Origin of the sequence: Acinetobacter sp. CWB-B33, assembly GCF_039655955.1 — a bacterium.
Classification (GTDB): Bacteria; Pseudomonadota; Gammaproteobacteria; order Pseudomonadales; family Moraxellaceae; genus Acinetobacter; species Acinetobacter bouvetii.
Genome location: NZ_JAGFEU010000003.1, coordinates 458,524 through 573,866 on the forward strand (window position 1 = coordinate 458,524; position 115,343 = coordinate 573,866).

Consider the following 115,343-nt stretch of genomic DNA (forward strand, 5'->3'; position numbering starts at 1 on the left):
TTCATTAAGCGTTTTATGGTGATTGCTGTATCAGCAATCATGCTTAAAGCTGATCAAAGAGTTAAGTCTGTATTAAAAAATCTTTCATTACTTTTTAAAGTTGATTTAATGTTAAATAATGTAAAAAATAGTATAGAAAATATCCTTTATTTTTGGAATAATAACTAAAGATGTGAACTGTTTATTATTTTATTAACATTTTTGTGATTTTTGTTTTTTTGGGGCTTGAGTTTGAACATTAGAAAAAGTCGATACTTTGCAGGCTTAACGGCATTGTTTTTCTCGAACTGCTTGTATGCTTACCCTGCAGCAGGCAGCTATATTTCAAATATCGCATCTGGTGACTATACAGATGAAACGGGAAATCTGCTGCTCGTTAACTCAAACCCCGTTTCCCTTGAAGTGCAAAAAATATTGTCGCTGACACTGGTGCAAAATCAGCAGCAGCAAAGCACGGTGGGCGGTCAGGTGAATTTCCCGCATGTATTAACCAATACAGGAAATAGTTCTGATAGCTATGTATTGAGTTTAACTCACTCAGCGGCGGATCAGTTTAATCTTGAGTCTGTCAAGGTTTATGCGGACCGTGATCAGAATGGCATTCCGGATGATAATGCTGATTTATTAACGTCGAATACAAATATTGCATTAAAAGCAGGCGAGTCGCTTTCGGTGGTTGCTGTCGGAAATGTGCCATTGACCGCGACAGCTAATCAGAACAGTATTTTTGAGCTGAAAGCCACCAGTCAAACCGCCAATAGTATCTTTGCGAATGTGAATGACGCGGTGGCTGTGGTTGATGATGCGGTTATTTCTGTTGTAAAAGCGCAGGATAAAAGTCAAGGCAATGTAGCTGATGTGATCACCTACACTTTGACTTATCGAAATAATGGGACTGATGCTGCTAAATTGACGATTAGCGATTTGCTGGATGATTCATTGCAGTACATCGCGGCAAGCGCTCAATGGAATCAAGGCGCGGTTAAATTGACAGATGCGGATGACACTGAAAATACAGTCAACGCAGGAATTCAATATCAATTGCTTGCTGATAAGAAAACGATAAAAGCAGAAATTGCATCTGTTCCGCCTTTGACCTCTGGAGTTTTAAGCTTTCAGGTGAGTGTAAAAAATGCGGATAAAACCAAGATTCCGAACACTGCTCAATATACCTATGTCGGCAATAAATCTGCAGCAAGCTATAGCCTGAATTCGAATACTGTCCAGTATGCTTTGGCGCCATCCTTAGGGGTTATTCTGAATAATACCCCTTCATCTGCAGTCAACGCTGGCAACCCGGATCAGGCTCCAGATAACTTGTTGACGATAGCCGCTTTAAAGCCAGGACAAGAGGTCTATTTCAAAAACTATATTTGGAATACAGGGAATGTTACAGATGTTTATAACCTGAGTTATACCGTCAGCAATCTTCCAGCGTGTACGCAAGTGCGGCTATACAGTAAAGATGGCAAGACCTTGCTGACCGATAGCAATGGCGACGGTATTGTTGATACGGGATCCTTGGCGGCATCGGCAGTTAAAGAAATCCGTGTTGGGGTGTCCGCTTCTACAAGCTGCAATACAGAAGTGAGCAGCATTGTTATAGATGTTAAAGCCACTTCTGTACTTTCAAGTGATATCTCTGATCCTACGCGGAATGTGATTACTAAACTGGCTGCCTCATCTTCTGAAAGTGATCTTTATAACGCTGATAATAGTGGTAAAGATGTTGGTGAAATTGACAATAACGGCAATGCCTGGCTGAAGAAATTCGTCGCAGATGGCAAAGTTGTGTTCCCATTGGTTGCTGAAAATAAATCGGCGCAAAGCAATAGCTACAACTTGTTTGCTTCTTTCTCTGCAATTGACCCGCAAAATATTTCAGCTGTTTCGGCATCTGGCTTTACGGTGAAGTTTTATGAGGGTGATGCCGCCTGTTCAGCTTTGGGTAAGCAAATTACCAATACAGGAACCATGGCGGCAGGCGCTGTGAAACATTATTGCGCTGTCATTCAGGTTGATCCATCACAGCAAAATTTTGTGAAGCCAATCTGGTTCGCAATACAGTCACCTGTGAACCAGCAGGCGGATGCCATTAAAAATGAAATCTCGAGCAGTACTGCGCGCCAGCTGATCCTCAGCAATGACCAGCAAGGTCAAGTCAGTGTAGGCGGAACAATTGTTTATGTGCATACCCTAAAAAACACAGGAACAGTCACAGAAGGCGCTGCGTCAGGCTCTGTAGTGAAGTTTAAAGTCAGCCCGCTTAAACCCGATGACAGCTTTATTTACAGTCTTTATTACGATGCGAATAAAGATGGAAAAGTAGATTCGTCTGACAAATTTATTGATGCAAACACCGATCTAAATGCATTGACTGCGGGAGCCGGTATTGCGCCGCAGAATGATATTCAGCTGCTGCTCAAGGTTCAGGCTCCTGCTGCCGCAACACAAGGGGTGGTGAGTCCTGCCGATATTATTGTGATGAGTGGAACTTATGCCAGCATTGCACTGAATGATCTGAAAAATACGGATATTACAACAACTGCGGCAACTGCAATGCAGCTTGTGAAACATCAGGTGAAAGCGCCTTCTTGCGCAATGACCTTTGACCCAGCCAATGTGGCGCCTTTGCTGTTTACGGCACAGCCTTTGGCAATTAAACCGAATGAATGCGTGATTTATAAACTGGGAATAGAAAATAAAGGTTCATCCGTTGTGACCAATGTGCAGTTTCAAGATGCTGTCCCTGCCTATACGCAGCTTGTCGGAACGCCATTTCTTGTACCCGCGGGCACCAATACTTCAGCCGCTGAAAGTATTAAAGGCGCTGTTTCGAGCTTGTCACCAGGTCAAACGGCGAACATGTACTTCATGATTCGTGTTAACCCATAACAATAAAGGCGTTCAGAAATGTTTAAGGAAAAAATGATGACTCGAAGCCTGCGCTGGGCAATGTCTGGGTTGTTGGGGGCAACAGTGACAACTTTTGCCATGGCCGATAGCGCTATGGTGATTAGTAATATGGCGACGGGCGAGTATAAAGAAGAAGGGTCAACCCTTATTCAAACCTCTCGTTCAAACTTGGTGCAAACCACCATTATTCCTGCTTATAGCTTTAAGTTGGAAAATAATAATAACTTGTATGGTGTCGCCAATCAGCCAGTTTATTTTAACCATGTGCTGACCAATACAAGTAATGGCAAGGATAGCTATAGCTTGAGTGCCGGTGGCATTTCTGGCAGTGCATCGCTGAGCGGGCTGGTGATTTATTTAGATAAAGACCGCAACGGCATACCTGATAATGATCAACCTATCACAAACTATTCTTTAAATGCGGGTGAATCCATTGCCTTGATTGTAAAGGCATTGGTAGGCGCGGCCACATCAGGAGCTACAGGCTCTTTAACGCTTACAGCGACATCTGCTCAGCTGGGAGCTTCTGGAACGCTCAGTAATACAGACAGCGTTACGATTTCAAATCAAGCGGTCATGAGCATCCGCAAAGCTTTTAATAAAAGCATTGTGGCTGCGAATGATGAAGCTATTGTCCGTTTAACCTATTTTAATAATGGGACTGAAAGCGGTGAAGTGAACATCACGGATGTGCTCAATACTGCAGAATTGACCTATGTATCCGGTGCAGAAGTATGGAATGGCCTTGTGCTTAATCCTGCAAATGTCAATGGCGATGATCCGGCAGGCATTAATTATTATTTAGACACAGACAATAAAACCATTCGGGCAAAAATAACCAATGTCCCTGCCAATGCGCAGGGTTATATTGAGTTTAAAGTGAAGGTTGCTAAAACAACGCCTGGGCAAATTCCAAACTTTGCTAGCCTGACATATGATCATGATAAATCAGCTGGGACCCCAGTGCTTGCGGCACAGTCCAACACGGCGGTGCTTGAAATCTTGCCTAAATATGCAGTCGTGATTAATGCCAATAGTGCTGCATCGACAGGCAATGATTTGGATGATCGGGGAACTGCAGCAACAGGTTCGACTGTTCAATTTCAAAACTGGGTATGGAATACAGGCAACGCACCAGACCGCTTTAATCTCAGCCTTGGAACGCATAACTTTCCTGCTGGAACAGTGCTGGAGTTTTACCGTGAAGATGGCATTACCCCATTGTTTGATACAAATGGTGACGGCATTGTAGACACGGGAACATTAGCTGTTGGCGCAAGTTTAGCGATTGTTGTTAAGGCAACTTTCCCAAAAGATTATATAGACAGCAACAGTACGCTATTTAAAGTTGAACCGAAAGCTCAGTCGGTTGGTGATACAGCCAAAACCGATACGGTGACGGACCAAGTCAAATTAACCCAAAATGCAGTGTCTAGAAGTGTAGATTTAATCAATCAACCCGAAACAGTAAACAATGGTTTGGGCAACGGGGCAGTTTCAAATGGAACAAGCGCCTGGAAAACCTTAAATGCGGAAAATGGCAAAACAGTTACCTTCCCATTAAAAGTCACGCATACAGGTCTTGCAACGGCCTATCAGTTCAGTGCAGATGATGATGGCGTATTTACGACTTTAAAATTGCCTGTAGGTGTAACAGGCGTACGCTATTTTGAAACAGCGGATAACTGTACCACCACAAGCAAGGAAATATCGTCTACGCGTATTTTAAACAATGGTGAATCGCAAATTTATTGTGCTGTTGTGAGTATTGATGCAACAGCACAAACAGCAACAGCACAGATTTATTTTAGAACAGCATCTTCTGAATTGCCTGCACCAAACGCACAGTATGGATATGACACGATTCATAACGCGATTAACATTAGCTCAAAAAACAGTTCAGGTACGATCAGTCTAGATCCGGATTTACGAGGGCAAATTGCACCTGGCGGCACCATTACCTATACCCATATTTTGAAGCAGTGGGGAAGTCAGGCTCTGAAAGCATCAGACATTTTAACTGTAAGTAATGATCAGCAAGGGTTTATCACGACGCTGTATTTCGATGCCAATGACAATGGCACGCTGGATGCAAGCGATGTGTTAATGACTAATTTGTCAGTTGTGCCGACGGCGACACTGACAGAGAAAAAACCAATCCGTATTTTTGCCAAAGTGGAAAATTCCTCTTATGGCAAGGTCGGTGTGACCAATACTTCAGTGATTAGCCTGAAAGATGGCAATACACTTTTAGATACTGCAACGGACATCACTACGATTACGACATCACCTGTGCGGTTAACCAAATTACAAGCCAAAGACAATGATTGTGATGGCACTGCAGACGGGGCTTTCACCACCAATGTATTACCGATTACCAAGAACAGCAATGGTTCGGGACAGTGTGTGATTTATCAGCTGACGGTAAAAAATATGGGCGCATCAGATATTGGACGATTTACTTTTTACGATATGACTCCAGAAGCCATGGTGATGAGTAAAGCGCCTGTTTGCACAGATTGTGAAGGGGGTTCTATGACAGCGCCAGCAATAGGTCAAAGCGGTGCAATTCAGGGTTCAGTCCCAGCAGTAAAAAGCGGTGCAAGCCATAGCTTGGAATTTGGGGTGAAGTATGTGGGGAACTGAGATGGGTTCTAAGCTAATGAGAAAACAATTTGGTCATATATTCGCAATGACATTGGCACTTACAGCTGTAAATGCCTATGCGGTTCCGACTTTGGAAATTATGTCTGGTAGTGGTACAAACAGGTCATCAGCGTCAACAACGCCTACAACTACAACGTACGTTTTTAATCCTGCAAACCCAACAAGTAATGCATTAGTAGATTACTACCCGAAGACATCTGTGAAATATACGATTTCACAAACTCAATATTCTGATACAACGGCGAGTAACAACAGTTTATTTTTTACAGCAGGTGACTTTGTTGCTTTAGCTAAACAAGGCTTTCCTACAAGTGGTTATGCACAATACAGTAATGTATTTTCATCTAGCCGTGCTGCAGGAGACATTGAAAAAGGGATTGATCTTGATGCGAACTATGGGGTTCGATTTACAGGAAACTGGAGCACTTTGGGGGGGCGTTCGTTAGCTCTTAATACTTCTACAGTAAATGGTGGGCTAGGTCATAAAATGGGTGAAATTACCTTGACTTGGGATCGGCCTGTGACAAATCCTGTAATTAATATTTCAGGATTAGGTGGAACTGTCGGGTATGGTATAGCAGCGCAGTTTAAATTGCTAACCACTACGAATATTGCAAGTATGGCAGCACTTTCTGGTAAAAATTTTAGTGTTTCCAATTATGAAATAAAACATTCTGGTGCTTATATTTCAACTTCAGATTCAGCAGGAAATATTGGCGCTACCATTGATAGTAATGGTGCGAGTGGCAGTATTCAGTTGATGACGACACAGCCAATTACAACATTAACATTTGCTGTATATATGCGTTCTAGTACGACTGCTGCGGGGAATATAAGCACTAACTCTGGTGCTGATGCTTTTGTATTTAGCGCTGCTAGTATTGACTCTATGGTGGGTGACCTGCTGATAGAAAAAACAAACAGTACGACACAGGTCGTGAAAGGCTTGAATACCACTTATACCGTCCGTGTCACCAATAAAGGGCCAGACACTTTTACAGGCACTTATTTAAATGACCGCCTTGCGCAGGGGTTGGAGCTGGTCAAAGTAGAATGCAGTACCGCTGCAAATAACAAATGTACAGACTCTTCAAAAATTGACTCAGCAAAACTTTTTGTGGCTGATGCTGATCTGACTTCGTCTGAAAATACGGGGCAAGACACTGGCCCTTTAGCAAAAGATGCTTTCTATGAGATATTGGTCACTGCTAAAGTAACGGGTAATGCGGCTGCCAGTACAATAAACAAAGCCAGTGTCAAATTGCCAACCATGGGGTCCTCTACGGGTGTTTCTTGTACAGCATCAAGCTCGGTAGGGGGGACAAATACAGGTTTAACTCGTGCATTTGACAATACATTAGGTATTTGCAGTGTTACAGACACAGATACGATTATTAAACCAATTGTAGACCTCGCTGTGTCTAAGACGGCAGATAAGGCTAATTATAATGTTGGTGAAAATGCTGTATACACTATTAAGGCTTGGAATATTGGTACGCATGCCATGCCTGATGCTGTACTCACAGATGCGATTCCATCAAATCTTGCTGCATTGGGTGTAAGTTGTAAGGCTGTGGGTACGGATTCCTCTGGTACAGCTTTGACTTGCCCAACTGCCGATAAAATAACTTTGGTCAATAACCTGCTGACGGTTAAAGATATGGTTTTGCCTAAAACCACCGTTACAGGAACAAACCCTGCTGCCTATCTTGAATTTACAGTAACAGCTCTAGCGAATACAGCGGGTACAAGTATTGCTAACACAGCAAATATTGCCGTACCGCTAGTAAGCGGTGTTGCTACTGCAACAGAAACGATTACTGCAAATAATAGTTCAACAGCAACTATTGCAATTAAGGCGCCTTATCTCTTCAGTGGACGCGTGTTTGATGACAACAGTGGCGCGACGAAGGTTGCAGCCAATGCTTACAATGGCATCATCGATGCAGGTGAATTGGGCATTTCCGGCAGTACCGTGACCTTAAGAAATTGTTCTGGCACCCCTGAATATGCATCAGTTCAAACCAATGGCAATGGTGATTTTGAAATCCGTACATTTCAAGACGTATTTGATGCTGCTTCAGGCAAGGTCTGTCTGGCTCAAAAGAACGTTGAAGGTTACCAATCTGTGAGCAGTGTAAAGTCCGCATCAGTCACTGCAACTACTGATGCAAGCTTTGATCTCTTTACGGTCACCAAAAATACGAATTCAAATACTTATGAAGGTTTTCTTTTTGGTGATGCACAGCTCCAGCTGATTTTGACTCAAAATGGTCAAAAAAATATTGCTGCTGGGGATGTTGTGGAATATCCGCATGAAATTATTTCAAAAAGCGTGCACAAGCTAGGCAGCCTAAGCCCTTCCAACCTGCAGCAGCCGGCAACAGGTCAAGCGTGGCAAAGTGTTGTTTATTACGATGCAAACTGTAATGGCGCAGTTGATACCGGTGAAAAGCAATACGATGCAGCACTGCAAAGCGCCCCTTTGTCTGCGCCTATTTTACCGGATCAAAAAATTTGTTTGGTGCAGCGGGTAATTTCTCCTTCAAGCGCCAAGTCTGGCGATAGCTTAAGCGCTCAATTTGCGGTCAAGCACACACCTACAGTCAATGGCAGCAGTGAAAAATTGTCGAATACCGTTCGAGATATTACCACTGTAGGTTCTGCTGGATTAGATCTGGTCAAGAATGTTCGCGAAGTTAAGTCTTGTCCTTCAACTGCTGCAGATACAGCCGCTTTTGTGAAAACCAACACTTTAACCAAAGTCCAAAATCAAGTGAGTTATTTGGAATACCAAATTAGCTATGCCAACAATTCAGCAAAAAAATTGGTCGATGTCACACTCAAAGATGCAGTGCCGCTGGGAACTTCATTGAAGAGCATGTGTACAGGGAATAGCTGCAGTGCGGTGAGCGGCAGCACTCCATTGAATTGGAGTCTTGGAGGGGGATTAGCACCGCATGCAACGGGAACAGTCGGTTTTTGTGTCCAAGTCCAGTGATTTTCAGGCAAAACTACCTACAGCAAAGAGCGTGCAGGTTGCGGTTTTGCCGAATAACACACGATATAAGTTGTATAAATAGTTAGTAACAAAGTTTTAATTTTGGTTAAAAAATGTTTAATATTGTTACGTATTTAGTATAAAATTGTGACATAGTTAAACAAAGTATAATTTTTATTGTGATAGGTCTAAATAAGATGAAAGCGAATGTTGTGCTAAAAGGATTAACACTCGGTTTGATGGCGGGGCTTGCGGCGACTCATGTCACATGGGCTCAAAGCAAAGTAAAAGAGCCTGTTTCTATTGAACTGCAAGCATTTAAAAAAACAGTAGACAACAAAGGCAAGATCCAATTTGTTTCTTCGGATGTGACTAAGCCCAAAGACGTTATTGAATATCGGGCAACCTATACAAATAACACTGCTGGCAGCATCAGCGGGCTTAAAGCGACGTTGCCTATCCCAGCGGATACAAAATATACGGGAATCAGTTCACCTGCCGGCGCGCTTGCAAGTACAGACGGAATTAATTTTGCGGCAACACCGCTGAAAAAAACAGTAAATGGAAAAGTAGTCGAAGTGCCTCTGAAAGATTATCGCGCTTTGCAGTGGCAGGTTGCTGCGCTGCCATCTAAAAAGGCTGTGACTGTAACAGCGCAAACCAAAGTTAACGCGGCAAATGACTAATTATTTAACACTTTAAAATCAACATAACTCCTTTTTGGAGTGGGGAACACAATGTCAACATCTATTCAATCACTAAAGCGTAATAGCCTGTATCTGTCCATAGCGGCAGCTTTTGGGGGGCTGGCACTAGTAACAACAGGCGCTCAAGCAGCTGCACCTGCAGCGGGCACCAACATCAGCAACATTGCAACAGCAACGTATAGTGATGGTTCAACAACTCGAACTGTGACGTCAAACGAAGTAAAAACCACTGTGACTCAAGTGGGCAGCTTCCGCTTAGTACAAGACGTTACAACTTCAGCCAACCAAAACTCTGAAGTACAGTTCCAGCATACTTTATACAATGATGGTAACGGCACAGATACGTTTACGATTGACTTGGCAAACTTGACTGGCGATAGCTGGGACTTCAGCAATACTAAAGTGTTCTTAGATGCTGATGGTGACGGTAAAGCGGATTCAAACACTCCGTTGACTTTGGGCTCAAATGGTACAGTCGTGACTGTAGCCGCAGGCGGAAAAGTGAACCTGATTGTGGTTGCAACGACTGCTGGCGGTGTTTCAAATGCGACTGCTGGTCAGTTGGAACTTAGCGCGACCAGTACGTACACGACAGGTGCAGATAAGACCAAGTCAAATACAGATACTGCAAAAATTACTGCAGGCGCAGTTTTTGCCGTGGAGAAAAAAGCTTCAGTAAATGAAGTAAAAGTAACCACAGTGGCACAGCTAGTGACATATACTTTATCTTACCGTAACAAGGGTAATGATAAAGGTGACCTGGTTATTGACGATACTTTAAATGCCAATCTTGTATTTACTCAAGGTACACATACTGTCAAGTTAAATGGTACAGCACTGGCTTATATTCAAAGCCCTACTGGATCTGAGACGACAAGTTATTATACATATGACTCAAGTGCGAACAAATTACGTTTTGTGATCAAAAATGTAGAACGCAATACCGATGGCAACATTACCTTTGAAGCTAATGTAAAACAGGGTACTGCGCCAGGCACTGTACCAAACACCGCGATGTATGATAGTGATGGTCCTACTGTAGGCGGCAATACACCTGATGTACCAACGAACAATACTGAAATTAAAGTATTGGCAACCAACACTGGTGTAATTAACGATAGTTCGACTATTAAAACAAAAACAGGTAATGATGACATCATTACAGCAGCTTCGGTTGCACAGGGCAGCAGTGTGAAATTTGGTTCAGGCACAGAAAATACTGGCCTTGAAGTGATCTATGTGCACAATAATGGTGATACAACTGATACTTTCACCGTAGAACTTGATACTGCAGCTTCAAATTTACCGTTAGGTACAACAGTAACCTTCCTTCAGGCAAATGGAACACCGCTTACTTCTACTGTAGGTAATGCAAAAGACACAGGCCCAATTGCGGCGGGTGGAAGCTATAAGTTAATTGCTGTCGTAAATTTGCCACCTGAATACAGTGGTATCGGGGTGAACTTAGCCGCTGTTGTGAAAATCACTTCGACGAAAGACAGCTCTCAAACAGACCCGATTACTTTAAAAATCACCGATGTCACTAAAAACTCTGTCGATTTAAGTAACGGTAAGGGTGACAAAGACGGTACTGATAACCAAGGTGCTGAGAAAGCGGGTGAAGGTCAAAATACAGCATATGTTGTAGATACACTTAAAGCTAATCCTGGCCAAACGGTTACCTTCCCTATTGCTGTAACGAATCACGGTTCAAGTACAGATAACTATAATTTAACCACTAATCTTCCATCTGACTGGAAAGTTGAGTTCTTTACTGCGGATAGTACAGGTACTTGTACAGGTACAGCACCAGTTACCAATACGGGGGATGTTAAGCCGTATGTCGACTCGGGAACGACCAATACTCAATATTTCTGTGCAAAAGTAACGCCACCAACAAATGCATCAGAGGGTAATAAAGATATAACGTTCTCTGTCACTTCTGTAGCAACGAAACTTACTGACAGTATGAAAGACCAGGTGATAGTGAATGCTGTTCGTAATTTAACCTTGGTAACTGGTCAAGAAAGCTCTGTCGCACCAGGCGGTACAGTAACTTATGAACATACCTTGACTAACACGGGCAACGTTACTGAAGGTGGTGCTGTAAATACCCTATACCTTGATATTGCTCAGGATGATACAACGACCGGTTTCACCACAACGGTTTATGTAGATAGTAATGGAAATGGCGTATTAGATTCTGGTGATACGGTACTGACTCTTGCTAAAAAGAATGATTTGGGTACAGCACTTGCAGGTTTAGCTCAAGGTGAAAGCGTAAAACTTTGGGTGAAAGTACAAGCGCCAAGTACAGCAACCAATGGCTTAGTCGATGTTTCAACAATTAACATCTATGCGGAAGGTGCAATTTCAAGCATTAACCCAGCAGCAGCTGTTTCAAATAAAGACAGAACAACAGTGACTTCCGGTCAGGTTCGTCTAGAGAAGACCCAAGCGTTACAAGCGCAATGTACCGGTACAATTGGCAGTTTTGGTACGGCTACTTTAGCAGCAAAACCAGGTGATTGTATTGTTTACCAAATTAAAGCAATCAATGATGGTAAAGCAGATGTAACCGGTGTCCAAATCACGGATGCGGTTCCAAACTATACAACGTTGAAAACTGCTCTCCCTACACCACTTGATCCTGCTTCGAAAGGTAATGTGAAAGCAGGTGCAACTGCGAATAGTATTGATACTGATAAGTTCGATTTGACACCTGGCGACTCTGCAATCATGAAGTTCAGTGTTGAAGTTAACAAATAATTAAGCGCTTTTAAGCTGGATGGGCATGAACCTCGGTTTGTGCTCATCTCTATAATTTTTAGATTTATATTTTATTTTTTTATTTTTCTGGGGTATTGTCGTGTCAAAGCGATTTAAGTCGGGTAACAGCAGTCATATTGCATTTGTATTCACTACATTGGCTTCATCCATTGTGCTGGTGAATCAGACCTATGCAGCCATGCCTGATGCTGGTGTGTCCATCAGCAATACCGCTTACGCAAGTTACAGTACACTGGATGGCGGATACTACAAAGATGTGCCGTCCAACACAGTCGGTGTCACGATTACACCGCTTTATGTCATTGGGCTAACAACGCCGCCTTTACAGGAAGTGGATGCCGGCTCCAAAGTCATTTGGCTGAATGAACTCAGCAATAATAGTAATGCGGCGGTTGATGTCTTGTTTGACCGTTTGCATCACCCAGAATTAAGCAATATCAAAATTTATTTAGACAGCAATCAAAATGGTCAGTTTGACAGTGCTGATCTTGTTGTGACAGATAAAATTTCATTAAAAATAAGTGAAAAAGTAAACCTTTGGGTTGTTGCGGATACGTCAGCTTCCTTAAAAGATAAACAGCAGGTTGATTTGCCTTTACGCGCTTATGCGGTGCAAGATCCTACTGCAGAGGCAACGGCAGCAGATGCTTTGATCAGCTATGTTCCGCAGTTAATTGCAACAAAAACTGTAGACAAGCAGCAGTTTGAGCCTAGTGCTGGTCAGTCGTATGACTTAACGTATAGGCTGGAAGTTAAAAATAATTCTGCAAAAAACTCTGGATTAACCACCATTGATGTTGATGGGGTATCCATGCAGGCGGTATTGCTCGTGGATGAGCTGCCGGCCAATACTGTATTCAAGTCTGCAAAACCAGCCAATTCCAATGCAATTGTGCTGTACAAATCTGCCAATAATAAATATACCAAGCAAATTCCAGCCAATAAAACCTCGATTAATGAGCTTGTCGTTGCTTATCCTCAAGCGCTAGCAGGTAATGCAGTTGAGGCTGTTGAACTGGTTGTGACGATGAACTCGAATATTGCGAGTACAACACTGGTCAACCGTTTTAGTGTGGAACACAGTACCGCGGCAGGCATCAAAAAAACCATTTCAAATGATGCAATTACCAATATCGGCGGGCATTCTGATGTGTCCAATAATACAGGAGACTATTCGAGTATTATTGGCACAGGAAGTCTGAAGAAACCCCTGTATATTTCTGCCTCCAGCGCCGTATGCAATGCAACACGCACTGCACTGGATAAAGTAAAAATCAAGGTTGTGTCGAGCACGACGGGGGATGTTGAATATGTTGACGGCATTGAAACAGGCTTAAACACAGGGATCTTCCGCTTTGAATTGCCGACCGAAGAAAATACTGCGCCCAATGCCGGTGATTTTGTCTTGCAAACGGTTAAGCGTGACAGTGTTCTGATTAGCTTGACTGACTGTTTAGATGAAAATGGTGATTCAACCAAAACCATTACTGATGTTACAGCTGATGTTTTAATTGACCCTTACGGTGTTGTTTTTGATGCCAAAACTGGACTGCCTGTTGCCGGCGCAACGGTGACTTTGCGTGATGCCAATGGCCAGCCAATTGGCAACAATATTGCCTTCCGCATCGATGATCAAACGGGTCAAAAGATTCCAATAGCGGCGACTCAAGTGACCGATAGCAATGGACAGTTCATTTATCCTTTAGTGATTCCAGGCACGTACAGCATTCATGTCGATACCAGCACGATTCCTGGCGGTATTAGCTATACTTTTACCAGTGACAAAACTATTTACAATAATTTTGGCAACCGTCCAGTTGACTCAAGTTGGTCTTATGGCGGCAACTTTAGCCTGAAAACTGGCGATGCTGCCTTAAGCATTGATATTCCAATTGATCCGCTTGCGGCGCCATCTGTCAATAACCGGCTGGTGGTGAAAAAAGAAATCAGTGGCAGTAAGACTGCAGAAATTGGTGACTTTAAAGATTATATTGTGACTGTGGCCAATAAGGGCAATACCACGCTGTACGATGTGGATATGAAAGATACCTTGCCGCGCGGTTTAGTCTATGTCACTGGCACAACGCGTGTAAATAATAAAAAATATCAGGATCCGCAAGGGGAAAAAGGACCTTATTTAACTCTGGGGCTGGGCACATTGACGCCGCAGCAGGAAATGAAGGTGCAGTACCGCGTCTATATTGGTCCAAATGCTTTAAGCGGCGACGGCATTAACCGCGTCTATGCAAAAGATCAGTTAGGGACGGCCTCAAATGAAGCGCAGGCGCAGCTCAAAATTTCTCCCGGCGTTTTCAGTCCTGATGGTTTTATCGTGGGCAAGGTATTCGCAGACTGCAACCGCAATGGCATACAAGATCTTGGCGAGGCTGGAGTGCCCGGTATCCGCATTTATATGGAAGATGGCACTTTTGCGGTGACTGACCGGGACGGGAAATATAACTTTTATGGTGTAAAAGCCCTGACACATGTCTTGAAGCTGGATACTGCTACATTGCCTGCAAATGCGGAAATGCTGCTGATCAATAACCGTCAGGCAGGTGATCCTGGCAGCCGTTTTGTTGATATAAAGCGTGGAGAGCTGCATAGAGCGGATTTTGCCATAGTGGATGGAATGGGGCAGTGCAGTCAGCCATTGTCAGATCAAATTGATGCACGCAAAAAGAATATAGAGGCGCAATTGGATGCCTTGGAGCAGGTCATCCGTTCAGACTTGAGTATAGATTCGGTTGCTAATTATGTATCTGATGTACAGGGGCAGCCTGCGAGCGGCTGCATCAGTGCAATAGGAGCTTCAGCAAACTGCAATGTCGAGTATAGCAAAGACCAATTGCGGGAAGTCAAAACAGTTCAAATTGAGCCAGTTAAAGCGCCAGTCATGCTGGATTTAGAACAAGAATTGCAGCGTTCTGAATCCAATCAATTGAATATCCTGAATTTGAAGGATCAGCAGATATTGCCGGCTGCGCAGACAGCTGTACAGCTTAAAGGCGCATTGGGAACCGACATTCAGCTGTTTGTCAATGATGTCAGAGTGGATGAAAAGCGCATTGGCAAGAAAGCGGTTGCCGCAGATTTGGGCACTGCTGGATTGGACTTTATTGGTGTTGCGCTTCAGCCAGGACAGAACAATATTGAAGCGCGTCAGTACGACAGCTGGGGCAATTTGCGTGACAGCCGTAAAGTGACTGTCATTGCGCCAGGCAATTTGTCAAAGCTGGATATACAGGTTATTGAGCCAAAGGTGTATGCCAATGGCAAAGATGTATTTCAGGCTGTGGTTAAAATTGCCGATCAGGATGGAACGCCTATTGCATCCCGTACACCTGTCAGCATTGAATCCAGCATTGGCACAGTCCAGCTCAAAGATTTAGATCCGAATAAGCCCGGCATTCAAGTTTTTGCTGAGGGCGGAACCATTGTTGTGCCTATCCTTGCGCCGACAGAGGCAGGTGAAGGTGTTTTAAAAATCAGCAGCGGCGTGTATGAAACCAGCACGCCCGTTCGCTTCCTTGCAGAACTTCGTCCAATGCTGGCGGCGGGGATTATTGAGGGGGCATTTGCACTTAATAATTTTGATCCTAAAAATCTGGCGAAATCTTCGACTCAGGATGGCTTTGAGGAAGAACTTAATGATCTGTCAAGTTCCGCTGATGGCACTAAAGCAGCCCGTGGGCGTGCGGCATTATTTTTAAAAGGTAAAGTTCGCGGTGATTATCTATTGACCCTGGCTTATGATTCTGCGAAGTCGAGCAATCAGCGCTTGTTCCGTGACATTCGCCCGGATGAATATTACCCGATCTATGGAGATGCATCCGCCAAAGGTTTTGATGCGCAGTCGACCAGCAAATTCTATGTGCGTGTGGACAAAGGCCGTTCGTATGCAATGTATGGCGACTACGTTACCCGTACCGAAAACGATGAAGGCTTATCACTTGGCCAATACAGCCGGTCATTGACAGGTGTTAAATCTGTGATAGAAGGCGAACGCTACAAAATCAGCGGTTTTGCCTCTCGCACGAGCAGCACACAGGTTGTGAATGAATTACGCGCTATGGGGGTTTCAGGGCCGTATTCGCTAGGCATCAGTGCGGATGAAGTGCTGGAAAATAGTGAAAAAGTTGAAATTATTGTGCGTGACAGAAATAATCCCGGCTTGATTATTTCGCAAAAAACGCTATCCCGTTTCAGTGATTATGAAGTTGATACCTATACCAACAGCATTTATTTGACTACCCCGCTGAGCAGTATTGATGCAGATCTCAATCCAGTCTATTTACGGATCACTGTAGAAACCGATAAAGGCGGTGAAGAATATACCGTTGCGGGTGTCAATGGCTCCCTGAAATTGACTGGCAAAGTCAGTGTAGGCGGTTCCTATATTCAGAACGAAGACCCGATTGACGAAGAAAAAATTGCCAGCGTCAATACAGTGGTCCATTTAAATCAAAAGACCAAATTGGTTGCTGAATATGCCTATTCAGAAAATAATTCTATTAACTTGGACAGTTTGACTGATGTCAATGCGCCTAATGGCGCAGTGACACCAAAAGACGGCACAGCAGGCCGCATTGAACTTGATTATAAAGATAAGAATATTGAAGTACGGGCTTATCATCATCAAGCAGATGACGGGTTTAAAAACGCTGCTTCTTCGATTAGTGCTGGACGTAAAGAAAGCGCTGTGAAGCTGAATGCCCGTGTGGATAAGCTGGGCGTGATCCGCCTTGAAGCCTTGCGTACTGAAGATAGTTTAAATGCGGGCGTCCGCAGCGGTGTCAGTGCAACGATTGAGCGCGCGATTAACCGCATTTTGAGTGCGGAAATTGGAGTGCGTTATTATGACGAAACCGCAAAGGCTGCGAGCCAGTCTACCTCTGCAGTCTCTACACCTTATAACGGCACGACTATCCGCTCTAAGCTCAAGGCGAATCTTCCATTTAATGGAGCCAGCGTTTTTGCCGAGTATGAACAGGATATTTCGGACAGTGAACGCAAAGTATTTGCATTAGGTGCAGATGCGAATATTTATAAAAATGTTCATGCTTATGCGCGTCATGAATTTATTTCCAGTATTGGCGGGCTGTATGAACTGAATGATACACAAAGCCGGAATACCACAGTATTCGGGCTAGACAGCCAATATATGCGGGATGGTTCGGTTTTCAGCGAATACCGTGTGCGTGATGGCATAAGTGCACGTGAAGCTGAAGCAGCGATGGGTGTACGTAACCGCTGGCAGCTCAAAGAAGGCATATTCTTCAATACCAGCTTTGAAAAAGTGAAAGTGATAGAAGGTGAAAATAAGGATTCACTGGAATCAACGGCGGCGACCGTGGGTATTGAGCATCTGAGTAATCCTCGCTGGAAAAATGTGGCGCGTCTGGAAGGGCGCTGGTCTAACCAGTCAGACAGTTATCTGAATACACTGGGTACTGTATATAAGCTGACAGATGAAGTGACGCTGCTGGCGAAAAACGTCTTGAACTATTCAGATAATAAAGCAGCTGAATCGGGTGACCGTATTGTAAACCGCTTCCAGTTAGGGGCTGCATACCGTGATGTCGAGACCAACCGGTTTGATGCACTGAGTAAAGTTGAATACCGTTATGAAAATAATGAAACGACGCTGAGTGCCCCGTATCAGCGAAATGTGTATGTTTTATCGGCACATATGAATTATCATCCTGTACGGGACGTGCATTTGTCAGGTCAGTATGCGGTGAAGTACCTGAATGAGACCTATGATTTCTTGCAGACCAGCGGTATGACTCAGATGGTTAATAGCCGTTTTATGTATGACATCAATGAGCGTTGGGATGCCGGATTGAATACCGGTGTGATGTGGAACAATGTTTCTGATGGAGTGCAATATCTTGCGGGTGTAGAAGCAGGTTATTTACTTGCGGCCAATTTATGGGTATCCGGCGGCTATAATTTTATGGGCTATAAGGATAAAGATTTAACGGATGGCGATACGGCCATGGATGGCGCTTATTTTAGATTCCGCTTCAAGTTTGATGAGAATTTATTTGGTAAAAATAAACCTTCAATCAATAAAGCAATGGAGCCGTGAGTATGAAAATATGGATGAAGTGCACTGCTGCATGGCTGATTTTAAATTTCAGCATTGCTTATGGCCATGCTGAAATAAATTTAGATTCACAGTACTCTGTACGCAATTCACAGCAATTAAGAGTACAGCTGAATCAAAAGCTGGCGGATGCTCAAACTGAAATTGAATCTTATCAGTTAGAAAAAGCTTTGGCATGGCTTACTGCAGCAGACCATGAAGCTGCGGAGAAGTCAAACAATGCAATGGGCCAACATGCATACGCACAAGCACTGAAGGGGATTCAACCGGATAGCAGCCTGAATGTCGCGGCGGATGCCCCTCTTGCTTCACCAGTTATGCGCCGTGATTTGTGGGCTCAGATCGAGTCGATCAAAAATCAAGGCGGCTTCCGCTGCTCTTATAAATGGATCGCGCAGGCTGAAGTGAATTTAATCTGGGCAGCTGCGGAATATCAAGAATTAGGCTGGCGGCATGCCAAAGAAGCCTTTGCTGCAGCAGAGCGGTTGGTGGATAGGGGAAGCTATGAATCACAGCAGTGCGGGGGGTAATCAATGAACAATAAAAAATCGCTGACCGTGCCGTATTCAATATTTTATTAATTCGATCATGGCTAAAGCAGGTTTACGTGATTGAGCTGAAGTACATTCAAAATGTTTCTCAAATTTGCAAAGCCGCGGGTATTTCCAGCAGTATATTTTACTGCTGCCCAATGCTTATGCGGGCTTAATCTAATATGCGCTGCATTTTACGATAAGCTTTGGATAGAAGGCCTGCCTTGACAGCTCGCACTGAGGTCGCCTGTTCAATGATATTCAGCCGCCGTCAATCTCATTGTATGGGCTTTAATGCTGCGTTTGGGGCGGAGTCAAAATATAGCAAACAGTCAGCAGCGTGGAAAAAAGCTGCACATGCAGGCTGTGCAACAAAGTCAAAAGAGCACAGTCTTCAATATTGAAAATGAAGTTAGGCTTCTGACGATGCATAACTGCAGATCAGGAGAAATAGATTAGAATTTATAGTCTATTTTTAGCATGTAAGCGTTTCTTTACATCAGCTTGTTATTGCTCGGCATAATTACAAGAACAGCATGGTGAACCGGTTATTCAGCAGTATCTTGCTGATTAATTGGCAAATCAAAAAAAGCAGAAATGAAAGCGTTATGACATTCGAAGCAGGCTTATGCCAATAAATGATTTATTGTCTCTTATGCAAGGATACCTATTATATGGGCACCATATTGCTGCATTGGAAAGCAGATGAAAAGCCGAACAACTTATGCTTTATTGATGGGCAGCAAAGATTGATTTCGTCTGCAGTATTACACCGGTTGCTAAAGAAATATTTCCAATACATGCTCAATTCACTTTTCGCTCAATGGTTAATATCCAGTGAGTGAAACTGACAATGTAAAACTGGCTTGCTAAGAACAGTTTAGATTGAGCTAAGCTAATTGAAGGATACGATTGGCTTCGTTTTACTGTCATCAAAGGGACTAGCGAAGATCTACCTTTACTGTTTTGATTCCCTATTGAGGTTTAAGGGGCTGAAGGGATTTAATGATTATTATTCGAAATCTGCTACAATATCGCCAATTTTTAAATTGATCAGATCTGGTCTTTTGCGCTGCGTGTCTGCAGCAGGTGTCTTTCCATGAGTTTTAAACAAGAATTAGCGGCGCAGGTCGCTCAGCGCCGTACATTCGCTATTATTTCCCACCCAAATAACACACTATAATTCATCTTATTCCAACCCATTTCAAAAGCATTCAAAATAAAATTAATATTTTATTAAATTACAGTATTTTAATAAAATTTTTTTCTTATACCCATTGCATCATGTTTCAAGTTGAATTAAGTTTATTCAGAAGTTTTGTGTACATGAGTGTGTACATATTTGATGTTATTTTTTCTGATTTAAAATTTTGTACACAGGTGTGAAATGCCACTTACGGACACATGGCTTAAAAAGAATTTAGGTAAGACTAGGGATGAGCAACATGTCGAACCTGATAGAGATGGCTTGAGTGTACGTGTGTCACCTAAAGGTAAGATCACTTTTCAAATGCGCTTCAGATACGAGGGTAAGCAAGCTCGCCTAGACTTGGGTTCTTACCCCAATTTGACTTTATTACAAGCTAGGCAAGAGTTGCAAAAAATGAAAGGTGTCCTAGAGGCAGGACATGATCCAAGAGTTTATAAAAAGTTAGAAGTTCATAAAGTGACGAACGCACTAACTTTTAAGGAGCTCTATTTAGAATGGCATGAAAAATACTGCATGCCGAATAAGAAAAATGCACAACAACAATTGCGGTCTTTTGAGTTGTATGTGTTTCCTAAATATGGATATCTGCCAGCAGATCAAATTACACTACATATGTGGTTAGAGTTACTAGAAGACCATTTTGAAAAATCTGCATCAATTACTGATCGACTGCTAACAAATACAAAACAGTGCTTAGATTGGGGCGTAAATCGTAGGCTGATTGAGAATAACCCGATACGTCATATAACTGGAAAACGTGATCTCAACATTAAAAAGAATAAAGTGGATCGAATTCTTGAAGATGACGAAGTGGCACTAATTTGGAAAATTTGCGATGAGTCTAGAATGGCGTTGAAAAATGCGCTGTTTATTAAAATCTGTCTCTTCTATGCTAATAGATATAGTGAGTTGAGGATGGCAAAAAAATCGGATTTCGATTTTGAACGCAAAATTTGGACTGTACCACCTGAAAACCATAAGACAGGTAAGTATACGAAGCGACCTCTTCTTAGACCGATATTGCCTGAAATTGAGCCTTTTATTCAGCAGGCTATGGAGCTGAATAATTCCATCTATATGTTCGTGAATAATGGGACTAAAGAGATGTATGGGCAAAATGGTCCAGGTAAGCTACCGTATAATGTCATGCAATATGCAAGAAGACATTATGGTGTTGAGATGAAACATTGGTCTATGCATGATTTAAGACGTACAGCTCGTACTCATTTTAGTCGTTTTACATCGCGTGATATTGCAGAGTTAATGATTGGTCATACCATGCCTGGAGAGCAAGGGACATATGACTACCATGATTATCAGAAAGAGATGGGAATCGCTTATAAACAATGGTGGGATAAATTGGAAAGCCTAACTAGTTAGGCTTTCATTATTTCTAAAAAATTTAGCTTCCCATGTTTCTATTTGCTCTCGGTCCCAAAGACTTGTAGACCCCTTTACTGCTTTTATGGGTTGCGGGAATGGCTCCGCGAACATTTTTTGGTTTGGCTGTTGCCATCTCCATAATGTAGCGGCTGCTTTGATATTGAATTTTTCACGTATCTGTTTGGAAGTGAGGTATGACATCTTTAACCACCATCAACCATTGTTTTTGCACGTTTGGTGTATGTCGGTGTCTATGTAGGGTTGATTAATTCGTAGGGCCTTTGAAAGGAACTCTGAAAAATCAGCTAGGTTGATAAGGTAAGGAGCTTTTTGGCTATCATCAATTCTATAGCATGGGAATGGGAAATCCATGTTTCTAGCCTTTTCAAGCAATTTAGCTTTACTTAAATGAGGATAATACATGGCTCCTACTTGCTCGAGAGTAGGAGTGATTGTTTTAAATTGCATGAATAAATAATCTGATAAATTCATTTGTACTTTGTTCATTTGGTCACTCTTTCAAAAGTTAATTCTTGAATCTTTAGTCATACAACTAAGGTATAACTAACTAAATTCACTGAAATAATTGTAAAAAAGATGAAATGACGAATAATGAGGAAATAAGGGTAACTTTTTTCTTCATAGACAGCTCAATGCCAAAACTAACAGACATTCAAATCAACACTATTAAACTATTAGATTATTTATACTTCTACGATATTGTTTCGCTAGAAACCTTTTCTGATGAGAAGTCAGATTTGTATAAAAGGTTGAATGATTCTTTTCATCTAATTTTAGCTACAAGAAAATATAGAGGGCTGAGAGCTGAGCACTACAAGCATTTACTATTGATGGGGCTAGACTTAAATATTACCTATTATAGTAAATCGGATAAGATGCAAGATAATGATGTTAGCAATTTTATCTCTGCTTTTAATCATGAGATACGTTTAGAAGTCGATAGGGCGGGTTTTCCTATTGATGAATTTGCCCAAGATTTGCAGAACATATTGGATAGACAACCTATATATCCGTTGAGCGGAAATGAACGCTATAAAATAGTTAGTCAATTTTTAAGCTATGAATATGACAATATTGCCATTGGAGTACTTGGAAAATTAATTGATATGGGGATATTAAAGGTCTCAAAGTATAGTAAAGCCTATCAGGTGATATCTCAGGAATTATTAGATAAGTTATTTTTTAGAGCTATGCTATTTCTTGAATTAGAAATTTTTAAAAATAAGCTGTTGGCATCAAATTTAAAAATGTCGCAGATTGTAGATTTGAATAATTTAAGTGACCATGAAAAAGTCATTGCAGTTATTAAGTCTAAGGCCAAGTTGGAAGCTTTGGAAAAAGTAGATTATCAGCGTATCTATACTATTGATCTAAACAAAAAAAATGATTTGTCGGGGTATCTTACTAATGTGGAGGCAAGGTTAGGGCATAATCCGATCTTTAAACCCAACCTTGCATCTTGGGTTAGCTTGCTAGGAGCATGGCATCTGATGCTGGTCAAAAAGAACAACATAAATAAACCATTATACCGTGAGACCCCTATCCACATCTTAGATGCTGAACCTACCTGTTCTGAGATAGCAAAAAAAGAAATGGAAGAGTATGGTTTTGCTATTTCGGAAAGAACCTTATTTGACCAACATAATAGTATTTTTGATTTTTATAAGCTTATTAGAATTACAGTGAATGACATGATAGATGAGGGCTTCTATGGAGTATTAGAACCAGTACTTACTAAATATTTCTTTTATGATCCCAATATTGGGGATAAGTTTAAAAGTGCTTTAAGCAAAGTGAATATGAGCTTAAATCAATAAAATTTTATTAAGATATCTATTTTCATTAGGTCTGCACGCACAAACCCAATCTTAGTTATACAATGGACTAGATTGGGTGTGACTGGTGGAAAGATTATTTTTACAAATATAGGTTTTCTCCATCGATTGAACAGCATTCTTTGGTATAGGTTTCATTGATGAGTCTTTCGATCATTTGCTCTTCGGACACACCATTCTTGAAAGCTAATGTAAGCAACGCTTCTCTAGCTCTTTTGGTTAATGCGTAATAGTTAGGTTTTTTCACCTTTTTCTCCTCACGGTGCTTTTTTTGATACCACGCATTAAATAATTTTTTTCTTAGAGCATAGTGAATATTTTCATCTTCATAATAGATAATATCAAATATTGAGTTAATTAAAGTCTCATATTCAGATACATGTGATGCATCTCTTCTGTATCTCCTAAATTCTGAGTTTTCATTAATATACTTTTTAGCCCATACAAAAAAATCAGAGCATGGTGATTTAAAATGACTGTTGAATTTTGTGTATATTTTGTCAAATCGATAATATATATTTTCAATTGATCTAGAATTTTCATAATAAAAAGGGATTGTATAAGCCAGATAAAGGAGCTGGAAGTATAGATTTTTTATATCTAAAATTAAGCGATCTCCTTCTTTTTCATTCAAGACTTTGCATGCAAATTGTAAGAATCTTTGATTATCTTTAATTTTATTAAAGTCAAAAGAATGTATTGTGATTCTAGATTGAAAATCCTTTAAATCACGTAAAAAATAATAGATATCATCATCACTACTATTATTCATTTCATCAATTATAAATTTACTTATGTTCCTGAGTTTATCTAGGCTGTTCAGTTTTGCTATATCTTTTTCTATAGCAGCGTTGCTCTCCCGTATTCTGCGATTGTTATCAATATTTGGGCGATGATAGACAAACAGTGCCCAGATAAGATCTTCATCTCTAAGTTGTGTCAGGAATGATTTAAGATTGTCTAGTTCAGAATTGCGCATTTTGTATCCTGTTTTTAAAAAGCTTACGTCATACTTTAGGTAATAAAAACAATACTTTCTACTAAGTTTTTCACTCTATTTCCCCTTGTTTTGCACTATATTTTTAAAAGCTTTCTACTAAGGGATAAGGGGGTTATAAATAAAAAATGTTTAGGCAATATAAGTTTTTAATTTAATTTTTTTATAACTAAAATTAGGTACTAAAACGATATAGTCTAAAATTCATTTTATTCCTTAATTCTAGCTTTTTTGAGACTAGAGCCTGCATGAATTTAAGCGTAGAGCAGGGAGGAAAAGTTTTTTATGTAGAGAATAGGTACTGCACTACAGGAGGAATTTGGACTCCCTAAAGCTTTGGTTATTAATCTAATCGTTTATTAGGTAACACTTTATTGTGAAGTAAATGTATATATATACTGAATTCCCTATACCTATGTAACTATCACACACATAGGTTTAAACATGAGAGATTCAATTAATCAGGAAAAACTTACACTTCATATTGAGAAATTTTTAAAACGTTTAAAAAAAGAACGAACGAAATGGGATGGATTCTATTCACAGCTTATAGATCTATTATTTGACTTTAATGATATTTATGATCCTGATGATGAATACACAGGTTATCTTAAATTCTTTGTAATTCTGAGATATGACTTACAGAGAATAGACTCTGGTTATTTTGAACTTATGGACGAGTTAAAGATAATTGGGTACAGAGAGATAAGAAAATGGTTTTTAGATTTATTTGAGCTTTTCAAGAAAGATTATGAAACCATTGAAAAACAGAAAGATGAAAATAAAGTTGAAGTTCAGGAATATTGTAGATCAATACTTAATAAATGCAGTCGAATATTAGTTGCTCGTGTAGACTTGGGTTATTTGCAAGAATATTCTAGTCGAATTAGAGTTGAAGATATTTATAAGGACTTAGATATACTGCTTAACCGTATCCAAAATAAAGATGGCATATTTAAACATGTGGTCGGGTATATATGGGGAGTAGAGCAAGGTGGTAAAAGTAAAGGTTTTCACTGTCACTTAGCAATCATTTATGATAATGCCTATCGTGATGGAAGCGCAGCATATTGGGGGGATGAAATTATTGAGTTATGGAAGGATATTACTAGAGGTTATGGTCAAGGCTATAATTGCTGGAACCGGGAACGTGTAGCGAAACTTCGAAGAGAGAATAAGCTGGGGATTGGTGTAATCTATCGTCGTGATTCAACCCAAGTAACAAATTTCATTGAGGCAATGCAATACATTGCTGATCATCACAAACGTACTCTTCAATACTTACGTGTAAAGCCAAAAGGACGAAGAGTATTTGGTAAAGGTCAGTTAAGAGCGCAGTATGATAGACGCTAAATGAAAATAATCTCAGATATACATTATCTAGGTGAAAACGAGTTTTTTAACTTTGCAAGGCTTACCAATCGGTGAGCCTTTGTCATTTCTAGAGGTATATATTATGAGATTAAATTGTCCTTATTGCTTGTCGGATCAGGTCATTCAGGTGGTTAATCAGCAGGTGAGTGGATCTGATTCTACAGGTCTAGCCGCATCTGCATCGTTCGCAACCATTGGTGCATCCATTTCAAAGAGTTTGCCACTGCCTGTATCTCCATTCATTGGTGGTATCGCTGGTGCAGTGATTGGTGGTCTATTTAGCAGCGTGTTTGATGAGCCTAAAAAGCCAATCACCATGACCTACTATCACTGCAATCACTGTCAGCAGAATTTTCGTTGAATCAGCATAGGAGATAAGAACGATGGCACATCAAATCGAACAAATCGCCTATGTGGGCGAAACCCCTTGGCATGGTCTCGGTAATCAACTGAGTCCGAAACAACCACTGGAAGTCTGGGCACAGCAAGCCGGGATGGATTGGCGGATTGAATCCTCGAATGTCAGCTATATGGCACAGAATGAACGTGGCCAAAGCATCATCATGCCATTTGAAGAGCAGCGTGTCTTGTATCGTTCAGATACCCATGCACCTTTATCTGTGGTCAGTCAGCGTTATCAGGAAGTTCAGCCTAAAGAGATTCTGGAGTTTTATCGGGATCTGACTGAACAATCAGGCTTTGAGCTAGAAACTGCGGGGGTACTGAAAGGTGGGAAGAAGTTCTGGGCTTTGGCACGTACTGGGCAAAGCACTGCATTAAAGTCTAAGGATGTCAGTAATGGTTATATCTTGCTGGCTACTGCGTGTGACGGCACGTTGGCAACGACGGCACAATTCACAAGTATCCGGGTGGTCTGTAACAACACGTTAGCCATTGCTCTACGTGGGCAGAGCAGTAGTGCTGGTGTAGTGAAAGTTCCACATAGCACCAAGTTTGATGCAGAGAAAGTGAAACAGCAATTGGGTGTTTCAGTTCGTGCTTGGGATGAGCACATGTATGAGATGAAACAGCTCACACAGCGTAAGGTGAGTCAGCAGGAAGCCAAAGCTTACTTTGATGCCGTGTTCAATAACAGCACCATGTCAATTTCTGATCCTGAAGAAAACATCATTCAGTTCTATCGCAATGTCGCGCAGCAAGCTCAGGAGAAAAAGCCTGAACCCAATGGTCGTGCCATGAATAAAGCTTTGGACATGTTCAATGGGCAAGGACGTGGTGCTGACATGTCATCAGCGAAAGATACAGCTTATGGATTACTTTGTTCGATCACGGAATTTGTGGATCATGAACGACGTGCCATGAGTACAGATCACCGTCTTGATTCAGCTTGGTTCGGTGCAGGTGCGGGTGTGAAACAACGAGGATTAGAGCAAGCACTTGCTTTGATCGCCTGAAATTAACTGACTCACTTATGTCGAATCAAGTCACCCCCAAACAAATGCTAGTCATAGCACTCATGTAACCCCCTCAATTAAAACAGCAAACAAATCGCCATGCCCGACCTCGTGTCGGGTATGGCTTTTTTATGCATTTCTTTTACAGAGATCAGAATTTATAAGGATAATTCCATGAATCAAATTGTATCTATTTCCCATCAGCCTACGACGGTAGGATCAAAGATTGTAGTCAATCCAAGCATCACCACCAAACGCTCAACAGCAGCCAAGCGATTGGTTAATACCAAAGGGATGGAATATCAGGACTGGCTTGAAGTTCGTAGGCAAGGCATTGGCAGCAGTGATGCCGCGACTGCCTGTGGTCTCAATCCCTATATGTCGATGCTGGAACTCTGGTTAATCAAAACAGGTCGTCAGGCTCAATCCATAGAAGATGAAAGCTCAGGTGTAGCACCGCTGTATTGGGGCAAGCAGCTAGAACCTTTGGTGGCAGAGTTCTATAGCATGCGCACCCATAACAAGGTGCGACGGATCAATGCAGTACTTCAGCATCCTGATCCCGATAAACACTTTATGTTAGCCAATCTGGATTACAGCGTAGTCGGTAGCGATGAAGTCCAAATTTTGGAATGCAAAACAGCAGGTGAGCATGGAGCAAAATTGTGGCGTGATGGTGTGCCTTTATATGTGCTTTGTCAGGTACAACATCAACTGGCAGTAACAGGTAAACAGGCAGCACATGTTTGTGTCTTGATCTGTGGGCATGAAACCAAGATCTTCAAAGTGACACGATCAGAATCCGTGATTGAACATATTGTTCAAGCAGAACGATATTTCTGGGAATGCGTGGAAAAGGATACACCACCATCAGTCGATGCCAGTGAATCCGCAGCTAAAGCGATTCAACAACTCTATCCAGCGCATGTACCTTTAACAGTAGAGGATCTCTCGCAAAATGAAAATGCCAATTTGATGTTCGACCAGCTCATCAAAATGAAAGAAGAGATTCAGCATAAGCAGGAACGCTTTGACCAGCTTAAACATGAAATTCAAATGATGATGCAAGACAAGGAAAGGGCGGTCTTTGCTCATGGCTCAGTAGTCTGGAAGAAAGCCAAGGACTCTATCAGCCTCAATACCAAAGCATTGCTTCAGCACCAGCCTGAACTCATCGAGCTTTATCCACTTCAAAAGCAAGGCAGTCGTCGATTTAACATCTATACCGACTAAGCCCTATCTACAGCACCAAATCAAAAATTCACAAAAATCGCTCCCCGCTCTCTACCCTTCGGTAGAGAGCAAATCGGTCGCGATCTCTGTAGCACTTTATCTGGCTCTACATTCTTTGGGTAACTTATTTGGTCCTTGTTCCGACCTACATACATAGACCCAGATTTGTAAGGTAATACATTAAGGAATATCAACATGATTAAAGGTTTAGCAATTACCCCACCAATCCTGGGACGGATCAGTATCGGTCGTATGATCGAAAAGAATGGCAAGCGATTGCCTGAAAAAGATGATCAATTCACCATTACGTCCCAGATTCAAAGCAAAGAAGGCTGGGTCAAACATCCATTAGATGATCAGCTTCGAGCGAATACGCCTAATCAAAAGTTGCGCTCAATCCCTGTTCGCATGATCTTCAATGATCCTGACTTAAACCTACGTGCAGAATACAGCCTGTTTGACCGACAGACTGGAAGACCTGTCTGTGTCGGTAATGGAGAAACCTGCCAACGTTTAACCAATCAAGGCGTGGAGCAACATCCCTGTCCATCCCCTGATTTATGTCCATTGGCTCAAGGAGGGAGCTGCAAGCCCTACGGGCGTTTGCATGTGAACTTGGATGAATCGGATGAATTTGGAACTTTTATCTTTAGAACCACGGGTTTTAACAGCATTCGAACTTTGGCTGCACGGCTGAGTTATTACCATGCGGCATCAAATGGTTTGTTGTCTTGCCTCCCATTGCAGTTGATATTGCGGGGCAAGAGTACGACACAGAGTTATCGTCAACCAGTGTATTACGTGGATTTAACTTTAAGGGAGGGGATTAGCTTGAATGAAGCCATTATGCAAGCGAAGCAAATGGATGAGCAGAGTAAGCAGGCGGGGTTTTATCAGGAGGCTGTGGATTTCACTGCCAGGAAGGGTTTTGGGAATGCAAGGTTTGAAACGGATATAGAGGAAGGGCTAGATGTATTGGAGGAATACTATCCTGAACAAGAGCAAAGCTTTATGGTAAAGCAACAAGCTTCGCCTGAAGGGTTTGTGCAGGATATTCAGCAGAGTGTCAGAGCTGTGAATTGAGTACAGTTAAATTATCTAGTCAGCTTGGTAAGTCAATTAATGGATTCTGAACAAGTTGGCTAGTCACTAATTGAAGGGAGCTCTGGCTCCCTTATTTTTTTAGTCTGGTAGGGTAAGACATGATTCAAATATTTGAATTAATAGCTGCAAATTACCATAAAAGCCTTCAATATTTGCTTGTACCCATTGTTCTTTAGAGTTGATTTTCGACCAATCAATGCCATAGCCACAGTAGGCAATTAGGTGTTCAAAGAAAATACGTTGGGTACGTCCATTACCCTCACGAAATGGATGGATGACATTGAGTTCACAATACAAATCAGCAAGTTTAGGTATAAATTGTTGTAGTTCTAGGCCTTGAAAGTAATTCTGCTGCTGAAGTGGATTAATTAATTTATTTATTTCAATTTCGATACGGGAAAATGTACAAAAGCGAGTATCACCTTTAGAGATATCAATTTGCCGAAGTTGTCCTGCCCATTCGTACAAGTCACCAAAAAGCTGTGCATGGATAGATTGTAAGTAGTGCAAATCGTAAGGCGGTTCCGCATATTCAATTAAGCTACTCGATAAGCCTGATAGTTCAAGTTCTGCTTGTTCTAAAATCTGCTCATCACGGATATTCAGCTTGTTTTTTAGAATATTGGTCCCTGAATAGCAATATAGGCTATCCCCTAGTTCCCCATACTTATCCATAGCAGTACTCAGTTAGCTTTCTGGTTGTGAATACTTTTTATATTTTTGCAAAATTTGCGCTTTGCTTAGCTGGGTTAGATTACCTGATGTGGTAATCCCTTCGAGCTTGAGACTGGCTTGGTAGTTTTGCAAGCGGGTTGCCTGAATATGTTTTTTTTTCTGTTCGGTAGATTTAAGCATTTTGAGACTCCATCAAGCTAACAACTAAAATTAGTATAGCAGAGAAGATAACTCTACATCAGTGTGATAAATCATGTATGTTTCATTGCAGATTAAGCTGGAAAAACTTTTATTAATGTTATGATATTTTCATCACTTGCTTATAAAACATTGAGTTATGTCAGTCATGCTTTCTAATCAACAAAAACAATATCTATCATGGTTGCTGACTAAAAAATCTGCGGATAATTCTATTGATTCACTTGCGTCAACATTGATTGACTCGCAAGTTGATTTGAACCCACATCAAGTTGATGCAGCTTTATTTGCTTTTAAAAATCCATTATCTCAGGGAGTATTACTTGCAGATGAGGTGGGTTTAGGTAAAACGATAGAAGCTGGCTTGGTAATTGCTCAGACTTGGGCAGAGAGAAAAAAACGTATTTTAATCATTACTCCAGCTAATCTAAGAAAGCAGTGGTATCAGGAACTGTATGATAAATTTGGTTTGAAAGCTGCTATTTTTGAAGCAAAAATTTATAATCAACTAAAAAAAGAAGGTTATACAAATCCTTTTATTCAAGAAGAAATTATTATTTGCTCGTATCAGTTTGTGAAATCGAAAGCAAATGATATTAAAAATATTGCTTGGGATTTAGTTATAATCGATGAAGCACATCGCTTAAGAAATGTTTATAAAAAACAAAATATAACAGCGAATGTAATCAAGCAATCCCTGGCGCATGTACACAACAAAGTACTATTAACTGCAACTCCATTACAAAACTCTTTATTAGAGCTCTATGGATTGGTGAGTATTTTGGATGAACGAGTTTTTGGTGACTTGGAAAGTTTTAAAAGTCAGTTTATTGCAGGTGATAAGGAAATAACACTTCCTCAACTTCGTGCAAGATTAGCAACGGTATGTAAACGAACTCTGAGACAACAGGTACAGCCTTTTGTTTCGTATACAGCACGACGTGCAATTGTTCAGGACTTTACGCCTTCAAAAGAAGAACAACAATTAAGAGACTTAGTTGCTGACTATTTACGTCGCCCTAATTTACAAGCTTTACCCGTTGGACAAAGACAGTTGATTTCCCTTGTCTTGTGGAAGTTACTCGCTTCATCAACTCAAGCGATTGCAGGTGCTTTAGCAACAATGACTACGCGCCTTGAAAAGAAATTGCTTGATCAAGATTCGAATATTTTGGATGAGTTGGATGATGATTATGAAGCTTTGACAGAGTCTGGAGATGACTATGAAGAGCTTCTTGAAGAAGATGAAATTTTATCTGCTCAAGAAAAGCAAGCTATTGAGTTGGAAATTGCTGAGCTAAAAGAGTTTCAATCTTTAGCTGTAAATATTAAACAGCAGTCTAAAGGGCAAGCTTTACTTACAGCATTAGAGACGTCATTTGAGGCTTTGCAAGAGTTAGGTGCAGAAAGAAAAGCCATTATTTTTACTGAGTCGAAACGGACTCAAGAATATCTCACCGAATTGTTGAAAGGTACATCCTATTTTGATGGCTTAGTTTTATTTAATGGCACCAATAATGATGATAAAGCGAAGAAAATCTATAAGGAATGGATTGAGAGATATAAAGGGACGGATCGTGTTACAGGTGCGAAGTCAGCAGATACACGTGCAGCATTAGTTGATTACTTTAAAGAGCAAGGTTCTGTCATGATTGCGACGGAGGCAGGTGCGGAAGGGATTAACTTACAGTTTTGTTCTTTGATTATTAACTATGATTTGCCATGGAATCCACAGCGTATTGAGCAACGTATTGGACGATGCCATCGTTATGGTCAAAAGCATGATGTTGTAGTGGTAAATTTTGTTGATCGAAGTAATGAAGCTGATTCTCGTGTTTATGATTTACTATCTGAAAAGTTCCAACTTTTTGATGGGGTCTTTGGTGCAAGTGATGAAATTCTAGGAACAATTGGTTCTGGTGTGGATTTTGAAAAAAGAATTGCAGAAATTTATCAGGAGTGTCGCGATCCTGAAGAAATAGCACAAAGTTTTGAAAGTTTACAGAATGAGCTTTCGGCTGAAATTAATGAAGCGATGCTGAATACTCGTAATTTACTGATGAATCATTTTGATGAAAATGTCCTCTATCGTATCAAATCAGATGCTATCCAAATTCGACAGACATACGAACAGTATTTACTAACACTGCTAAATGATGAGTTTAGCTGTCATAAAGCAAATGTCGTATTTGATGAAAATGGTTTCCAACTAAATGAAGTAATAACAATTGGTGGTGCAACGTTTAATTTAGGTCGTTATGATCTAGCCAAAACAAATACCCATGAACATGTGATCCGCTTAAATCATCCCTTTGTTCAAGGTTTATTGGATCGATACAAGTCTTTGGCTTTAAAGCCTGAAAAACTCATATTTGATTATGATGCATATGGTTTGCAGGTATCGAGTTTAAAACCTTTCATTGGTGAATCTGGAATTCTCATAGCTGAGCTACTAGAGGTATCTAGCCTTGGTCGTATGGAACAACATCTTGTACTCAGTGCTATGACCAATTCAGGTCAAATTTTAGCTGATGATGATCCCGAGAAATTATTAAAATTACCAATGAAAGCTCAAGTTGATATTAACCAAATTGTATTACCTGAGAAGATATGTTTAGAGCAAGAAAATCGTAAGAACAAGATTCTTGAGGACGTCAATGTTCGGAATCTTGGATTTTTCGATCAGGAAATTATCAAGCTTGATGGGTGGGCAGATGACTTAAAAAATGGTCTTGAGGTTGAGATCAAGGAAATTGATAAAGCAATTAAAGAAGCGAGAAAGTCAGCGACGATTGCAACTTCATTACAAGATAAGTTGAATTGGCAAAAAACTCAGCGTGAATTAGAAATGAAGCGTACGAAGCTACGTCGAGAGTTATTTGACCGCCAAGATGAAATTGATATGCAACGTAATGAATTGATTGGTCAATTAGAGGGGCAGCTTGAACAGCAAGTTCAAGCGAAGAAGTTATTTGAAATTGAATGGGAAATTATTTAAATGCCAGCTTTGAGAGCAGATTTATTAACAATTTTAAAAAACGAGCTGAGCAATCATTATCTCCATCACTTACCTGCTTTGCTAGATCAAAGTAGGCCGATTGAGGAACAAAATGAAAAAAATATAGCTAGAGCATTTAGTGCTTTTACTTTGCGAGCACTATGTAATGCTTCCGTTGTGGAAAGCGCCAGAGCAGTTATTGATGATTTTAATGATAATGGTATTGATGCAATTTACTTTGAACAAACCATAAAGGTTTTGTATTTAGTGCAAAGTAAATTAGAGGCAAAAGATTTTAAGGAAGCGGAGGCACAGACATTCGTAGCAGGCTTAAAGTTGATACTTAATTGTCAGTTTAATGCATTTAATCAAAATGTTTTGAATCGTCAATCAGAGATTCAAAGTGCACTTCACGATGCTGAAAAAATAGTATTAGTCGTTTGCTATACGGGGAACCAAGTTTCGATGCATGCTAAAGATTGCTTGAAACGTTTCATTGAAAGTGAATCCCATAATGAAGATCGCTTACAGCCAGACGTTATATATTTTGATTCTTTGCATGTTAAAGAGTGTTTGGATAAACAGCATAGTTATCCAACAGTTTCTGAAAAAATTAACTTTTACAATGCCATCAATATTCAGACTCCAAGAAAAACTCTATATGGACAGGTTAAACTAAAGGATTTAGTTCAATTGCATGAGCGATATTCATTCGCTTTATACCAAAAAAATATTCGTTATTTTATTGGTGGTCATACTGGTCCTAATAGAGCTATTAAAAATACTTTGAATCAAGAGGCAAATAATTTTTTCTTATATAATAATGGAATAACAGCTTTATGTTCTCATTTTGAAAGTGCTGGTTCCCTAGGTGGGAATAATAGAAAATATAAAATTCTCAATATGTCAGTTGTTAATGGCGCTCAGACTATTGCAACAGCTTATGATTTTTATAAAGAAAATGGGGATCAAATTTCTGATGACGCAAAAGTATTAGTTACTGTAATTCAAGCAGACTTGACGCAAGATATTGGTAAAAAAATTACTCAAAATCGTAATAATCAAAATCCAGTAGATTTAACAGATTTTGTAGCATTAGATAATCAGCAAGAAAGATTAAGACGAGAAATTAAGCACTGGGGACATGAGTACTTTTATCGCCCTACGAAATTATCTTCTACTGTGCAAGCTATTACAGTAGATGAAGCGATGCGCTCTTTAGCAATGTTGGACAAGAACTCCACATATCCAATCAAACTTAAAAACAATGCAACATTGATGCTTGATTTAAATTCACAGGAATATCAGCAAGTATTTTCTAACGTTTTAACAGGTCTAAAATTATTGAATACCGTTTTGTTATATAGACATTTTAATCATATTTGGAATGGATATATTCGATCTGCAAGTGGGCAAGAAAAGCTTATATACAAACATGCGAATTATGTAGCATTTTATATTTTTTCAAAACGCTTTAAAAAAGAATTGGATAAACCTGTTTTAGCTTCAATGACTAATTTACCAGCAAGTATTAGTGCTGAATTAGATGCCTTAAGGCTATTAATCTTTAATAAAACAAGTTCAGGATTAGCAGGTGATTCACCTCATAAATTCTTTAAAAATTCCTCATCTGTTATAAATGTTTTAATTGATGTAATGATTGAGCATTTTGGTAAAACAACCAACTCGAGTGTACAAGGGATGTTGGCTACTTCTAGTCCAAATGAAAGCTATCCCAAAGCAAATTTGGTAAACTACCTAACAGATAATGCTCCACAATTGACTTTAGGAACTGGTACACCATGACCAAAACAAAACTTGAACTGACTTGGATTGGTAAAGACAAGAGACCACGCCTGGAGCCCCGAATTTTACTTGAAGATCCTTCAAAGTCTTACCATGCAAATACTAAAGTTTCAGAAAATGATATCTTTGATAATAAATTAATTTTTGGTGATAACTTGCTTGCTCTTAAAGCGTTAGAACGTGAATATACAGGTAAAGTAAAATGTGTCTTTATTGATCCACCTTATAATACAGGTAGTGCATTTGAATATTATGATGATGGGCTAGAGCATTCAATTTGGTTAGGTTTGATGCGAGATCGCATTGAAATTATTTATAACTTATTAAGTGAAGATGGAAGTTTATGGGTAACACTTGATGACAACGAAATTCATTATTTTAAAATAATGTGTGACGAAATTTTTGGGAGAAACAATTTCTCTTGCTCAATTATTTGGGAAAAAAGGAAAAGTAGAGAGAATAGAAGAGCCTTTTCCTTTAAGCATGACTATGTTTTAGTATTCGCCAAAAATAAATTTGTCTTTGACAAGATTCGTAATCCTATTGGTTTAACCGAAGAAGTATTAAAAAGATATAAAAATCCTGATGAGGATCCTAGAGGAGTATGGCAATCAGTCGCTATCACTGCCCAAGCTGGACATGGTACTGCATCGCAATTTTATAAAATAACGACGCCTAGTGGTAGAGTTATAGAGCCTCCAGCAGGGAACTGTTGGCGATTTACCGAAAAAAAGTTAGCAGAGTTAATTACTGATAATAGAATTTATTTCGGTCTGGATGGTAATAATGTCCCAAGACAAAAGAAATTTTTGAGTGAGAGTAACGATACAGGTTTGACACCTGAGACAATTTGGTATGCTGACGATGTTTCAACTAACGATCAAGCAAAAAGACATTCTAATATCTTATTTGATGGGAAGGGATTTGATAGCCCTAAACCGGAAGAATTGTTAGAAAGAATTATTCATATTGCGACAAATGAGGATGATTTAGTTTTAGACTCATTTGCTGGTTCAGGTACAACTGGAGCAGTAGCTCAGAAGATGGGTCGTCGCTGGATTATGGTTGAACTGGGTGAGCATTGTCATACTCACATTATTCCTCGTCTGCAAAAAGTCATTGATGGTGAGGATAAAGGTGGCGTAACGGAGTCTACTGGGTGGCAAGGTGGTGGCGGTTTCCGCTATTACAAACTTGCACCAAGTCTGATGAAAAAAGACCAGTGGGATAATTGGGTTATCAACCCTGAATATAATCAGGAAATGCTTGTCGAAGCAATGTGTAAGCTAGAAGGCTATACCTACACGCCTTCAGAAACCGAGTATTGGAATCATGGCAAAGGTAGTGAAACGGATTTTATTTATGTCACTACACAGACATTGACTGATCAACAGTTACAGGCGATTTCTGAGGAAGTCGGTGAAGGTCGTACTTTGTTGATCATTGCGAGTGCTTGGCGTTCTAAAAATATTGATCGTTTTACCAATCTAACGTTAAAGAAAATTCCAAACAGTATCATTAAAGCATGTGAGTGGGGACATGATGATTACAGTTTGAATGTTCAAAATCTGCCGATGTCAGAACCAGATATTGAAGAAAAGCCAAAAGCAAAAAAAGTTAAAAATATGCAAGAACAAAGTCAGGTAACGGGTGACTTATTTGGGGATCAAACATGACAGCATCAATTCAATATTCACAGCGTAACCCTGTTGCCCAAGTAGTTAAAGACTTAAAAGCACGCTTGTCTTTGCGTGCGCCACAAGCAGAAAGTTTAGAGAAACTCGATTTTGCAATTCAAAATGCCAAAGAGTTATTAACGAAGCAGGGACGAGATACTGAGGTTAATTCGCAAACATTGGCGAAGTTACAAACAGTATTTCCAACGTTAGCTGACTTTGAAAGAGACTTTCCGAGTATTTGTTTTAGCTTGGCGACAGGTGTAGGTAAAACCCGTTTGATGGGAGCTTTTATTGCTTATTTGCATTTGGCCTATGGTATTAATAACTTCTTTGTTTTAGCACCAAACTTAACGATTTATGAAAAGTTAATTACCGATTTTACCCCAAATACGCCGAAGTATGTGTTTGCAAATTTGGCGCAGTTTAACTTCCAATCTCCTATGATTATCACAGGTGATAACTACGATAGCCGTGATACTGCAACTGCAAGCTTATTAGGGCAAATACGTATTAATGTATTTAACATTTCAAAAATTAATAGCGAAGTTCGTGGTGGTAAAGAACCCCGAATTAAGCGTATGCGTGAAGTATTAGGGGAAAGCTATTTTAATCATTTAGCTGGTTTAGATGACTTAGTACTTTTAATGGATGAGTCACATCGTTATCGTGCAAGCGCAGGGATTAAAGCGATTAATGAGCTTAATCCATTGATGGGATTGGAAGTAACAGCAACACCATTTGTTGAAACGAATAGAGGTCCTGTTGCATTTAAAAATGTAGTGATGGATTACCCATTAGCACGAGCAATGGAAGATGGCTTTGTGAAAGAGCCAGCAGTAGTGACACAGCGTAACTTTGATCCAAGAGGCTTAACTACAGAACAAATAGAAGAGATTAAGCTTAAAGATGGTATTCGCTTACATGAAATGACCAAGGTGCATTTAATTAACTATGCCCAAAACACAGGTCGGTCAAAAGTTAAACCTTTTGTTCTCATTATTGCACGAGACACAATACATGCAGCTCAATTAAAAGAGCGTATTGAATCTGATGAGTTCTTCAAAGGGCAATACAAAGATAAAGTCATTCAGGTTGATAGTAGTACGAAAGAAGAAGAAATCACTCAGCGATTACTGTCAGTCGAAGATCCAAATGAACCTACAGAAATAGTCATTCATGTCAACATGCTTAAAGAAGGTTGGGACGTAACGAACCTCTATACAATCATTCCATTGCGTGCTGCAAATGCTCGTACTTTGGTAGAACAGTCTATTGGGCGTGGTTTGCGTTTGCCTTATGGGAAACGTACAGGGGTAGAGGAAGTGGATCGCCTGAGTATTGTTGCTCATGATCGATTCCAAGATATTGTAGATGAGGCGAATCGAGAAGATTCTATTCTTAAGTTAAAGACTTATATTCTTGAACCTGAAAATGAAGAGCAAGAAGTGATCAGTGTAACAAGTACATCTCGTTTAGATGTGCTGTTAGGTACGGGACATAGTCAGTTAACTGATACTCAAGAAACTGTTATTATCGAAGATCAGGTTGAGTCGAAAGATGAAAAGGCTGAAGAGACAAAGCTGCAAGTAGATTTGGATTTAACAAGCTCAACAGTGATTCAGACAATTCAGCAAGTAAAGAAAGAGATTCAAGCACAGGCTAAAAATACTGAAACTGTAAAACATAGTGAAGATTTAACTCGTCATGAAGTTCAAGCACAAATGACAGCAAATGTACTTAAGGCAATTCAGGAAAATGCCTCAAGTATGGTTCAAGAGTTAGATTTTGGCGATGAGCAAAGTAACAAAAAACTTCCATCAGAAGAAGAAGTACTAAAAATTGTTCAGCAGGTTACAGAAGTACATATTCAAAATACGATTGATATTCCACGTATTTCAGTAACACCTTCAGATGATGTAACAACTGGATATCATTCATTTGATCTTGATGTTCAAGGATTGCATTTACAGCCACAAGAGCGTGAATTAATTGGTCAAAACTTAAGTAACAACCAAATTTTCAGTATTAAAGCGGATGAAGCTTTAAATGAAAAGAGTCCTCAAGATCGTATTGTTTATGCATTAATCGATTTTGATGATATTGATTATTTTACTCAGGCTGATTTGTTATATAACTTGTCGAATCAAATGGTAGATTATTTCAAAACCTACTTAACTGATGATGAGGTAATACAGGTTGTTGAACAGAATTATCAGACGATAGCCAATAATATTCATGGTCAAATGCAAAAGCATCATTGGGAAAATGCATCAAATTATAATGTTGTCATTAATCGCAGTTTTGTTGAGCTAAAACAGCCAAGTTTCACAGCAGCAAAGGAAATACCTCCTCAATCTATTCGTGTAACACCTGCTAAAGGAATATCAATAAAAAAATTACTTTTTACTGGTTTCTCAAAATGTCTCATGGTCTTTCAAAAATTTGATTCTGATACTGAAAGACGTTTTGCTATTATCTTGGAAAGAGATAGTAATAAATGGTTTAAGCCAGCGAAAGGGCAGTTCCAAATTTATTATAATTTCCAGGGCTCACAGCCTGAATATATTCCAGATTTTGTAGTTGAGACGGAAAAGTATTATTTGCTTGCTGAAACAAAAGCAGAAAATGAAATGACTTCGGAAGAAGTGATTATCAAGGCTCAAGCTGGAAGTGAGTGGTGCAAAAATGCCTCGACAGTGTCGACTAAACCTTGGCATTATTTATTGATTCCACATAATGAAGTTGTAGAAAGTAAAAGGTTGAATGATTATCTAAGATTTAGATTTGAAAGTTGACGATTAGGAAAAGCTCTAACACGTGTTAGAGCTTTTTATTTTTTGGATAAATTTTATCTATTATATTTATTAAGTTCTTAGATTGGCAATTAAACAGTTGCCATCTCAGCAAAAAAATCAAATAAGAAAAGTGGATATTCAAGAAAATAAATATCTTTTAAGCTTATGACATCTCCTGTCATTTTCATACTTTATCTTTCAATTGATTGGTCGCTTTAATCAATCAAACTTGAGAAGCTATATTGAAAGGAAATTAACATGAAAATTAGTCCTAATACATTTACTAATAAGCATAAGATGAAGGCATTAAAGCGTATTTTTAGAGCTTTTCTTTTTGGAAAAATAAATAAATTTGAGTTGAAAAAGTACTATGTAGCCATGTTGCATTTGGAGCGTTATTTAGATCGATTAAACTCTATTTAAAGAAAAATTAAACTTGTTTTTTGTGTGAATTAGTGTAACTTTTTGTATTTTTAATGTGTTATATTTCAAATATAATTCAAGTATAACTGTGATATTACTTTTGAATAATTAGAGATAATCCATGCAACGTGATGATTCTATTCATGAGCGTTTAGCTGACAGATTGGCCAATATTTTAACGAAATTAAATATGGGATATCAGTTAAATATAAAAGAACTCGCTGAAGAATTTGGGGTAAGTACTCGTACGATTTCGAGAGATTTTGATCGTCTCACTACTTATTTGCCGTTACAGCAGGATGTTGAAAATAAAAGATATTACCTGGAGTCAAATTATTTAGGGAAAATTGCTCCGAAGGATATCCGTAATTTTGCACAGCTTTCTGGAATTAGTCATTTGTATCCGTCATTGGATATGTCTTTTCTACGTGAACTTTTAGATAGTCGAGCACAACAAATTTATTGTGCTAAAGGTTACTCTTTTGAGGATGCAAGTGAGTTTAAAGAACTATTCAAAGTTTTTGGAAAAGCAATTCAAGAACAGCGACAAATTGGTTTTGTATATAAAGGTGAACCTAGATTAGTCCAACCTTATCGATTGATTCATCATCATGGTAGCTGGTATTTGGCAGCGGTTAGGAAAGATCAATTACGTACTTATCGTATTTCACATATTAAACTGATGCACGCTACTCATGAATATCCTCAATTTACTCCAGATCAAAATATTGTAAAACTTGTAGAAGATGATGAAAGCATCTGGTTTGGACAGGATAAACAGGAAATCATTTTATCTATTGATAGTCAGGTTGCTTTTTATTTTAAACAGAGATCAATACTACCTGAGCAGCAAATTGTAAGAGAGTTGGGGGATGGTGGGTTATTGGTCTCTTCAAAAATTAATCATGATATGCAGCTGTTGCCTCTAATCCGGTTTTGGATTCCTTATTTGAAAATAGTGAGTCCTAAAGGGTTACAGAGACAATTAGAAATAAGCTTAAAAGAATATTTGGTTTGAGGTTAAAAATAGCTTCATTTAAAAAACATTATTTATAAGTTGGTTGGTTAGGGGTAAGGGTACGTGAATAGTCATATTAATTTAAATCATCCTGAGAATATTTATGATGATTTAAAAGAGAAAATATCAGATTTGATTGCGAAAATTGTTAAAAATGAGCAAGTTTTAGATACTAATTTAGTGGGAGAAAAACTAAATGAATCTAAGCAAATTTTAAGCTTTCAGCAAAAAGAAATTGAAAGGAAGATAGATGAACTTAAAAGTAATTCCGAATGGGATTACTTTACGATTGCTTTTTTCGGTGAAACTAATGCAGGCAAATCGACTCTCATAGAGGTGCTACGTCTGTTGTTTGCTGAACAAACTAAAAAAGAAATACAAGCAAAATTCAAAGCACTTAAAGATGAATTTTCATTAGATGAAGAAGCTTATGGCCAGTTAAAAGACGCTGATCATGAAATTAGTCGTAAAATTTTAGAAAATAATCAAAAATTAAAGGAAATAGATGAAACCTATACTCAAAAATTAGAAGATTATCAAAAAATACTGAATGCACTTAAATATGAGCATGATGAGCAGATTAAAGATCAATCTTTGCTGGATGAACAAAAGCTTGAGGTTTTTAACACTCAGATTGTGTCTCTAAAAGAGATAGTTCAATACAAAAAGCAGAATATGTCATGGTGGTTAAAAATTCTTTATATTTTTAAACGCTTAGAAGAGGAAAAGCAAATTGGAGTCATTGAACTAGAACTAATTAAGCAAAAAGCACAAATAGATTCTGAACTTAAATTATTGAAGCAAAAAATAGAAAAAGAATATGCTTTGAAACAATCACATCTTGCAATCATACAAGATGAATATGACTTAACTAAAAAGCCAATTAACTCGATTACCGTACAATTAGAAAATGAAAAGAAATCTGTTGAACAGCAGTTACAGCAATTTGAAAAAATGTTGGAAAAGCTAAGAGAGTTTGAAGATGGCCAAATTATGGGAGATGGTCGAAGTGACTTTACTCGAGAAAGTAAAGAATTTTTATTCGATATCAATGGTACACAGGTGAAATTAATTGATGTACCTGGTATTGAGGGGGATGAAAAACTTGTAGAAAATGAAATTTCTAAAGCTGTAAAAAAGGCACATGCTGTTTTCTTTGTAACCAGTAAAGATGCTACGCCAAATGAAGGTACACTTCAGAAGATTAAAGCTCATCTAGCAGATCAGACAGAAGTATGGACTGTTTACAATAAGCCTGTTACATCACCGAGGTCATTAAAAAATGGCTTGATCAGTAATGATGATGAGCGAGGAGCATTAAGTGACCTTAATAAACATATGGAATCGGTATTAGATAAAAATTATAAAGATTATACGGTGGTGGCAGGGCTAGCAGGATTTTATGCTGTAGCGAATTGTCTGGTGCCATTCGGTGAAAAAAATCGCAATCAGCTAAAATTCCTAAATAATTCAGACCGAGATGAATTAAAGGAAAAGTCAGGTCTCCGTGCATTTCAAGACCACTTAACTCAAAAAGTCGTTGGAGATGTTCCATATAAAATTAAAGCCAGTAACTTTAATAAAGCAAATTATGTTCTGAAGCAAACTGTAGAAACGTTAAATAATGTTCATACTGGCTTCTCTGATTTAAAGTTGAATATTGATAAGCAAGTAGCGCTTACTAAGCAAGAGATTGATAGCGGATATTTGGACTTAGTTCAAAGTCTAAAGACCGTGATCGATAAAAATATTCAAGATTTTGAACGTAAAACACGTCAAGAGGTTTATCAGCGAATCGAAAGTAACATTAGTAATGATGATTTCAAAAGTATTTTAAAATTAAAAATTGATGATAATCTCAAAACGGTCAGTGATGATTTGGTGAAAGATTTTAAAAATGAAACTTCGAAATTTGATGAAAATCTAAAGCAAAAATTACAGAAACTTTCATCACGTTTAGCTAGCATCCAAAATAATTTCAAATCACAAGGTATTTCGGGGTTAGAAAACAACGTTTCATTAAAATTTGATATTAACAGTGGCATCAACAAGATGGGACTTCTTGGGGTTGGTATTGGTGTGGGTGCAGCTATGTGGTGGAACCCTGTGGGTTGGGGAGCAATTGCATTAACTGCTGCAGGGTTATTATTTAGTTTTGCAAAAGCAATTTGGAGCTTTTTCGATTCAGACTTTAAAAAATCTGAGCAAAAGAAAAGTGTTGATAAAAATTTATCAAACATCGTAAAAGAGCTGAAAAAAGTTGCTCAAGAAAACTTAAATGGTGTTGAAGAAAAAATTGAGCCGTCTTTATTAGATTTAAAGAAAAAGTTGAATGAGCCAAGTGATCAAATTACAGGGCTTATAGAAGATATTCATCAATCAATCAAAATGTTTAATACATTGTCAAATAATATTAGTAGTGCTTACGGGGTAAAATAAATGTCTGAAACTTTAAGAAATCATCAGGACAATCAGGCTAAAGTAATCAATTTATTAAGTAAATTAGAAGGCTTTATTACTCAAGGACAAGAGTTTGGTTTAGATGTATCAACTGACATTAAAACTAAGTTGCAGAACTCCTTAAATACGCTACAAAGTGATAAACTCAAAATTGCGCTTATAGGTGGGTTCTCAGAAGGTAAAACCTCAATTGCTGCGGCATGGTTAGGTAAAATTGATCCAGAAACGATGAATATTAGTGCCTCTGAATCATCAAATGCAGTCAAAATTTATGATATTGATGAAGATTATCAGCTTATTGATACACCAGGATTATACGGTTATAAAGAGCAAGTGAATACAGATGCTCAAGAGATCGAAAAATATAAAGACATTACTAAAAAATATGTCAGTGAAGCGCATATTATTCTTTATGTTATGAACTCTAAAAATCCAATCAAAGAAAGTCATATAGACGATTTGAAATGGTTGTTTAAAGATTTAAACCTGTTACCAAGAACAGTATTTGTCTTGAGTCGTTTTGACGAAGTTGCAGATGTAGAAGATGAATTAGATTACCAAGATAAATTTAAGGTTAAAGAGCAAAATGTCAAAGAAAGATTAAGTTCAATCTTGTCTCTTACTCTTCAAGAAACCAATAACTTAAAAATAGTAGCAGTTTCAGCAAACCCATTTGATGAAGGGGTTGAGTATTGGATGGAAAATCGAGCTGAATTTGAACAATTGTCGCATATCAAATTGTTGCAAAATGCCACGAGCGAGATTGTGAAAAAAAGTGGTGGCTATAATGGGTTAATTGAAGAAACGAGAAAGTCTATTATCAGTGACATTTTGATTAAAAAAATACCTGAAATTGAAGAGCAACAATCCCAATTATCAAAGGAAATGGAGAAGCTAAATCAACTTTATGAGATTGAAACTGGTGCACTGAATTTAATTTCAAAAAAGATTGCAAATGCAAAATCAAATCTAAGATCAAGTTTTAATGGATATTTTCAAGATTTGGTAATGCAAGTTCAGGGCACTAGTCTTGAGACGATTGGTGAGTTTCTAGTACGAGAGATAGGCAATGAGGGTTCTGTTATCTCGAGTAAAATTAACGAGTATTTTCAAAATGAAACAAATCAAATCAATATTGCATTAAATACACAAGCGATTAATTTTAATGCAGAAATTGAGAATATCGATACTGCTGTCGGGTCTCTAACGAAGAAAGGACTTAATCATTTAGCTAAAAATATTAAGTTAGATAATAATACTATTTTAGCTGCACGAAATGGTTTAGTCGCTACTGGTAAGTTAATGGGATTAAATCTTAAAGACGCGTTGAAATTTAATCCTTGGGGAGCCGTGAAGTTTGCAAATAATATCAATAAAGCATTACCTCTGATTGGTATAGCGGTTGACGCTTGGGATAGTTGGAATCAAGCGAAGAAATTAGAAGCCTTCCAAATTGCAAAAAAGGATTTAGTTGAAACCCTACAAAGCCAGCAAAAAGAGATTTTAGAGTTAATTGATAAAGATGAATTTATTTTTAAATTTTTCCCCATTTACAAAGAACTCAAAGATAAAATTGAAGAGATAAAACTGATGCATATGGATCATGAATCAAAGACTAAGTCTTTTACCTCTTGGAGAAAAGAGGGGGTGATTATTGAAGGTGAGTTTAAAAATATAATATAGATTTTGTTCTGTATAGCTATTTTTTAAGGTAATATATTTCATTGAGAATCTCCTTTATTTTAAAGGGGGTTCTTTTGGTTGATTATGAAAAATATTTAATATAGTGGTTTTATATTTTTAAATTTAATATTTTGTTTTAATGATTTATTAAACATTTTTAAAATAATTGGGATATCTAATAAATTATTTAAGAAGTAATTTTAATATGATTTTCTATTTTAAATAAAGTAAAATTATGTCTGATTAATTTTAATTTTTAAAAGAAGGGTGAAGGCGTGTTGCTGCAATTTTCAGAATTTTATCAAAAATATAATTCTATTAATTTGGAAAATGGAGAAAAGATTTTTTTTAAACCCAATATTCCCATGAAAAAATTAAATAATGCTCTTAATGCATATGCTTCTCATGTTAAAGCTGAGGATGTATATGTATTAGCTGATGATACTTTTTGGGGTAAAGCAGATAATGGACTATTAATAACAAATTCAGAAATTTTAGTTAAAGAATCTTTTGAAGATCCCAAAAAAATATCTTTAATGGAACTACAGCAGGTTGCCTTTGAAGGGCTGTTAGGAGGCAACTTTGTTATTAATCATCAAAAAGTAATAGCATTCACGCAATTGGATAAAAACGATAGAAATAAGTTACTTACTACGTTAAATGCTTTTTTAGTTGAAAAAATGTTACTTATGGCAGAGAAAGCAGATCAGAGAGCTGAAGAACTTCGAAAACAAGTTGAAATAGAAAATATAGAAAGAGAAAAGCAACAATTGGTGCAAAAGGCTCATTTAGCAGAATTAGAAAATAATTATGCAAAGATGAGTTTAAATGAAATAATTTCTTCTCAAGATAATTTTATTATAGATAGATTTATTGAAGAAAATAATTTAGTTTTGTTGAAGGAGGCTAATGATGAGATGGGAATATATAACCCAGAATTATTTTTAAATATGGAATATTTTGCGGGGATTACAAAATTATTTAAGATTATTAATACTGATAATCAATTGGTTGATAATGTATTGGAGTTTATTTTTGAAATCTATAATATTAATAATAACTTGCCACAAAAAAATGAAGTAAACAAAATATTTGAAATTCTAATATGCCAAAATAAAGTTGCTGTTAGTCTTGTCTTTATGCTTAAAATTATCAATGAAGGATATTTGAGGGGAATTCTATCTTATATGCCATCAGATCGGTCACAAGATATTATTATTAGATACAATAAGGTATACAACATAATATTATCTCAATATTTATTATCCCTAGCTACTGAACAAAAATTGGGTGATGTATTAGTAAGAACTCAAGATTGGATGAAATTAGATCCTAATTCAGATCAGTACTATATTGAATTAAACAGAGTGCAAAAAGCGATCTCAAAGGATAGAGACCATTCTTTCAAGTTATTTAAAGACTTTATAGTAAGAGCATTAAATAATGATGTATTGGCAAATGAAAATTTAGGTTTAGATGAAGAACAATACGTTTTTACAGAAGTCAAAAATGTCACCTCACAATATATTCTAGGTTGTATAAGTACATTCCTAAAAGAGCCTTATGGAGAAGAAATTGACAGTATACAAGATGCTTTAGATGAGGTACTAGACTATTTAGAAGATTCAGTAAAACTTACATTGAGTAGTACTTATTTGTAAGTAATTAAATGAGTATGACTGATTTTTCAGTCATACTTAGTTAGAAAGCTGTGGTTTATAAGAAAGATAATTTATATTGTGTAACCGAAAAAGAAGTATAAATCTGCTACAATTGCGCCAATTTTAAGTTATCACTTCACTGGCTTGATACACATTTACAAGTGTGTACAAAACTGTGTACATATTGAAGATTTCCCTTATGTTTAAAGAGCAATTAGCTAGAGAAGTCGCGGCTCGCAGGACTTTTGCTATTATTTCCCACCCCGATGCCGGTAAAACCACCATGACAGAAAAACTGCTGTTATGGGGGCAGGCGATTCAGGTTGCCGGTATGGTGAAAAGCCGCAAGTCAGACCGCGCAGCAACATCGGACTGGATGGAAATGGAAAAAGAACGGGGCATTTCGATTACCACCTCGGTCATGCAGTTCCCGTTTAAAGACAAAATGATCAACCTGCTCGATACCCCAGGGCATGAAGATTTCTCGGAAGATACATACCGGACATTAACTGCGGTCGATTCTGCATTAATGGTGATTGACGGCGCGAAAGGTGTCGAAGACCGTACGGTGAAGCTGATGGAAGTCTGCCGCATGCGCGACACGCCGATCATTTCATTTGTCAACAAAATGGACCGTGAAATCCGTGAGCCTTTAGAGCTTTTGGATGAAATTGAAAATGTCCTGAAAATTAAATGCGTGCCTTTAACCTGGCCGCTGGGTACTGGCCGCGACTTTGCCGGTGTATTCAATTTAATTGAAGAAAAATTTTACGTATATAAAGCGGGTTTTGGTTCAACCATTACCGATATTGAAGTGCGTGACGGCTATGACTATCCGGACTTGCGTGAAAAAGTCGGTGAGCTGGCATGGGCAGCCTTCGAAGAGTCTTTGGAATTGGTGCAAATGGCCAATGAGCCTTTAGACCGCACAGAATTTTTGGCAGGCCGTCAAACGCCTGTACTGTTTGGTACGGCATTGGGCAACTTTGGTGTAGATCACGTGCTGGATGCATTTTCAAAGTATGCGCCAGAACCGAAAGCGCATCCGACAGAAGCGCGCACAGTTGAAGCGACTGAAGAGGGCTTTACTGGGTTTATCTTTAAAATTCAGGCCAATATGGATCCGAAGCACCGTGACCGTATTGCATTCATGCGGATTTGTTCAGGCAAATATGAAAAAGGCATGAAAATGAAACATGTGCGTATTGATAAAGATGTGCGCATCAGTGATGCATTAACGTTTCTGGCAGGCGACCGTCAGCATCTGGAAGAAGCATGGCCAGGCGATATTATTGGCTTGCACAACCACGGCACCATTCAGATTGGCGATACTTTTACCGCAGGCGAAAAGCTTCACTTTACCGGCATTCCGCACTTTGCGCCCGAAATGTTCCGCCGTGTGCGCTTAAAGGACCCATTGAAATCCAAGCAGCTGCAAAAAGGCTTAAAAGAGCTGTCTGAAGAAGGCGCCACACAGGTATTCATGCCGCAGAACAGCAACGACTTAATTGTGGGCGCGGTAGGTGTGCTGCAGTTCGAAGTTGTGGCGTACCGCCTCAAAGAAGAATACAAAGTCGATTGCATTTATGAGCCAGTCAGCATCAATACTGTGCGCTGGGTGTCTTGCGATGACGACAAGAAATTTAATGAATTTAAGAAAAAAGCGCATGATCAGCTGTCGGTTGACGGCGGCGGCCATTTGACCTACCTTGCGCCGAGCCGCGTAAATTTGCAACTGATGCAGGAGCGCTATCCTGACATCCAGTTCCGCAACACCCGCGAGCACTAAGTCTCCAATCGGACAGAAAAATAAAACAGCTTCACGTGAAGCTGTTTTATTTTGTGATAAATTGATTTTAATTTTAAGCCTTCACCTCTCAGTATTATGAATATCATCAAGGATGCAGTAACACTTTCACTGCTTGGCATGACCCTGCTGCTGAGCGCCTGTGATGATGCTAAAAAACCGCAGCAGCCCGAATCTGAAAAAAAACCATCAGTTTTTGCGCCTGAAAAAGCGGAAGTATTGCCCTATTTAAATATTCAGGAACAGCCTGCAAAAATTGCGCTGCCTTTTTGTGAAAATAAAAGCTGTATTGATCTGGATATACAAACGGTTCAAACCGCAGACGCGTGGCTGAATACATGGATTGAACGCAATCAGGCGCTGGTGGTGCAGGATCAGATCGGGCTGAAGCAGAGCATGAGCCTGCAGCAGGCAATCAATGCGTATGTGAAAAAATCAGATGCATGGCAAGATGAATTTAAAGCCAACCGGCCTTATTCCTTAACCATGTATACCCGCATTCCGTATCAGCGCAATCAATATGTGCTGCTGCAGGTTGGCGTGGATACTGCGCAGGAAAATGTCAAAGTGAAAGACCGCCATTACTTTTTTGTTGCGGACCGCAGTACCCAGAAAAGTTTAGCCCTGCTGGACATTATGGATGCTCAAAAACAGGCGAAAATGAATGCGATTGTGCAGGAGGCATATGCCAAATGGCTGAAAGATCAGGATGCGGCTGTCCGCTCCGCGGCGCCGAAAAAGCTGTATTGGGGGCAGTCTGACTGGTTTTTCGATCAGGAGGGGGTTGGCCTGCATTACCGCACGCATGAAATTGTCAAAGACGGCAAGCAGCTGGATATTTACTTAAGCAAACAACAAACACAGCAGGTCTTGAAAGCTGACGTATATCAGCATATGTTTTAATGTCAGGCATTGAAGAATGATGCCGGTCAGCCAGATAAGAGAGACACTTCATTCATGTTAAAGCATAAAAAAATTTGGGCGATGAGCATTTTGGCTTCCGCTGTTGCGCTGAGCGCCTGCCAGCCGCAGAAAGCTGAACCGAAGCCAGAAGAAAAACCGAAAACAGAAGCGCCGGATCAAAGCATGAAACTGATCGGTGATTCTGAAAAACTGAGTTTGAACATGCCGGACTGTGACGGCAACAGCTGCCCCGAAATTTCAGTTGAACGGCTCAGCAGCAACCAAAGCTTTATTGATCAATACATTGATGATGAAATATTAAAGCAGCTGGGCCTGATTCTGTCTGTGGCGCCCGCTCAGGACAAAGCGCAAACGGCGGCCAGTGAAGCCAGTGCTGCATCTGAAGCCAAGTCGCCATTGGCGCAGGTCGAAACACCAAAAATAAAACTAGAGAAGCAGGCTGCGCCTTATATGCAGGCCTTTATTAAATTGGATCAAGAGCTGAAAGACTTAAATTCAGCGCAGAAAATCAGCTTGATGGTTAAGCCGAAAATTTTAAATGCAGGGGAGCCATTGGCGACCGTCGTGCTGAACAGCAGCAGCTATTTGGGCGGCGCGCATGGCTCATCCTCACAGCAGTATTATAATTTCGATCTCAAAGCCAAGAAACTGGTCAAACTGGATGACATTATAGCCGCGAAACAAAAAGCCGCCTTGCAGAAGAAAGCGCATGAAGCTTTTAAAGCATGGGTGATGGATTCTAAGCTGGCAGACAGTGTGGATGAATATGAACAGGCTTGGAAATTCAAACTGTCAGACAACTATTTCTTGGGGAAAGATGGCTTAATTCTGCAATATGCCGAATATGAGATTGGGCCGTATGTCGTGGGGCTGCCGCGCTTAACTCTTCCTTATGATCAGCTGCAAGGCATTTTGAAGCCGCAATATTTGCCGGCAGCCGCTGAAGCGCCAGCTTCTGAAGCCAAAGCGAAATCTTAATGTTCAGCCGTTCTGCCTTATTTGATACGCATACCCATTTTGACGTTCCCGATTTTGATCCGGACCGGGAAGAGTTGGCGCGTGCGGCCAAGCAGGCAGGCGTAGAGTGTTTGGTGCTGATTGGCTTTGTGCAGCATCGATTTCAGGATTTAATTCAGACCCATCATTTTCTCAATAGCTTAAAGAACGCGCCAAGAAGTGAATTGGCGCCCGGCCTGCATCCGTTTTATATCGAACAGCATCAAGAGCCGCATTTGCTGGATTTAGAGCGGATTCTGCAGTCTGAAAACTGTGCGGCGATTGGGGAAATCGGTTTAGATACTTTTTTGCCGCAGCATAAACAGCCCGATGCTTTTGCCAAGCAGCGGCATTTTTTTACTGAGCAGCTGGAGCTGGCAAAGCAGTATCAAAAGCCTGTGTTGTTGCATATTCGAAAGTCCCATGCGGAAACGCTGAAAATTTTGAAAGAGCAGCAGTTCAGTTTAGGCGGCATTGCGCATGCATTCAGCGGCGGGGTAGAAGAAGCCAAAGCCTTTATTAAGCTGGGATTTAAAATTGGCGTGACCGGACAGATTACCAATCCGAATGCCAGAAAACTGCATACTGTCGTTCAGGCCGTCGGCGCTGAGCATTTGGTGCTGGAAACCGATTGCCCTGATATGACCCCGCTATGTTGCCAGCACGGCAGCGGGCAGCGCACACGCAATACACCGGTGAATTTGCCCTATGTGCTGCAGGGGCTGGCGCAGAGCCTGCAGGCGGATGAGCACAATCTGGCGCGGCAAATGTGGCGCAATACGCTGGATGCGCTGCATCTGAAAATATAAATCAGGCGATTTTCGAATTGCTGTAAAAAAGGCGCATTATGCAATTTCTAAAATGCTCCAGACTTGGCATTATGCAGTTAAATTTTATCGAGTGAGATTCACATGGCACAAGGACTATTGGCAGGTAAGCGCTTTTTAATTGCCGGTATTGCAAGCAAATTATCTATTGCATTCGGTATCGCTCAAGCACTGCACCGTGAAGGCGCTGAACTGGCATTTACTTATCCGAACGAAAAATTAAAAAAACGTGTCGATGATTTTGCAGCACAATTCGGTTCAACTTTAGTTTTCCCTTGTGATGTGGCTGTGGATGCAGAAATTGAGGCCGCATTTGCGGAACTGGCTAAGCACTGGGATGGTTTAGACGGTGTGGTGCATTCTATCGGTTTTGCGCCTGCGCATACTCTAGACGGCGACTTCACTGAAATTACTGACCGCGAAGGTTTCAATATCGCGCATGACATCAGCGCCTACAGCTTTGTTGCGATGGCGCGCGCAGCGAAGCCTTTATTGGTGGCGCGTCAAGGCTGCCTGTTGACGCTGACTTATCAAGGTTCAGAGCGCGTTATGCCAAACTACAATGTTATGGGCATGGCGAAAGCTTCTTTGGAAGCGGGTGTGCGTTACTTAGCGTCGAGCTTGGGTGCTGAAGGCATCCGCGTGAATGCAATTTCTGCAGGCCCAATTCGTACATTGGCGGCGTCAGGCATTAAATCATTCCGGAAAATGCTGGATTTAAATGAGAAAGTTGCGCCGCTGAAACGCAATGTCACGATTGAAGATGTCGGCAATGCCGCGCTGTTCCTGTGTTCACCTTGGGCAAACGGCATTACCGGTGAAATCATGTATGTCGATGCCGGTTTCAATACTGTGGGCATGAGCGCTGATTTGATGCTGGATGCGGAATAATTTGCTCCTCCCTTTTTAAAGGGAGGCCGGGTGGGATTCTTCTTCAATTGAATCAAATCCCTCGCCCTCTGGGGGAGGGGATGATATTTTGCCCTCATCCCGACCTTCTCCCAAAGGGAGAAGGAGAAAAGCATAGGGCAATAAAAAAGACCGCAATGGCGGTCTTTTTTATTGCTGAAAGACAAGCGTTTAAGCCTGGCCTTCTACAGCAGAGGCTTGAGCGCGTTCTAAATTCGCTTCAAATTCTGCATCAAAGTTGATAGGTGTCAAAAGCAATTGCGGGAAGCTGCCTTTAGTAACCATGTCATTCACCGCTTCACGCAGGAATGGGAACAGAATGTTCGGGCAGTAAGCGCCAAGGATGTAAGGTAGGCGCTCTTCTTCTACAGCATCAATCAGGAAAATGCCAGATTGAGTGACATCAACGATAAATGCAGTTTCGCCTGCATTGTTCGCTTGCACCACAACTTTTAAGGACACTTCAAAGTGAGTCGGGTCAACTTTTTCAGCGGAAGAGGACAAATTAATGTTCAGTTCCGGCTGCCATTCTTTGGTAAATACTTGAGCCCCAGGCACTTCAAAAGAAATATCTTTAGTATAAATACGCTCTAAAGCAAGTTGCGGTTGAGCTTGTTGTTCTTCACTCATTCTGTAATCCTTAATATGAAGATGTGATGTTGTTTGGCTGTTAAGCCAGTAAATCGTCGAGTTTGCCTTCACGTTCTAATGCGTAAAGCTGATCAAAACCGCCAATAAATTGTTCACCAATGAAAATTTGCGGCACGGTGCGGTGCTTGGTGCGCTGCATCAATTCCACACGCACTTCAGGCGCTTCATTGGATAAATTAACTTCTTTAAAAGTTACGCCTTTACGCTCAAGGAGCTGTTTTGCACGAATGCAGTATGGACAAACAGCAGTAGAATAAATCGTTACTTCAGCCATTCAAAATCTCCTCAAACAATTATTTCGCTTTTACCAGTGGCAAGCCTTGCGCTTTCCAGTTGCTGATGCCGCCGTCTAAGCGGTAAGCATCCGCATGACCGACCTGCTGTAAAGCAGAACCTGCAACTTGACCTAAATTGCAGATAAATACCAATGGGCGCTCTGAGTTTTTCAGTTCGTCCAGATGCTTGGTAATTTGGCTGTAAGGAATGTTGCGGCTGCCGCTGATGTGGCCTTCGCGGAAATCTTTTGCATCACGCAAATCAATCAGCATGGCATTTTTTGCTTTAGCCAAAATTCCTAAAGACTGCGGTGAAATTTTGCGGCCATTGCGCTGACCTTCTAACAGGAAGAACAGCACCACCAATACAGCAAGTGTGCCAAATAAGAAGGGGTGATTCCCCATAAATTCGAACCAACGTTCCACAAGTCACCTAATCACAATTCAAAAAACTGCCAAGAGTATAGCTGATAAATATGGTGATCAAAATCACCGCTTCAAGGGCCGTACAGAATAAAAACTAATTTTTTTGCTGCGCTTCCGCAATTTCATCAATTAAGCGTAAATAGCTGTCTAAGCGGCGCGGCAGAATTTCGCCTTTAGATGCAGCTTCGCGCAGGGCGCACTGTTTTTCATGCTTATGGGTGCAGTTGCGGAATTGGCAATAACCCACCAAATTGGCAATTTCGGTAAAGCCATTCTGAACACTTTCTGTGGTCAAATGCCACAAGCCAAATTCACGAATCCCGGGAGAGTCAATCAGCGCGGCATTTTCACCAAAGGCGATGAGGCGGGTAGAGGTTGTGGTGTGCTGGCCTAATGCTGAGTTTTCTGAAATGACATTGGTTTTTTGCGCAGCGTCAGGGACAATGGTATTGATCAGCGAGCTTTTGCCGACACCGGATTGGCCGACAAAGGCCACGGTTTCCCCCGCCAAACGCTGAGACAGTGCGGAAACATCACCCGAAGACTGGGTTTGCATCACTTCATAGCCCAGGTCTTTATATTCCTGAACAAGATCTAAAATCGGATCATCAGCTTTAACCAAATCCATTTTATTCAAGACCAGCAAGGCTGGAATATCCGCATCGGCGCAGGCGACTAAATAGCGGTCAATCAGGCTGGGCGCAACTTCAGGAAACGAGGCAAAAACAATCACAATCAGGCTGACATTGGCGGCGACAGGTTTAACTTTGTGGTAACGGTCAGGGCGGGTCAGCAATGATTGGCGCGGGTGAATGGCGGTAATAATGCCCAAACCGGTATTCGGATCGGCCTGCCATTTCACGCGGTCACCGGTCACCAGCGCTTCTAAATTGGTGCGGGTATGGCAGCGCCAAACACTGCCCAGTTCAATGGGTTTCCAAAACGGTTCGGGTTCTCCCGCAGAAACCGCAGGCTTTTTAGGATGAGCCTCTGGAACAGACAGTGCTTGAACTTCCAGCTGGCGTCCATAATGCTGAACGACTAATCCCTCAAGATCATTCGAGGTATCGATTTCTTCCTGACGGGATTGGTGCTGTTTTTGAATGCGGCGCTGCTGCTGCTCGGTAAGGCGGCGCTTACGAATTAAAGCCATTCATATCCTAAAAAACCATAAAATCTAGAAGGCAAAAATAGCATGAAGCGGGGTCTATTTACAGCGCGGGGGCAAGAAATTTGCTACTATAGCCGCTTTACAGCCTAATAAGATTGCACATTTATGAGCAGCACACCGGATACCCGCCTGATTTGGATTGACCTTGAAATGACAGGTCTGGATACCGATAATGATCAAATTATTGAAATTGCAACGATTGTAACCGATGATAAGCTCAATATTTTGGCGGAAGGCCCAGTGCTGGCGATCCATCAGTCACCTTTAATCCTCAATGCGATGGATGAGTGGAACACCCGCCAGCATGGCCAATCCGGCTTAATTGAACGTGTGCGCCGCAGCAAATTGACGGCTCAGGATGCAGAACAGCAGACCATCGAATTCTTAAAAAAATGGATTAATCCCAAAGTGTCGCCAATGTGCGGCAACTCAATTTGCCAAGACCGCCGCTTCATGCACCGCTTGATGCCGGAATTGGAACAGTTCTTCCATTATCGGAATTTAGATGTGTCGAGCGTTAAAGAATTGGCAAAACGCTGGCGCCCTGAAATCATGAGCGGCTTAAAGAAAAATGCGTCGCATTTGGCGATGGATGATATCCGCGATTCTATTGCAGAATTGAAATATTACCGCGAATACTTCTTTATTATGAATAACGACTAAGATCTTTATTCAGAAAAGGAAGATTAAAAAATCTAAAGAAGAGGCGTCCTGCCTCTTTTTTTATAGCCTGGACTTTAGATGCTGAGCGCTACATTTCAGCGCTGAATTTGCTAAAATGGCGCCTTGTCCAGATTTAAGATTAAGCTGAAGAATGACTGATTTGCTCCAGGAAGATGAATATGAACGCCGCTTTGCGGGGGTTGCCAAAATTTATGGAGAAGACAGCTTCAGTCATTATGAAAACAGCCATGTCATGGTGATCGGCATTGGCGGCGTCGGCTCCTGGGCTGTTGAAGCCTTGGCGCGCACAGGTGTGGGTGAGCTGACACTGGTGGATATGGATGTGGTGGCGGCATCCAATATTAACCGCCAGCTGCCAGCGATGACATCGACACTGGGCATGGAAAAAATTGAAGTGATGGCGGAACGCTGCCGTTCCATCAATCCTAAAATTAAAGTCAATCTGATTGATGACTATTTAACGCCGGATAATGTCAAAGAGCTTTTAGCCGCAGCGCCGGATCTGATTTTAGACTGCATTGACGATGTTAAAGCCAAATTGGCGCTGATGCTGCATTGCCGCTTTAATAAAATTCCGCTGATTGTATCAGGCGGCGCCGGCGGCAAAATTGATCCGCTTAAAATCCGGGTTGCGGATTTGTCGAAAACCGAACAGGATCCAATGCTGGCGAAGCTGCGCGCGCAATTGCGCAGCAAAGGCATTTGCAAAAAGCCGAAAGAAAAATTCGGCATTACCTGTGTGTATTCAATTGATAATCCATTTTCCAGCGCTGATGTCTGCCCAAGCGCCGGCCTGCGCTGCGGAGGCTACGGTTCTGCCGTAGTGGTGACCTCAAGCTTTGCCATGATCGCTGTTTCTGAAGCGCTGAAAAAACTTGATGCAAAGCGTCCGAAACTTTGAAACAGCGCGCATTCTGAAGCAAACTAAAGCACCAATTACGGTGCTTTTTTTGATGGTTGCCTTTAGAATGAATAACAGTATTTAAAATAAAAATTAACCGTATGGGGCGGCTATGTGGTTTTTCTTAATATTGATCTTGGGGATTGGCGCGCTGGCATTTTGGATGTGGAAGCGTCCGGACCCTGTCAAGCGCGATCAGGCGCATGCGGGGCAGAGCGACTTGTGGGTGGAGCAAATAGATGCGCAGATGAAGTATGCTGCGCGCTTAAGCTCGGATTCAGCGCAGCCGGATTATGCTCGCGCTTATCAGCTCTACAGTGAGCTCGCAAAGCAGCATGACTTGCCGCAAGCCTATATGCAAATGGGTTTAATGCACGTCAATGGCCAAGGCCGGGCGAAGGATATGCAAAGCGGCATCAGCCTGTTGGAAAAATCCTTCAAATTAGGCGGTGATGAAGCCGCTTATCAGCTAGGGCAAATTTTCGAGCAGCAGCAAGACTCTGAAAAAGCCCTGTATTGGTACCGTCATGCGGTTGCGCGCGGCAATATGGAGGCGCAGTACCGGATCGCTGAACTTGGGGCAGAAGATCAGCAGGCTTCACTGCAGCAGAAATTTAAACTGCTCACGCAAAATGCAGAGGCGGGGCATGCCGGTTCACAGTATCAATTGGCGCAGTATTATTTGACGGATGCAGAGCATCTGAATTTAAGCCTGGGCATGTATTACTTATTTCAAGCCGCGCATCAAGATCATTTGAAAGCGAATCAGGAGCTGGCCCTGCATTATCAGCAAGGTGAAATTCTGCAAAAAGACCCGCATAAGGCTATGCAGTTTAGCAAACGCTGCCTGCTGCTGGGGGATGCTCAAGGGCTGGCGGAATATCAGCTTGCGGTTCTAAGAGGGGCAATCGATGCCGATCAGCGCCAGCGGGTTTATCATGAGCTTTTAGATCAGGCCAAAGTGCACAAAAATGCGCAAGCCAAGGCTATTTTAGGCGCGGCGCATTTTCATGGCTGGTATGTGGAGCATCAGGAAACCTTAGGCTTCCGCTTTTGGTCCGAGGCGGCCAATGACGGCAATGCTTTTGCGCTGCGTCAAATCGCCGCCTTGTATTTTGAACATTACTTAGTGGCGGATGCGCCGGAAAAGGCTTTGGAACTGTACCGATATGCAGAACAGCGTGAAACACATGCCAACAGTTTATTTGGCATGGGGCTGTGCTATTTTACAGGCCGTGGCGCACAATACGATGCTGTGCAGGCCAGGCAGCTGATTCAAAAAGCGGCGCAGCAGGCTTGGAATTTTAAGCCGCAGACCGATGCCGACATGCTGTATGCCATTGGCCTGTTTTATAGTCAGCCCACTTATCCGCTGCCAACTTGTGAACGCGCTTTAAACTATTTAATGTCAGCGTCGGAACAAGGCCATGCCGCCGCCCAGTTCTATGTTTATCAAATTTATTCAGGCCATGTATTTGCTGATGTGAGCGATGAGGTTGAGGCGCAATTTTATTTGCAGCAGGCGGCTGATTCTGGACATGCGGAAGCGCAATATTTACTAGCGCAGGCACTGTTTGCCGAAAATAATCCGGCGGACCGGAAGCGCAGCCAGCTGCAGGCGCTGCAGTATTTGCAGGCATCCGCTCAGCAGGGCAATGCGGCAGCCTTGAATTTATGCGGTGAGCTGCATGAGCAAGGCAAGATGCTGACACGGGACTTAACGCAAGCCTTGGAATTTTATCAGCAGGCGGCGAATCTGCTGAATCCTGATGCTTATGTCAATTTGGCGCATGTGTATACGCATGGTTTAGGGGTAGAGCGCAATATTCAGCTGGCCCGCAACTGGCTCGAAAAAGGCAGCGTGATGGGGCATGAGAAAAGTATCGAACGCTTAGAGGATATTGACGATTATTTAGAGCAGCGCCCAGTGCTGTAATTACCGGCTGACTGCAACGCGCCGGCGCCTAAAGTCCGGCGTTTTTTTATTGAGTTTAAATAAGGCAAATAAAAAGCCCCGCAGGGCTTTTTACATGGAACCAAGAGCATCAAGGCAGCGGCTTAATTGGACTGCCGCCCAAAGCCTGCATCAATGTCACATAGGCATTGTATTGGCTTTGCTTGGCTTGAACCAAAGACAGGCGGGCGTCCCGCGTCGTTTTCTGAGCATCAATTAAATTTTTCAATGCAATCGCGCCATTGCGGTAACGCACTTCCGTCAAACGTTCCGTTTTTTCCGCCAGTTGCACATTGCGCTCTTCAAACGCAACCTGCTTGTTTAATTCAGTGCGGTTGGACAGGGCATTTTCTACATCGGCAAAAGCCTGATATAGGGTTTGGCGGTATTGAATAATGGCTTTCTCGTAGTCCAAATCACTGATTGCCAAATCTTTCTTCATGTCATTGTATTGCAAAAATGGCAGGCTGAGGCTGGCGCCCAGCGCCAATGCTGGATTTTGCAATAATTGCGTCAATGAGGTGCTGGAAGAGCCTAAAGTGCCCGTCAGGCTGATCGATGGGTAATAGCTGGCTTTCGTGGCGTCTTTATTGGCTAAAGTTTTGCGCAGGCGCAGTTCACTGGCCTGCAAGTCTGGACGGCGTGACAGCAGGTCTGCAGGCAAGCCCGCCGCAATATTCGGCATGGCAATGCGCGGCAAGCGCTGCGGCTCAGCAATGGTCAGCTGCTGTACGGGTTCGTGCAGCAGGACTGCAAGCGCAGTCCGCGTTTCAACCTTCTGCTGCTCAATTTGGCTTAAAGCCGCCTTTTGGCTTTGTACAGACTGTTCTGCCGAGGCGAGATCCAAGCCTGAAACCGCGCCGGCTTTATACTGAACTTTGACTAGGTCATAAGTTTTCTGTGTGCTGGCTAAATTCTGCTGCGCCACACTGTAGCGTTCATTCAGATAGCCTAGCTGCCAGTATAAATTGGCAGCAGTGGCAATTAAGCTTTGCGCGGTAGCCTGCAAATCCTGTTCGGTTGCTAAGGCTTCCCATTTGGCGGCTTCGGTTTGGCTGGACAGTTTGCCGAATAAATCTAATTCATAGCTGACACCGGCACTGAGCGATAGGCCCTTAGATGAATCATCGCCGGAATTTAAGTCAAAATTATGTCCAGTCGATGCGCTTGAGCTGACGCGAGGGCCCTGCTTATCTTGCGCTAAACCCGCTTGCAGGCGCGCTTGGCGGAGGTTGATGCCGGCAACTGCCAAATCCGTATTAGCATCCAATACTTGGCTGATCAGCTGATTGAGCTCTGCATCATTAAATAATGTCCACCACTGATCAGCATAAGCATCTGCATGAATTTTTTGATTCGCCGCTTTGCTGTTTTGAAAGCTGCTGGGCATATTGACTGCCGGCTGCTCGTATGGCGTGCGCACCATAGCGGCACAGCCGGCAAGGCTGCTACTGAGAACCAAGGCGCTTGCAAGTTTAGTTAAATTCAATTGCATATTTATTTCCTTATTCTCTAGACAGGGCATCGACAGGATTCAGCTGCGCGGCGTTGCGTGCGGGAATGAATCCGAATACGATGCCGATCATGCTGGAGCAGACAAAGGCTGCGGCAATCGATGTGGTTGAATAGGCCATCTGGAAGGTCTCTCCAGCAAAATGACTGATAATCTGTCCAATGCCTAAAGACAGCAAGACGCCTAAGATGCCGCCCAGAATACAGACGAGAACCGCCTCGATTAAGAACTGCTGCAAGATGTCGCTTTGACGTGCGCCAACCGCCATCCGCACTCCGATTTCCTGTGTGCGTTCAGTTACGGAAACCAGCATAATATTCATCACGCCAATCCCGCCGACCACAAGTGAGATCACTGCAATGGCAGACACCAGCAGCGTCATGGTTTGCGTGGTTTGCTGAATGGTTTCGCGGATGCTGTCAGAGTTTTGGGTAAAAACATCTTGCGCGCCATGGCGCTGCACCAGCAGATTCAAAATGGCATTTTCAGCGGCTGCGCTTGGATATTCATCTTTTACCCGCACAATAATGCTGCGCACATTGGCCTGTCCCAGCATGCGGCTCATCACCGTTGAGTAAGGCAGATAGACATTTAAGCTGTCATTATTGCCCATCATGCCGGTTTGCGCTTCTACGACGCCGATAATGCGGCTCGGGACGCTGCCCAGCAGAATCACTTGCCCGACTGGGTCGGTTCCGTCGCTGAAAAAGGTCTTTTTGGTATTGTCATCAATGACCACATCCTGAGACTGCTCAGTAACGCTTTCCTGATCAAAGGGCTGACCGGAAGCAAAGGTCAAGCCTTTAACATAAAAGTAATCTGCGCTGACGCCATTTACCGTTGCAGAGGCTTCGGTATCTTTAAAACGCGCCGTAACACTGCTGCTGACGGTTGGGCTGACGCCGTCTACATAGGGCTGTTCGGACAGGGCGGTAGCATCGGCAGGAACCAAAGTTTTCACTTGAGCCGAGCGTGAGTTGTCGCCAAAGCCGCGCCCTTGGTATACGGTAATGGTATTGGTGCCGAGGCTGCTGATATTTTCTAGAATCTGCTTTTGCGAGCCATTGCCCAGCGCGACCACAGATACAACAGAAGCAATACCAATGATAATGCCTAGCATGGTCAGGAACGTACGCATGCGGTGCGCATTCATGGCCAGAAGCGCCATGCGGAAGGCTTCGCTTAACCGGTCAGCTGCAGAACGCCATGCCGGCGTTCTTTTTTTGATGGCCGGCTGCAATTCCTGCTTTTCTAAAGGTTCATCATCTGTTTCAGGCACATTCGGCAGGTCGGAAATAATGTTGCCGTCACTGATCTCAATAATCCGTGTCGCATTTTTTGCCACATTGTGATCATGTGTGACCAAAATGATGGTATGGCCTTTGGCATTCAGCTCGCGCAAAATACGCATCACTTCAATGCCGCTGTTTTTGTCCAATGCGCCTGTGGGTTCATCGGCTAAGATGACATCGCCGCCATTCATCAGCGCGCGGGCAATGGAAACCCGCTGCTGCTGGCCGCCTGACAGCTGGCTGGGGCGGTTTTGGGTTTTTTCAGCCAGCCCTAAATCCGTCAGCAGGTCTTTGGCGCGCTGCTGGCGTTCAGCCGCATCCACACCTGCATAAACCGCAGGCACTTCTACGTTGCCGGCCGCGTTTAAATCGCCAAGAAGATGATAGCGCTGGAAAATAAAGCCGAAATACTCACGGCGCAGCTGCGCCAATTCATCGGGTTCAAGCTGGCGGGTTTCACGGCCTTTAACTTTATAGCTGCCGCTGGACGGCTGATCCAGGCAGCCGAGAATATTCATTAAGGTCGATTTGCCTGAACCGGACTGGCCGACAATGGCGACTAATTCGCCAGGATAAATTGCTAAATTTATGCCTTTTAAGATTTGAACCGTGCTTTCCCCTGCGGGGAATTCACGAGTCAGATCTTTCACCTCAAGCAGAGGCTGCTGATGTTGACTCATGATTACATTCTCATTGGGCCGGCGTTGCGGTTGCTGCGTTTTGCAGAATCATTGCTGGTGTCTGAACCATCGGCGATCACCACCTTTTCACCTTGCTTCAGGCCTTTCAGCACTTGCGCAGTAACCCGGTTATTTAAGCCGATGAGCACCGGCTGCGGTTTTGCTGAGCCGTCCGCCTGAACCACACGCACCATCGCCATAGAGGCTTTGCCTCGCTGAATTAAGGCTTTTTCCGCATCAGACAGTTCTAAGCGTTTTGGGCGGCTGGCTTTAGCTGGGTCATTGCTGGCCGCAGCTTGGCTGGCGGCGTTATCACCGCCTGTGCTGTTTTTATTTTTGCGGTCAGGACGGTTGGATGCCTGAATGGCAGCGGCTGGAATTGTCAGCGCATTTTTCGCTTCGTCTAAAATAATGTAAACCTGTGCAGTCATATCAATCCGCAGCTTGCCGTCTTCATTTGGCACATCAAACAAAGCGTTGTAGTACACCGCAGTGCTGGAAGAAGAGGTTGAGCTGTTGCTGGTTTCATTGTTGATTGAAGAGGGAGCAGGTTCAACTTGGCGCAAAGCTGCATAATGTTTGGTTTCACTGTCGCCTAAGGTGGTGAAATATACACGCTGGCCTTTTTCAACTTTCATGACATCGGCTTCTGAAATTTCAGCTTTGATGGTCATATCGTTTAATTTTGCCAATTTAACGATGGTTGGCGCGCTTTGATTGGCGTTCACGGTTTGGCCTTCTTCAGTCACAATCGCGACAATTGTGCCATCCATAGGCGCTACAATCTGGGTGTAGCCTAAATCTTCTTTTGCTGTGGCCAACGTCAGGCGCGACTGTTCGATTTGCGCGTTTATGGCATCAATATCAGCCTGTGCAGTTTTAAAGCTGGCTAAGGCCGATTCCAATTCAGCGCGTGAGGTCGCATCTTGCGCATACATGGCTTTTTGGCGGTTATATTCCGCTTCAACTTTGGCCAAGTTGGCATTTTTTACAGCCAGCTGCGCCTGCTGATTTTTAATGCTGGCTTCAGCGGTTTTTAAATCATTGGTTTGGCGGACAGAGTCAATCTGCGCAATCACCTGGCCCTGTTTGACTTGGTCACCCAGCTGCACATACATCTTTTTAACCTGTCCAGAGACCTGCGCGCCGACGCTGACCATTTTGGCCGCTTCAAGCACACCTGTCGCCAATACCGAGTTCTCTAAATCAGCACGGGAAACCTCAGCGGTGATGTATTGCGGCTGTTCCTGCTTGGGCTTAAAAAAATACCAGGCGGTGAGGGCAACGGCCAGAGTGCAGACAATCGCAAGCATAATTTTGGTTGGTTTTATTTTTGGCATATGGGGCAGGCATGAAAAGTATAATTTTTAGATTATAAGTTCGAAATGCGGATAAACCGTGAATTTTTTATTCCAAACCGAAATGATTATTATTTTAAGTGGCGAATTGAGCTGCTAAAGCCCTTGTTAAGATCATTTTTCTCGCATTTTTTGCATGACTGCATTTCTGCACAATAGAAATGTCAGCAAATTTAGAAGAGCTGCTCTGGAAGCATCATCAGACCTTATGAATGGCTGCTTGAGTCTGATTGTGAAAGCATGTAGAAAAACTGTGATAAACAGGTATCTGCGATAGCGAGTGTTGCTGAAGCGGAAGTTAAATTCAGAACAAAAACTTCTGATTGTGCTGAATAGCTGGTGTTCAAACTATTTTGTATTCGGGTTTTTGCTGTTGAATTTATGGTGAAAAATCTGGCGCTTAATTCAGCTGAATAAGTTTGAAAATTATATCTTATGTCTATAGCTTTCAAGAATAAAAAATTGTAAGATCAAATCCCATAAAAAAATTATGGGATTAAGAATAAGAAAGATTTGCATAACAATTGTGCAGGAAATATTTCTTGAATATGGAAATTTATAAGGGGTAAATGATGGAGTGGAATGACAGCTATAATATCGGCATCGATGTGATTGATCATCAGCACCGCCAAATTTTAGATTATATTAATGCTTTGGATCAAATTAGAGTCAGCGGAGAGCGCGATAAGATCAGAGAGGTCTTAAACGATCTGATTGACTATACGCAATCGCATTTCAGCTTTGAAGAAAATTTACTGGAGCAAGTGCATTATCAGTATTTGCCCTCCCACAGAGGCATTCACGAATTATTTGTCAAGCGGCTGAATGATTACCGTCAAAAATTTGAGCTTGGGGAATCGATCGAAAATGACTTGTACCGCTTATTGTCAAAGTGGCTGATTAACCATATTCAGCATGATGATCAGGACTATGTGGATAGTGTGAGAGACAATATGCTGCACTATTTGCGCGCGCAGGAACAGAAAAAAGGCAAAAGCTGGTTTTCGCGTTTCTTCAGTTAAGCCATTGACGGTGCAAATAAAGTTTTGCCGCACAGGCTGGCAATCGCTTGCAGCACCAAATGTTCAGGGTTTTCATCGCCTAGGCCTTTGATGGAGGCATCAATGCGCAGCAGCAGGGCAGGCCAAGTCAAGAAAACATTGGCATCCAGGCGGCGCAATGCCTGCTGATACAGGCTGATTTTGGTTTTCCAAATTCCCAGCTGCAATGCATTTTGCGGCTGTTCAAACAGCGCCATCAGCAGGCGCATTTCTTTACTGATGCTCCAAAGGATGAGTGACATCGGTTCGCCAGAAGCGATCAGGTACTGAAAAATTTTAACAGCCTGCGCCAAGTTGCCCTGCAGCAGCGCGTCATTCATATCATAAGTTGTGTAGCGGGACTGATCCTGCAGGCAAGAATACAGATGATCAATTTGAATGATCTCGACATCTGAAAATGTGTCGCTGACCCGCATCAGGCTGTTTTTAGCCGCCAGCAGGTTATGTTCATGATGCTGTTCTAGCCATTGCCATGCATCATTGGCCAGCTTGATCCCGAGCTTTTGCGCTTCGGCAGCTAAAATTTGCTGACGGTCTTTCGGATAATTTGCTGTGAGCGCAACATTCACGCCATTGGCGTCAATGACTTGAAAAAATGCCGTTTTCAGGCTGCTGGCATCCTGTTTGGGCATCACAACCAGCAGGAGGTTGTGCTCATTGTGCTGAATATAGCTTTTCAGCTCTTTGAGGCCATTGGCATCAGGCTTAATGCTGCCATGAACTTCAATAGCCAGCTGGCTGGAAAACAGCGATAGGCTGTTCAGCGCATTAAATACGGTTTTCCAGTCACTGACGCTGCTGATGTCATAGCGCTGCCGTTCGATATCCTGCTTATGCCAGCTGGCGCGGAATGCATCAATCAGATTCTGTTCCAGCAGCGGTTCCTGACCATGCAGCACCCATGCGCCGCGGGCTTCATCGACACGCTTAAGCGCTTGCAGGTAATCGAGCTTCATAAATACAGTTCAGCTTATTTGGCAGCTGGCGCTGCTGTGCGCTGAATTGCCAGCGGCAGGCGGTTCGATGCAATTTGGCGGGCAATCTGCTGCGCCACATCATCAATGATCACCTGATTCAGGAATTTTTGTTCCTGATCATCAGTATTCACTGTTGCGACATCATATTGATAGGTGCGTGTCGCCATAACCGTGCGCGGTTCTGTGACCGGGTTGCCTTGCGCATCTTCAATGCGGAAAGTGACACTCAGGCGGAGCAGTGTTTCAACCAGCTTGCCATTCAGCTCCATGCGGCGCGGCGTATAGTCCAGTACGCGCAGCGTATAGGCCTGAGCGTCGTTATTGATTTTAATTCCGGCAGCGCCTAAGTAAATATTCAATTTTTCTTCAAGTTCTTCGGTATCTTTGGGCAAAGCCAGTTTCATGTTGGCATAAGTGACCGGCGCAACATTAGGATTGGTGCCTTTTAAATGGAAGCCGCAGCCCGTCAAGCCTGCACCTAGACCCAAGGTTAATACGATTGCTGCAGCGCGTTGAACCAAATGCATGCGGTATCCTCTGATAGGTTTTCTCAAACTTATAGGCAGTTTTGAGATGAATATTGTTTTGTTCAATGCATGGGATTGTAAAGTCAAAGCCCGCTGACTGGCAACGGGCTTTGTTTGGGAATTGTTTTATTCCTTAAGTTCCCTCTCCTTTTAGGAGAGGGTTAGGGAGAGGTTAATTGATTTAACAACCCTCATCCCAGCCTTCTCCCAGAGGGAGAAGGGGCGTAAGGATTTTAAACCACCAAATTCACTAATTTATTCGGCACCACAATTTCTTTCTTGGTTGGGCCCGTCAAGAATTGCTGCACTTCAGGCAGTGCTTTCGCCTGCGCCAAGATGTCATCTTTAGAGGCATCAACTGATACTTCCAATTTGCCGCGCAGTTTGCCGTTGACTTGAACCACGATAGTTTGCGTATTGCGCGTTAACGCAGACGCATCCACAGCCGGGAACAGCACTGAAGTCAAATCGATATTGAATTGAGCCAATAAAGTCTGACTTAAATGCGGCGCAAAAGGCGCAAGCAAAGTCAGCAAAGCGGTAATGGATTCGCGGGCAACCGCAACATCATTATCATCTTTGGCTTCAAACTTGTTGTTGGCATTCAGCAATTCCATCATTGCGGCAATGGCGGTATTGAATGCATGGCGGCGTTCAATGTCATCGCCCACTTTTTGGATGGTTTCGTGGGTTTTGCGGCGCAGGTCTTGCGCTTCAGTTGAAAGCTGAGCCACATCAAACGCAGTTGCATCGTTGCCTTTTTCAAGGAACCCGGAAACTAAACGCCATACCCGCTTCAAGAAACGGTTAGAGCCTTCAACACCGGCATCCGACCATTCAAGTGATTGATCAGGCGGCGCAGCGAACATCATAAATACGCGCGCCGTATCTGCGCCGTACTGATCAATAATCGCTTGCGGGTCGATACCGTTATTTTTCGATTTCGACATTTTTTCCTGACCGCCAACGACAACTTCTTGACCATCGCCTGTATATTTTGCAGAAAGAACACGGCCTTTTTCATCACGTTCAAGTTCGATATCGGCAGGGTTAAACCAAGTTTTCTTGCCTGATTCAGCTTCACGATAGAAGGTATCTGCAAGCACCATGCCTTGCGTTAAAAGGTTGGTGAATGGTTCATTGCCTTGCACGACGCCTTCATCACGCATCAATTTGTGGAAAAAGCGTGCATAAAGCAAATGCAGAATCGCATGTTCTACACCGCCGATATATTGATTCACCGGCAACCATGATTGGGCTGCTTCAGGTTTAACTAAACCGCCGGTAAAGTCAGGTGAAGCGTAACGTGCATAATACCAAGAAGACTCTACGAACGTATCCAAAGTATCGGTTTCACGGCGCGCTTCGCCGCCGCAGCATGGACATGTGGTTTGATAGAATTCAGGCATTTTATTCAATGGGTTGCCTGAACCATCCGGAACAACATCTGTCGGAAGTACAACAGGAAGCTGTTCTTCTGACACTGGCACTTGGCCGCACTTGTCGCAGTTGATCATTGGAATTGGACAACCCCAATAACGCTGGCGGGATACGCCCCAGTCGCGTAAGCGGAATTGAACTTTAGCGTTTGCCAAGCCTTGCGGTTCTAATTTAGCCAGGAATGCATCAAATGCAGCTTGGAACTCTAGACCGTCAAATTCGCCTGAATTGACCAATTTGCCTTCTTTAGAACCGTACCATTCTTGCCATTCAGTTGCAGAATACTCAGCATCGTCAGCGCCTTTGGCATCAATCACTTGTTTGATGTTTAAATCAAATTTATTGGCAAATTCATAATCGCGCTCATCATGTGCAGGAACAGCCATCACTGCGCCTGAACCGTAAGACATCAGCACGTAGTTGGCGATCCAGACAGGCACTTCTTCACCTGTCACAGGATGCTTCACAGAAAGGCCAGTTGCCATGCCTTTCTTTTCGGCAGTGGCAAGGTCAGCTTCTGCCACTGAACCCATGCGGCATTCTTCAATGAAGGCTTTTAGAGTTTCATTGCTTTCAGCCGCTTTTAAAGCCAAAGGATGTTCCGCTGCAACCGCAACATAGGTGACACCCATTAGGGTATCCGCACGTGTGGTATATACCGTTAAACCGTCTGCATAAACTTCAGGATTGGCAGAAGGGAAAGTGATTTCCATCCCTTGTGAGCGGCCAATCCAGTTGCGCTGCATGGTCAAGACCTGCTGTGGCCAGCCGTCTTTTAAAGTATCTAAATCGTCTAATAATTCTTGCGCATAGTCAGTGATGCGGAAGTAATACATTGGAATATCGCGTTTTTCAACCAATGCGCCAGAGCGCCAGCCGCGGCCGTTTTCAACTTGCTCATTGGCCAGAACGGTTTGATCCACTGGATCCCAGTTCACTGTAGACAGTTTGCGGTAGATCAGGCCTTTTTTATACAGCTGAACAAATAACCATTGTTCCCAGTGATAGTACTCAGGCGTACAAGTCGCAAATTCACGATCCCAGTCGACTGAAAGCCCCAATTTTTTCAATTGGTCACGCATATAGGCAATATTTTCAAAGGTCCATTTTGCCGGTGCAACTTGATGGGCAATCGCCGCGTTTTCAGCAGGCAGGCCGAAAGCATCCCAGCCCATCGGTTGCAGGACTGTTTCACCTTTGAGGCGGTGGAAACGGCTGATGACATCGCCAATGGTGTAGTTACGCACATGACCCATATGCAGTTTGCCGCTTGGATAAGGAAACATCGAGAGGATATAACGATGAGGGCCTTCTACCGTGTCTGCAACTTTAAACGATTTGCGATCTTCCCAGTCTTTCTGGACTTGGGGCTCAATCGCACTTGCTTGATATTCAGGGTCAATATGAGTAGTCATAAATGTATTTGAGCGTAATGGTTAAAAAACTGTGTGGTACAGCATAGCGCAAAATGCATTGAAAAGTGAATTTTGCGCCTGCTTTTCTGCGATTGGAGCTGCAGGCTGCAGCGGAATTAAATTCAGAAAACTACTTCGGCATCTCTTCAGCAGGAATTTGAGGAATATTTGCAGGCTTATTTTCTTGGACTGCTTTTTCAGCTTCTTTTGCCGCCGCTTCTGCAGCAGGACTGGCTTCATTCTGTGCAGCAGGCGCAGCTGATGAATTTTTCCAGCCGTAGGTTTCAACTTTTCCTTTTTTACTGGCCGATTTTGGCGGCGGAGTAGCGGTGTAATGCGTTGAACCTTTAGCATCCACCCATTTATAAAAATTCTGTGCAAGACTGCTTTGTGCGGTGAAAATCAGCGCAAGTGCAGTAAGTGCATTCCCCAATTTTAAAAAAGTCATTTTCATGATGAATTCTTTTCCTTGACTGTATCCAAAATGCAGTTTTAGCCTGCATTAAAAAATAAAATTTTGCGCTTTTTTTTACCTTGATGCTATAAATTTTTGAAGCGGATGGGATAAATGGCGCAGATAGAATGCTGTGCTGTAAAAATTGCAGCATGCGGCTGAAAATTAGCCTGTCATTCCTGCAGTCTGGCTTCAGGCCATGCGCGAATGCGTTAAGCGGGCCGTTTCGCCGGCTTATATTAATTAAATATATTTATCTAATATATAAAATAATTTAATCATTTGGCGTTTTCTTCTTAAAAATCTGAAAATAAAAGCGGCGCTGGCAGATTACCCGAAGCTTAAAAAATAAACGGTCTGTAAATAAACAGAAAAAAGCTAATTTTTAAACTTGACTTTAATAGTCGAAACAACAAAAATGCTGTTTTAGTTTTAAATGCCTTAGTCGATCACCCTTCGAATAAGTGTCATGTCATGCAATGGACAACTTCTCTAGCCGAGAAGCTGAACAAAGTGAATAAAACATGCTTATCCCAGCAGGTTTTAGATCTCATATTGCTCAAACAGCAGTCAGATCACAAATTTTTCCTATTGCCATGAAAACTATGAAATATGTGTGCTATAACAGTGCATACAGTTAACAAATGAACTGCCCCAAATGTCTCCCATTTGGCGGTGAAAAAAAGATTAGGGTGAATCACGTTGGAACTTTTATCTGGTGGTGAAATGCTTGTTCGCGCATTGGCGGACGAAGGCGTTGAACATGTTTTTGGATACCCAGGCGGCGCAGTATTGCATATTTACGATGCGCTATTTCAACAAGAACGAATCAATCATTACCTCGTGCGTCATGAACAAGCTGCGGGCCATATGGCAGATGCTTATTCGCGTGCAACAGGTAAAACGGGTGTAGTGCTGGTCACTTCGGGCCCAGGCGCAACCAATACTGTAACTCCAATCGCAACAGCTTATATGGACTCAATCCCAATGGTGATTTTGTCTGGTCAAGTTGCTTCGCATTTAATTGGTGAAGATGCGTTCCAGGAAACAGATATGGTGGGTATTTCACGTCCAATCGTGAAGCACAGCTTCCAAGTGCGTCATGCCAGTGAAATTCCTGCAATTATCAAAAAAGCATTTTATATCGCATCTTCAGGCCGTCCAGGACCTGTTGTTGTTGATATTCCTAAAGATGCAACCAATCCTGCAGAAAAATTCGCTTACGAATATCCTGAAAAAGTGAAGATGCGCTCATACCAGCCGCCGCACCGCGGCCACTCTGGCCAAATCCGCAAAGCGATTGATGAGCTGATTAACGCGAAGCGTCCTGTTATATATTCAGGCGGTGGTGTTGTTCAAGGCAATGCTTCTGAGCAATTGACTGAACTTGCGCATTTGCTAGGTTACCCAGTAACAAATACTTTGATGGGCCTAGGCGCGTTCCCGGGCAATGATCCGCAATTTATCGGTATGCTGGGCATGCATGGTACATACGAAGCCAACATGACGATGCACAATGCAGATGTGATTCTGTGTATCGGCGCGCGTTTTGATGACCGTGTAACTAACAACCCTGCGAAATTCTGTCCAAACGCTAAAGTCATTCATATTGACATTGATCCTGCGACAATTTCGAAAACCATCATGGCGCACATCCCAATTGTGGGCGCGGTAGAACCTGTATTGCAGGAAATGCTGGCGCAATTGAAACAGTTGAATGTATCTAAGCCAAATCCAGAAATCATTGCGGATTGGTGGAAGCAAATTGATGAATGGCGTCAAGTTCATGGCTTGAAGTATGAGAAAACGACTGACGGTACAATGAAGCCGCAGCAAGTCGTTGCCGCTTTAGACAAAATTACCAATAGCCAAGCGATTATTACTTCAGACGTTGGCCAGCATCAAATGTTTGGCGCGCTGTACTATAAATATACGCGTCCACGTCAATGGATCAACTCAGGTGGCCTAGGTACGATGGGTGTGGGCTTGCCATATGCGATGGCAGCCAAGCTTGCGTTCCCGGATCAGCAAGTAGTGTGTATCACTGGCGAAGCTTCAATCCAGATGTGTATTCAAGAGCTGTCTACCTGTAAGCAGTATGGCTTGAATGTGAAAATCTTGTGCTTAAACAACCGTGCGCTTGGCATGGTAAAACAATGGCAGGATATGAACTACGAAGGCCGCCATTCAAGTTCCTATGTAGAGTCATTGCCTGACTTTGCAAAACTGATGGAAGCTTATGGTCACGTTGGTATTCAAATTGACCATGCGGATGAGCTTGAGTCTAAGTTGGCTGAAGCCATGGCGATCAATGACAAGTGCGTATTTATTAACGTGATGGTTGACCGTTCAGAGCATGTATATCCAATGCTGATTGCTGGTCAGTCAATGAAGGATATGTGGTTAGGCAAAGGGGAGCGTACACAATGAGACACATTATCTCTGTACTCGTAGAAAACGAAGCTGGCGCGCTTTCCCGTTTGGTTGGCCTGTTTTCTCAGCGCAATTACAACATTGAGACTTTAAATGTTGCACCGACTGAAGATCCGACATTATCTCGTCTTACGCTGACCACTTACGGCGATGACCACAAGATTGAACAGATTACCAAGCAACTGAATAAATTGGTTGAAGTGGTAAAAGTGGTTGATTTGTCTGAAGGCGCGCACATTGAGCGTGAGCTGATGCTGATTAAAGTAAAAGCTTTAGGCGCAGCGCGTGCTGAAATTAAACGCACAGCGGATATTTTCCGTGCGCAAGTTGTCGATGTAACACCGACGACCTATACCATTCAGATTGCGGGTACGACTGAAAAAATTGATGGCTTTATTGATGCCTTGGCTGAAAATACCATTCTGGAAGTCGTTCGTTCAGGCGTATCTGGTATCGCCCGCGGCGAAAAAGTTTTAACAATCTAATTTTTAACAAATACATCCTCTCTTGTTTTAGAGAGAGGAACTTAATTGAGTGAAAATAAGAACTCACTTATTAAGTAAGGAAACAAAGCATTTAAGCGGAGACAGCAATGCAAATTTTTTATGATAAAGACACAGACTTATCCATCATCCAAGGTAAAAAAGTAGCGATTATTGGTTACGGTTCTCAAGGTCACGCACATGCGCTTAACCTTAAAGATTCCGGCGTAGACGTAACTGTTGGTTTGCGCGCTAATTCTGCTTCTTGGAAAAAAGCTGAGAATTCAGGTCTTAAAGTTGCTGAAGTTCCTGCTGCTGTTGCGCAAGCTGACGTGGTGATGATTTTAACTCCAGATGAGTTCCAATCTCAGCTTTACCGCGACGTGATCGAACCAAACATTAAAGAAGGCGCAACTTTGGCATTTGCTCACGGTTTCTCTATTCTTTATAACCAAGTTGTGCCGCGCGCTGACTTAGATGTAATTATGGTTGCTCCAAAAGCGCCAGGCCACACAGTGCGTTCTGAATACCAGCGCGGTTCAGGTGTTCCTGACTTAATCGCGATCCACCAAGATGCTTCTGGTAATGCACGTAACGTTGCGCTTTCTTATGCTTCAGGCGTAGGCGGCGGCCGTACAGGTATCATCGAAACTTCTTTCCGTGAAGAAACTGAAACTGACTTATTCGGTGAGCAAGCAGTTCTTTGCGGCGGCGCGGTTGAGTTGGTTAAAATGGGCTTCGAAACTTTGGTTGAAGCTGGTTATGCGCCTGAAATGGCTTACTTCGAATGCTTACATGAACTTAAGTTAATCGTTGATTTGATGTTCGAAGGTGGTATCGCGGACATGAACTACTCAGTATCAAACAATGCTGAGTACGGTGAATATGTGACTGGTACTGAAGTAATCAACGAACAGTCTCGTGAAGCAATGCGCAATGCGCTTAAACGTATTCAATCTGGTGAATATGCGAAGATGTTCATTCAAGAAGGTGCATTGAACTACCCATCGATGACTGCGCGCCGCCGTCAAAATGCTGCTCACGGTATCGAGGTAACGGGTAACAAGTTGCGTGCAATGATGCCTTGGATCCAAGCGAATAAAATCGTAGATAAAGAGAAAAACTAAGTTTTAGTTTTCTTTTAAAAAACCCACTCGATTGAGTGGGTTTTTTTATTGGGATGGGAAGAACAAAATTACGTACCTTAAAAGAGTCAAGCGGGCAGGATTTTAGACCAAGAAAAGAATGACGTTTTTGATTGAGTTGATTTTAGAACTGTAAAAAGAACAGTTTTTATTAATATGCAGGCGTTGATGCGGGCTTGAAACTATTGGAGGCTTAAGGTTTAGATGTCTCTTGTTTGGAGGATTCAATCAGTTTTTACGGTACGGCATGTATCTTCAAGAGCTGAAAATTTCGCAGGATACTTTGCTTAATCTGCAATTTTGAATTGGCGGAGTTTATGTATTTAGAACTGCAAAGTGTTGCGCGGACGTTGAAAATGGGATGCTTGAAAAAATATAAGTCAAACCGCTATGCTTTTGCTGCAAAACTCATAAAAAGCGTTTCACGCTGTTGCAAAAATGTTGTGATACATTACTCATAAATCATTCTTTTTTTGAGTGTGGCTCCGCAATGAATAAAAAAACTCTCCTTTGTATTGCTGCATTAGCTTTTTCAAGCCTAAGTTCCGCCGAAAGCCCTGCTGTTCCATCGGGCAATGAGCAGCTGAAATCCATTGGCAGTGTCCGGGTCTCTATGCAGAGAATGCTGCGATCGACCGATGGCCGTTACTTTTTAGATTTATATGCGGGCATATGGAATCCGCATGGGGTGCTGAAAGATTTGGCGGAAACTAAAAGCATTGCCTTTAAGGGAAATCAAAAAGGGGATCAGCTGAATCTTAAATCCGTCAGCGTCGACAGCATGGATGAGTCGGCGCCCAAATATGAATTGAGTGGCAAGCTGGACGCCAATACGGGTTTAATGGCATCTGTACTGACATCATCAGATGCAGCAGAAAATGCCGCTATATACTTCGAGCCAGCTTTCAAGGCGGCTGATAAGCCGATCATTGTATTTAAATTTTATGGCGCCGAAGGTGAAAGTCAGCCCTACGGAAAAGCTTTAAAGCGGCTGGATATTATTAATAAAGCCAATAATTCTGTGATGCAGAGTTTAACGGGATTTACGGCCTATGCAGGCAGTATTGGCTTTCTGGATGTTAATTTTGATGGCTATTACGATGTTGTGCTGGCGGATACTTCTGACAGCCGGAAAGTTGAGGATAAGCGCTTTATTTATTGGATGTATAATCCAAAGACTAAGCAATTTCAGCGCTCACCGCAGTTAGAAAAAATAGCTGGCTTTCCTGCATTGCATGGCGAAAAGCAGCAGATAGATTTTGGAAATGCCCAGTTGTATCAAGTGCAAAATGGCCTATTGAACCGTATTCAAGAATAAGATGGAATCCTGTGTGAGTTAAAGCTGCATTGCTTGATTTTCATGCCAATTTTTGTAAAACGCAGATTTGTCGTTCAGGTCTGCGTTTTTTTATTGTCATAAAGGTGAACATGCAGGGGGGGCGTATTGGCTTTTGTAGAATACTCAATTCATTGAGGCGGGCAAGAGTCAATGATTGTGCTTGTTTAAAATGGCTGCAGTACAGCGGGGTATTTAAATGCAAGCGCTGAAGATTAGAGAATAGCTGCTTGAGGCGGGAAGGGAAAAATTAAGCAAAGCGTGCTGTAGGCAGTAAAAAAATGAAATAAATGCAGTATTTTTCACTTAAGAGGAAGGCGGTTTTTAAAATTCCTCTGTGTTTGTTTTTTATGTGGAGTTTGAAATCCTTCAAATAATTTTGTAAATTTGTGACATATTGTGTATTTTTTAGTCTGAAAATATCAAGTTTTGTTCAAGAAACAATCCCTAATTTTGGGTATTCGTATTTATTAAACTTATCAACATTTAATACATGATAGGAAATGTTTAAAAAAATAGATGAATAGTAAAATAAAATAGATGTAAATAAGCTAAAAATGAAGAAAAATCGGGGTTTAATGTAATTTAATGTAATTTAAGTGGAAAAACTTATTAATGAAATAACATTTATTTAGGCGCTGAAAAATCAACAAAACATTTGCGCATTCTTTTTTTTTATCAAGATTTTGATTGCAATATTGTGAAACAAATTTATAAATTCATAATAAACATGAAAATTAACGCTCTATTCGTGTAAATATGTGATGTAATTCACACATTGTGTGAAAAATGCAATATAAATTCTTTTTTATAAATTTTGTTGAACAATGGTTATGCCCTTGGAAGAAATGAAGATTGATTAGATTAAATGACTTAATGATCAGTATCGCTAAACAATCCTATTCGAATAAGTGGTGGCTAGATAATAAATTTATGGAGAATCCATCATGAATAAAATGACACAAGCTGCTCTAGCAGCATTAGTACTAGGTGCATGTTCAGCAGGCGCTTTTGCAGACGATGCTGCTAAAGGCGGCGATAACGATCGCTGGCAGGGCTGTACTGATCTAGGCTGCAGCCGAGATATTCCAATTAAATTAACCGTGCCTAAAAAATGCACTATTTCTGATCCGAAAGATCTGGTGTTAAAAACAGATGCAAGCAATGTGACTTCAAGCTATAGCGTAACCACAAATACGCATTATATTTTGAACTTAACTACAGCAAATGCCAATACCAGCAACAATACGTTTGTGAAGAATGGCAGCAATACAATTGACACAGTGATTACCACTGCGAAAACTTCAGGCAGTGCCGGCCCAGCTGCTCCAACTTGGGGCAACAATAACTATGCAGGCATGTCAGTTGATAATTTCACTGTGACAGCGCGCACCAAAGTTGCTGTTCCAGCAACCGCAGCTGCTGGTGATTACACTGATACATACAAAATCCGTGTATATTACTAAAAGTGGCTATTTACTGACCATAGTAAGGTTTAGTACAGTATAAATAAGAAAGCAGAATGCAAAATCTGACTTGTTGCCAGCAATGAGTCAGATTGATTACAATTAAAAAAAAGAGCGAAATAATGAAAAAAAATTTATTGGTTTTTATGACATCGCTGCTGTTTGCCATCAAAGCTTTTGCTGGGGTTTCAGTCTCACCTGTACAGCTGTTTATAGACAACCCGAATAAGCTGAAATCGACAACACTGACTTTGGAATCTGTTGATGAAACAGAGAAGCGGGTTTTTGAAGTCAAGGTATTTAAGTGGGCGCAAACAGAACAGGGTGAAAACGTCCTGGAACCTGATAATAATATTATTATCAATCCTAAAAATTTTATTTTACAGCCGAATAAAAAACAGGCGATACGGGTCGGTTTTACACCGTCAGTTGCCCAAGGTTTAAATACAGCAGAGGAGCAGGCATGGAGAATTATCATCGATGAAATTACCCCAGTGGGCAATCAAATGATGGTGAAATTTTTAGTTAATTTTAATTTACCCTTGTTTGTGGGCAAGCAGGATAATGTTAAAGTTAATTTTGAGGTAAAAAATGGGCACCTGATTTTAAATAACCTTGCAAATTCCCATGTGCAAGTGACTAATCTGAAACTGCTGGATGAGCAAAGAAAAGTAATTTTCAGCAATGATACAATGGCTTATGTGCTGGCTAAGCACAAAATATTTTATGATTTAAAAAATATCAATTTAACAGATCCAAAAAAATATAGCGTAGTACTAGAAACAAATAACTCGAAAAAAGCAGTTGAGATGAAATTATTTAACTAATTATTGGGAGAATCAATATGGCTATAAATAAAAAAATAATAGTCATGGTGAATTTTTTTTTGGTCGTCAGCGCTCATGCCGGTGATTTGCCATCTGAAAAATTTATTGCCAATTTATGGATAAATAATCTTAATCAAAATGTAGATGCAACATTAATTAAACGGGATGCAAATTATTATATTGAATGCGCTTTGCTGACTGAACGCAATGTGGATGCTAAATTGTTGAGCCAGCTGGATGGCGCCAATGACTTCTGTTTGGTCTCAAATGATCAATTGAAAGCTGATTTTGATGAAGAAAGCCAGGCGATTAAGCTGACCATCCCCAGTCGGTTTTTTTTAACTAGCCGTTACGGGCTTTATGAATTTGACCGGCCGGAAAAGGCTAACTTGGGCGGGTTTATTAATTATGAAGTGCAATATAACAATTCTGAGTTTTTGACTGGATACAATGGACTGGTCGATCTTGGTATTTTTAAGGACTATTGGTTTTTTAAAAATTCAATGCTGTATAACAGCGAGGCAATGGATGAAAAAACCGTGCGTATCGGCACCAGCCTCGATTTTGATTTTCCAGATAAGCTCACCAAATTAACTTTAGGTGATGCAACCACAGTTTCTAATCCATTTTTCAATTCGCTGCGGTTTGCCGGGATCAACTGGGGCACAAATTATTTGGAACGCCCGGGCTTTGTTTATTGGAATACGCCGCAATTGCAAGGTACAGCGAGATTGCCGTCTACCGTAGAGTTGTATATGAATGGTGTGAAAATATATAATCAAAAGGTCAGTCCTGGTGATTATGTACTGCAGACGGGTTCACAGGTCAACTACACCGGCAATGCGCAGATTGTTGTTGAGGATGTACTGGGCAATCGAAGCGTTAGAACATTGCCCATCCTCATCAATAATAAACTGCTGCGTAAAGGGCTGAGTGAATACAATATCTCTTTAGGAAAACTCCGCTATAACTATTACACCTCAAGCAATGATTACCGGGATTTTCTAACCAATCTTTATTACCGCAGAGGGCTAAGTGAAACCACCTCTTTGGGCACCAATATTTCATATACGCAGGATTTGCAAAATACGGGAATCACTTGGACACAAGGATTGCCGTATTTTGTGGTTTTAGATGCCCTTGTTATCAATGCGCATTCCAATGACGGTTCAAGATTTTTATATGGCTTGTCTTTAAGTAAGGAATTCAGCCGGATGTCCTTGGGGATCAGCTCCAAATATGCTGAAGATAATTTTAGCTATGTCGGAGATGATCCGCTGCAGGATAATGCAGTGCCTAAGTTTGAAAACTTTGCCTATGTCACCTTTAGCGAAGTGCCTTTTTTTCAAAATATAAACATGAGTTATGCAGAACAAAAATATTATCAGGGCGGCAGCAACCCCTTTAATGATGACAAAATTTTCAATATCGGTTTTAACAGGCAGATAGGGAATAATATTTCGTTCGGATTGGGCTACTTTGAACGCTTTGGGGCGATTAAGGACAGCGGCGGTATCTTAAACATAACCTATAATTTTGATACCCGAAATAAAGTCTATTTGAACTATGCATCAGAGAATAGCAATGCCAGTGTGCAATATGTGCATGACAGCGGGCGCCAAGTTGGCTTGGATTATGCCATTGGCGCCAACCGCCGCCAGGATGAAAATATTGCCAGCTTGAACGTGGTTGCAAAAACCCGCGCGGGCGACCTGAGCATTCAGCATTATCAGTATGAGCATGAAACAGATTCAACCATCGGATACAGCGGAGCAATTGCATTTTTGGATGGGCAAGTTAATTTTACGAAATCCATTAATAATGCATTTGCTTTGGTTAAGGTGGGTAATTACTCAGATATTGATGTATTAAGCGCATTAAACCACGTGGAAAAAACCAATAAGAAAGGCTATGCCTTTGTGCATGATATTGTTCCTTATATTAAATATGATATTGGTTTTGATGAAAATCAGCTGCCAATAGAAGAAAAATATGAGGTTTCATCTAAACCATTAACGACACTAAATCAGCGCGGCTATGTGGTTGATTTTCCAATTCAGCATACGTTTATCCTGACGCTGCATCCGCAAGATATCAATGGCGCAAACTTTAAACCGGGTTCTGAACTTCATCTAGCGAATGGGGATGTATATCCAATTACATCGGATGCATCGGTAACTGTATATGGCATGACTGCTGGAACCCATACAATGTCAGTTCTATATGGCGATAACGCAACTTGTTCATTTGATGTGAATATTACTGAGAAGGAGGCGAAAGAGGCAGAAGCCAGTTCTCAACCGTTGCGTGTTGTCTGTAAGTAAGGAGTGCGTGATGAACATTAAATATTTATTAGGCTTGGCTGGGCTGGTGATTGCCGCAAGCGGTCATGCCCAGCAATGCCAAATTGATCGAATGAGTTCGAGTCAGCTTCAGCTGAATGCAACGTCACAAACACGGTCAGCGCTGTCTTTTAAGGTGAATTGTGATTTGAAATATGCGATTCAGTTTAGAACGCGCAATGCTGAGGGTGTATCGGGCAGAAGCTATTTAACCAATGGCCGTTTAGGGCGTTTGCAAACGCAGATGAATATTTCAGGAGGTTCCGGTTCCCGCTGGGGGACACCTATGACTCAATCAGGATCTGATCAGTATATAGTCACTGTGCAGCTGATTGAGCGGCCAAATGCTATGACGCCGGCGGGCGACTATACGGATGATTTGTATATCAGCTTAATTTTTTAAGAAACTGTTTATATCGGTTTGATCTGCGGCAAGGTTCCTCTTTTGATCTAGCCCTAGTGATCAGCAGCCGCCTATGCCTATGCGGGGCGGCTGTTTTTTTAAGGAGCGTGATAGGAAATTTTAATTGAGGCGCATTTTTGCGCCGTTAAGCCATATTGGAACTGTCATCGAAACATCATTAAATTGAAAGAAACGCTTCCTATACTTGGGGTAAAACTCAAATGATAGGTAAGATATGGAACAGCTATCTGCATTCGGTCATTTAAAACAACAAGACGTTCCAGAAAATTTTAAGTTTTATTTTAAGAATAAAAATACGCAATATATTCAAAATGAGCACCGCGTGCTGAATGATCTGGTGCGGCCGCGGCTTAAAATAGCTGTCGTAACTGAAACATGGCCGCCGGAAATTAACGGTGTCGCCCTATCTTTGCTGCAATTATGCAAAGGCCTGCAGCAGCAGGGGCATAAAATTCTTTTAATCCGTCCGCAGCAGAAACGGGTCAGCGGCCATTTTTCGCCGAATAAGGAATGTTTGGTGATGGCGCAGGCTATTCCGCGCTATCCATCTCTCAAGTTTGGCTGGCCGCAATTTTTAAAAGTATCCAGCGCAATTGGTGAGTTTTCGCCTGATGTGGTGCATATTGTCACGGAAGGACCATTGGGTTTGGCGGCGCTGCAGGCGGCGAAAGTTAGGAATATCCCGGTGTCCAGCGGTTTTCATTCAGCATTTCATGATTTTAGCCGGTTCTTTGATTTGGCATTCTTGCTGAAGCCGATTCAGCATTATCTTTGCTGGTTTCATAACAATACACAATTGACCTGTGTGCCAAGCAAAGATACGGCACAATCTTTGCTAGATTTAGGAGTGCGCTGCCCAATGGCTGTGGTTGGCCGCGGGGTGGATGTAGACTGTTTTCATCCTAAGCACGCTTCATCTCAGCTGCGCCAGCAGTGGGGCGCAGATGAACAGACCAAGGTGCTGCTGTATGTCGGCAGGCTGTCGCCAGAAAAAGAAGTGCATGTGATTGTCAATGCATTCACTGCAATGCAAAAAATCAGCAGGCAGAAAACGGTATTGGTAATTGTCGGAGATGGCCCTGAGCGTCAAAAACTGCAGCGGTTAAATCCTGCGGCGCAAGTGATTTTTACCGGCAGCTTGAGTGATGCAAAGTTGTCAGAAGCCTATGCCAGCGCAGATGTTTTCGTTTTTGCCAGCCAGGTCGAAACCTTTGGCAATGTTGTGCTGGAAGCAATGGCAAGCGGTTTGCCTGTTATCGCTTATGATTATGCCTGCGCACAGCAGCACGTGCGCCAGCAAACGGGATGGCTGTGCCAATTGGGTGATACGGCCGCATTTATCCAGCGCATTCATCAATTGCCTGACAGGCAGGCGCTGAAGCGCATGGGGCTGAAAGCAAGAGAGGATATTCAGGATATTGGCTGGCAATATCCCGTTCAGCAATTCGAACAGGCGTTGTATTCAGCGGCAAAGGCGATCCTGCAATGATTTAAGCCAAGCCAAAGCGCTCGAGGAGAGAACAGTGAAACTTAAAAATGCAAAAATAAGAATGCTTGATCTCGATTTAAAAGGCTGTATTTATCTCAACACATTTTCCCGCTCAGAACGGGTGGCGCAATTTTTTAAAATCATCAGCCGTCTGGGTGATGGCATGTTCTGGTATGTCATGCTGGCTGCCGTGTGGATCCTGCAAGGGTTGATGTATGGGCTGCAAATGCTGTATTTAATGCTGGGCGGTTCAGTCGGAACCAGTATTTATAAACTGTTAAAAAAGAAAACTGTGCGTCCGCGGCCTTATCAAGTGCATCAGGTGATTCGTTTGGGCGAGCGTCCGCTGGATCATTTCAGCTTTCCTTCCGGCCATACGCTGCATGCGGTGATGACGACGACGGTTTTAGGCTATGTGCAGCCGATTCTGCTGGTTTTAATGCTGCCTTTCACGGTGCTGGTGGCGCTGTCCCGCATGGTGCTGGGGCTGCATTATCCAAGCGATGTCGCGGTTGGCGCCATGATTGGCGGAGCGGTTGCCAGCGGCATCGTTCTCAGCGCGCCGCTGTGCAATATTGCGCTATAAAAAATGGCATGAATGCACTTTGAAGGTGGTGCAGGTTTCGAAAATTTTGTTAAAGTACGGCATCATTAAAAGATGTTAGGAAGACCCATGGGTTTACGCTGGACAGATACCATTGACATCGCGATTGAGCTTTATGAAGCGCATCCGGATGTAGATCCGCAATGGATCCGCTTTACAGATCTGCATGCCTGGGTGTGCGCTTTGCCTGATTTTTCAGACAACCCGGATAAATCAACAGAAGGTTTGCTGGAAGCGATTCAAATGGCTTGGATTGATGAAGCCAGCTAGGGGCTCATCGAAAAAAGCAATTTTTTTACATTTGAAAAGCAGAAAATAGCGCATTATTGGGTATAATGCGCCAAATTTTCCTGTCAACATTATGACTTAAGGAGCCTATCATGGCTATCGAACGTACTTTATCTATCGTTAAACCAGACGCAGTTGCTAAAAACCACATTGGCGACATTTTTGCTCGTTTCGAAAAAGCGGGCCTTCAAATCGTTGCAACTAAAATGAAACACTTGACTCAAGCTGAAGCTGAAGGCTTCTATGCTGAGCACAAAGAACGCGGTTTCTTTGCTGACCTAGTTGCATTTATGACTTCTGGTCCAGTTGTTGTTTCAGTTCTTGAAGGCGAAAACGCAGTTCTTGCTCACCGTGACATCCTTGGCGCAACTAACCCTAAAGAAGCTGCTCCAGGCACAATCCGCGCTGACTTCGCTGTAAGCATCGACGAAAACGCTGCTCACGGTTCTGACTCTGTAGCATCTGCTGACCGTGAAGTTAACTACTTCTTCGCTCAAACTGAGATTGCTCCGCGTACTCGTTAATTCGAAGTATTCAAGCCAGATAAGTGTTATCATGCTTATCTGGTTTTTTTATTCCCTGAATAAAACTTTGCTCGTTTATTGAGCTTCTCCTTTCATCTTTAGACATGGTTTAGGTAATTACACATGAGTACTGAAGTAGTCTCTGTCTCTGCGGTTTCAGCTGAACAGCAGCAATCTCCATCCGCTCCTGCGCAGCAAAATGCTGTGGAGAAAGTGAATTTACTCGGCATGTCGCGTCCGCAAATGGAAAAATTCTTCGAAGACATGGGCGAGAAGAAATTCCGTGCAGGACAGGTGATGAAATGGATTCATCAGTTCTTCGTGACTGATTTTGCTGAAATGACCAATATTTCAGGTAAATTGCGTGAAAAGCTGGAAAAGATTTGCGAAATCAAAGCGCCAGAAGTGGTGCATAAAAATTATTCTAAAGATGGTACCCGTAAATGGGTGTTCCGTGTCGGTGAAGGCGCGGGTTCATTGGTTGAAACCGTTTTAATTCCTGCTGAACATCGCAGCGGCCTTCGCCGTACTTTGTGTATTTCTTCACAAGTCGGCTGTGCATTAGACTGTTCATTCTGTTCGACGGGTAAACAAGGTTTCCAACGTGATTTAAGCCAAGCTGAAATTATTGGCCAGCTGTGGATGGCCAACTATTCTTATATGGAAGATGTGCCTGTACTTGAGCGCGAACGCTCGGTAACCAATGTGGTCATGATGGGCATGGGTGAACCGCTTTTAAACTATGATGCTGTTTTGAATTCAATGCGGACGATGCTGGACGATTTTGCCTACGGCATGTCTAAACGCCGCGTGACCTTGTCAACGTCAGGTGTAGTTCCTAAAATTGATCAGTTAGTCAAAGACATAGATGTGGCTTTGGCCATTTCATTGCATGCGCCAAATGATGAGCTGCGCAATGAGCTGGTGCCAATCAATAAAAAGTATCCATTGGAGCAGCTGATTGCTGCATGTCAGCGCTATATCGCTAAAGACGGCAATGAAAGTTCACGCAAACACGTCACCATTGAATATGTGATGCTGGATGGCGTCAATGACCATCCTGAACATGCACAGCAAATGATTAAGCTGCTGAAAAATCTGCCAAGCAAAATTAATTTAATTCCATTTAATCCATTTCCGCATGCGCCGTATGGCCGCTCGAGCCGCAACCGGATTATTTCTTTCCAAAAAACTTTGTCTGATGCCGGTTTTGTGTGTACGATTCGTCAGACACGCGGCGATGATATTGATGCCGCGTGCGGACAGCTTGTGGGGCAAGTTGCAGACCGTACCCGCCGTGCAGAACAGTGGAAGAAAAAAGTGGCGCAGCAAAATGAGATTCTGCGTTCGCAAGGATAATAAAGAGGCCGTCAATTGAGAACCTTAACGTATAAATTTGCTTTGATGACATCTTTCTGTCTGTCGGCGGCAGTGCTGACTGCGTGTCAAACATCAGATTCGCTGGGAAAAAAAGATCCGGAAAAAGCAGCCAAGGTGCGTGCTCAAATGGCTGTGGAGTATATTAAAAGCGGTGATTTGGATGTCGCTAAGCGCACACTTGATCAGGCGCTGGAGCAAAATCCGCGGGATGCGCAAGCTAATATGGCAATGGGTATTTTATTGCAGCAGGAAGGCAGTAAGCTGAATATGGAAAAAGCCGATGGTTATTTCCGTAAAGCGATTTCTGCAGAGCCTAAAAATGCGCAGGCGCGTAACAACTATGGTACGTATTTATACCAAGTTGGGCGCTATAATGATGCGCTCGAGCAATTGATCATTGCTGGCGCTACATTAGGTTATGATCAGCGCTCCAAATCGCTTGAAAACGCAGGCCAAATTTACTTGAAACTGAGCGATGTTGCGAATGCTGAAAAAACATTCAAACAGGCTTTGCAAGCCAATCGTGATTCTTATGTTTCAATGCTAGAGTTGGCGGAAATTTTTTATTTGAACCAGCAAACCGCTGCCGCAACGCAAATGTATGAACAGTTCGTACGTGCAGTGGGGCAGCAGAACCAAGGCGCTCGTGCGCTTTGGCTTGGTATGCGCATTGCACGTGCGAATGGGGATAAAATGGGTATGCAGGTGCTGGTGAACCAGCTTCGCGCGCTTTACCCGGAAAGCCCTGAATACCAGCGTTATTTGCAATTACAGTACAGTACTGAGGCCGTATGGAAGTAAATCCTAATTCACCGCAATCGAATCCTTCGAGCGCAGCTCCCAATGCGTTAGGAAATGTTCAGCGTCCAGGTGAGTACTTGCGCCAGATCCGCATGACTCAAAAGCTTGAGCTGGATGATGCGGCGAAGGAATTGAATATTCCTGTAAAAACCCTAACAGCGCTGGAGCAGGACGAATATAAAACTCTGCCGGAAGCAACGTTCATTAAGGGCTATTACCGTATTTATGCTAAATACTTAAAAGTGGACGCAACCAGTATTATTCAGCGTTTTGATGATATTTACGCTAACGATACCGGCATGCTGCCGAACCATGCATTAAATAATTCCCCAATCCGAATTATGGGCAAGCTCCCAGGTTCAAACCGTGACCGCAACCGCAAGTGGATGAAGCGCGGCCTGATTGCCGTGGCGGTGATTGCCGTGCTGGCTGTTTTGGTGTCTGTTGTTCAGAACATGTCGGGCAGTAAAGATGCGGCAGTGGCTGATGCGCAAGCGCAGCCTGAAGTGCAGGTCATGAGTGCTGGCGGCGCTGCGTCTGCTTCAGGGGATCAATTGAGTTTGAACTTCAGCCGTCCAACATCGGTGAATATTGTCGATTCCACAGGTAAAGTTCTTGCCACTGGCCGCCAGTCATCTGCACTGAGCCTGAATGGTGAGGCGCCATTCCAAATCCGTCTGGATGACGCGGAAGCTGTGTCATTAAGTTTAAATAATGAAAGTATTTCATTGTCGCCATATACCGTAAACGGCAAAGCTGACTTCCGTTTATCTCGTTAATGGCTAGGGGTAGAGTGAAATAATGATTGTAAATCCAATTCAACGCCGTCCAACTCGAAAAATCCGTGTCGGTTCTGTATACGTGGGCGGTGATGCCCCGATCAGCATTCAAAGCATGACCAATACAGAAACCTGCGATGTTGATGCGACCGTAGCGCAAATTCAGCGCTGCGCTGATGTCGGTGCCGATATCATGCGTGTTTCTGTACCGAGTATGGAGGCGGCTGAAGCTTTTGGCGAGATTCGCAAACGCGTCACTGTACCTTTAGTTGCAGACATTCACTTCGACTATAAAATTGCGTTGCGTGTCGCTGATTTAGGCGCAGATTGCCTGCGCATCAACCCCGGCAATATTGGTTCAGAAGCGAAAATCCGCGAAGTAGTGGCGGCTGCCCGCCATAATGATATTTCTATGCGGATTGGCGTGAACGCGGGTTCTTTAGAAAAAGATATTCAGAAAAAATATGGCGAGCCGACAGGGCAGGCATTGCTGGAATCCGCCATGCGCCATATTGATATTCTGGACCGCTTGGATTTTCAGGAATTTAAAATTTCAGTCAAAGCATCGAATGTCTTTTTAACTATGGATGCCTATCGCTTGCTGTCGGCGCAAATTGACAATCCATTGCATCTGGGTGTGACTGAGGCTGGTGTTTACCGTACAGGCTCCGTGAAGTCTGCCATTGCTTTAGGCGGCCTGCTGATGGAAGGCATAGGCGATACCATGCGCATCTCGCTTGCGGCCGAGCCGGAAGAAGAAGTCAAAATCGGTTTTGATATTTTGAAATCACTGGGACTGCGTTCAAACGGCATTAACTTTATTGCCTGTCCAAGCTGCTCACGCCAGGAATTTAATGTCATTAAAGTGATGCAGGCCTTGGAAGAGCGTTTGGAAGATGTGCGCACGCCCATGGATGTCTCTGTGATTGGCTGCAAAGTGAATGGCCCGGGCGAAGCCAAAGAAGCCGATATTGGCGTGGTAGGTGCAAGTCCGCGTTCTCTCGTGTATCGTAATGGCGAGAAAAGTCATTTAATTGACACAAATCAGCTGGTTGATGAAATCGAAACGATGGTTCGTCAACGAGTTAAGGCGCTTGAAGAAGCAAAATCTAAAGAAATTATACGCAGTAAATCATGAGTTCAATTGTCGCAATTAAAGGTTTTAACGATATCCTTCCAACGCAAACACCTGCGTGGAGACGTCTCGAGCAGCATTTAGCATCTTTAATGGATGCGTATGGCTATCAGCAAATCCGTCTGCCGATTGTTGAACAGACCAATCTGTTTAAACGCTCTATCGGTGATGCAACGGATATCGTTGAAAAAGAAATGTATACCTTCTTAGATAAAGGCAACCCGCCTGAGTCTTTGACTTTGCGTCCAGAAGGCACAGCAGGCTGTGTACGCGCCATGCTGGAACATAATCTGCTTCGCGGCGCAGCGCCGCGCGTCTGGTATGTGGGGCCAATGTTCCGCTATGAAAAGCCGCAGAAGGGCCGTTACCGCCAGTTCCATCAGTTTGGTGTGGAAACCTTTGGCGTGTCTACACCAGATCAGGATGCAGAACTGATTTTGATGACAGCGCGCTTATGGAAACGCATGGGCGTAGCGGATAAAGTGCAGCTGGAACTGAATACTTTAGGTGAGTCTGATGAGCGCGCAGCTTACCGCGCAGCTTTGGTTGAATTCTTAGAATCACACAAAGCTGATTTAGATGAAGATTCACAGCGCCGTTTGACCACAAACCCATTGCGTATTTTGGATTCAAAAGATGCCAAAACACAGCAAATTTTAGAAAGTGCGCCAAAATTGCATGATTTTATGGGTGAAGACACCATGAATCACTTTGCGCAATTGCAGCAGTATTTGACGGATGCTGGCGTAAAATTTGTGATTAATCAAAAATTGGTTCGCGGTTTAGATTATTACAACAAAACAGTCTTTGAATGGACGACCACTTTATTGGGTTCGCAAGGCACTGTCTGTGCAGGCGGACGCTATGACGGTTTGGTCGGCCAGCTCAAAGGAAAGGCGGATCAAACTGTCCCTGCAGTTGGTTTTGCGATGGGCATGGAGCGTTTGCTGCTGCTTCTTGAGCAAGTGGAAGACCATGCGCCAGTGCGTGACTGTGAAATCTTCTTGGTGTCTGATCCGGCTACGCAAGGCAAAGCGCTGGTATTGGCAGAGCAGATCCGTGACCAGTTTGAAAATGCAAACAGCGCCATCCGCCTCAAAGTTGGCTCACAGGGTTCGATGAAGTCGCAAATGAAAAAAGCGGATCAGGCGGGCGCGTTGTTTGCGGTCATCTTTGGTGAGCGTGAACAGGAAGCACAGCAGGTTCTAGTTAAGGAATTGGCCACTGCAGAACAGGCTGAAGTTGCGGTAGGCGGTTTTGTGCCGTTTATCATTGAAAAACTTTCTTCAAAATAAGTCAGAAAACATAAGGAAAAGGATCGTTAAATGAACGCATTAAGTGATGATGAACAACTTGATAATTTAAAATCTTTCTCTAAAAAATATGGTTCGGCCATTATTAGCGGGATTTTAATTGCGTTGATTGCCTTTTTCGGATGGGAATATTGGCAGAAGAAAACTTTGGCTGAGTCACAGACGGCGACGGCTAAAGTGCAGCAGTTGATGGACAGCGCTAAATCAGCGCAGGGCGATGCATTTTCGCAGCTGTCCACATCTGCGGACAGTATCATGAAAGAAGCGCCAGATTCACCTCAAGCGATTCAGGCGCAGCTGGTCATGGCTAAATTGGCTTATGATAAAGCCGATTACGCCAGCGCTGAAAAAGCCTTGAAGAAAGTTGAAAATATCAAAGCCGGCGATGACGGCTTGATTCAGATTGTAAAACTGCGCTTGGCTTATGCGCAGCTGGCGCAAAAGAAATATGATGAAGCGCTGAAAACATTAGAAGCAGTAACAGATCCTGCATTTAAAGCGACGGCTGATGAAGCGCGCGGTGATGTGTATGTTGCTAAAAATGATATTGAAAATGCAAAAAAAGTATATCAAAGTGCATGGGATGCATTGGTTGAACGTAAAGAAGAACGTCAAATTTTACAAATTAAACTCGAAAGTGTAGGCGTTTTAGTCGATGATCCTGAAATCGAACGCCCGATTTTAGAGACCCAAGTGGAAGAAACTGAATGAATAGACAATACAAAATTGCGTGTGCACTGACAGTTTTAACGCTTGCGCTTGCAGGCTGTGCAAATAAAGGCGTGAAAGTCGAAGAGGCAAAGCCGAGTCCGCTGCCGAAACTTGAACAGGCGAAAACACTGGTTCCTGTATTTTCTCAAAATGTGGCTTCGACGGATGAAGCAGATCCATTGCGCATGCGTTTAGATGTGGATCATGGCGTTATTTTTGTTATTAATCCAAACGGTGAAGTTGAAGCTTTTCAAGGCAAGCAGCGCCTTTGGCAAAAGAAAATTTCAAAACAGGGCCTAAGCTCAGGTGTGGAAGCGAAAGACGGCTTAGTGGTTGTCGGCAGCCCAAAAGGTCAATTGTTCGCTTTAGATCAGGCAACAGGTGAAACTAAATGGACAGCGCAGCTGTCTGGCGCTATTCTTGCGCCATCACTGATTCATGCTGGCCGTGTTATTACGGTTGCGAATGACGGGACTGTGTTTGCGCATGAAGTGGAAACCGGCAAACAGGCGTGGACCTATAATCTGCCGAATGTACAGTTCAGCTTGCGCGGCCAGGCGGCGCCTGTCGCTTTAGATGCGCGCAATGTGCTGATTGCTTCTGCAAATGCTTATATTTATGCCATTGATGCCATTAGCGGCACGCCTAAGATGCAGCGCCGTGTTGCTGTTTCAGAAGGCCGTTCAGACATTCAGCGCTTGATTGATATTGACGGTGAGCCAGCTGTAGCCGGCCAGTTTGTTGTCACCACCAGCTATCAGGGGCAAGTGACAGTACTGGACCTGGCTTCACAGCAGGTTGTATGGAGTGAGGATGCCAGCAGCATTCAGCGCCCGGAAGTGAAAGGCAATGGGGTGTTTGTTGCGCAAACTGATGGTAAGATTACAGCTTATGAAATTACCACCGGCAACAAGCTGTGGGAAAATGACCAGCTGCTGAACCGTCAGCTGAGCAACCCAGTGATGCTGGGCAATGATTTGGTGGTTGGTGATTTGGATGGCGTACTGCATCTAATTGACCCAAGCACCGGTGCAATCATCGGCCGTTCTAAAACCAGCGGTGAAGTGCGTACGCTGCGTGTCATTGATAATCAGCTTTATGTGTCAACACGTAAAGGTGCAATGAGTGTTTGGCAGAATCGTTAATTTTTGCAGCTTATGTTAAAATAAGTGCAACCGAATTTTTTGAACGCGGGGGATTGAACAGTCAATGCCCCGTGTTTTTATTTAGGCATTTGTCCTAATCCTTATTCTTCCAATACTTTCTGATGTTCAGACCAGACCAAACTGGCTGATCTTGAATAAAGGTTAATCTATGAAACCCGTAATTGCGCTCATTGGTCGTCCGAACGTCGGAAAATCAACGTTGTTTAACCAGATCACCAAGAGCCGGGATGCGCTCGTTGCTGACTTTGCCGGTCTGACACGTGACCGTAAATATGGCGATGCGACTTACCAAAATAAATCCTTCATTGTGGTTGATACTGGCGGTATCGGCGAAACAGAAGGCGGTATTGATTCGTACATGGCCGAGCAGTCCAAAACAGCCATCCACGAAGCAGACATGATTATGTTTGTTGTGGATGCCCGTGCCGGATTGCTGGCATCTGATGAACAGATTGCCCGTGACTTGCGCACACTTGGCAAAAAAGTCTTTCTGGTTGCCAACAAAGTGGATGGCGTGCATGCGGAAGCGGCATTGGTTGAATTTTACAAGCTTGGCATGGGCGAACCGTTGCAAGTCGCAGCCAGCCATGGCCGCGGTGTACAGCAAATGCTGGAAGAAGTGCTTGCTTCTGTGCCGGAAGATGAAAATCCTGAACTGCATGACCGGGATACCGGTCTGCGTTTGGCGATTATCGGCCGTCCAAATGTGGGCAAATCGACCTTAGTTAACCGCTTGCTTGGCGAAGAGCGCGTGGTTGCATTTGACCAGCCCGGCACTACCCGTGATTCTGTATATATTCCCTTTGAGCGGGATGGGCGTAAATACACGCTGATTGATACAGCTGGCGTGCGCCGTAAAGGCAAAGTAGATGAAATGATTGAGAAATTCTCAATTGTGAAAACACTGCAAGCCATGAAAGATGCGCATGTGGTTGTGGTTGTAGTTGATGCCCGTGACGGGATTGTTGAGCAGGATCTGCATTTGATTGGCTATGCGCTGGAAGCCGGCCGCGCGATGGTGATTGCAGTCAATAAATGGGACAACATGACCGAGTACGACCGCAAGCAATGCAAGCTGGATGTGGAGCGCCGCTTTGATTTTATTCCATGGGCAAAAATTCATTTGATTTCTGCATTGCATGGCACTGGGGTTGGCGATCTTTATCCATCAATCCACCGCGCTTATGACTCTTCGCATTTGAAAGTTTCGCCTGCAAAAATCACCCAAATTTTAAGCGACGCGACAGAAGCGCATCAGCCGCCAATGGTGGGCGGCCGCCGCATTAAAATGCGCTATGCGCATATGGGCGGGCAAAATCCGCCAACAATTGTAGTGCACGGCAACAAGGTGGATAAAACCCCTGCGGATTACCGCCGTTATTTAGAAAACGTGTTCCGTAAAGTGTACAAGCTTGAAGGCACGCCGGTCCGTATTGAATTTAAAACCTCTGAAAACCCATTTGAAGGCCGTAAATCGCAAATGGATGAACGCACAGCTGCGCGTAAGCGCCGTTATGTTCAGAAATTTAAAAAGGCTGAGAAGAAATTTAAACGCTAATCTTATGCAGTGTTGATAAAAAACTGCCATATGGCGGTTTTTTATTTGGTGGATTGAACTGTTTTTCTAAAGCCGATTATTTTTGAGCAATCCATAAATTGCTTAAGCGGTTTACAAACTGAGGGCTGATTTTAGATAAATTAAACAGAACCTTTGTTTTGAAACCCACGGCGCGATGCGTTGGGGTAAAGGCATGGGTTTTAAGTGTAGCCAAACGCAAAATTTGCTCGGCGACATCATCAGGCGTCAAATGAACCCCCATTTTACGGATGCTTTCTGCATCCATATCTTTCACCATCGCGGTCTGCACAAACAGCGGCATAACATCCAGCACCCGTATGCCGTATTTTTGCCATTCAATATCCAGGCTTTCCGTTAGGCCGCGCACAGCAAATTTACTGGCGGAATACGTGGCCAAGTCGGCCTGGCCATAAATGGCAGAAGCGGAAGATAAGTTAATCACCCGTGCAAACGCCGCTTTTTGCAAATAAGGCAAAGACGCATAGCAGCCGTTTATCACCCCTTTTACATTAATATCAATGGTACGGTGATGTGAGGCGATATCGGTATGCTCAAAAGCGCCTGAATAGAGAATGCCGGCATTATTCACCAACACATTCAGCTCACCGGCCCATTGTGTAAATTCTGTCAGGGCATTTTGCCAGTGTTCAATGTTGGCAACATCCAGCAGCCCTGCTTTGGCATTCTCGCCCAGCTGTTGCGCCAGTTTCTGCGCTTGCACCGCATTAATGTCATAAATGCCGACTTTATAGCCCTGCTGGTAAAATAATTTGGCTGCTGCAGCGCCAATGCCTTGGCCTGCGCCGCTAATCAAGATGCTCGGCATGTTATTCTTCTCCCTGTCTTTTTCTTCCTTATATTGATTTTGAGCATACCAAATTATTGGGGTGAAAAAGATGCAATCGAGCAGAAATCTAAATTAAATAAAGAGGCAGATTATGGAACAGCTGTTGAGCATCATGCGTGAATTGCGTGAAAAATGTCCTTGGGATCAGCAGCAGACGCCTGAGTCTTTAACGCGTTATGCCATAGAAGAAGCCTATGAAGTCGAAGCAGCTGTGCGTGATGGCAAAGCGGAAGATGTGCGTGATGAGCTGGGGGATTTGCTGCTGCAGGTGGTGTTTCAGTCGCAAATGTACAGCGAGCAGGGCGTATTTGATTTTCAGGATGTGGTACAGGCCATTTGCGATAAATTGGTTCGCCGGCATCCCCATGTGTTTCAAGCCGAACAGTTTTCGCAATTAAGCGCTGATGATGTGGCTGTGTTGTGGCAGGACATTAAGCGCAAAGAAAAAGCGGGTAAAGCTCAGTCACGCTTAGATCAGATTAAGCATGGCCCTGCCTTGCAGCAGGCAGAAGAAATTCAAAAAAATGCCGCTAAAATTGGCTTTGATTTTGCCACACCTGAAGATGCCTATAGCAAATTAGAAGAGGAGCTTGCTGAATTTAAACAGGCGCTTGAAAATCAGAATTCCGACGAAATTATGGAAGAGTTTGGTGATTGCTTATTTTCTCTGGTGAATATTGGCCGTAAACTCAGCATCTCGAGTGAAATGGCGTTATTGGGCACTGTCCATAAATTCCGCACCCGTTTTGCCTACATTGAAACGCAGGCAGCATTGCAGAATAAAAATATAGAAGACCTGTCATTGGCTGAGATGGATCAGCTTTGGGAGCAGGCGAAACAACAATTTAAACAACAGGCTTTATATGAAAAACCGCAACTTGAATAAATTTCAGCTTTTTATCCTGCTGATCCTGCTCGTCACTATCAGCATTGCTTGGGCGAGCGCAGCGGCGCCGTCAAATGCAGCATATCAGCAATGGAAAGCGGACCAGCAAACACAGGACAGCCAGCTTAAAAGCGCATCAGTCAGCCATTCTTCAGCGCCCGCATCTAAAAACTATTATTTATCCAAGCCTGCGCTCAGTGCGGCGTCTAACAGCGCGAGTCAAAAAATCAGGCTGAATTCGGCCAGCGCCGAGCAATTTCAGCAGCTCAGCGGCATTGGTCAAAAGAAAGCGGAAGCCATTGTGGATTACCGCAATAAAAATGGAAAATTTAAAAGTATTGAGGAAATTCAGGAGGTCAAAGGCATTGGCCCAGCTATTTTCAGCAAAAATAAAGAGCGCCTTGCCTTGTAAAACAGCGCGGGAAGATGAAAAAAGTGCGAAAGGCAGCTGAGTTAGGCAGTGTGTATCGGGAGAATCAAATTGCCCTTTGATTGTGTTAGAGATATGATTAGCGACATCTTAAGATATTACGTTCAGACGTAGGAGACAGCGTCTTTTGCAAACTTTGCGCGCGTCAAAATGCGGTTTATCAACTGCACAATTACCTTCTTCCATATTGGATGTGATTGATGCCTTAACTAAGGCAGGCTATGAAGCTTATATCGTCGGCGGCGGTGTACGCGACTTAATGTTGGGGCTAAATCCGAAGGATTATGATGCTGTCACCAATGCTACTCCATCTCAGGTGAAAGAAGTTTTCGGACGTCGCTGCCGCATCATCGGCCGCCGTTTTGAGCTTGCTCATGTCTATTCTGGCCGTGAACTGATTGAAGTGGCAACCTTCCGTGCGCCGCCTAAAAAAGAAGTGACTTCCGCTGCTGGCATGATTTTGCGGGACAACAACTGGGGCACCATCGAGCAGGATTTTGCCCGCCGTGATTTTTCGATCAATGCTTTGTATTACCAGCCGCGTAAAAATGAAGTGTTGGATTTCTGCAATGCGGTTGATGACATTAAACACAAAACCTTGCGTTTGCTGGGCGATCCGTTGCAGCGTTTTGAAGAAGATCCGGTACGCATGCTGCGGACGCTGCGCTTTGCGGCTAAGCTGAACTTCAGCATTGATGAAAAAATTTTGGATATTTTTACCCCAGAAATTACGCAATTGCTGCGTGATGTGTCTCCGCACCGTTTATATGATGAATCGCAAAAACTGTTCACCATGGGGCATTTAAACCGGGTGATGCCGATGCTGATTGATTTTGGCATTTGGCGCCAGCTGTTTGCGGAAATTAAGCCGGAAATTACGCCGTTTATTGAACGCGCTGCCAAAAATACTGATCAGCGGATTTCGATTGGTAAAACCATCAATCCCGCATTTTTCTATGCAGTGCTGCTGTGGAAGCCTTTCCTTGAACGCTGTGATTTCTACTTAAGCAAAGGCGTTGTTGCTGCAGAAGCCCGCGCGCAAGCGGGTTTAGATGTGTTGAAGCGTCAAGCGACACGCACGATCATTCCGCGTTTTGCCGAAACATTTATCCGTGAAGTCTGGGAAATGCAAACCCGTTTGCTGAATCCTAAGCCGCAGCAAATTGAAGCTTTGTCCAGCCATGCGCGTTTCCGCGCCGGCTTTGACTTTTTATTGCTGCGTGAAAAATCTGGTGATAACGATACGCAGGGCATGGGGATTTGGTGGGAAAACTATCAAACCTTGTCTGTGGATGAGCGCGAGCGCGCGATTGCGGATTATAACCGTCAGCGCGCCAAGAGCCGCCGCAAAGTGTCCCGGGCGCCGGCAGAAGAAATCAAAACTGCATCTATTCAGCAGGCTGAGATTGAGCCTTTGGTCAATGAGCCTGAGCCGCGCAGCCGCCGCGCCAGAAAAGCCAAATCAGCCTCAGATTCACGCCGCCAGCCGGCTGCAGAGGTTGCAGAAGGCATTAGCGCCGATCACCCAATCTTAAAGCGTAAGCGTGTGCAGCGTGATTTAAGCCAAGTGGTTTTTGGGCCGACTCAATGAGCATAGTGACTTATATTGGCCTAGGCAGCAATTTAGGTGATTCATTGCAAATTATGGCTGAAGCCGTCCATAAGCTGGCCGCCTTAGGCGCTGTGAAAACCTCTAAACTGTATCAAAGCCCGCCGATGGGGCCGCAGGATCAGCCGAATTACTTAAATGCCGTGGTGCAGCTGACGACTGATTTAGCTCCATTGGCCCTGCTGGATGAGCTGCAGCGCTTCGAACAGGAATCTGGGCGTGTACGCCTTCGCCATTGGGGAGAGCGCACACTGGATTTAGATTTGCTGATTTATGGACAGGAGCAGATTCAAAATGAACGCCTGACTGTGCCGCATGCCGGCGTCATGGAGCGTGATTTTGTTTTGATCCCACTGTTGGACTTGGATGCAGGATTGCAGCTGAAAGGACAATTATTAAAAGATTTGCCGATTTTAGAGCACCCGGCGCTAGATGTGCTGGATGCTGGAAATTGGGCAAAGATTTAAATGTTTAATGGCCCTGAGATAGGGCCATCAGAGGAACCTCTAGATGATTAGTCTAAGTGACTTAAGAAAATTTAAAGCGGAAGGCCGCAAATTCTCCTGCCTGACTTGCTATGATGCAAGTATGGCGAAAGCCATGGAAGTCGCTGAGATTGATACCATTTTGGTCGGCGATTCTTTAGGCATGACCATTCAAGGCTGTGATTCGACACTGCCTGTGAATGTCAGCGATATGGCATATCATACTGCCGCAGTGCGCCGCGGCAACTCGCATGCGTTCATTTTAACGGATTTGCCGTTTATGAGTTATGCCACCCTGAATGATGCATTGAGCAGTTCTAAAATCATCATGCAGGCGGGCGCGCATATGGTGAAGCTGGAAGGCGGGGAATGGCTGGCTGAAACTGTGCAGGTGCTGACCCGGAATGGCATTCCTGTCTGTGTGCATTTAGGCTTAACGCCGCAGTCGGTGCATGTCTTTGGCGGCTATAAAGTGCAGGCGCGCACCCGGGCCGCAGCCGATCAGCTGATTACAGACTGTAAAGCTGTCGTTGATGCCGGAGCTGCCGTACTGCTGCTGGAATGTGTTCCAGCGCAGGTTGGCAAAGAGATCAGCAATTTGTTCCCGAATACGCCGGTGATCGGCATCGGCGCTGGAGCAGAAACGGATGGCCAAGTGCTGGTGGTGCAGGACATGCTGGGGCTGAACTTTAGCCATGTGGCTAAATTTGTCCGCAATTTTATGAAAGAACAGGCGGGTGAAACTGCAATTTTAGATGCATTTAAAGCCTATCACGCCGCAGTGCAGGATGGATCATTCCCTGCCGTAGAACACACTTTTCAAATTGAGCTCTGAGATATGAAAACTGAAACGACGATTCAAGGTTTAGCTGCGTCATTGAATCCAGCGCGCGCAGCCCGGAAAATTATTGGTTTTGTTCCAACGATGGGCAATTTGCATGAAGGCCACTTAAACCTCGTGCGTGAAGCGCGCAAGCTTTGCGATATTGTTGTGGTCAGCATTTTTGTCAATCCAATTCAATTTGGCCCAAACGAAGATTTTGATAATTATCCGCGGACTTTAGAGCAGGATCAGCGGTTATTGGCAGACGTTGGCTGTGACATTGTATTTGCGCCAACCGTTGAACAAATGTATGGCAGCAAGCCGCGCTTGACCAATATTTCAGTCAGCGATATCACGAATGATTTGTGCGGTTTGCAGCGCCCTGGCCATTTTGACGGCGTTGCGGTGGTGGTGACCAAACTGTTTAATATTGTGCAGCCGAACTATGCCTTCTTTGGCCAAAAAGATTATCAGCAGCTGGCGGTCATCCGGCAGTTTGTCCGTGATTTGAATATTCCGCTGGAAGTGATTGGCGTGCCGATTACCCGAGCGGAAGACGGTTTGGCGCTCAGTTCGCGCAATGGCTATTTAAGCGCGGAAAACCGCGCCGCTGCGCCGGCGATCTATAAAACTTTGAAGGCTGCGGAACAGGCGCTGCTGTCTGGGGATGCGTTGCCTAAAGTGTTAGAAGATATGAAATCGGCATTGACAGGCGCCGGTTTTGTTGTGGACTATGTAGAAGCCCGCACCACAGAACTTCAAAAAATTGAACAATTTAATGAAGATCTTGTGCTGTTTGTGGCTGCAAAATTAGGTGCAACCCGCCTTATCGACAACCTGCAGGTAAAATATACTGCGTCTTAGCGCTATAAAAGGGCAGTCATGCAATGAAACGCATTTTAATTGTTACAGGCCAATCGGGTTCTGGAAAAAGCTCTGCATTGCAGGTGCTTGAAGATCTTGGCTATTACTGTATAGATAATTTGCCTTTGGCGCTGCTGCCGGAAATTGTGGAAAAGCTGGACAAGGAAAATAACCTTGAACAGCTGGCCTTAGGGGTGGATGTGCGCAGCACGCGGGCTGACCTGCAGGAGTTTGATCAGGTCTTCCATGAGCTGCAGCGCCATGGTTCAGTTGATATTATTTACCTGACCACGCGGGATCAGGAGCTGATTTCACGCTTCAGCGCTTCGCGCCGCCCGCATCCATTATCCAGCCGCTTTAAAAGCCTGAATGAATGCATACAGGAAGAAAAATTGCTGCTGCTGCCGATTCAGCTGCGCTCGACGGTGCATATTGATACCACTGATAAAAGCGTGCATGATTTAAAGCATGTCCTGCTGACGAAGCTGGGGCAGGCTGACAATCTGATTTTAATTTTGCAGTCTTTCGGCTTTAAGCATGGCATACCGCTGGATGCAGATTACGTCTTTGATGTGCGCCATCTGCCGAACCCGCATTGGGATTTAGAATTAAGAAAATATTCAGGCCTGGATGAGCCTGTACAGAAATTTTTAGAACAGAGTCCGCAAACTGGAGAAATGTTTCAGGACATTTATCACTTTTTGGACAAATGGCTGCCGGCATTTTCGGAAGGTCACCGCCATTATATGACGGTCTCCATTGGATGCACGGGCGGCCAGCATCGTTCTGTTTATATTGTGGATAGACTAAAAAAAGCCCTTGAGGCAAAATGGTCTATTCAGGTCTTACATAGAGAAATGAAGCACTGGTCATGATAGACACAACTGTTGACGTAATTAATAAACTAGGTTTACATGCGCGTGCGTCTGGCAAACTGATTGAAGTCACCACCAAATTCAGCTCATCGATTCAGATCGGCAAAGGTGATAAATTGGTAGATGCAAAAAATATTATGTCCCTGCTTATGCTTGGTGCAGGCAAGGGCACAACTTTACGGATAGTGATTGACGGCGCAGATGAAGAAAAAGCTTTATCTGAGGTTCAGGCACTGTTCGCAGCGAAATTTTACGAGGCAGATTAATCGTGGCAAGTCGATCGAAGAGCTTAACTGATGAAGATTTTGATTCTTTAGAAGGACGTGCAAGTAAAACCGAACAGAAAAAGGCTGTTCAGCGTATGGCTGCTTTGGGTTCACAGCTGGCTGAGCTAAGCGCGAAACAAATTAAAAATTTGCCTGTTGAAGAGCGTTTAATTGAAGCGCTGCTTGATGTGCAGCAGATTAGCTCACATGAAGCGCGCCGCCGTCAATTTTTACGTATTGGTAAACTGTTGCGTAATGAAAATGAAACGGTCATTTTGTCATATTTAACCCCAAAACAAGGGCTGAAAAAAACAGCGCAGCTGCAGCGCTGGGTCGAGCGCATTATTAAAGATGGCGACCCTGCGATTAATGAGTTTACCAAAACCTATAATGCGACTGAACGCCATACTTTGCGCCAGCATTATCTGCGTGTGCACCGTGATCTTAAAAATCAAGCGCCAGAAGAAGCGGTGAAGGCATCTAAGTTGAATATGTTTAACTATTTACAGCAAGTGGCATTGATTTCAGATAATTGATTGCTTATGACAAAGCAAAAAACGGCTCCGAAGAGCCGTTTTTTATTGCCTTGCCTTTCTTTTTGGCACAAGTGCCGGAGCAGAGGATGATTTAGCTAAATTCACCTGTTGCGCGCTCTTTCGCCCAGTCGCGCAAAATGAATTTCTGCAGCTTGCCCGTCGATGTTTTGGGGATTTCAGTAATGATGACATCTTTGGGGACTTTAAAGCGCGCTAAATGCTGTTTGCAGAATTCAATGATTTCTTCCGGCGTCGCCTCTTTGCCAGCCTTCAGCTCGATAAAGGCGCACGGCACTTCCTGCCAGCGCGAATCGGGCTTAGCCACCACTGCTGCGGTTAATACTGCAGGATGCTGATACAGAACTTCTTCAACTTCAAGGGATGAAATATTTTCACCGCCGGAAATAATCACATCTTTAGAGCGGTCAGTAATTTTGGCATAGCCGTCCGGCTGGCAAACAGCCAAATCTCCAGTGTGGAACCAGCCGCCGGCAAAGGCTTCTGCGGTGGCCTCTGGGTTTTTCAGATAGCCTTTCATGACAATATTGCCGCGGAACATAATTTCCCCCATGGTTTTGCCGTCATGCGGTACAGGCAGCATGGTTTCAGGATCAATGACCTTCATGCCGTCCTGCAGCGGATATGGCACGCCTTGGCGTGAATGCAGCTGCGCCTGTTCTTGGATAGACAGGTCAGACCAGCCTGCCTGCGAAGCGCACAGCGCAGAAGGGCCATAAGTTTCCGTTAAGCCGTAGACATGCGTCACATTAATGCCGATGTTGCGCATGCCTTCAATGATCGCGGCTGGAGGCGCGGCGCCTGCCACCATCACTTCTACGCGGTGGTCAATTTTGACTTTTTTCTCTTCAGGCGTATTGATCAGCATCGACAATACAATCGGCGCGCCGCAGAAGTAATCCACTTTGTGTTCGGCAATCAGTTTATAAATCAGTTCAGGATCGACTTTGCGCAGGCAGATATTGGTGCCGCCATTGGCTGCCATGGTCCATGCAAAGCACCAGCCGTTGCAGTGGAACAGCGGCAGCGTCCATAGATACGTTGCGCGAGGCGTCATGCCGCAGGCAATGATGTTGCTGGCGGCATTAATGTAGGCGCCGCGGTGATGATAGACCACGCCTTTCGGGTTGCCTGTCGTGCCCGATGTATAGTTCAGGCTGATGGCATCCCATTCATCTTGAGGCAGGTGCCATTCAAAATGCGGATTGCCGTCTGCCAGCCAGGTTTCATATTCGATTTTGCCGATTGGCGCAGGGCTGCTGTCCTGGTATTCGGCGTCATCGACATCGATGACAAAAATATCCTGCTTGACTGAAGCCAGCGCCTCTTGAGCAACTGCTGCAAATTCAGGGTCGACCAATAAGACTTTGGTTTCAGCATGTTCGAGCATAAATGCAATCGTTTTTGCATCTAAGCGCGTATTGATGGTGTTCAGTACAGCGCCCGCCATGGGCACGGCAAAGTGCGCTTCAATCATGGCTGGCGTATTCGGCAAAAGCGCCGATACCGTATCATTTTTACCAATGCCCAGCTGCTGCAGCTGCTGCGCAAATTGACAGCAGCGCTGATAGGTTTCCCGCCAGCTGATATGACGCGAACCATGGATAATGGCATCTTGGTGCGGATAAATATAAGCCGCGCGCTCTAAATAGCGCAGCGGCGATAAGGCAACAAAATTGGCCGGTGTCCGTGGCAATTCATCATATGCACTAACCATCTCAGAAACTCCCTGTCTGTATTGCTTTTTGTCATTTTCTCAACAATATGCAGTCTCAGGCTAACTTGCATTAATGCTTTAGTCGAGTATTTGCACTAAATTTGTAACATGCTGAAAATATTGAAATTTAAAAAGTTAAAAATATTGAATGTGAACCCTGCAGTTCTAAAATTTGATTTTCGGATATAAATAAATTAGATCGAAAAAACGGCTTTGCAGACAGCTGAAAGAGGCTGTTTTTCCAGCCTCATGATAAGCGCTGATGCAGTTTCCGTAGCAATCTGAATATTTTTCACATGCTTTGTACGGTGAATAGGTGAAGCAGCATTGCCTTAAAAGAACGACGTTATTAAAACGGGATAGACAATCTATAACTTAAGGTGATCTAAAAATGATATTGAGCGCTGATAACGAGCTGCTGTGTCAGGAGCTGGCAGCTTGAGATTTTTCAGGCAGTTCATTGAAGATAACCGCCTTGCAGTAGGGAAAGTGTTTGGCCATGCTAAGCCCCAGCAATAAGGCGATGAAATTATTCTTGGCAAGTTTTTACCAAATTATGGCTTATTTTGTGCAAATAGCCGTCAACTTTACGCTCGGCATCTTTTTTCAGCCAAAAAGGTTTATCCATCCAGCTAAGCAGTGTAAAATTCTAAGCGATTTTTATTTTTATCCACCGTTTTTATCTTTTGAGGGTTTCCCTCGATCATAATCTCGCGGTGATATGCTCTATTGTACGGGGCATCACTCCTTAAGGATTTTTTATGCCAATTATCACTTTGCCAAATGGCGATCAAAAAGAATTTGATCACGCCGTATCTGTGATGGAAGTTGCTCAAAGCATCGGTCCTGGTCTTGCAAAAAATACAGTTGCTGGTCGTGTAAACGGTCAATTGGTTGACGCATCTGACTTAATTACAGCAGACGCAACCCTGCAAATTATTACGCCTAAAGACGATGATGGTGTTCATATCATTCGCCACTCTTGCGCTCATCTTGTAGGTCATGCAGTTAAGCAATTGTTCCCACAAGCAAAAATGGTAATTGGTCCAGTCATCGAAGATGGCTTCTATTACGACATCTTCAGTGAAAAACCATTTACACCAGAAGATATGGCGGCTATCGAAGAGCGCATGAAAAAGCTCATCGATCAAGATTATGACGTCATCAAAAAAATGACACCGCGTGATGAAGTAATTAAAGAATTCACTGCACGTGGCGAAGATTATAAATTACGTCTGATTGAAGACATGCCTGACGAAACAGAAATGGGCTTGTACTACCATCAAGACTACTTGGATATGTGCCGTGGTCCGCACGTACCCAATACTAAATTCTTAAAAGCATTCAAACTGACTAAAATGTCAGGCGCTTACTGGCGTGGTGATGCGAAAAACGAACAGCTGCAGCGTATTTACGGTACAGCGTGGGCCGACAAAAAACAGCTTGCTGCATACATCAAACGTATTGAAGAAGCTGAAAAACGCGACCACCGCAGAATTGGTAAAGCGCTTGATTTGTTTCATATGCAGGAAGAAGCGCCGGGTATGGTGTTCTGGCATCCAAATGGCTGGACCATTTACCAAGTGCTTGAACAGTACATGCGTAAGGTGCAGCAGGACAATGGATACCTTGAAATCCGCACACCGCAAGTCGTTGATTTCACCCTTTGGGAAAAATCAGGCCATGCTGCCAATTATGCCGATGGCATGTTCACAACGCATTCAGAAAGCCGCAACTACGCAATCAAACCGATGAACTGCCCTTGTCACGTGCAAGTGTTCAACCAAGGCTTGAAATCATACCGCGACTTGCCAATCCGTTTGGCGGAATTCGGCTCATGCCACCGTAACGAACCATCAGGTTCACTGCATGGCATTATGCGTGTCCGCGGCTTTACTCAGGATGATGCGCATATCTTCTGTACTAAAGAGCAAATTGGCACTGAAGTTGCAGATTTCATTAAGCTGACTTTAGATGTTTATAAAGATTTCGGCTTTGAAGAAGTGCAGATGAAATTGTCGACACGTCCAGAAAAACGTGTAGGTGATGACAAGCTTTGGGATATGGCGGAAAAATCTTTAGCAGACGCTTTGGATGCAGCGGGCTTGGAGTGGGAGCTGCAGCCGGGTGAAGGCGCGTTCTACGGTCCGAAAATTGAATTCTCTTTGAAAGACTGCTTAGGCCGTGTATGGCAATGTGGTACAATCCAGTGCGACTTCAACTTGCCAGAACGTCTAGACGCATCTTATGTGACTGAAGACAATGACCGCGATCAGCCTGTGATGCTTCATCGCGCAATACTTGGCAGCTTTGAGCGTTTTATTGGTATACTAATTGAACACTATGCGGGTTTCATGCCGCCTTGGCTGTCTCCTGTTCAAGCATGTGTGATGAATATTACCGATTCGCAGGCGGAAGCATGCGAGTCAGTGGTCGCTAAACTTAAAGAAAGCGGTATCCGCGCGATTTCAGACTTGAGAAATGAGAAAATCGGCTTTAAGATTCGTGAACGCACATTAGAGCGTATTCCTTACTTACTGGTACTTGGAGACCGTGAAGTAGAGGAAGGTACTGTGAATGTCCGTACCCGCTCTGGAAAAAATTTGGGTACTATGTCAATTGATGCTTTCGTTGACTTGGTAAAAGCAGCCGTTGCCGAACGCGGCCGGTACATTGTGGAGTAACAGCGATTAAACAGCCTGACCGTAATCAACAGGGCGGTAGCAAATCAAACCGTCCTGCCTTGAATGATGAAATTCGTGCAAAAGAAGTCCGTCTTGTAGACGAAAATGGCGAGCAAAAAGGCATCGTAAGCTTGGCTGATGCCTTACGTGCAGCAGAAAGCGTAGAGCTTGATCTTGTAGAGATCGTAGCAAACGCTGAGCCGCCAGTTTGTAAGATTATGGACTTCAACAAGCATTTGTTTGATCTGAAGCAAAAGCAGAAAGAAGCGAAGAAAAAACAGCATCAAGTACAGGTGAAGGAAATCAAGCTGCGCCCTGGTACTGATGTCGGTGATTACAACGTAAAACTCCGCGCCATCATCAAGTTCCTTGAAGAAGGCAACAAAGTTAAAATCACGCTTCGTTTCCGCGGCCGTGAGATGGCTCACCAGCAGTTAGGTTTGGCTCAATTGCAAAAAATTGAAGCAGACGTGGCTGAATACGGTGTTGTTGAACAGACACCGAAAATGGAAGGCCGTCAAATGGGGATGCTGCTTGGACCTAAAAAGAAAAAGTAAGCGCCTATAGACATAAAAAAAGCACTGCATCCGCAGTGCTTTTTTTATGTCTGCTGTGTTAAAAGCCCTTCATCATCAAAGGGCTTTTAACTGTGGCCTGATTCTAAGCATTTCATTCTTTTGCAGCATCTTCAGCTTTTAGAAGCTTCTGGCCAATCGGAATTTGGCGAGGCATTTTTTCTTCTGGGACAATCCGCTGCAATTGAATGGTCAGCAAGCCATTTTCAAAATTAGCGTGCTGAACTTCAATGTGCTCATCTAAGCGCAATGACAGCTTAAATGAACGGCGCGCAATGCCTTTATGCAAGTACTCAGCTGTATCCTCTTCGGCCTGATCCGCATGTTGGCCAGAAATGCTCAGAACTTGATTTTCTAAATTAATGCTCAGTTCATCCTGATTGAAACCGGCTGCAGAAACGACAATCCGGTAATCATTATCGCCTGTTTTTTCAATATTGTACGCTGGATAGTGCGGTGTTTCACTAAGCATCGCATGATCAAATAAATCGTTTAAACGGTCAAATCCGATACTGCGGCGGAATAATGGAGTTAAGCTTAAATTACTCATTGATAAAACCTCCTGCATTCAGAAAAGTGATATAAACAAGCAACCTCTGCGCCCATCTAGGCATTGGTTGTACTCTCAGCAATGTCAACCAATTATTGCTGTACTTTTTATATCGGTATGCCTCGAAAAATTTCAAGGAAAAATTTAATGATTTTTTCTATTCTCTTTATTTGATAATTTATCGAATGATATAAAGTCTGCTATGCATATTTTAAGATTCTAATTTCAGTTTAACTTAATGTTTCTCCGCTGAAAGCATGCTATAAACAGTATGAAAACTCGACAATGTAAACTAAAACGAGAAAAGTAACAGGATTCTTACATGATAGATTTGTATTATTGGGGAACCCCCAATGGACATAAAATTACCATTGCTTTAGAAGAAATGGGACTCGAATATCAAATTTTTCCCATTAATATCTTGGAAAATGATCAGTTTCAGCCTGATTTTCTGAAAATATCACCGAACAATAAAATCCCTGCGATTGTGGATCAGGATGGGCCGCGAGGCGAAGCGATTTCTGTCTTTGAGTCAGGGGCTATTTTGCAGTATTTAGGGCGTAAAACAGGGCTGTTTTATCCTGAGGATGAGTTTGAACGCGTTGAAGTCGAGCAATGGTTGATGTGGCAGATGGGCGGATTGGGGCCAATGCTGGGTCAAAACCATCATTTCAGCCGTTTTGCGCCGGAACGCATTCCCTATGCCACTGAGCGTTATGTGAATGAAACGAAGCGCTTATACAAGGTCTTGAATAATCAGCTCATTGGGCAGAAATTTGTCGCAGGCGAATATTCAATTGCCGATATGGCGATTCTGCCTTGGATTCTGCGCTATGAATGGCAGCAAATCCAGCTGGAGGATTATCCGTATGTCAAAGAGTATGTTGAGCGTATGACTGCGCGCCCTGCAGTGCAGAAAGCGCTGGCGATTAAAGTCTAAATTGGTGGGTGAGCATGCCAGCCATGCTCATTATTTTTAATGAAGACCGAAAAACCTTTTCCACCAAGGCCGAGTGTCTTCTGAGACCTGAAATGAAAAGGGCTGGACTACTATAAACGGATAAGCGGTATCATTTTCTATGTAAGGTTTGAATTTAGCCTTGAGTAATGCCTTTTCTACTTTTTGGTCTAAAGCGGCTAAGCCTGAGCTTTGCACCACTTCAGTTTTTACGATGGTTCCTGTATCCAAAACGTACAGTTTGAACGCTATGTTGCGATTTTGATTTTGTAAATCATCATTGCTAATCTTTAAGATGGGTCTGTTTGCCCAGTTCACAGGGCTGTGTGATGCCATTTCTTGTTTGGCTGGATGAGTGAGGGTATTTGCCTGAGTCAGGTTTAGGCTATGCAGGCAGAGTAAAAAACTCAATAAAAATATTCTTTTCATCAAATACTTATTTATATATTCACCAAATTTCTGTACAGGTTAACTGAGCTTAAAATGAATGTAAAGCATCACCCTGCTAAGATAAATGTATGCGCCCAATCACAATCAAAATAACAAACCAAAGCATATTCAGGACGCTGTGCTAGAATGCGGGCTTGCCTCAAGGAGCTTTATCTTGAATGGCTAAGTTGGATGATAACGTGATGAAAAATTTCTTTTTAAACCTCACCCGTATTGTTGAAGCTAACCCGCGGGTATATTTCGCCGTTATTGCTGGTATTGCATTGTGCCTGATGCTGTTTATTGCCGAAGCGGTGCATATTCAAAAAATAGCAGAAGCTGCCCATACCAAAGATCAGCTTTTATTGAATGAGCTGATACAGCCGATTGTTTCGCGTTATACATGGTCACGTGTTTTAGCAATTGCAGCCATGGTGTTCTGGTCAACCGCGGAGTACCGTAAAACCAAAAAGCAGCTGGGTCTAAAGTAGGCTTCGCATGACGCTGTATCTGCTGTTTATCTCAGCATTTGGCGCAGCAACGCTGCTGCCTTTGCAGTCAGAGGCGGTTTTACTGGGAACGTTCGTGCAGGGGAAATATGCTGCACTTCCCCTGATTGCGATTGCCAGTCTGGGCAATATTTTGGGCTCTTGCGTGAATTGGTGGCTCGGGCTGAAAATTGAGCGCTATAAAAATAAAACATGGTTTCCAGTCTCTGAAGCAAAAATGCTTCAGGCGCAGGGAATCTATCAAAAATACGGCTATTGGTCTCTGCTGCTGAGCTGGACGCCGATTATCGGTGATCCGATTACATTAATTGCAGGACTGCTGAAAGAAAGTTTCTGGCGCTTTTTACTTTTAGCGAGTGTAGCGAAGACAGGGCGCTATTTGTTTATCTATGGCATGTACGTTTTATTTTGAATGCTGTCAGTAATAAAAAACCGAAGGATAAGCCTTCGGTTTTTTGAATCTGCGAATTTTACTTACATTCATTCAGCTTAAATTGGATTTCGTCTTTAAAGCTGGATTTTTTATACATCCATAGCGTACTGGCGGTGCGTTTCACCTTGATTTGACTGCCAGACACGGCTTGAATCACTTGCTGATCCAGCGCATAAATCCCCGAACCTTGTTTAATTTTGACTTTTTTCACGCTACCGTGTTTGTCTGTTTTAAAGCTGAATTTAATTTTACGGTCATGCTCTTTCAATTGCGCCGTATTGAGTTCAAGCGGCGGCTGTTCAGCGTATTGAAATGCAGTTTTTTTGCCATTTCGCTGGGCTTGCCAAACTTTTGAATTAAATTCAAAGTCACAGTTTTTTGCATCTTGAGCCGTCAGCTTCAAATTAAAGGCCTGATAGCCAATTTGCGGAGCCGCCTTGCCATCTGCATCAATATGCGGCTTTACTTCCGCTTTTTCGACAGCGCGAAGCAGCAGCTGATCCAGGCTTTGGATGCCGGTGCTTTCTTCCACGGTTGCCTCTTGAACTTCACCATGCGCATCGGCAAAAATACGGATAATGGCGGCGCGGTTCTTTTTATTTAAGTCATCATTGCTGTAATTCGGCTGCGGAAATTTCGACCATTGAATGCGGGTGGTTAAATGCGCTGGCAGCACATCAATCGTTTGTGTGGGCAGCTGATGGACTTTTTTAGGTGAGGCGCTGTAGGCTGCGCTTAGCGGCAAGCTCATCAAAACAGACAAGCACAGAATTTTTTTCATAGGTTAAGGGCTTCAATCACTCAAAGAGGATTCATGGTCAATATTGAAGCGCAGTATTTCCTGAATTGGAAATACTGGCAAGTCTAAATCTCGAATATTGCTTATTTTTCTATATCTTTGCCAATATCAATATTAAATAAGTCTTTGGTTTTTGCCCAGCTGACAGCCACGACCGCCATGGTCATGCAGCCGCCTAAAAGTGTCGCTGTAATCGTGCCCATATATTTGGCAGCAAGGCCAGACTCAAAAGCGCCGAGTTCGTTGCTGCTGGACACAAACATGCCGTTCACTGCGGCGACACGGCCGCGCATATTCTCCGGCGGATAGATCTGCAGAATAGTTTGACGGATCACCACGGAAATGCTGTCGCAGGCGCCCGTCATGGCTAAGGCGAATAAAGACAGCCATAGATGATGGGAGAATGCGAATAAAACAGTGAAAAGGCCAAAACCCGCTACAGCCAGCAGCATATTGCGCCAGGCATGCTGTGTCGGCGGAAATTTAGTTAAGGCAATCATGGTGATAAGTGCGCCTATCGACGGCGCTGCCCGTAAATAGCCTAAACCTTCTGGGCCGATTTTTAAAATGTCTTCGGCAAAGATCGGCAACAGGGCAATGACCCCGCCAAACAAGACGGATACCAGATCCAGTGAAATAGACCATAGGACAATTTTGGTTTTCCAGATAAAGCGGAAACCGTCGCCAAGGCTGTCCCAAAGATTATCCGTTTCAATTTTAGGGAAGCTGCGCTTGCTGAGTAAACTGATCAGCACAAAGCACGCCGCCAATAATCCGGCTACCGCAAATAAGCTGCTTTCACGGCCTAAATATGCCAGCATGAACCCGCCCAGCATTGGGCCGATAATCACGCCGCTTTGCCAGCCGATCGTGGTCCACGTTGCGCCATTAGCGTACAGGTCGCGCGGAATTAAGAACGGCTTTAACGAAGTGGCGGATGGATTGTAAAAGCCGCGGATGGTGCCCAGCCCGAAAATCACGGCATAGATCCCCCATGACAATGATGAAATACCGATATGCGCCTGTCCGTAAGCGTGGAAGAGCCACCATAAAATGAGCGGCATTGGAATGGCAAAGAATAAACAGATTTTCATGATGGTCTGCTTATTGAAACGGTCGGCAAAATAGCCGCCCCATAAAGACAGCGCGATAAACGGAATTGCTTCCGCCAGGCCAATTAGGCCGAGGGTCAGCGGATCTTTAGTAATTTGGTACAGGGAGTAAGCAACAATGATTTCCTGAATCAAAATCGCCAAAGTCAAGCAGAACTGATTGAGGGTAATTATGGAGAAATCACGGTAGCGCAGGGCTGCAAAGGCGTCATGTGCAGGCTTCATAAACATGTTCTTTCTATAGGATGCGCTGATTATAAAGTCATGTTTGCGAGCGCTTATCATTTCATCACGCAAAGTTTATAGAAAATAAGGCTAAAGCGCGGATGGATAAATTTTAATTCTCGATGGCGCTTTTGTTTTAACCAGAGATGCTTTAGAATACTCGCTCCCTTACCTGCAGGTCGTTTTGCAATGGTGCAAACGTTCCGAACAGGTGTTCAAAAGAGGTTGTTATGCCTAAGATGAAAACTCGCCGTGGTGCAGCTAAACGCTTTAAAGCGACTGCAAACGGTTTTAAGCGTAAACAAGCGTTCAAACGCCACATTTTGACCAAAAAATCTGCTAAGCGTATCCGTCAATTACGCGGCTGTGTAATGGTTCACGTAAGTGACGTTGCTTCAGTTCGCCGTATGTGCCCATACATCTAAGGAGATTTATAAATGGCTCGTGTAAAACGTGGTGTACAGGCGCATCGCCGTCATAAAAAAATTCTTGCTCGTGCTAAAGGTTACTATGGCGCGCGTTCACGTGTTTATCGTGTAGCGTTCCAAGCGGTAATCAAAGCAGGTCAATATGCTTACCGTGACCGCCGTCAAAAGAAACGTCAATTCCGTGCTCTATGGATTGCGCGTATCAATGCTGGTGCTCGTCAAAATGGTTTGTCGTACAGCCGTATGATCGATGGCTTGAAAAAAGCTCAAGTGATCATCGACCGTCGCGTACTTGCTGACATCGCTATGCATGACGCAGTTGCATTTGCTGCTTTAGCTGAAAAAGCTAAAGGCGCATTAGCTGCTTAATCATCTGCAGATGATTAAAAAAAAGACCGCTTTTAGCGGTCTTTTTTTTGGGCTTGCGTTTTTTTTGTCTCAGGATTTTGAGAACCAGATAGAGATCTGGCTTGTTCATTAAAGAATACGGAATAAGGGGAATAAAACAGTATGCGTCGGCAATATCATTTCCGTCAGGCCGGTGAAGACACGTACATCTGGAACGTTTACCGTTTGGTAGAGCTGAGTGCGAATTTTCAGATAAAGCATGTGTGTTTATCCGAGATTCGGGAGTTAAACGAAGCCTATTGGTTTCCAGATACGCACCCCACAACACAGCAAATTATTGATCACATTCAATTGATTGAAGGCGCTGATTTAAGCTATCCCATTATTTTATGTGCAGAAGGCAAAGTTATGGATGGCATGCACCGTGTGGCTAAAGCGGCGCTGCTGAAACATGAGCGCATTCATGCTGTGCAATTTGAGCAAACCCCGCCGCCTGATTTTATCAATATGGATGAAGATGCTTTGGATTATGATGATTAAGCTTTATGCATGGTGAATAGGTTTAATATCGTGTATTAATTGAAACAGCGATGAGAGATCTGCATCAATAACATGCTCTAAGGCAGCGCAGCATATGACTGAAATGAAAAAAATTAATGTTGTCGGCACCTCCGCCACAGGGAAATCGACCTTTTCCAGAGCATTGGCGGCAAGGCTGGGCCTGCATTATATTGAACTGGATAATTTATTTTGGCTGGATGACTGGCAAGAGTGCCCGGATGAAATTTTCTTTGCCAAAATTGAAGCTGAAATGCAGAAAGCCGCAGACGGCTATGTGATAGATGGCAACTATACCCGGACGATTCCTGTGAAATGGAGTGAAATTGATACGGTGATTTGGCTGGACTTGCCGTTTCCAGTGAATCTCTACCGTTCGATCAAGCGCGCAGTTCAGCGGGCATGGCATAAGCAGGACTTATGGTCCAATTCGAATAACCGGGAAAGCCTGCAGCGGATGTTCGGGCGTGATTCTGTAGTCCGGTGGATGATTGCCACGCACCGCAAAAACCGGCAAAAATATGTGCAGATGATGAATGCGCCAGAGTATTCAAATATCCGCTGGATTCATTTAAAAAGCCAAAAAGAGATGGATCAATTCTTGCAGCAATTGCCTTAATGCAGATGCTGCTCCCGAAAATGAGCTTTAAGATAGAATTGAAGTTACATAAATATGCTTTAATCTGCGGCTATTGGCCTGCTTAATAATGAAAAACAAACGGATAAGGGCAGTAAGATGCTGGCAGAAATTAGAGGTATGGAGCAGGGAAGTATTACGCTTGAATTGCAGATGATTCCGCGTAAAGGCGAATCCGTGAAAATCATGTATGGCCCGGATGCTCAGCTGGAAGGTGAAGTGGTTGCAGTCAATCACTATATCAATCAGCATGCCAATGAGCATAAGGTGCAAATTGAAATTCGGCCCTTTAATTATTTAATTACAGCATAAGCCCGTCATGAAAAGCGCCTGAATTCAGGCGCTTTTCAGCTTTAAGCGCTTAAAGGCCGAAATAGTAGGCAAAGAGGCAGATCAGGATGGTCACAATAATTAAGGCAAATACGCCGCTTTTCCCTGATTTGTGTTCTGCATGAGAGGCTGCCGGCTTTGCCGCTGAACTTTGCTGCTGCGGCGCCGCGCTGCTGTCAAATGGTGAGCTGACTTGCTTTGCGGTTAAACGGGCCGTTTTATAGTGATTCGCTGCTTTAACAATAAATTTGGCGCTTAAATCATCCAGCTTTTGTGAAAAATGGCGCAGATTCAATTGTTCTTCAGGGCTCAGCGCTTCGCCATTTTCATCATAGGGATGCTGAATTTTGGCTTGGATGAATTCTGCCAAAGCGTCTAAGCGGCGCAGCGTTTTGTGGGCATAATCCGCTGGATAGTCAGCAGGAAGCAAAGCCAATTGAACTGAACCGGTTTCAGTGCTTTGCAATGCTTTGCCGTAATACGGTAAATCTAAATGCGCGGGTTCGCTGAAGCCTGCCGCGAATTTGCTGTCAAACAATTCATTGTCTGTATAGGCCTGAATATCATCCCAATTGGGCTGCTGCAAATCCGCATCGATGCGTTTTGCCAGTTTTGAATTCAGTTCAAAGCGCCAAAAGGTTTCCAGCCGCAGGCCGGGCTGCTGCGAGGCAGGGGCTTCATAGTCATTGTCTGCTCTGTACCATTCCGCCAATTCCTTGCCGAAAATCCAAGCCTGCTTTTTATTTGCCTCATGGCTCACAATAAAATGCGCGATCGGCAGAAGTTCAACATTGCTGTTGGGATTCTGTTCGTCATTTAAAATGCCGGAGCTGTGCAGGCTGATGCGCTGGACGCCTTGTTTTTTTAAGCCTTCCAGCCAAATCTGAAAGTGCTGCGCCAGCAGATGCTGAGAAATAAGGTCGCGGAATAAAAAACGGTGCTGATCAAAAATTGCGTGCTGCACCCAACGCTGAAAACTTAAATTCTGGGTTAAAAACTCATTTCCATACGTGACTAAAGTCAGCTGCTGCTTCCAAATTTGATCGAGCGCCATAGTTGTTTGATCTCATTGATATTGCGCTTATCTTATACTTTTTTTAATTCTGGATGCTATCGCAATTTTTACTTGTGAATGCGCTTCATCATAACGTTCAAAAACTGTTAGAATATGGGGTTTTTATATTTTTCTAAATTGTTGCTTTGAGAGTTACTATGTCACTGGAAGCCCTGACCACTGAAGCGCTCGCTGCGATTGCAGCAGCTCAAGACCTTGCTGCACTTGATCAAGTTCGAGTGCAATTTACGGGTAAAAAAAGCCAGCTCGCGGAACAGTCTAAAGCATTGGGTAAAATGGACCCTGAAGAGCGCAAAGTTCAAGGCGCAGCCATTCATGCCGTCCGTGAAGCAATCAATGCCGCTTTAACAGAACGCCAAACTCAATTACAAAAAGCGGCGCTGGAACAAAAGCTGGCAAGTGAAACCATTGATATTACCTTGCCAGGCCGCGGTCAAACCATCGGCAGCATTCATCCTGTGACACAGGTGCAAGACCGTATTTGCCAATTCTTTACCAAAGCAGGCTTTACTGTGGCAACGGGTCCTGAAGTTGAAGATGACTATCACAACTTTGAAGCGCTGAATATTCCAGGCCATCATCCTGCGCGCGCCATGCACGATACATTCTATTTTGATGCGAATCATTTGCTTCGCACGCATACCTCGGGTGTGCAGATCCGCACTATGGAAACCAGCCAGCCGCCAATCCGCATTGTCTGCCCAGGCCGTGTTTACCGCTGCGACTCGGATCAGACCCATTCGCCGATGTTCCATCAAATTGAAGGTCTGTACGTTGCGGAAAATACCAGCTTTGCTGAACTTAAAGGCCTGCTGGTGAATTTGCTGAATGAATTCTTTGAAAAAGATTTAACCGTGCGTTTCCGCCCTTCGTATTTCCCATTCACAGAGCCAAGCGCCGAAGTGGATATTATGGATGAACGCGGCAAATGGCTGGAAGTTTTAGGCTGCGGCATGGTGCATCCTAATGTGCTGCAAGCTGCGGGCATTGATCCTGAAAAATACAAAGGCTTTGCATTTGGCCTGGGTGTGGAGCGTTTTGCGATGCTGCGCTATGGCATCAATGACTTGCGGATGTTCTACCAGAATGATGTGCGTTTCTTACGCCAATTTGCTTAAACAGTTTAAACAGTTATTTGGAAATAAATAGAATCCCCCTAAATCCCCCTTTGATAAAGGGGGACTTTCCTGCCTTTAAAACGGCGGATGTGTTTCCCCCTCTTTTTAAAAGAGGGGCTAGGGGAGATTAAGGAATTGAATGTATGAAAATTAGCGAAAATTGGCTTCGCACTTGGGTTAACCCAGCCATCGACAGTGACACCTTGTCTGACCAGCTGACGATGCTGGGTCTGGAAGTGGATGACTTAACGCCTGCAGCTAAACCATTTACTGGGGTGGTGGTCGGTGAAGTCTTAACGGTAGAGCAGCACCCAGATGCAGACCGTTTGCGTGTAACGACCGTGAATATCGGTACAGCTGAGCCTTTGCAGATTGTGTGCGGCGCACCGAATGTACGTGCAGGCATGAAAGCGCCTGTGGCGACCATTGGTGCCGTATTGCCAGGCGATTTTAAAATCAAGAAAGGCAAACTGCGCGGTATTGAATCACAAGGGATGCTGTGCGGCGCTTCAGAAATTGACCTTGAAGATAAAATTGATGGCCTTTTAGAACTTCCTGCGGATGCGCCTGTAGGCGCCAATATCCGTGAATACCTCAATCTTGATGATCATGTGATCGATATCAGCATCACGCCAAACCGCGGTGACTGTTTCAGTATCCGCGGCATTGCGCGTGAAATTGGGGTGATTAACCAATTGGCAGTCACAGCGCCTGAAATTAAAGAAGTTGCTGCGAGCATTGCCGATCAGAAACAAGTTGTCGTTACAACAGCAGGCTGCCCACGCTATTTGGGCCGTGTGATTAAAAACGTCAACACTAAAGCAGCGACCCCTGAGTGGATGGAACAGGCTTTAGTCCGTTCAGGCATCCGTCAGCACAGTATTCTTGTCGACATCACCAATTATGTATTGATGGAATTGGGGCAGCCTTTACATGCCTTTGATGGCGGAAAGGTTCAAGGTTCCGTACATGTGCGTCAGGCTACTGCCAATGAAAAATTGGTTTTGCTAAATGAGCAAGAAGTGGAACTGAACGAAAAAGTGATGGTGATTGCGGATGATGCAAAAGCCTTGGCTATTGCAGGCATCATGGGTGGCTTGTCTTCATCTGTGACCGATGAAACCACTGAAATTTTCCTTGAATCCGCATTCTTTGCACCGCTCGCAATTGCAGGCCGTGCGCGCAGCTTTGGCTTGCACACCGATGCGTCACAGCGTTATGAACGCGGTGTGGATTTTGAATTGCCGATCATTGCCATGCACCGTGCGTCGCAGTTGATTGCTGAGCTGGCGGGCGGTGAGTTTGGTCCGATTACGGTGGCTGAACAGGCGGATTTGCTGCCAACACGTGAAGCGATTGAACTGAATCAGGCGCAGGTGGATCAGCTGTTAGGCTATACCGTTGACGCTGCATTCATTACTGATGCCTTAACGCGTTTAGGCTGTGACGTCACAGTGAAATCAGAAGGTGAATGGACGGTTGTTCCGCCATCACACCGTTATGACATGGCGATTTATCAGGACTTGATTGAAGAAGTTGCCCGTATTCACGGTTATGACAATATTCAAATCAGCCTGCCTGTGATTGATGTGAAACTGGCAAAATATCAGGATCAATTCGAGCTTGCGCAATTGCGTCAAACCGTAGTGACTTTGGGTTATCAGGAAGCGATCAGCTTCAGCTTTGCGGATGCGAAACTGGAAAAACAGTTAAATCCTCAAGTTCAGCCATTGGCTTTGGCCAATCCGATTTCAAGCGATTTGGCTGTCATGCGTTCGACTTTGCTGTCCAGCTTGATTCCATGTGTTCAATACAATGTCAACCGTCAGCAAAGCCGTGTGCGCTTCTTTGAACTGGGCCTGCGCTTCGACTATCAAGGCGCTGCAAGCATTCATGATTTGAAGCAAATTCCAACCTTCGCCATGATTGCTACGGGCCCGCGTTCTGCGGAATCTTGGCATGGCAAAGCTGCGCCAATGGATTTCTTTGACTTTAAAGGCGATGTGGAAGAAGTTCTGGCGGCAGGGCGTTTGCAAGTTGAATTTGTACGGTCAGAGCG

95 protein-coding genes (1 of these 95 running past the window's edge) are annotated in these 115,343 nt (G+C 43.1%); 73 read left to right on the plus strand and 22 right to left on the minus strand.

What is annotated here, in order from left to right:
• The first annotated feature begins 231 nt into the window (after window positions 1–231).
• From JZ784_RS11550 to JZ784_RS11585, 8 genes are all read left to right on the plus strand, one after another.
• Window positions 232–2,895: an isopeptide-forming domain-containing fimbrial protein gene (locus JZ784_RS11550; RefSeq protein WP_346314963.1), complete on the plus strand. Its 2,664-nt coding sequence runs from the start codon at window positions 232–234 to the stop codon at window positions 2,893–2,895.
• Window positions 2,896–2,913: 18 nt separating this feature from the next.
• Window positions 2,914–5,562 carry a hypothetical protein gene (locus JZ784_RS11555; protein ID WP_346314964.1) on the plus strand — a complete coding sequence of 883 codons (2,649 nt, stop codon included), beginning with the start codon at window positions 2,914–2,916 and terminating at the stop codon, window positions 5,560–5,562.
• Window positions 5,549–8,584, plus strand: a complete 3,036-nt coding sequence (locus tag JZ784_RS11560) for a hypothetical protein (protein ID WP_346314965.1) — start codon at window positions 5,549–5,551, stop codon at window positions 8,582–8,584. The genes JZ784_RS11555 and JZ784_RS11560 overlap by 14 nt, the downstream gene beginning before the upstream one ends.
• 197 nt (window positions 8,585–8,781) lie before the next feature.
• The gene (locus JZ784_RS11565) at window positions 8,782–9,270 is read left to right on the plus strand and encodes a hypothetical protein (RefSeq protein ID WP_346314966.1); all 489 of its coding nucleotides are present in this window, start codon (window positions 8,782–8,784) and stop codon (window positions 9,268–9,270) included.
• A 51-nt stretch (window positions 9,271–9,321) separates the two neighbouring features.
• Window positions 9,322–12,060 carry a hypothetical protein gene (locus tag JZ784_RS11570; RefSeq protein WP_346314967.1) on the plus strand — a complete coding sequence of 913 codons (2,739 nt, stop codon included), beginning with the start codon at window positions 9,322–9,324 and terminating at the stop codon, window positions 12,058–12,060.
• A gap of 199 nt (window positions 12,061–12,259) precedes the next feature.
• Window positions 12,260–18,175, plus strand: coding sequence for an SdrD B-like domain-containing protein (locus tag JZ784_RS11575; RefSeq protein ID WP_346315048.1), 5,916 nt, complete (start codon window positions 12,260–12,262; stop codon window positions 18,173–18,175).
• A gap of 2 nt (window positions 18,176–18,177) precedes the next feature.
• The gene (locus tag JZ784_RS11580; protein ID WP_346314968.1) at window positions 18,178–18,723 is read left to right on the plus strand and encodes a hypothetical protein; all 546 of its coding nucleotides are present in this window, start codon (window positions 18,178–18,180) and stop codon (window positions 18,721–18,723) included.
• A gap of 1,390 nt (window positions 18,724–20,113) precedes the next feature.
• A complete protein-coding gene (locus tag JZ784_RS11585; RefSeq protein ID WP_346314969.1) occupies window positions 20,114–21,316 on the plus strand; it encodes a site-specific integrase in 1,203 nt (400 codons plus the stop codon).
• A 216-nt stretch (window positions 21,317–21,532) separates the two neighbouring features.
• Here the strand turns inward: JZ784_RS11585 and JZ784_RS11590 are convergent, their stop codons facing one another.
• Entirely contained in the window at window positions 21,533–21,826 is a 294-nt protein-coding gene (locus tag JZ784_RS11590; RefSeq protein WP_032008304.1) for a pyocin activator PrtN family protein, read from the minus strand.
• A gap of 146 nt (window positions 21,827–21,972) precedes the next feature.
• Between JZ784_RS11590 and JZ784_RS11595 the strand changes: the two genes are divergently transcribed.
• Window positions 21,973–23,157 carry a hypothetical protein gene (locus tag JZ784_RS11595; RefSeq protein WP_346314970.1) on the plus strand — a complete coding sequence of 395 codons (1,185 nt, stop codon included), beginning with the start codon at window positions 21,973–21,975 and terminating at the stop codon, window positions 23,155–23,157.
• A 100-nt stretch (window positions 23,158–23,257) separates the two neighbouring features.
• Here the strand turns inward: JZ784_RS11595 and JZ784_RS11600 are convergent, their stop codons facing one another.
• Window positions 23,258–24,154, minus strand: a complete 897-nt coding sequence (locus JZ784_RS11600; RefSeq protein ID WP_346314971.1) for a hypothetical protein — start codon at window positions 24,152–24,154, stop codon at window positions 23,258–23,260.
• Window positions 24,155–24,616: 462 nt separating this feature from the next.
• On the opposite strand from JZ784_RS11600, the gene JZ784_RS11605 reads away from it, so the two are divergent.
• From JZ784_RS11605 to JZ784_RS11625, 5 genes are all read left to right on the plus strand, one after another.
• Window positions 24,617–25,525, plus strand: a complete 909-nt coding sequence (locus JZ784_RS11605) for an inovirus-type Gp2 protein (RefSeq protein WP_346314972.1) — start codon at window positions 24,617–24,619, stop codon at window positions 25,523–25,525.
• A 103-nt stretch (window positions 25,526–25,628) separates the two neighbouring features.
• A complete protein-coding gene (locus JZ784_RS11610) occupies window positions 25,629–25,907 on the plus strand; it encodes a hypothetical protein (protein ID WP_346314973.1) in 279 nt (92 codons plus the stop codon).
• A gap of 22 nt (window positions 25,908–25,929) precedes the next feature.
• On the plus strand, window positions 25,930–26,961 hold the full coding sequence (locus JZ784_RS11615) for a DUF932 domain-containing protein (RefSeq protein ID WP_346314974.1): 1,032 nt from the start codon (window positions 25,930–25,932) through the stop codon (window positions 26,959–26,961).
• Window positions 26,962–27,135: 174 nt separating this feature from the next.
• Complete coding sequence (locus JZ784_RS11620) at window positions 27,136–28,194, plus strand: lambda-exonuclease family protein (protein WP_346314975.1); 1,059 nt, start codon at window positions 27,136–27,138, stop codon at window positions 28,192–28,194.
• A gap of 195 nt (window positions 28,195–28,389) precedes the next feature.
• Window positions 28,390–29,277 (plus strand): hydrolase or metal-binding protein, encoded by an 888-nt coding sequence (locus JZ784_RS11625; protein ID WP_346314976.1) that lies wholly within the window; start codon window positions 28,390–28,392, stop codon window positions 29,275–29,277.
• 99 nt (window positions 29,278–29,376) lie between these two features.
• On the opposite strand, the gene JZ784_RS11630 is transcribed toward JZ784_RS11625, so the two are convergent.
• Both JZ784_RS11630 and JZ784_RS11635 read right to left on the minus strand, forming a co-directional pair.
• Window positions 29,377–29,973: a putative adenosine monophosphate-protein transferase Fic gene (locus tag JZ784_RS11630; RefSeq protein ID WP_346314977.1), complete on the minus strand. Its 597-nt coding sequence runs from the start codon at window positions 29,971–29,973 to the stop codon at window positions 29,377–29,379.
• Between the two features lie 12 nt (window positions 29,974–29,985).
• Window positions 29,986–30,153, minus strand: coding sequence for a YhfG family protein (locus tag JZ784_RS11635; protein ID WP_195726535.1), 168 nt, complete (start codon window positions 30,151–30,153; stop codon window positions 29,986–29,988).
• A 166-nt stretch (window positions 30,154–30,319) separates the two neighbouring features.
• Here JZ784_RS11635 and JZ784_RS11640 point away from each other — a divergent pair, with 166 nt between their 5' ends.
• The 14 genes from JZ784_RS11640 (at window position 30,320) to JZ784_RS11705 (ending at window position 52,139) form a co-directional block, all read left to right on the plus strand.
• Window positions 30,320–33,169 carry an SNF2-related protein gene (locus JZ784_RS11640; protein WP_346314978.1) on the plus strand — a complete coding sequence of 950 codons (2,850 nt, stop codon included), beginning with the start codon at window positions 30,320–30,322 and terminating at the stop codon, window positions 33,167–33,169.
• Complete coding sequence (locus JZ784_RS11645; protein WP_346314979.1) at window positions 33,170–34,975, plus strand: AIPR family protein; 1,806 nt, start codon at window positions 33,170–33,172, stop codon at window positions 34,973–34,975.
• Window positions 34,972–36,651: a site-specific DNA-methyltransferase gene (locus tag JZ784_RS11650; RefSeq protein WP_346314980.1), complete on the plus strand. Its 1,680-nt coding sequence runs from the start codon at window positions 34,972–34,974 to the stop codon at window positions 36,649–36,651. Before JZ784_RS11645 ends, JZ784_RS11650 begins: the two co-directional genes overlap by 4 nt.
• Entirely contained in the window at window positions 36,648–39,449 is a 2,802-nt protein-coding gene (locus tag JZ784_RS11655; protein ID WP_346314981.1) for a DEAD/DEAH box helicase family protein, read from the plus strand. Before JZ784_RS11650 ends, JZ784_RS11655 begins: the two co-directional genes overlap by 4 nt.
• Before the next feature lie 258 nt (window positions 39,450–39,707).
• On the plus strand, window positions 39,708–39,872 hold the full coding sequence (locus JZ784_RS11660; protein WP_346314982.1) for a hypothetical protein: 165 nt from the start codon (window positions 39,708–39,710) through the stop codon (window positions 39,870–39,872).
• Between the two features lie 121 nt (window positions 39,873–39,993).
• Complete coding sequence (locus JZ784_RS11665; protein WP_346314983.1) at window positions 39,994–40,890, plus strand: WYL domain-containing protein; 897 nt, start codon at window positions 39,994–39,996, stop codon at window positions 40,888–40,890.
• 63 nt (window positions 40,891–40,953) lie between these two features.
• Window positions 40,954–43,329 carry a GTPase gene (locus JZ784_RS11670; RefSeq protein WP_346314984.1) on the plus strand — a complete coding sequence of 792 codons (2,376 nt, stop codon included), beginning with the start codon at window positions 40,954–40,956 and terminating at the stop codon, window positions 43,327–43,329.
• Window positions 43,330–45,033, plus strand: coding sequence for a LeoA/HP0731 family dynamin-like GTPase (locus tag JZ784_RS11675; RefSeq protein ID WP_346314985.1), 1,704 nt, complete (start codon window positions 43,330–43,332; stop codon window positions 45,031–45,033).
• Window positions 45,034–45,308: 275 nt separating this feature from the next.
• Window positions 45,309–46,694, plus strand: coding sequence for a hypothetical protein (locus JZ784_RS11680; RefSeq protein WP_346314986.1), 1,386 nt, complete (start codon window positions 45,309–45,311; stop codon window positions 46,692–46,694).
• A 199-nt stretch (window positions 46,695–46,893) separates the two neighbouring features.
• Window positions 46,894–48,483 (plus strand): peptide chain release factor 3, encoded by a 1,590-nt coding sequence (locus JZ784_RS11685; protein WP_346314987.1) that lies wholly within the window; start codon window positions 46,894–46,896, stop codon window positions 48,481–48,483.
• Window positions 48,484–48,579: 96 nt separating this feature from the next.
• Window positions 48,580–49,404: a hypothetical protein gene (locus JZ784_RS11690; protein WP_346314988.1), complete on the plus strand. Its 825-nt coding sequence runs from the start codon at window positions 48,580–48,582 to the stop codon at window positions 49,402–49,404.
• Between the two features lie 54 nt (window positions 49,405–49,458).
• Entirely contained in the window at window positions 49,459–50,403 is a 945-nt protein-coding gene (locus JZ784_RS11695; protein ID WP_346314989.1) for an RsiV family protein, read from the plus strand.
• Entirely contained in the window at window positions 50,403–51,230 is an 828-nt protein-coding gene (locus JZ784_RS11700; protein WP_346314990.1) for a TatD family hydrolase, read from the plus strand. Before JZ784_RS11695 ends, JZ784_RS11700 begins: the two co-directional genes overlap by 1 nt.
• A gap of 102 nt (window positions 51,231–51,332) precedes the next feature.
• A complete protein-coding gene (locus JZ784_RS11705) occupies window positions 51,333–52,139 on the plus strand; it encodes an enoyl-ACP reductase (RefSeq protein WP_346314991.1) in 807 nt (268 codons plus the stop codon).
• Window positions 52,140–52,328: 189 nt separating this feature from the next.
• Here JZ784_RS11705 and secB read toward each other — a convergent pair whose 3' ends face one another.
• From secB to rsgA, 4 genes are all read right to left on the minus strand, one after another.
• The gene (gene secB / locus JZ784_RS11710) at window positions 52,329–52,787 is read right to left on the minus strand and encodes a protein-export chaperone SecB (protein WP_005007402.1); all 459 of its coding nucleotides are present in this window, start codon (window positions 52,785–52,787) and stop codon (window positions 52,329–52,331) included.
• A gap of 40 nt (window positions 52,788–52,827) precedes the next feature.
• A complete protein-coding gene (gene grxC / locus JZ784_RS11715) occupies window positions 52,828–53,082 on the minus strand; it encodes a glutaredoxin 3 (RefSeq protein WP_005007405.1) in 255 nt (84 codons plus the stop codon).
• Window positions 53,083–53,101: 19 nt separating this feature from the next.
• On the minus strand, window positions 53,102–53,509 hold the full coding sequence (locus tag JZ784_RS11720; RefSeq protein WP_130143681.1) for a rhodanese-like domain-containing protein: 408 nt from the start codon (window positions 53,507–53,509) through the stop codon (window positions 53,102–53,104).
• A gap of 94 nt (window positions 53,510–53,603) precedes the next feature.
• Complete coding sequence (gene rsgA, locus JZ784_RS11725) at window positions 53,604–54,662, minus strand: ribosome small subunit-dependent GTPase A (protein ID WP_130143680.1); 1,059 nt, start codon at window positions 54,660–54,662, stop codon at window positions 53,604–53,606.
• 123 nt (window positions 54,663–54,785) lie between these two features.
• Here rsgA and orn point away from each other — a divergent pair, with 123 nt between their 5' ends.
• The 3 genes from orn to JZ784_RS11740 all read left to right on the plus strand — a co-directional run bounded on the left by orn (window position 54,786) and on the right by JZ784_RS11740 (window position 58,201).
• A complete protein-coding gene (gene orn / locus JZ784_RS11730) occupies window positions 54,786–55,343 on the plus strand; it encodes an oligoribonuclease (RefSeq protein ID WP_005007410.1) in 558 nt (185 codons plus the stop codon).
• Between the two features lie 151 nt (window positions 55,344–55,494).
• Window positions 55,495–56,265: a tRNA threonylcarbamoyladenosine dehydratase gene (locus JZ784_RS11735; RefSeq protein ID WP_346314992.1), complete on the plus strand. Its 771-nt coding sequence runs from the start codon at window positions 55,495–55,497 to the stop codon at window positions 56,263–56,265.
• Window positions 56,266–56,377: 112 nt separating this feature from the next.
• Window positions 56,378–58,201, plus strand: a complete 1,824-nt coding sequence (locus tag JZ784_RS11740) for a tetratricopeptide repeat protein (protein ID WP_346314993.1) — start codon at window positions 56,378–56,380, stop codon at window positions 58,199–58,201.
• A 109-nt stretch (window positions 58,202–58,310) separates the two neighbouring features.
• Here the strand turns inward: JZ784_RS11740 and JZ784_RS11745 are convergent, their stop codons facing one another.
• The 3 genes from JZ784_RS11745 to JZ784_RS11755 are packed head-to-tail and all read right to left on the minus strand — an operon-like array spanning window position 58,311 to window position 63,044.
• Window positions 58,311–59,714, minus strand: coding sequence for an efflux transporter outer membrane subunit (locus JZ784_RS11745; protein WP_346314994.1), 1,404 nt, complete (start codon window positions 59,712–59,714; stop codon window positions 58,311–58,313).
• 10 nt (window positions 59,715–59,724) lie between these two features.
• Window positions 59,725–61,704, minus strand: a complete 1,980-nt coding sequence (locus tag JZ784_RS11750; RefSeq protein WP_346314995.1) for a MacB family efflux pump subunit — start codon at window positions 61,702–61,704, stop codon at window positions 59,725–59,727.
• Between the two features lie 2 nt (window positions 61,705–61,706).
• A complete protein-coding gene (locus JZ784_RS11755) occupies window positions 61,707–63,044 on the minus strand; it encodes a MacA family efflux pump subunit (protein WP_346314996.1) in 1,338 nt (445 codons plus the stop codon).
• Between the two features lie 590 nt (window positions 63,045–63,634).
• Here JZ784_RS11755 and JZ784_RS11760 point away from each other — a divergent pair.
• Window positions 63,635–64,084, plus strand: coding sequence for a bacteriohemerythrin (locus JZ784_RS11760; RefSeq protein ID WP_018572776.1), 450 nt, complete (start codon window positions 63,635–63,637; stop codon window positions 64,082–64,084).
• On the opposite strand, the gene holA is transcribed toward JZ784_RS11760, so the two are convergent.
• The 4 genes from holA to JZ784_RS11780 all read right to left on the minus strand — a co-directional run bounded on the left by holA (window position 64,081) and on the right by JZ784_RS11780 (window position 68,936).
• A complete protein-coding gene (gene holA, locus JZ784_RS11765) occupies window positions 64,081–65,079 on the minus strand; it encodes a DNA polymerase III subunit delta (RefSeq protein WP_005007426.1) in 999 nt (332 codons plus the stop codon). The genes JZ784_RS11760 and holA overlap by 4 nt on opposite strands.
• Before the next feature lie 14 nt (window positions 65,080–65,093).
• The gene (locus tag JZ784_RS11770) at window positions 65,094–65,627 is read right to left on the minus strand and encodes a hypothetical protein (protein WP_005007428.1); all 534 of its coding nucleotides are present in this window, start codon (window positions 65,625–65,627) and stop codon (window positions 65,094–65,096) included.
• Window positions 65,628–65,860: 233 nt separating this feature from the next.
• Entirely contained in the window at window positions 65,861–68,482 is a 2,622-nt protein-coding gene (leuS, locus tag JZ784_RS11775; RefSeq protein WP_005007431.1) for a leucine--tRNA ligase, read from the minus strand.
• Window positions 68,483–68,612: 130 nt separating this feature from the next.
• A complete protein-coding gene (locus JZ784_RS11780; RefSeq protein ID WP_346314997.1) occupies window positions 68,613–68,936 on the minus strand; it encodes a DUF4124 domain-containing protein in 324 nt (107 codons plus the stop codon).
• Window positions 68,937–69,638: 702 nt separating this feature from the next.
• Here JZ784_RS11780 and JZ784_RS11785 point away from each other — a divergent pair.
• From JZ784_RS11785 to der, 20 genes are all read left to right on the plus strand, one after another.
• Complete coding sequence (locus JZ784_RS11785) at window positions 69,639–71,366, plus strand: acetolactate synthase 3 large subunit (RefSeq protein ID WP_018572778.1); 1,728 nt, start codon at window positions 69,639–69,641, stop codon at window positions 71,364–71,366.
• On the plus strand, window positions 71,363–71,854 hold the full coding sequence (gene ilvN, locus JZ784_RS11790; protein WP_005007440.1) for an acetolactate synthase small subunit: 492 nt from the start codon (window positions 71,363–71,365) through the stop codon (window positions 71,852–71,854). The genes JZ784_RS11785 and ilvN overlap by 4 nt, the downstream gene beginning before the upstream one ends.
• Before the next feature lie 107 nt (window positions 71,855–71,961).
• Complete coding sequence (ilvC, locus tag JZ784_RS11795; protein ID WP_005007441.1) at window positions 71,962–72,978, plus strand: ketol-acid reductoisomerase; 1,017 nt, start codon at window positions 71,962–71,964, stop codon at window positions 72,976–72,978.
• 508 nt (window positions 72,979–73,486) lie between these two features.
• Window positions 73,487–74,314, plus strand: a complete 828-nt coding sequence (locus tag JZ784_RS11800) for a hypothetical protein (protein ID WP_346314998.1) — start codon at window positions 73,487–73,489, stop codon at window positions 74,312–74,314.
• Between the two features lie 965 nt (window positions 74,315–75,279).
• Entirely contained in the window at window positions 75,280–75,798 is a 519-nt protein-coding gene (locus tag JZ784_RS11805) for a hypothetical protein (protein ID WP_005007452.1), read from the plus strand.
• 92 nt (window positions 75,799–75,890) lie between these two features.
• The gene (locus JZ784_RS11810; RefSeq protein WP_346314999.1) at window positions 75,891–76,625 is read left to right on the plus strand and encodes a fimbria/pilus periplasmic chaperone; all 735 of its coding nucleotides are present in this window, start codon (window positions 75,891–75,893) and stop codon (window positions 76,623–76,625) included.
• A 17-nt stretch (window positions 76,626–76,642) separates the two neighbouring features.
• The gene (locus JZ784_RS11815) at window positions 76,643–78,949 is read left to right on the plus strand and encodes a fimbria/pilus outer membrane usher protein (protein WP_346315000.1); all 2,307 of its coding nucleotides are present in this window, start codon (window positions 76,643–76,645) and stop codon (window positions 78,947–78,949) included.
• Window positions 78,950–78,959: 10 nt separating this feature from the next.
• Window positions 78,960–79,370 carry a hypothetical protein gene (locus JZ784_RS11820; RefSeq protein ID WP_005007461.1) on the plus strand — a complete coding sequence of 137 codons (411 nt, stop codon included), beginning with the start codon at window positions 78,960–78,962 and terminating at the stop codon, window positions 79,368–79,370.
• Between the two features lie 235 nt (window positions 79,371–79,605).
• Window positions 79,606–80,880, plus strand: coding sequence for a glycosyltransferase family 1 protein (locus JZ784_RS11825; RefSeq protein WP_346315001.1), 1,275 nt, complete (start codon window positions 79,606–79,608; stop codon window positions 80,878–80,880).
• A 34-nt stretch (window positions 80,881–80,914) separates the two neighbouring features.
• Window positions 80,915–81,466, plus strand: a complete 552-nt coding sequence (locus tag JZ784_RS11830; protein ID WP_005007471.1) for a phosphatase PAP2 family protein — start codon at window positions 80,915–80,917, stop codon at window positions 81,464–81,466.
• Between the two features lie 87 nt (window positions 81,467–81,553).
• A complete protein-coding gene (iscX, locus tag JZ784_RS11835) occupies window positions 81,554–81,754 on the plus strand; it encodes a Fe-S cluster assembly protein IscX (protein ID WP_005007475.1) in 201 nt (66 codons plus the stop codon).
• A 110-nt stretch (window positions 81,755–81,864) separates the two neighbouring features.
• Window positions 81,865–82,296, plus strand: coding sequence for a nucleoside-diphosphate kinase (gene ndk / locus JZ784_RS11840; protein ID WP_004647460.1), 432 nt, complete (start codon window positions 81,865–81,867; stop codon window positions 82,294–82,296).
• A gap of 123 nt (window positions 82,297–82,419) precedes the next feature.
• Entirely contained in the window at window positions 82,420–83,655 is a 1,236-nt protein-coding gene (rlmN, locus tag JZ784_RS11845) for a 23S rRNA (adenine(2503)-C(2))-methyltransferase RlmN (RefSeq protein WP_346315002.1), read from the plus strand.
• A gap of 45 nt (window positions 83,656–83,700) precedes the next feature.
• Entirely contained in the window at window positions 83,701–84,477 is a 777-nt protein-coding gene (gene pilW, locus JZ784_RS11850; protein ID WP_346315003.1) for a type IV pilus biogenesis/stability protein PilW, read from the plus strand.
• Window positions 84,468–85,256, plus strand: a complete 789-nt coding sequence (locus tag JZ784_RS11855) for a DUF4115 domain-containing protein (RefSeq protein WP_005007480.1) — start codon at window positions 84,468–84,470, stop codon at window positions 85,254–85,256. Before pilW ends, JZ784_RS11855 begins: the two co-directional genes overlap by 10 nt.
• Window positions 85,257–85,278: 22 nt before the next feature.
• Window positions 85,279–86,394: a flavodoxin-dependent (E)-4-hydroxy-3-methylbut-2-enyl-diphosphate synthase gene (gene ispG, locus JZ784_RS11860; protein WP_130143663.1), complete on the plus strand. Its 1,116-nt coding sequence runs from the start codon at window positions 85,279–85,281 to the stop codon at window positions 86,392–86,394.
• Window positions 86,391–87,686 (plus strand): histidine--tRNA ligase, encoded by a 1,296-nt coding sequence (gene hisS, locus JZ784_RS11865; protein WP_346315004.1) that lies wholly within the window; start codon window positions 86,391–86,393, stop codon window positions 87,684–87,686. The genes ispG and hisS overlap by 4 nt, the downstream gene beginning before the upstream one ends.
• Window positions 87,687–87,716: 30 nt before the next feature.
• Complete coding sequence (locus JZ784_RS11870; RefSeq protein WP_346315005.1) at window positions 87,717–88,415, plus strand: tetratricopeptide repeat protein; 699 nt, start codon at window positions 87,717–87,719, stop codon at window positions 88,413–88,415.
• Window positions 88,412–89,560, plus strand: coding sequence for an outer membrane protein assembly factor BamB (bamB, locus tag JZ784_RS11875; protein WP_005007487.1), 1,149 nt, complete (start codon window positions 88,412–88,414; stop codon window positions 89,558–89,560). Before JZ784_RS11870 ends, bamB begins: the two co-directional genes overlap by 4 nt.
• A gap of 169 nt (window positions 89,561–89,729) precedes the next feature.
• Complete coding sequence (gene der / locus JZ784_RS11880; protein WP_346315006.1) at window positions 89,730–91,139, plus strand: ribosome biogenesis GTPase Der; 1,410 nt, start codon at window positions 89,730–89,732, stop codon at window positions 91,137–91,139.
• A gap of 76 nt (window positions 91,140–91,215) precedes the next feature.
• Here der and JZ784_RS11885 read toward each other — a convergent pair whose 3' ends face one another.
• A complete protein-coding gene (locus JZ784_RS11885; protein WP_346315007.1) occupies window positions 91,216–91,986 on the minus strand; it encodes an SDR family oxidoreductase in 771 nt (256 codons plus the stop codon).
• Between the two features lie 112 nt (window positions 91,987–92,098).
• Here JZ784_RS11885 and mazG point away from each other — a divergent pair, with 112 nt between their 5' ends.
• The 9 genes from mazG to yjgA all read left to right on the plus strand — a co-directional run bounded on the left by mazG (window position 92,099) and on the right by yjgA (window position 98,781).
• Window positions 92,099–92,893 carry a nucleoside triphosphate pyrophosphohydrolase gene (gene mazG, locus JZ784_RS11890; RefSeq protein WP_346315008.1) on the plus strand — a complete coding sequence of 265 codons (795 nt, stop codon included), beginning with the start codon at window positions 92,099–92,101 and terminating at the stop codon, window positions 92,891–92,893.
• Entirely contained in the window at window positions 92,871–93,305 is a 435-nt protein-coding gene (locus tag JZ784_RS11895) for a ComEA family DNA-binding protein (RefSeq protein WP_346315009.1), read from the plus strand. Before mazG ends, JZ784_RS11895 begins: the two co-directional genes overlap by 23 nt.
• Before the next feature lie 145 nt (window positions 93,306–93,450).
• Entirely contained in the window at window positions 93,451–94,914 is a 1,464-nt protein-coding gene (gene pcnB, locus JZ784_RS11900; protein WP_346315010.1) for a polynucleotide adenylyltransferase PcnB, read from the plus strand.
• Complete coding sequence (folK, locus tag JZ784_RS11905; protein WP_005007509.1) at window positions 94,911–95,399, plus strand: 2-amino-4-hydroxy-6-hydroxymethyldihydropteridine diphosphokinase; 489 nt, start codon at window positions 94,911–94,913, stop codon at window positions 95,397–95,399. The genes pcnB and folK overlap by 4 nt, the downstream gene beginning before the upstream one ends.
• A gap of 43 nt (window positions 95,400–95,442) precedes the next feature.
• Window positions 95,443–96,252 carry a 3-methyl-2-oxobutanoate hydroxymethyltransferase gene (gene panB / locus JZ784_RS11910; protein ID WP_346315011.1) on the plus strand — a complete coding sequence of 270 codons (810 nt, stop codon included), beginning with the start codon at window positions 95,443–95,445 and terminating at the stop codon, window positions 96,250–96,252.
• A gap of 3 nt (window positions 96,253–96,255) precedes the next feature.
• Window positions 96,256–97,104 (plus strand): pantoate--beta-alanine ligase, encoded by an 849-nt coding sequence (panC, locus tag JZ784_RS11915; RefSeq protein ID WP_005007511.1) that lies wholly within the window; start codon window positions 96,256–96,258, stop codon window positions 97,102–97,104.
• A gap of 23 nt (window positions 97,105–97,127) precedes the next feature.
• The gene (gene rapZ / locus JZ784_RS11920) at window positions 97,128–97,979 is read left to right on the plus strand and encodes an RNase adapter RapZ (RefSeq protein WP_346315012.1); all 852 of its coding nucleotides are present in this window, start codon (window positions 97,128–97,130) and stop codon (window positions 97,977–97,979) included.
• Window positions 97,976–98,245 carry an HPr family phosphocarrier protein gene (locus JZ784_RS11925; protein WP_005007517.1) on the plus strand — a complete coding sequence of 90 codons (270 nt, stop codon included), beginning with the start codon at window positions 97,976–97,978 and terminating at the stop codon, window positions 98,243–98,245. The genes rapZ and JZ784_RS11925 overlap by 4 nt, the downstream gene beginning before the upstream one ends.
• 2 nt (window positions 98,246–98,247) lie before the next feature.
• Window positions 98,248–98,781 (plus strand): ribosome biogenesis factor YjgA, encoded by a 534-nt coding sequence (gene yjgA, locus JZ784_RS11930; RefSeq protein WP_005007519.1) that lies wholly within the window; start codon window positions 98,248–98,250, stop codon window positions 98,779–98,781.
• Window positions 98,782–98,872: 91 nt separating this feature from the next.
• Here yjgA and JZ784_RS11935 read toward each other — a convergent pair whose 3' ends face one another.
• Window positions 98,873–100,516 carry an acyl-CoA synthetase gene (locus JZ784_RS11935; RefSeq protein ID WP_346315013.1) on the minus strand — a complete coding sequence of 548 codons (1,644 nt, stop codon included), beginning with the start codon at window positions 100,514–100,516 and terminating at the stop codon, window positions 98,873–98,875.
• 761 nt (window positions 100,517–101,277) lie between these two features.
• Between JZ784_RS11935 and thrS the strand changes: the two genes are divergently transcribed.
• Both thrS and infC read left to right on the plus strand, forming a co-directional pair.
• A complete protein-coding gene (thrS, locus tag JZ784_RS11940) occupies window positions 101,278–103,200 on the plus strand; it encodes a threonine--tRNA ligase (protein ID WP_005007523.1) in 1,923 nt (640 codons plus the stop codon).
• Window positions 103,201–103,205: 5 nt separating this feature from the next.
• Entirely contained in the window at window positions 103,206–103,757 is a 552-nt protein-coding gene (gene infC / locus JZ784_RS11945) for a translation initiation factor IF-3 (RefSeq protein ID WP_130143650.1), read from the plus strand.
• Between the two features lie 112 nt (window positions 103,758–103,869).
• On the opposite strand, the gene JZ784_RS11950 is transcribed toward infC, so the two are convergent.
• Window positions 103,870–104,325, minus strand: a complete 456-nt coding sequence (locus JZ784_RS11950) for an Hsp20 family protein (protein WP_346315014.1) — start codon at window positions 104,323–104,325, stop codon at window positions 103,870–103,872.
• 322 nt (window positions 104,326–104,647) lie between these two features.
• Between JZ784_RS11950 and JZ784_RS11955 the strand changes: the two genes are divergently transcribed.
• Entirely contained in the window at window positions 104,648–105,265 is a 618-nt protein-coding gene (locus tag JZ784_RS11955) for a glutathione S-transferase N-terminal domain-containing protein (protein ID WP_005007528.1), read from the plus strand.
• Between the two features lie 36 nt (window positions 105,266–105,301).
• Here the strand turns inward: JZ784_RS11955 and JZ784_RS11960 are convergent, their stop codons facing one another.
• Entirely contained in the window at window positions 105,302–105,712 is a 411-nt protein-coding gene (locus JZ784_RS11960; protein WP_346315015.1) for a TonB family protein, read from the minus strand.
• A gap of 179 nt (window positions 105,713–105,891) precedes the next feature.
• Here JZ784_RS11960 and JZ784_RS11965 point away from each other — a divergent pair, with 179 nt between their 5' ends.
• Both JZ784_RS11965 and JZ784_RS11970 read left to right on the plus strand, forming a co-directional pair.
• Window positions 105,892–106,203: a hypothetical protein gene (locus JZ784_RS11965; protein WP_005007532.1), complete on the plus strand. Its 312-nt coding sequence runs from the start codon at window positions 105,892–105,894 to the stop codon at window positions 106,201–106,203.
• Window positions 106,204–106,210: 7 nt separating this feature from the next.
• Window positions 106,211–106,633 carry a YqaA family protein gene (locus JZ784_RS11970; RefSeq protein ID WP_346315016.1) on the plus strand — a complete coding sequence of 141 codons (423 nt, stop codon included), beginning with the start codon at window positions 106,211–106,213 and terminating at the stop codon, window positions 106,631–106,633.
• 58 nt (window positions 106,634–106,691) lie between these two features.
• Here JZ784_RS11970 and JZ784_RS11975 read toward each other — a convergent pair whose 3' ends face one another.
• Complete coding sequence (locus JZ784_RS11975; protein WP_346315017.1) at window positions 106,692–107,435, minus strand: TonB C-terminal domain-containing protein; 744 nt, start codon at window positions 107,433–107,435, stop codon at window positions 106,692–106,694.
• Between the two features lie 101 nt (window positions 107,436–107,536).
• Window positions 107,537–108,790, minus strand: coding sequence for an MFS transporter (locus JZ784_RS11980; protein ID WP_346315018.1), 1,254 nt, complete (start codon window positions 108,788–108,790; stop codon window positions 107,537–107,539).
• A 230-nt stretch (window positions 108,791–109,020) separates the two neighbouring features.
• Between JZ784_RS11980 and rpmI the strand changes: the two genes are divergently transcribed.
• The 5 genes from rpmI to JZ784_RS12005 all read left to right on the plus strand — a co-directional run bounded on the left by rpmI (window position 109,021) and on the right by JZ784_RS12005 (window position 111,073).
• On the plus strand, window positions 109,021–109,215 hold the full coding sequence (gene rpmI, locus JZ784_RS11985; protein ID WP_004278281.1) for a 50S ribosomal protein L35: 195 nt from the start codon (window positions 109,021–109,023) through the stop codon (window positions 109,213–109,215).
• Between the two features lie 12 nt (window positions 109,216–109,227).
• Complete coding sequence (gene rplT / locus JZ784_RS11990) at window positions 109,228–109,587, plus strand: 50S ribosomal protein L20 (RefSeq protein WP_004867327.1); 360 nt, start codon at window positions 109,228–109,230, stop codon at window positions 109,585–109,587.
• A gap of 141 nt (window positions 109,588–109,728) precedes the next feature.
• Complete coding sequence (locus tag JZ784_RS11995) at window positions 109,729–110,106, plus strand: hypothetical protein (RefSeq protein WP_346315019.1); 378 nt, start codon at window positions 109,729–109,731, stop codon at window positions 110,104–110,106.
• Between the two features lie 103 nt (window positions 110,107–110,209).
• Window positions 110,210–110,743 carry an adenylate kinase gene (locus JZ784_RS12000; RefSeq protein WP_026253385.1) on the plus strand — a complete coding sequence of 178 codons (534 nt, stop codon included), beginning with the start codon at window positions 110,210–110,212 and terminating at the stop codon, window positions 110,741–110,743.
• A gap of 117 nt (window positions 110,744–110,860) precedes the next feature.
• Window positions 110,861–111,073: a hypothetical protein gene (locus tag JZ784_RS12005; protein WP_005007554.1), complete on the plus strand. Its 213-nt coding sequence runs from the start codon at window positions 110,861–110,863 to the stop codon at window positions 111,071–111,073.
• Window positions 111,074–111,122: 49 nt separating this feature from the next.
• On the opposite strand, the gene JZ784_RS12010 is transcribed toward JZ784_RS12005, so the two are convergent.
• On the minus strand, window positions 111,123–112,145 hold the full coding sequence (locus JZ784_RS12010) for a hypothetical protein (RefSeq protein ID WP_346315020.1): 1,023 nt from the start codon (window positions 112,143–112,145) through the stop codon (window positions 111,123–111,125).
• A gap of 158 nt (window positions 112,146–112,303) precedes the next feature.
• Here JZ784_RS12010 and pheS point away from each other — a divergent pair, with 158 nt between their 5' ends.
• Window positions 112,304–113,284, plus strand: coding sequence for a phenylalanine--tRNA ligase subunit alpha (pheS, locus tag JZ784_RS12015; RefSeq protein WP_346315021.1), 981 nt, complete (start codon window positions 112,304–112,306; stop codon window positions 113,282–113,284).
• Window positions 113,285–113,427: 143 nt separating this feature from the next.
• On the plus strand, window positions 113,428–115,343 hold the 5' portion of the coding sequence (gene pheT / locus JZ784_RS12020) for a phenylalanine--tRNA ligase subunit beta (protein WP_346315022.1). The gene runs 466 nt beyond the window's last position; only the first 1,916 of its 2,382 coding nucleotides appear in the window; its start codon is at window positions 113,428–113,430; its stop codon lies beyond the right edge, outside the window.

Coding starts and splice junctions, on each gene's coding strand:
- JZ784_RS11580 (WP_346314968.1), top strand. CDS start 18,178: ATGAAAATATGGATGAAGTGCACTGCTGCATGGCTGATTTTAAATTTC.
- rapZ (WP_346315012.1), top strand. CDS start 97,128: ATGAAACGCATTTTAATTGTTACAGGCCAATCGGGTTCTGGAAAAAGC.
- JZ784_RS11935 (WP_346315013.1), bottom strand. CDS start 100,516: ATGGTTAGTGCATATGATGAATTGCCACGGACACCGGCCAATTTTGTT.
- JZ784_RS11950 (WP_346315014.1), bottom strand. CDS start 104,325: ATGAGTAATTTAAGCTTAACTCCATTATTCCGCCGCAGTATCGGATTT.
- JZ784_RS11745 (WP_346314994.1), bottom strand. CDS start 59,714: ATGCAATTGAATTTAACTAAACTTGCAAGCGCCTTGGTTCTCAGTAGC.
- JZ784_RS11885 (WP_346315007.1), bottom strand. CDS start 91,986: ATGCCGAGCATCTTGATTAGCGGCGCAGGCCAAGGCATTGGCGCTGCA.
- hisS (WP_346315004.1), top strand. CDS start 86,391: ATGAGTTCAATTGTCGCAATTAAAGGTTTTAACGATATCCTTCCAACG.
- JZ784_RS11955 (WP_005007528.1), top strand. CDS start 104,648: ATGATAGATTTGTATTATTGGGGAACCCCCAATGGACATAAAATTACC.
- JZ784_RS11660 (WP_346314982.1), top strand. CDS start 39,708: ATGAAAATTAGTCCTAATACATTTACTAATAAGCATAAGATGAAGGCA.
- rsgA (WP_130143680.1), bottom strand. CDS start 54,662: ATGGCTTTAATTCGTAAGCGCCGCCTTACCGAGCAGCAGCAGCGCCGC.
- JZ784_RS11615 (WP_346314974.1), top strand. CDS start 25,930: ATGGCACATCAAATCGAACAAATCGCCTATGTGGGCGAAACCCCTTGG.
- rlmN (WP_346315002.1), top strand. CDS start 82,420: ATGAGTACTGAAGTAGTCTCTGTCTCTGCGGTTTCAGCTGAACAGCAG.
- secB (WP_005007402.1), bottom strand. CDS start 52,787: ATGAGTGAAGAACAACAAGCTCAACCGCAACTTGCTTTAGAGCGTATT.
- JZ784_RS11820 (WP_005007461.1), top strand. CDS start 78,960: ATGAACATTAAATATTTATTAGGCTTGGCTGGGCTGGTGATTGCCGCA.
- JZ784_RS12005 (WP_005007554.1), top strand. CDS start 110,861: ATGCTGGCAGAAATTAGAGGTATGGAGCAGGGAAGTATTACGCTTGAA.
- leuS (WP_005007431.1), bottom strand. CDS start 68,482: ATGACTACTCATATTGACCCTGAATATCAAGCAAGTGCGATTGAGCCC.
- ilvC (WP_005007441.1), top strand. CDS start 71,962: ATGCAAATTTTTTATGATAAAGACACAGACTTATCCATCATCCAAGGT.
- JZ784_RS11650 (WP_346314980.1), top strand. CDS start 34,972: ATGACCAAAACAAAACTTGAACTGACTTGGATTGGTAAAGACAAGAGA.
- JZ784_RS11855 (WP_005007480.1), top strand. CDS start 84,468: ATGGAAGTAAATCCTAATTCACCGCAATCGAATCCTTCGAGCGCAGCT.
- JZ784_RS11770 (WP_005007428.1), bottom strand. CDS start 65,627: ATGCATTTGGTTCAACGCGCTGCAGCAATCGTATTAACCTTGGGTCTA.
- JZ784_RS11995 (WP_346315019.1), top strand. CDS start 109,729: ATGCGTCGGCAATATCATTTCCGTCAGGCCGGTGAAGACACGTACATC.
- JZ784_RS11645 (WP_346314979.1), top strand. CDS start 33,170: ATGCCAGCTTTGAGAGCAGATTTATTAACAATTTTAAAAAACGAGCTG.
- JZ784_RS11590 (WP_032008304.1), bottom strand. CDS start 21,826: ATGAACAAAGTACAAATGAATTTATCAGATTATTTATTCATGCAATTT.
- JZ784_RS11675 (WP_346314985.1), top strand. CDS start 43,330: ATGTCTGAAACTTTAAGAAATCATCAGGACAATCAGGCTAAAGTAATC.
- folK (WP_005007509.1), top strand. CDS start 94,911: ATGAGCATAGTGACTTATATTGGCCTAGGCAGCAATTTAGGTGATTCA.
- JZ784_RS11895 (WP_346315009.1), top strand. CDS start 92,871: ATGAAAAACCGCAACTTGAATAAATTTCAGCTTTTTATCCTGCTGATC.
- JZ784_RS11825 (WP_346315001.1), top strand. CDS start 79,606: ATGGAACAGCTATCTGCATTCGGTCATTTAAAACAACAAGACGTTCCA.
- JZ784_RS11610 (WP_346314973.1), top strand. CDS start 25,629: ATGAGATTAAATTGTCCTTATTGCTTGTCGGATCAGGTCATTCAGGTG.
- JZ784_RS11970 (WP_346315016.1), top strand. CDS start 106,211: ATGACGCTGTATCTGCTGTTTATCTCAGCATTTGGCGCAGCAACGCTG.
- JZ784_RS11625 (WP_346314976.1), top strand. CDS start 28,390: ATGATTAAAGGTTTAGCAATTACCCCACCAATCCTGGGACGGATCAGT.
- JZ784_RS12010 (WP_346315020.1), bottom strand. CDS start 112,145: ATGGCGCTCGATCAAATTTGGAAGCAGCAGCTGACTTTAGTCACGTAT.
- JZ784_RS11685 (WP_346314987.1), top strand. CDS start 46,894: ATGTTTAAAGAGCAATTAGCTAGAGAAGTCGCGGCTCGCAGGACTTTT.
- JZ784_RS11700 (WP_346314990.1), top strand. CDS start 50,403: ATGTTCAGCCGTTCTGCCTTATTTGATACGCATACCCATTTTGACGTT.
- JZ784_RS11635 (WP_195726535.1), bottom strand. CDS start 30,153: ATGCTTAAATCTACCGAACAGAAAAAAAAACATATTCAGGCAACCCGC.
- JZ784_RS11620 (WP_346314975.1), top strand. CDS start 27,136: ATGAATCAAATTGTATCTATTTCCCATCAGCCTACGACGGTAGGATCA.
- JZ784_RS11655 (WP_346314981.1), top strand. CDS start 36,648: ATGACAGCATCAATTCAATATTCACAGCGTAACCCTGTTGCCCAAGTA.
- JZ784_RS11665 (WP_346314983.1), top strand. CDS start 39,994: ATGCAACGTGATGATTCTATTCATGAGCGTTTAGCTGACAGATTGGCC.
- JZ784_RS11960 (WP_346315015.1), bottom strand. CDS start 105,712: ATGAAAAGAATATTTTTATTGAGTTTTTTACTCTGCCTGCATAGCCTA.
- JZ784_RS11555 (WP_346314964.1), top strand. CDS start 2,914: ATGTTTAAGGAAAAAATGATGACTCGAAGCCTGCGCTGGGCAATGTCT.
- JZ784_RS11595 (WP_346314970.1), top strand. CDS start 21,973: ATGCCAAAACTAACAGACATTCAAATCAACACTATTAAACTATTAGAT.
- JZ784_RS11640 (WP_346314978.1), top strand. CDS start 30,320: ATGCTTTCTAATCAACAAAAACAATATCTATCATGGTTGCTGACTAAA.
- JZ784_RS11600 (WP_346314971.1), bottom strand. CDS start 24,154: ATGCGCAATTCTGAACTAGACAATCTTAAATCATTCCTGACACAACTT.
- JZ784_RS12000 (WP_026253385.1), top strand. CDS start 110,210: ATGAAAAAAATTAATGTTGTCGGCACCTCCGCCACAGGGAAATCGACC.
- pheS (WP_346315021.1), top strand. CDS start 112,304: ATGTCACTGGAAGCCCTGACCACTGAAGCGCTCGCTGCGATTGCAGCA.
- JZ784_RS11605 (WP_346314972.1), top strand. CDS start 24,617: ATGAGAGATTCAATTAATCAGGAAAAACTTACACTTCATATTGAGAAA.
- holA (WP_005007426.1), bottom strand. CDS start 65,079: ATGAAGCTCGATTACCTGCAAGCGCTTAAGCGTGTCGATGAAGCCCGC.
- JZ784_RS11735 (WP_346314992.1), top strand. CDS start 55,495: ATGACTGATTTGCTCCAGGAAGATGAATATGAACGCCGCTTTGCGGGG.
- JZ784_RS11755 (WP_346314996.1), bottom strand. CDS start 63,044: ATGCCAAAAATAAAACCAACCAAAATTATGCTTGCGATTGTCTGCACT.
- JZ784_RS11780 (WP_346314997.1), bottom strand. CDS start 68,936: ATGAAAATGACTTTTTTAAAATTGGGGAATGCACTTACTGCACTTGCG.
- JZ784_RS11750 (WP_346314995.1), bottom strand. CDS start 61,704: ATGAGTCAACATCAGCAGCCTCTGCTTGAGGTGAAAGATCTGACTCGT.
- ndk (WP_004647460.1), top strand. CDS start 81,865: ATGGCTATCGAACGTACTTTATCTATCGTTAAACCAGACGCAGTTGCT.
- JZ784_RS11815 (WP_346315000.1), top strand. CDS start 76,643: ATGGCTATAAATAAAAAAATAATAGTCATGGTGAATTTTTTTTTGGTC.
- JZ784_RS11575 (WP_346315048.1), top strand. CDS start 12,260: ATGCCTGATGCTGGTGTGTCCATCAGCAATACCGCTTACGCAAGTTAC.
- JZ784_RS11570 (WP_346314967.1), top strand. CDS start 9,322: ATGTCAACATCTATTCAATCACTAAAGCGTAATAGCCTGTATCTGTCC.
- rpmI (WP_004278281.1), top strand. CDS start 109,021: ATGCCTAAGATGAAAACTCGCCGTGGTGCAGCTAAACGCTTTAAAGCG.
- JZ784_RS11800 (WP_346314998.1), top strand. CDS start 73,487: ATGAATAAAAAAACTCTCCTTTGTATTGCTGCATTAGCTTTTTCAAGC.
- JZ784_RS11925 (WP_005007517.1), top strand. CDS start 97,976: ATGATAGACACAACTGTTGACGTAATTAATAAACTAGGTTTACATGCG.
- JZ784_RS11975 (WP_346315017.1), bottom strand. CDS start 107,435: ATGAAAAAAATTCTGTGCTTGTCTGTTTTGATGAGCTTGCCGCTAAGC.
- JZ784_RS11705 (WP_346314991.1), top strand. CDS start 51,333: ATGGCACAAGGACTATTGGCAGGTAAGCGCTTTTTAATTGCCGGTATT.
- thrS (WP_005007523.1), top strand. CDS start 101,278: ATGCCAATTATCACTTTGCCAAATGGCGATCAAAAAGAATTTGATCAC.
- iscX (WP_005007475.1), top strand. CDS start 81,554: ATGGGTTTACGCTGGACAGATACCATTGACATCGCGATTGAGCTTTAT.
- JZ784_RS11805 (WP_005007452.1), top strand. CDS start 75,280: ATGAATAAAATGACACAAGCTGCTCTAGCAGCATTAGTACTAGGTGCA.
- JZ784_RS11560 (WP_346314965.1), top strand. CDS start 5,549: ATGTGGGGAACTGAGATGGGTTCTAAGCTAATGAGAAAACAATTTGGT.
- mazG (WP_346315008.1), top strand. CDS start 92,099: ATGGAACAGCTGTTGAGCATCATGCGTGAATTGCGTGAAAAATGTCCT.
- JZ784_RS11740 (WP_346314993.1), top strand. CDS start 56,378: ATGTGGTTTTTCTTAATATTGATCTTGGGGATTGGCGCGCTGGCATTT.
- rplT (WP_004867327.1), top strand. CDS start 109,228: ATGGCTCGTGTAAAACGTGGTGTACAGGCGCATCGCCGTCATAAAAAA.
- der (WP_346315006.1), top strand. CDS start 89,730: ATGAAACCCGTAATTGCGCTCATTGGTCGTCCGAACGTCGGAAAATCA.
- JZ784_RS11690 (WP_346314988.1), top strand. CDS start 48,580: ATGAATATCATCAAGGATGCAGTAACACTTTCACTGCTTGGCATGACC.
- JZ784_RS11630 (WP_346314977.1), bottom strand. CDS start 29,973: ATGGATAAGTATGGGGAACTAGGGGATAGCCTATATTGCTATTCAGGG.
- JZ784_RS11760 (WP_018572776.1), top strand. CDS start 63,635: ATGGAGTGGAATGACAGCTATAATATCGGCATCGATGTGATTGATCAT.
- JZ784_RS11565 (WP_346314966.1), top strand. CDS start 8,782: ATGAAAGCGAATGTTGTGCTAAAAGGATTAACACTCGGTTTGATGGCG.
- JZ784_RS11870 (WP_346315005.1), top strand. CDS start 87,717: ATGAACGCATTAAGTGATGATGAACAACTTGATAATTTAAAATCTTTC.
- JZ784_RS11695 (WP_346314989.1), top strand. CDS start 49,459: ATGTTAAAGCATAAAAAAATTTGGGCGATGAGCATTTTGGCTTCCGCT.
- ispG (WP_130143663.1), top strand. CDS start 85,279: ATGATTGTAAATCCAATTCAACGCCGTCCAACTCGAAAAATCCGTGTC.
- grxC (WP_005007405.1), bottom strand. CDS start 53,082: ATGGCTGAAGTAACGATTTATTCTACTGCTGTTTGTCCATACTGCATT.
- panB (WP_346315011.1), top strand. CDS start 95,443: ATGATTAGTCTAAGTGACTTAAGAAAATTTAAAGCGGAAGGCCGCAAA.
- panC (WP_005007511.1), top strand. CDS start 96,256: ATGAAAACTGAAACGACGATTCAAGGTTTAGCTGCGTCATTGAATCCA.
- JZ784_RS11585 (WP_346314969.1), top strand. CDS start 20,114: ATGCCACTTACGGACACATGGCTTAAAAAGAATTTAGGTAAGACTAGG.
- JZ784_RS11965 (WP_005007532.1), top strand. CDS start 105,892: ATGGCTAAGTTGGATGATAACGTGATGAAAAATTTCTTTTTAAACCTC.
- orn (WP_005007410.1), top strand. CDS start 54,786: ATGAGCAGCACACCGGATACCCGCCTGATTTGGATTGACCTTGAAATG.
- ilvN (WP_005007440.1), top strand. CDS start 71,363: ATGAGACACATTATCTCTGTACTCGTAGAAAACGAAGCTGGCGCGCTT.
- bamB (WP_005007487.1), top strand. CDS start 88,412: ATGAATAGACAATACAAAATTGCGTGTGCACTGACAGTTTTAACGCTT.
- JZ784_RS11980 (WP_346315018.1), bottom strand. CDS start 108,790: ATGAAGCCTGCACATGACGCCTTTGCAGCCCTGCGCTACCGTGATTTC.
- pilW (WP_346315003.1), top strand. CDS start 83,701: ATGACATCTTTCTGTCTGTCGGCGGCAGTGCTGACTGCGTGTCAAACA.